We start from the raw sequence: 111,506 nt of genomic DNA, 5'->3' as shown, positions 1-111,506 counted from the left end.
GCGTCCCGGAACACGCGGCAAAGCGGGCATTTTCCCGGTCAACGCAAAGTTGGCAGCTTCCCGGCTTCAATGACAACCTGCGCCCGGGTGTTCGGCATCCGGCATCCAACGCTGCGCCCGACCCTTGCGGTTTTGTTCGCGCTGGCGGGTGTATGATTGCGGTCAAGACACCGCGCAGATCATTTCACCTTACGCTGGCTTCACAAAACCGAAGGCGCCCACCAATCGATGGGCGCCTCGATCCTGGAAGAATGCGCGCCTTCACATTTTCGCTTTTTCTGATTTCAACGCCAGCCACAGGCAGTAGCACATCATCAGAACCACCAGCGTAAAGGGGATGCCGGTTGAAACCGCCGCGCCCTGCAATGCGGACAGTCCGCCTCCCAACAGCAATGCGATGGCAACCAGGCCTTCCAATGTGCACCAGAACACACGCTGAACCACGGGCGCGTCCATCTTGCCGCCTGCCGTGATCGTGTCGATCACCAACGACCCTGAATCGGACGAGGTGACGAAGAAGATCACGATCAGGACAAGCGCGATCGGGGCTACGATGCTGTACAGCGGCAGTTCCTTCAGGAAGCCGAACAACGCTCCCTCGGGGGCGTAGCTGTCAATCACGGTCGCGCGGACGCCTTCCGCTCCGCCTGCGTTCAACATGTCGATGGCGGCGCCGCCGAAGGTTGACATCCACAGGGCGCAGACGGCTGTCGGCGCCAGCAGCGCGCAGATTATGAACTCGCGCACCGTTCGACCCTTCGAGATCCGGGCTATGAACATGCCAACAAACGGTGACCATGCGATCCACCACGCCCAGTAGAAGGTCGTCCAACCGTGGAAATAGCTGGTGTCTTCTCGTCCGAACGGGTTCGACAGCGCGGGCAGGTGCAGCACGTAGTCGGTCATCACGCTGAAATACCGCGCGATGGCCGTGCCGATGCCCGTTACAGCGATGACGAAAAGGAATAGTCCGACGGCCATGACCATATTGATCTCACTCAGCCGTTTGACGCCCGCATCCATGCCCAGCAGAACCGAGCCCAGCGCAATCAACGTAATGCCGATGATCAGCAAGACAACCACAGTGGGGCTGGGTTCGATGCCGAAGACCTCGTAAAGGCCAGCCGCAACTTGCTGCGCCCCCAGGCCGAGCGACGTGGTCAGACCGAACAACGTGGCAAAAACCGCCAACGTGTCGATGATATGGCCCCACCAGCCCCAGACCCGTTCTCCAAGGATCGGATAGAAGGCCGAACGCAAGGTCAGGGGCAGGTTCAGATTGTAGCTGAAGATTGCCAGGCTCAGGCCGACTGCGGCGTAAACCGCCCAGCCTTCCAACCCCCAATGGTGAATGGTTCCGACGACACCGGCATATTCATTTCCAGGCACCGCGATATTAATGCCCAGCGGTGCCGCGTTTCCGCCCTCGGCAAAATTGTAATAGACCGGCTCCATCACTCCGAAAAACAAAAGACCGATACCAATACCAGCGGCGAACATCATCGCGATCCATCCGGCGTAGGAATAATCAGGCTTGGCGTCCTTGCCGCCGATCCGCACACTGCCGACGGGCAGGATGATCAAAACCAGGCAAAACAGGGTGATTGCATCAACCGAAAGGACCAGAAACCAATCGAACGTGCTGGTCAGCCAGGGCCGGAGCCATCCGAAGAACGAGGCCGCCGCCTCTTGGTTGGCCAATGCGATCAGAACGAACGCAAAGATCATGATACTCGAGATCAGAAAGACCGGGTTGTGGATGTCCAAGCCAAACGGCCGGACATTGTCCTGCCCCAGTTCATATTCCGTTTCGAAGTCGTAAATCCGGGGATCCGGATCCAGCATCTTCTTTGTCTGTGCCATTCGATTGCCCTTCTGTTCGCTAACTGCAAACGCCAAGGTACTCGGTCGGCGGACGGGAATGAGTTTGTTAACCCCCTTGGCGCGTTTCCGTCATTTCGACCGCGGGCTTCATGATAAAAGCTTATACTGCCTTCATATTTTTACAAAATGCATTCGATTGCGGATATGTTAGCGCTACAGTCAATTCCGGATTTCCGTGGCCCCGTATCCGAAAAAGAACAGCGACTTTACAGGTTGATCGTTGTTCAGGCTTGAATCTTTTGCATCGGACACAGCAGAAGCCAGCCCCGGCATGAACCAGCCATCCGATGCAGTTTCGCTTTCCTTCCAACGCATTCTCATGTATGCGCGCGGTATCTGAGACGTTGTGCCCTGACCCTGGCACTCGAATGGAAGATAAATTGGGGTCGGCGGCAATGGGGCCGCCACGCAAAACGGGAGACCCGCAGGGGCGGGAGTGCTCCCATCTAGGATACGCATATGTTTGATGTAACGAAAAAATCAATTCAGTGGGGCGAAGAGACGCTGACACTGGAAACCGGCAAGGTTGCCCGTCAGGCCGACGGCAGCGTGATTGCCACCCTGGGCGAAACCAGCGTCATGGCCAACGTGACCTTCGCCAGGGAACAGAAGCCCGGTCAGGACTTTTTCCCGCTGACCGTGCACTATCAGGAAAAATACTATGCCGCCGGCAAGGTTCCGGGTGGCTTCTTCAAGCGCGAAGCGCGCCCGACCGAGAAAGAGACGCTGACCGCGCGTCTGATCGACCGTCCGATCCGCCCGTTGTTCGTTGACGGCTTCAAAAACGAAGTTCTGGTGATGTGTACCGTGCTGAGCCACGATCTGGTTAACGATCCCGACATCGTTGCGATGATTGCTGCTTCGGCTGCTCTGACCATTTCCGGCGCGCCGTTCATGGGCCCGATTGCCGGTGCCCGTGTTGGTTTCGTGGATGGCGAATACGTCCTGAACCCGACCGTGGACGACATGCAGGACCTGCGCCTGAACCCCGAACAGCGTCTGGACCTGGTTGTGGCCGGCACCAAAGACGCCGTGATGATGGTGGAATCCGAAGCGTACGAACTGTCCGAAGCGGAAATGCTGGGTGCGGTGAACTTTGCGCATGAGCAGATCCAACCGGTCATCGACCTGATCATCTCGCTGGCGGAAGAAGCCGCGAAAGAACCGTTTGACTTCCAGGCGCCGGATTATTCCGAGCTTTATGCCGCCGTCAAGGCTGCCGGTGAAGAGCAGATGCGCGCCGCCTTCGCGATCACCGACAAGCAAGAACGCACCGCCGCTGTTGCCGCTGCCCGCGAAGCGATCAAAGAGGCGCTGACCGAAGAGCAGCTGGAAGACGGCAACCTCGGTTCCGCGATGAAAAAGCTGGAAGCCGGCATTCTGCGCGGCGACGTCGTCAGGGGCGGCAAGCGGATCGACGGTCGCTCGACCACCGATATCCGTCCGATCGTTGCAGAAACCTCGATTCTGCCCCGGACCCACGGTTCTGCCCTGTTCACCCGCGGTGAAACACAGGCGCTGGCCGTGACCACGCTGGGCACCGGCGACGACGAGCAGTTCGTCGACGCGCTGCACGGCAACTTCAAATCGAACTTCCTGCTGCACTACAACTTCCCCCCGTATTCGGTGGGTGAAGTTGGCCGTGTTGGCCCTCCGGGCCGTCGCGAAGTGGGCCACGGCAAACTGGCCTGGCGCGCGCTTCAGGCGGTTCTGCCTGCGCCGACCGATTTCCCCTACACCATCCGCGTGGTGTCGGAGATCACTGAATCCAACGGATCAAGCTCGATGGCCTCTGTCTGCGGCGGTTCGCTGTCGATGATGGATGCGGGTGTTCCGCTGAAAGCGCCGGTGGCCGGTGTGGCCATGGGTCTGATCCTGGAAGATGACGGTGAGTACGCTGTTCTGACCGACATCCTGGGTGACGAAGACCACCTGGGCGACATGGACTTCAAGGTTGCGGGCACCGAGAACGGCATCACCTCGCTCCAGATGGACATCAAGGTTGCCGGCATCACACCGCAGATCATGGAAACCGCCCTGGCACAGGCCAAGGAAGGCCGGATGCACATTCTGGGCGAGATGGGCAAAGCCCTGTCCGAGACCAACGATTTCTCGGTCCACGCCCCGCGCATCGAAACCATGAACATTCCGACCGACAAGATCCGCGAAGTGATCGGTTCGGGCGGCAAGGTCATCCGCGAGATTGTCGAGGTTTCGGGCGCCAAGGTCGACATCAACGACGATGGCGTCATCAAGATCGCCTCGCCCGATGGTGAGTCGATCCAGAAGGCCTATGACATGATCCATTCGATCGTGGCAGAACCTGAAGAAGGTCAGATCTATACCGGCAAAGTGGTCAAGATCGTCGATTTCGGCGCCTTCGTGAACTTCTTCGGCAAGCGTGACGGTCTGGTCCACGTGTCGCAGATCGAAAACCGCCGCCTGAACCATCCGTCGGATGTTCTGAAAGAAGGTCAGGAAGTCAAAGTCAAACTGCTGGGCTTTGACGATCGCGGCAAGGTGCGCCTGTCGATGAAATGCGTCGATCAGGAAACCGGCGAAGAGATCGTGCCTGAGAAGAAAGAAAAGAAAGAGGAAAACGCAGAGTAATCTGCCCCTCTGAAAGACAGCGGAAGGCCCCGGTTTCAACCGGGGCCTTTTTTTGTTTGCGCGGCAGCGGGATGGTTAACTGCGGCGCAATTTTGGTAAATCAATTATTAACACTTATTGCGTGTATTAGCTCAACCTTAAGGGGGATATTGCCGTTTTCAAGGAAGCTGTTCGACCGTGGCATCGATTACTGTTTACGAAATCAGCGCAGACCCGTTCAGCAACCGCAGTGTTGATATTACTGCTGCGTATTCTGTCGAAGTCACGGATAATGACGCCCTGCTGCAAGATCCCGACCCGGATGGCAGCTCGCAACTCGACCTTGGGTCTCTGCCCGGCTTTTCCGGCTCGACCCAGAATTTCAGTACTTTCGAAAACTATACGGGCACGGTCGATGGCGCGCCGGTCACGTTTATCCTGATCCAGTTTTCAAACCCGCGTTACATCATAGTCACTTCGGGTCAGGCTGAACTGAATGACACGATTTCAGACACCAGTTTTTCCGGCATCGCGCCGCCCTCTACCTATAGCACTTTGCCTTCTTTCGTGTGTTTTACCACAGGATCTCTGATCCAGACACCGACTGGACTGCGCCGGGTCGAGGCACTGGAGCCCGGCGACCCGGTCATCACCGCCGGCGGCCATGCCCGCCCGGTCCGCTGGATCGGCAAGCGCCGGTTGTCCGCGTCCGAGTTGCGGCGAAACACGCACCTGTCCCCTGTACGGATCAAGGCGGGCTGTTTCGGGCCGAACGGCCCAAGCCGCGATCTTGTCATTTCCCCACAGCACCGGATTGCCGTGACCTCGGCCATGATGGAGCTGATGCATGGCGAAGCGGCCATGCTGGCCCCCGCAAAAGGGCTGATCAATGGGCACACCATCGTTCAGGAAACGCCTGCACATGGGGTGGAGTACATTCATATCCTCTTTGATCAGCATGAGTTGGTGAATGTCGAAGGACTCTGGTCCGAGTCCTTTTACCCCGGTGACACAAGTCTTGAGGCAATGGCACCCGCCACCCGAAGCGAACTGTTCGAACTGTTCCCGGAACTGGCCAATGGTGAAGGCGGTTATGGTTCAACCGTATTGCCGGTCCTCAAACCCTTCGAAGTCCGGGTGCTGTCGGCGGATCTGGCGGTTCCGGGCTGGAAGGTCCGCCCCAATGAATCCGCGAAAGCCGCCTGACAGCAGGTCAGTGCGCGACACCACCGGGGCCGTGTTTCAAAACATGCCACTGGCCGTAGCTGTCTTTCAGATCCAGTTTGATCGCCGCATCGGCTCGGGTCGAGGCGCTGCCGATCTCGGCAATGGTGAATTCGATCCCGCCGGGAATATCGATGCGTACGCGATGTTCCCCGCCGCCATGCGGGGCCTGAATCGGGCGCCCGGTCGACTTTAGAACGTCACCAACGGCGACGCTGGCCGTTCGCCCTTCGATATCCATCGCAAGCTCAATCGGCAGGTACAGCGTGTCATGTACCGTCTCACACATGGCCCGGAACACGTACCAATGCGTTGCCATCTCTTCGGTTTCTTCGCCGTGAAAGACTTTTTCCAGCGCATTGCGCTGCGCCGCTGTGGCCCCGGGGTCGACGATCACCTGCATTTCGCCGCCACCCTCGAATATTGGCCCGGGCCATGCATAGATCAGGGCGGCCCTGGTTCCACTCAGATCCGTTTCGCCAAAATATCCGTTGGATATTTCAAGCACCTCGAAGCCGCGGCAATCGCCATGCGTCGGCAATTCCTCGAACTGGCAGGGGCAGGCATAACCGCAATTGCAGTTTCCGAAGCTTTCCCCTTCGACGTACCAATCTGTAAAAGCCATGGTCTTCTCCTGTTCAAGACAGTCAGAAAGCCCGACATCGTTGGTCACATGCCCATATGTATCCGCAACACAAACTATCACAATTTGATTGCAACCTGAACCTGACGGGCGGAAACGGCCGCAAATTGCATAAACCTTGGTTCAATTCGCCCCGTTTCAACCAAAAGCCAATCGCAGGTCTCCTCTGCCATCCCCAGTTCGACCGCATCGCCACAACGCAAAAAGGAGATGCGATATGGAAACCTTGAAACTGCTGACACTGACGGGATTGATCGCAACCGCACCGGTTCTTGCTTTGGCCAATGTCGGACTGGGTGACAAACTGGGCACAAGCGAAGCCGATATCCGCGCGGCGCTGGAAGCCCAAGGGTACCAGATCGAAGAGATCGAGTTCGAAGGCGGGAAGATCGAGGTTGAACTCACCAAGGATGGCGTGGAAACTGAACTGGTTCTGTCTGACACGGACGGGGTGGTGACAGCCATCGAGCTCGAAGAAGACGACGACTGAACCTGCAACGTCCAAGGGGCCGCATGAAAGTACCTCAAACGTCTTTGCTCTGGCTCCTTCTGGTGGTGCAGGCCCTCTGCGCCACCTTTTTCATGACGGATGCGCTGCTGGATTGGACGGGCGGCGACGGCGCGGGCTTTCGTCACCTTCATTCGTTCGAGCTGTTTCTGTCTCTGGCGCTTGTCGGCGGCCTGAGCGCCACGATCGCCCTGATCCGTACCCAGTCCAGACGGGTGCGCGGCATGCAGCGGCAACTGCAAGTGGCGCAAGGGGCCTTTGCCCAGGTCATCGAAACCCAGTTCAGCGAGTGGCAGCTGAGTGATGCTGAGCGTGACGTTGCCATGCTGACGATCAAGGGTCTGTCCATCGCGGAAATCGCCGGAATGCGACAGACGAAAGAAGGGACGATCAAGGCCCAAAGCGCTGCGGTCTATCGAAAGGCGGGCGTTTCCAGCAGGGTTCAGTTGCTCAGTTTTTTTGTCGACGAACTCCTGTCAGAACCGTTGGTCAGAGAAGTGCCAAACCCACCAGCCAGTCTGCCCTGAAACAGTGGCATACCCTCGTGCCTATTCACTCACACATTCCTAAAGACACGTGAAGTGAAGCCCCGGCGCCTTTCACTTTTGGCCAGCCGCGCCCACACCCGTGGCATGCAGATTTCGGAACACTGGAGATGGTTATGTTCACGCGCCTCATTCTCGCGTCTACGGCTCCGGTGATCAGCGCAACGGCGCTTGCCGCGCCGAGCCTGGGCGACGGCACTTATGTTCACGGCTTCATCGGCCACAGCCTGCTACAGGACAGCGATTTCACCGGAACGATCGGTGGCGCGACGCAATCGGTCGATACCGATTTCGACGCAGGTTTCGGACCGGGCCACGCGACAGGCAAGGAAATCCCGCAATGGTCCAATGACATCATCGGAACGCGGATCGAGTTGGAAGGGTCTTATCGCGACAGTGACGTGGATGGTGTGAGCTTTACCTGCAATGGTCCGGGGCCCGGGGGCAATAGCTCGGGCGACGTCACGCAGACCTCGTAATTGCCAATCTGCTGTTCGATTTCAGACAGACCGGTGCGCTGACACCGTTTGCCGGGTTTGGTCTGGGTACCACCTGGTCGTATTTGGATTTTTCTTATGGACCGGGTGTGGCGCTGGACGATACCGACACCACTTTGGCCGCCCAGCCGATCGCCGGTGTGGCATATGACATCAACGCGTCGACAACGCTCACCGTTGACGCCCGTTACGCCCGTGCCTTTGTGTACTGTCGCAGCGCCTGGCCCCCAACGGAGCTTTGACCGGCAACGTAGAGGACGATCTGGATACATTCAGCGTCAGTTTCGGACTTCGCCATAATTTCTGATTGCTTCGGGTGTCAGGTTTTTCTCCGGTTTCCTGCCCCTTTTTGCCCTCGCGCCTCAGGTGCGGGGGCACCCGGAAAACCCGAAAAACGCAGCACGCGCTGGACATACCGGCAGTCGCCCGGCCTGCAACAACCGCCCGCTTCATCTGGCTAAAAATATCCTCGGGGGGAATCGTGCCGGCAGGCACGATGGGGGGCAGACAGCCCCCCTGACCCGGCAACCGGCTTACGACGGCGCTTTGGTCTTGCGCAGATAGGGAAAGATCGTTTCAAACTCGCCAAACTTGGCCTTGGCGTCTTCGTTCGACACGGTTGGCGGGATGATCACGTCTTCGCCCGGCACCCAATTGGCAGGCGTCGCAACCCCCTTGGCCGACATCTGCAACCCATCAAGCGCGCGCAAGATTTCGGCAAAGTTCCGGCCCACGGTCATCGGGTACGTCATCGACAGCTTCAGCTGCTTGTCCGGGCCGATGATGAAGACCGAACGCACCGTGGCACTGTCAGCCGGTGTACGGCCATCAGGCAGATATGCTTCGGCGGGCAGCATGTCGAAAGCCTTGGACACGGCCAGACCTTCATCGGCGATGATCGGAAAACCGGGGTTGGCCTTGCCGTATTCCTCGATGTCCTTCTTCCACTTCTTGTGGTCTTCGACACCATCGACTGAAACGCCGATCACCTTGGTGTTGCGCGCGGCCCATTCGTCATTCAACTGCGCAACGGCCGAAAACTCGGTGGTGCAAACAGGTGTGAAATCCTTTGGGTGCGAGAACAGAATGGCCCAGCTGTCGCCAATCCAGTCGTGGAACTGAATAGTGCCCTGATCCGTTTCTGCCGTGAAATTCGGAACGGTGTCGTTGATACGCAAACCCATGGGGCATCTCCTTTTCTGTGAAAAACCTGAGTCGGTCGTCTGGAACCTAATCACTTTGCGCGCAGGTTAAACCAGCCATCGTATCCAGAGATACGGATTTCGTGAGCCTGACCGAAAAAAAATTTGATCAAATTCACTATTGCTCAGCCTGTGCATGGGTGACAGAGTGGCCCCGAACAGCCGGCTTCAGGCGAACCTTCAGGAGGGCTCAGGATGATCGAAAAGCGGGATTTCTACATTAACGGTCAGTGGGTCGCCCCGTCGCAGCCCAATGACTTCGAGGTCATCAACCCCTCGACCGAAGAGCCCTGCGCAGTAATCTCGCTTGGGGCCGAAGCCGACACGAATGCAGCCGTTGCCGCAGCCAAGGCCGCCTTGCCAGGCTGGATGGCCACGCCAGTGGAAACCCGCATCGCGCTGGTGGAAAAACTGGTCGAACTCTATGCAAGCCGGTCAGAGGATCTGGCGCAGGCGATGTCACTTGAAATGGGCGCCCCGATCGATCTGGCGCGCGCGGCGCAGGCTGGTGCCGGCATCTATCATCTGAAGAACTTCATCCGCGCCGCCAGAGGGTTTCAATTTGAACGCCCGCTGGGGGATCATGCACCGAATGATCGCATCATCTACGAGGCGGTTGGCGTTGCCGCTCTGATCACGCCGTGGAACTGGCCGATGAACCAGATCACGCTCAAGGTGGGTGCTGCCTCGATTGCGGGCTGCACGATGGTTCTGAAACCGTCGGAACAAAGCCCGCTGAACGCGATGATCTTTGCCGAGATGATGGACGAGGCAGGCTTCCCGCCCGGTGTGTTCAATCTGGTCAACGGCGACGGGGCGGGTGTTGGTTCGCAGCTTTCGGGTCATCCGGATGTGGACATGGTCAGCTTCACCGGTTCGACCCGCGCAGGCGCCGCGATTTCCAAAAACGCGGCTGATACCCTCAAGAAAGTACATCTTGAGCTTGGAGGCAAAGGGGCCAACGTCATCTTTGAGGATGCAGACGAAAAAGCGGTCAAGCGCGGGGTGCTGCACATGATGCAAAACACCGGCCAAAGCTGCAACGCCCCCAGCCGGATGCTTGTGCAGCGCCCGATCTACGACAAGGCTGTGGAAACAGCGGCCGAAGTTGCAAACATGGTCAAGGTTGGCCCTGCCTCAGAGGAAGGTCGCCACATCGGTCCGGTTGTGAATGACGTTCAGTGGAGCAAAATTCAGGACCTGATCCAGAAGGGCATCGATGAAGGGGCGCGGCTGGTTGCAGGCGGCACCGGACGACCTGAGGGGCTGAACAAGGGTTACTATGTCCGCCCCACGGTCTTTGCCGATGCAAACAACCAGATGACCATCGCCCGCGAAGAAATCTTTGGCCCCGTTCTGACCATGATCCCCTTCGACACCGAAGAGGAAGCTGTCGAAATCGCCAATGATACGCCCTATGGCCTGACGAATTATGTTCAGACACAGGATGGTGCGCGAGCCAACCGCATGGCGCGGGCTCTGCGGTCGGGCATGGTCGAAATGAACGGACAATCGCGCAGCGCGGGCTCACCGTTCGGCGGCATGAAGCAATCCGGCAACGGGCGGGAAGGCGGCGTCTTCGGTCTCGAGGACTTCCTTGAAGTCAAAGCCGTCAGCGGCTGGGCCGCAGAGTAACTTCACCTGCGAAGCAGACAGATTGGGCGGGGCAACACGGTTGCCTCGCCCATAACGCTTTATACGGGCCGCACCACAAGCTGGGGTTCGCCATCGGACGTGTGGCGTCGGGACCGACCGTCCCACCCGATCTCTCCGGTGACGCGTTGCCGAAATGCAGAGAAACTGTCAAAGCGCACCACATCTACCGGCGTGTCGAAATGCAGGGTCACTCGGCGGCGCGCGCCATCGCCCAGCATGGTCATACCGCGAATTTCGGCCGTGAACGCCTGACCCAGATAGCGCCCTTCGACCCGATCACCCACGCGCAGATGCATCCGGTTTCCGGCCATTGCATGCAAGGTGTTCCAGTCTCGAACACCATGCTGATGGGCCAGCAGTTCCAATGCCGCGCTGTGCGACAGCAAAACGCCCTTCGTCTTCAATTCTTCCCGCAGGCGTTTCGCCTGCCCTTTCAGCTCTTCAACCGGAGCAACGGTTCGGGATCGTGTCATCATGTGCCTCGTTTCCTTGAACGGGCGCGAAATCAGGACGGGGCTCGCATTACCATCCGCGCGCCTGGAAAGGGCAACAGATGCTTTTCATAACCGGGTTTCACCAAAGCCAATGGCCGCGAACGGCAGGGGACCCGAACCTGAGGTGCCTTTTGGCAGCGGTCAGGCCGTCTGTCAATCAGGCGTCTGCCTGCGCCGCCTCGTAGGCCAGCATGGCACGCTTGACCGGCAAGCCCCAGTGATAGCCTCCCAGGCCACCTGATTTGCGCAAGGCACGGTGACAGGGGATCAGCCAACTGACCGGGTTGCGGCCAACTGCCGTTCCCACGGCGCGAACGGCTTGCGGAGAGCCGACCCGCTGGGCGATCTCGGAATAGGTCGTGACCTGCCCGGACGGGATATGCATCAGCGCTTCCCACACCTTGATTTGCAAAGGTGATCCGATCAGGAAAACCGGTGTTGGCTCCAACCGGTCGCTGGCAGCGCCAAAAGCACTCAGCGCCCAAGGACGCAGGCGCATCGGATCTTCGACGAACGTCGCCTTGGGCCAGCGCGAGATCATATCATCCATCGCGGCCTCTTCGCCGGTCTCGGCCCCGAAGGCCATGCCGCAGATGCCCTTGTCGGTACCCATGACCAGCGCAGGGCCAAAGGGGCATTCGAACCACCCCCAATAGATCGTCAGACCTTCGCCCTTGCGGGCATATTCGCCGGGGCTCATGGATTCCCACTTCAGGAACAGATCATGCAAACGTCCGCTGCCGGACAGCCCCACATTGTGTGCCGTTTCCAGTGTCGTGAACCGTTCGCGCAGCAATGCCTTCGCATGGCCCAGTGTGAGGTATTGTTGGTACCGTTTCGGCGACACCCCGGTCCAACGCGAGAACAGGCGCTGGAAATGGGCCGGGCTCATATCCATCTGGCGTGCCAGTTCATCAAGGCTCAGGCCCTCGCCGCCCTGATCGATCAACTCGATTGCGCGGCGCATGACGTTATAATGGTATCCGCTTTCCGGGGTCTGGACGTTCATGGTTCCACCTCATCTTCTGACAAAACCATAGCGCGCAGGCCACGCTGCCGCGACCCGGAACTTGCGCATTGGCTTTGGGCTTGTGTCAGAGCCCGGTGGACGGCATTAAGACCCGGATGGCAAAGCAACTCGACTATCATACGATCCGCGAGATTTTCACGCGCTTTCAGGAGGCCGACCCGGAACCCAAGGGCGAGCTGGAGCATGTGAACGTCTATACTCTGGTCGTCGCCGTGGCCCTTTCGGCGCAAGCCACGGATGCGGGCGTCAACAAGGCGACGCGCGACCTGTTCAAGATCGCCGACACGCCGCAAAAGATGCTGGATCTGGGCGAGGAAGGCCTGATCGAGCACATAAAAACCATTGGCTTGTTCCGCCAGAAGGCCAAGAACGTCATCAAGCTCAGCCGTATCCTGGTTGACGAATATGGCGGCGAGGTTCCCAATTCCCGGGCTGCCCTGCAATCCCTTCCGGGTGTGGGCCGCAAGACGGCCAACGTGGTTCTGAACATGTGGTGGCGACAACCGGCGCAGGCGGTGGACACCCATATCTTTCGCGTCGGCAACCGCACCGGCATTTGCCCGGGCAAGGATGTGGACACGGTCGAACGCGCCATCGAAGACAATATTCCTGCTGACTTTCAACTCCATGCGCATCACTGGCTGATCCTGCATGGCCGGTACCACTGCAAGGCGCGCAAGCCGCAATGCCCGACCTGCATCATCCGTGATCTCTGCCAATTCGAGGACAAAACCCAATGAAGACTTATCAACTGACCGGCATCGGAAATGCCGTTGTGGACGTGATTTCCCAGGCCGATGACAGCTTTCTGGAGCTGATGGGCATCGAAAAAGGCATCATGCAGTTGATCGAACAGGAACGCGGCGAGGTGTTGTACGCCTCGATGGAAAGCCGTGTTCAAACGCCGGGCGGCTCGGTGGCCAATACCATTGCGGGCGCAGGCGCGCTTGGGCTGGATGCGGCCTTCATCGGCCGGGTTCACGATGACGCACTGGGCCGGTTCTATGCAGATGCGATGAACGAGGATGGCGTCGATTTCGTGAACCCACCAGTTCCGGGTGGTGAATTGCCCACGTCACGCTCGATGATCTTTGTCTCGCCCGATGGTGAGCGGTCGATGAACACCTATCTGGGCATTTCCTCGGAACTGTCGTCTCAGGACGTCTCGCAAGAGGTCGCTGGAAACAGCCAGATCATGTTCCTCGAGGGGTATCTGTTCGACAAGGAAAAAGGCAAGGCGGCATTCCTTGAGGCCGCGCGCGCCTGCCACAAGGGTGGCGGCAAGGCCGGCATCGCCATTTCCGACCCGTTCTGCGTGGAACGTCACCGGGTCGATTTCCTGCTGCTGATCGAAAATGAGCTGGATTTCGTGATCGGCAATGAGGCCGAGATCAAATCCCTGTTCGAAACTGACGATCTGGAAGACGCATTGGCCAAGACGGCCGCGATCTGTCCGCTGGTGGTCTGCACCCGCTCGGGCGACGGTGTGACCGTTCTGAACGGCGACACCCGCATTGACGTACCGGTTGAAAAGGTTGTCCCCGTTGATGCAACAGGCGCAGGCGACCAGTTTGCCGCCGGGTTCCTGTTCGGCATGGCGACGGGCCGCGATTACGAGACCTGCGCCAAGATTGGCAATGCCTGCGCTCGCGAAGTGATCAGCCATATCGGCCCCCGCCCTGAAGCGAACATGCTGGAATTGCTGCGGGAAGAGGGGTTGGTTTGAGCCATGATCGGCCCCAGCACGCCAACCTGAGGCTGCCGTAATCATGCATCGTGCCATGCCGAGCAGAGCAAACACTCCGCCCTGTCCGTCTGGTGGCCCGTTCCGGATGGGGCCGGGTTCAGGGTGATCTCGGCCAACCGGTCGGCCCCGACCTGTTCAGAGTGACGTAGGGTAAAACACGAATAAGGATGGTCAGGGCGTCTGCGATCGGTCAGAAGGGGCGGGCTACGTTACTGCTTTCGATCCCCTGCTTTCCCTACCGGACTTCAGCGAACTCGATATAGGCCGACTGCGCCACGCTGTTGCAATTCCGCGAACAGGTTGAAAAATACAGGAGATCTCACGATGGCCAATGGCACCGTGAAATGGTTCAACACCACCAAAGGCTTCGGCTTCATTGCACCCGAAACAGGCGGCAAGGACGTTTTCGTCCATATTTCCGCCGTCGAGCGTTCCGGTCTGACCGGTCTGGCCGACAACCAGAAGGTTACCTACGACGTTCAATCCGGCCGCGATGGCCGCGAGTCGGCGGAAAACCTGCAGCTCGCCTGAGTGGACGATCCAAGATGGGAACGGGGCGTCTTTGGGCGCCCTATTTCGTTGTGGCACGAGGTTTTCGGTCGCGCGCCTGTCGTTCCTGACGGGGTAGGTTCAAGCGCACTGTCGGCATTCCTCACCCCTGCGATGCGCGGGCCGCGATGATCGGCAGCTCGGTTTGGCGACTGGCCTATGATCTGGCCACCTGCGCCCACGAGGTGATCGGCCGTATCGGCCCGCGGCCGGAGGTGACCATACCGGAATTGTTGCGGGAGGAAGGGTTAGTTTGAGGGGGTTTAGTGGGCGAAGCGGACGTTCATTCCTACGACAGAGCACTTGCTCTTGAGGCGCAATTGTCAGCCCGGCAGCGGAGAATTTTTGGTCGCTTCCAACTCAGCGTCGTTTTCAACGATCCAGTTTTCAAACTTTTCCATCAAGTCTGTCCACATGTCGTTGTATTCGTGATGAAACACCATCATACAAAGCTCCATTGAACCGAGGTGCGACGCCCCATAGAGCTGCGCCCAGCGGTTCGAGAAGTGCGTTTCGTACTCGTCATGGTCGAACTTGGAGTAGCCGACCATCATGCCCTCATAGTTCGGGTGGGCACTTTCCGACAGATTGTCATACAGATTTTTGAAACCGGGATACCGCTTTTCACACTTGTTAAGGATGGTAACAATGTTGAGCGACTTGTGATTTGTTGAACCATCGCGGGAGCCGAGCAGTAGAACGCTGGTTTTCTGGTCGAACAGGTGAAAGTCCAGCTTGCCGTCCAAAACCTGCTGAATGAGTTGGTTAAGGTGGATGAGTGCGGCAAGCGTCTCTAAACCACTGCGTAACAATATGCGAGCGCCAAGAGAATGGCCTTGCTGGTGCAACAACTTCGACTGAGTTAGCAGGTCGGTAACTCGCCATAATGCCACCTCGCGTAGTAGCCAGCACCGAAAGGGGGCCTTCCACTTGTAAGCGATTGGGTTGCGAGAGAGCAGACCTCCAATCGGGATGCTTTTCATGAGCGTTTCGCGCCAGTTTGCAAGGTTCTGTTCAATGGTGTCCATAACTGAAACACAGCAAGTTTGTTGGTGGAAGGAATACAGGCAATGGGATCAATACAACCAACTACCCTTCACCCCAAATACCCCCCAAACGCCGTCATCACCCGCTCGTAGACCGCCCGCTTGAAGGGCACGATTTCTTCGATCAACCGCTCGGGGTCCTGCCATTTCCAGCGGGTGAACTCGGGGTGGTCGGTTTCGATGTCGATCTGATCGTCGGTCCCCAGAAAGCGCATCAGGAACCACTTCTGCTCCTGCCCGCGAAAGCGGCCCTTCCAGATGTGGGGCACGATGTCATGCGGCAGGTCATAGGGCAGCCAGCCCTCGGTCTCGGCGACGATTTCCACAAGATCACCGGTTACGCCGGTTTCCTCCCACAGCTCACGCAAGGCCGCATCACGAGGGTCTTCGCCCTTGTCCACACCGCCCTGGGGCATCTGCCAGGCGTCCTCGAACCGGTCGTTGCGCTGGCCGACGAAGATCTGGCCCTTGTCGTTCATCAGCATCAGCCCAACGCAGGGGCGATAGGGCAGTTTGGCAATTTCTTCGGGGGTCATGCGCGGCCTCATCGTGTTGTTTCGCCCACCTCTAGCAATCACCGGCGCAACAGCAAAGAGGGTGACGTGGGGTTTCGCGTGACAAAGTTTACGCGAACGTCAATCTATCACGCAAATTCAGGAGGGAGAGTTTTGCCATGACTGTGTACCCAAACATGCTGGCACCACTGGATCTGGGCTTTACCACGTTGAAGAACCGGGTCCTGATGGGCTCGATGCATACCGGGCTGGAAGAAACCGGCGACTGGAACCGGGTGGCCGAGTTCTATGCCGCCCGCGCGCGTGGTGGCGTGGCGCTGATGGTGACGGGCGGCATCGGGCCGAACCTGGAAGGCTCGGTCCTGCCCGGCGCTGCGATGATGACCAGCGACAAGGATGTGGCCAACCATTCCATCGTCACCGACCGGGTGCATCAGGCGGGCGGTAAGATCGCCATGCAGATCCTGCATGCGGGCCGCTATGCCTATGGCCCGAAATGCGTGGCGCCCAGCCCGATCAAGTCTCCGATCTCGCCCTTTCCGCCGACCGAGCTGGATGAAGAAGGGATCGAGAAGCAGATAGGCGACATCGTCAACGCCGCCGTGCTGGCGCAGAAGGCGGGCTATGACGGGGTCGAGATCATGGGGAGCGAGGGGTATTTCCTGAACCAGTTCTTGGTGACCCATACCAACAAGCGCACCGACCGCTGGGGCGGGTCCTATGAGAACCGGATGCGCCTGCCTCTGGAAGTGGTGCGCCGCACCCGCGAGGCGGTGGGGACCGATTTCATCATCATCTACCGGCTGTCGATGATCGACCTGGTGCCAAATGGCTCGACCTTTGACGAGGTGGTGCAGCTGGCGCAGCGGATCGAACAGGCCGGGGCGACGATCATCAACACCGGCATCGGCTGGCACGAGGCGCGGATTCCGACCATCGCCACATCGGTGCCGCGCGCGGCCTTTGCCTGGGTGACGAAGAAACTGATGGGCAAGGTGGGGATTCCGGTCATCACCTCGAACCGGATCAATACGCCGGACGTGGCCGAGCAGGTGCTGGCCGAGGGCTGCGCCGACATGGTGTCGCTGGCGCGGCCGATGCTGGCGGATGCGGATTTCGTGGCCAAGGCCATGGCCGGTGAATCGGCCAGGATCGCGCCCTGCATCGCCTGCAACCAGGCCTGTCTGGATCACACGTTCAGCGGCAAGCTGACCTCCTGCCTGGTGAACCCGCGCGCCTGCCACGAGACCGAGCTGGTGATCGAAAAGGCCGCAACGCCCAAGCGCGTGGCCATCGTGGGCGCGGGCCCGGCGGGCCTGTCCACGGCGATGACCGCCGCCCAGCGGGGCCATGACGTGACCGTGTTCGACAAGGCCGACGAGATCGGCGGCCAGCTGAACATGGCCAAGCAGGTGCCGGGCAAGGAAGAGTTCTGGGGGCTGGTGGACTGGTACCGCACCATGCTCGACACGCTGGGCGTCAAGGTGGAACTGGGCCGCGCGGTCGGCGCCGATGATCTGACCGGGTTCGACGAGGTGGTGATCGCCACCGGCGTCAATCCGCGCGACCCGCAGATCCCAGGCGAGGACCGCGACAATGTCGTGAACTATATCGACGTGCTGCGCGACAAGGCCCCGGTGGGCAAATCGGTGGCTGTGATCGGCGCGGGCGGCATCGGGTTCGACGTGTCGGAATACCTGCTCGAGGAAGGCCACTCGCCCACCACCGACCTGCCCCTGTGGATGAAGGAATGGGGCGTCGCCGACCCCGAGCAGCACCGCGCGGGCCTGGCGCCCGAAGGCCCGCAGCCCGAGGCGCCCAAGCGTCAGGTCACGCTGCTCCAGCGCAAGAAACAGGCGCATGGCAAGGGGCTGGGCAAGACCACCGGCTGGATTCACCGCGCGACGCTGAAGATGAAGAACGTGAACTTCGTCGGCGGCGTGAACTATGAACGCATCGACGACGAAGGGCTGCATGTCTCGTTCGGAGAAGAGCGCGCCGACCCGACCGTGATCAAGGCCGATACGATCGTGCTGTGTGCCGGTCAGGTGCCCGAGCGGTCGCTGGCCGACGCGCTGATCGAACGCGGCATCACCCCGCATGTGATCGGCGGCGCGGATGTGGCGGCGGAACTGGACGCCAAACGCGCGATCAATCAGGGCACACGCCTTGCCGCAGAGTTCTGAAGCCACTCGTTCAGAGTGTCTTCACTCCGACAGCGCGAGTTTTGCACCCAAGGCACCAAAAGCGGTTGCGAAACACCGCTTTATCCACGCCATCACAGCAGGGCGCCGGATTACATAGTCCCGCGCCAGTGCGGCGCATGCGCCATACCCGACAAAAACAACAAGTGTCATGGCCATGAAGGCCAGCGCCAGTTTGGTCAGTTCCATTCCTGCATTTGCTGAATTCGCTGGCAGGAATTGAGGCAGAAAGGCCAGGAAGAATAACGACAACTTTGGGTTCAAAACGTTGATCAGCGTTCCTGTAACGGCAACTCCAAAGTCGCTTCTTGCGGATTTCTCCGCCGCGACGTCCATGGCACCGCCGTCCTTCAGGATACCCCATGCCATGTAGAACAAGTACAAGACGCCAAGATATTTGATGAGTTGAAACGCGACGGCACTGGTGTGCAGCAATGCTGCAAGTCCGATGATGCTGGCCAAGGCCGCCGGAACGATCCCAAGTGTGCATCCGACGGCTGCGGCAAGACTTGCGCGAAACCCGCGCCCAAGACCGACAGCCAAAGTATAGATGACGCCGGTACCCGGCAGCAAAACAACAATCAATGATGTAATGAAGAATTCCAGCGACATTAGTACCCCCTGCAAATGCAGGCAGATTCACTAAGTGCGCCGAAAATGTAAATGCCTCTCCATCACATGAACCGAACGGACGGTTTCAACGACCTGCGGCTATTCCACGGTGATCGTAATCACCTCGGATACAATCGGCGGGGAATGCGGCACATGCCCGGCGTCGCCCAGAACCAATTGCAGAGTGTGTTGGCCCGGCGACAGATCCAGTGTTACTTCGGTCTGACCGCCCCCGAAGTGCATGTGATGTTCGTCGGCGGGCAGACCATTGGCCAACTCATCCGCGCCATCCTCGCCCTCACCCAGCGGGGGACGGTCAAGCAACAGGTGGTGGTGCCCGGTGTTTTCTTTCTCGGTTCCGGCGGGTGCGACGCCCATGCCGCTGAGACCAAAGACAACCGTGACCGGTGATTGAACGGTATCGCCATCCGACAGGTTGACGAAATAGACCTTTGCATCGGGATTCGATGGGGTCTTTCCTCCGGCGTGTGCAATGCCCACCGAAAGGCAAAGCGCAGCAATGGCGAAAAAGGGTTTCATGATCTCCTCCCTGGTCACAAAAATGCCATTCTCAATGTGAGATCTTAGCGCGATTGCCTGAAAAACACAGCATCACAATGCCTGAGGCGAGATTGGAAACCACTGTTTCTGCGTTTCCCATACGCAAACGATCCGATTCAAATCCCTGATATTATCCCATGTCTGCCCCGTTTCCGCCCAGATTCAGCGCCATAGTCAGGACGGAAATCAAGATCTGGGGAACGAGTATGGACCGACTGACCGAAATGGAAGCCTTCGCCAATGTGGTGGACCAGGGTGGCTTCACCGATGCGGCCAAAAAGATGGGCATCTCCAAATCAGCCGTGTCCAAACACGTATCAAGCCTTGAGGCGCGTCTGGGAGCGCGACTGTTGAACCGCACCACGCGCCGGGTCTCACCAACGGAAATCGGGCTGGCCTATTATGATCGCGCGCGGCGCGTGCTGAATGATGCCGGAGAAGCGGATTCACTGGTCACGTCTATGCAATCAGCCCCGTCCGGTCTTTTGCGCATCAGCGTTGCCACGGATTTCGGCGTCAATCACCTGTCGCCCGTGCTGTCCGAGTTCCTTGCAGCCTACCCCGACATCACCGTGAACATGGTTTTGAACAACCGCTATGTCGAGCTGATTTCCGAAGGATTTGACGTGGCCGTCCGCATTGGTGAGCTGGAAGACAGCACGCTGCGCGCCCGCAAACTGACCGAAACCGTCAAACGCATGGTCGCCGCGCCCAGCTATGTCGAAAGATTCGGCCGGCCACAGAAGATCGACGATCTGAACGAACACAAGCTGCTGCATTATTCCAGCCAGTCGTCGGGCAATGTCTGGAAACTGACCGCGCCATCCGGCGAAAAGCGTCAGGTTCGAACGGCCGGATGGTTGAGCGTGAACGATGGCCAATCCCTGTTGAACGCGGCGGTTTCCGGCCTGGGTATCGCGTATCTGCCCAGCTATCTTTATGCAGAAGCCCTGAAGGCTGGGCTGGTCGTCGATGCCATGCCGTCCCTGCCCGACGAAGTTCAAGGCGTTTACGCCGTCTACCCGCCGGGCCGCTTTACGCAACCCAAAGTACGGGCCTTCATCGATTTCCTCGTCGACTCTTTTCACGAGAAGGGTCCGATGGACTGGTAATTTCTCCCTGAAGACCAACTTTTGGCCCGCATGTGAAAGTGCGGGCCATTTTTTATGGGTCGATCACCGACAGCCCCATGGACCGGGCGGAAGAGCGCAGGCTGTCCGTCAGCACATTCTGACCCGGCGGCGGGGTCTCGGAACGGCGTGCCAACAGGGCGATATCGCGATTTGCATTGGCGATGGACAGTGGTCGCAAGCGCACTTCGTCGCGGTAGATCCCCTGTCTGCGAGCATAAAGATCAGGCAGTACCGCAACACCAACACCCGAAGCCGCCATCAGGACAATGGAATCAAGTGTCGTGCCTTCATACTCATCCGAAACCACCCCACCGCATTCTGCCGCCAATGCATAGACGATGCGCGACAGGCGGTGGCTTTGATCGAGGGTCAGGAAAATCCGGTTCTGAAGATCTGCGGCACTGACACCCTGCAAATCCCGCGCAAGAACGTCATCAACGGCAACCGCGACCCAAAGAGGTTCGTTGAACAACCGGTGTTGCACGGTATTCGGATGGTCCTCGGGCGTGGACAGAATCAGATCGAATCGACCGGATTTCAGACCCTGTTCCAGATCCAATGTGTTTTCCTCGCGCACCACGATGCGCAATCCGGGGCGCAGCCGGTGCACCTGTTTGATGGCTTGCGGCAACAGATAAGGCCCGATCGAAGGCAAAACCCCCAGTCGCAACCTTCCTCCGACGGGCATATCGTTCGACATGGCGTGGCGCAGGTCCTTGACCTCTGCCAGGATCTTCTGCGCGCGCAAGATGAACTCTTCCCCCTTCGTCGTCACCTGGATTCCACCGCGGTTACGGTCAAAGATTCGAACGCCAAGCTCTTGTTCTACGGTCGCAATCTGCGTCGACAGGCTGGGCTGGCTGACATTCAAAACCTCAGCAGCCAAACTGAATCGCCCAAGGCGACTGACCGTAACGATGTATTCCAACTGTCGCAGTGTCGGGCGCATTTCATAGCCTGAAACTATTTATAACTTAGAAAGATAGTATTTGGCGAATTCCATTTTGCAAGGCACCCAACCCGAAAACGAGGGATCAGGAGTCAATTATGCCCGGAGTGATCGAAACACTGTCCAGCAATCTGCTGGTGCCGACCATATTGTTTTTTGCTCTTGGGCTTCTGGCGGCCTTTGTACGCAGTGACCTGTCCATTCCGGCGGGCGCGGCCAAGTTCATGTCGCTCTATCTGTTGCTGGCCATCGGGTTCAAGGGCGGTGCCAGTCTGGCCGCGCATGGCATTCACCTGCAACTGTTCCTGACTCTGCTGGGCGGTGTTGCCTTGTCCTTTGCCATCCCCTTCGTGGCCTTTGGCCTGCTCAGGGTGATGACAAAGCTGGATGCGCTGAACGCGGCGGCGGTTGCAGGGCACTATGGTTCGATCTCGATCGTCACCTTTGTCACCGCCACCAGCCTGCTGGATCTGGTGGGACTGTCCCATGACGGGTTCATGGTGGCCGTCGCGGCTGCGATGGAGGTTCCTGCAATCCTGTCGGCACTTTGGCTGGCACACAAGACCGGAAGCAATGGCGTCAAGGATGACAAGCTGTGGCGTGATCTGCTGGCCAATGGCTCGATCGTTCTGCTCACCGGCGCTTTCCTGATCGGAGCCATCACCGGCGGCGAAGGTATGCAGATGATCGCGCCCTTCATCGTGACGCCGTTCACCGGTATTCTGTGCCTGTTTCTGCTGGATATGGGCCTGTCGGCAGGGCGCAGCCTGATCGGCAACCGAGACAAGCTGTCGGTTGGCCTGTTCGCCTTTGGTGTCTTGATGCCCCTGATTGGCGCACTGATGGCCTGGGCGGTAGGAGCCGTGATCGGATTGCCGCAAGGCAGCTTGTTCCTGTTCATGGTGCTGTCAGCATCGGCATCGTATATCGCGGTTCCCGCCGCGATGAAGATCGCCCTTCCGAAGGCCGAGGCCGGGATCTATCTGACCTTGTCGCTGGGGGTGTCGTTTCCGTTCAACATCACCGTCGGGTTGCCGCTGTACCTGTGGTGGATCAGTTGACGAGCAATACCGCTTCGACCCGACGGTTCAGATCGCGCCCTTCCGGGGTTGCATTCGATGTAAGCGGAGACAGATAGCCGACACCTTGCGCTTCGATCCGGTCGGGTGCCACGCCATGTGCATCAATCAGGCGGGTTCGCACCGCTTCGGCCCGGCTTTTGCTGACCGCAATATTCGCCTGCAAGGCACCGGTATCGTCAGTGTGCCCCACCAGTGCCAGACGCGTTTCCGGGTTGTCGGTCAAATATCCGGCCAACAAGGTCAGTGAGTCAAACTGACCCTCGCCCAGGGCAACCTCGCCCGTAGGGAAATGCAGATCATCCAGAATCACGTGGCCCGTTGCCGCCAAGGCCTCCAGCACCCCGACCGAACCTTCTGCGGCTTGCTCGACCACCACAGGGTCCGGGTCCGGTGCATCTTGAGGCGTCACCCGGATCATCTGAACATAGCCATCCGGGGGATTGCGGCTGACCAGCAAACTAAGGGCAACCGGCCCCTTGGTGGCCGACAGAAAACGGTAATCCTGAATGGCGACATACATATCCGGGGTTGGCACGACCTCGGTGCCAAAGCGAAAGTCGAATCCACCACAAACCCGCGCGTCGCATTCGAACAGGATCTTGTAGCCCTGCGCCTCGATCTGTTCCCGCAGCGGGGCGAGAAGCTGCAATGTCGTGCTCGACCCCGCCTGAAGCCGCCACGTAAAGCGTTCCACACGCCCTTCTAACGTTTCTGCGGGAACAGAGCCATTTGCATAAGGCCCCGTCGGCAGGTCATAGCTGTCCAGTGGCGACGTCCGGTCGCTGATCTGTCGGGCACTGGCCGGCAGGGTCAGGTCCTGCGCGGCAACAGATCCTGTCATCAGCAGGGCAACAAGGGCGGCGGTGCGGATCATCGAAACTGTGCGTGATATTCTTCGTTGGGCACCATCGCCGTTGCGCTGGCCACCCGGTTTGACATGTTGAAAAAACCGGCGACATTGGCGATGTCCCAGATGTCCCGGTCAGTGAATCCGGCGTCTCGCAATTTCTGTCGGTCGGGCTCTTCGATCTCGGCGCTGGCGGTGGTCATCTTTGCTGCGAAGTCCAGCATCGCCCGTTGACGCGGCTCCAGCGGCGCGACGCGGTAGTTCATCACCAGCATTTCGCCCAGTTGCGGATTGCCCGAAAGCTGACGCACTGCCGCCCCATGCGCGACCAGACAGTAGAAGCATTTGTTGATCGATGAGACGACGACCGCGATCATCTCGCGTTCCAGCTTGGTCAACCCGCTGTCAGCCAGCATCAGATCGTTATACATCGCGGTGAATGTGTTCAGCTTGTCGATGTCAAATGCGTTGGCTTTCAGCACATTCGGCACCATGCCCAGTTTTTCGACACAGATATCAAAATATTTCTGCGTTTCCGGCGGCAGCGGATCGACCATGGGCAGGTTCAGCGCGGTAGGCATGTCTATTTGTGTCACGGCGACCTCTTCAGTTCAGACAAGATGACGGTAATGGTATTCGCCTGCGATCTCCATCCCGAGGGCGCGATAAAGACCGTTGGCGCCTTCATTGGCCTTGGTACAGATCACGCTGAGGTTCTGCGCACCATGATCCCGCGCCCAGAATGCCGCTGCGCGCATGGTCCAGTGGCCCAGCCCCTGACGGCGATGTTCAGGAAGGATTTCAAGCGCGTGGACCATTGCAGTATCTGCATGCATCGCCACAAAAGCCACGCCGCTGGGTTTGTCGTTGTAACGCAGCAAAAATCCTGTCTTGGGGCCCTTGGCGCGTTCCATCACCGCAATCCGCTCGGGTCCGATCCCGCCCGAGGCCCAGATGTCGCGCATGATCTCAAGCGGTTCCCAGATCGAAAACACCATGACCGGGGGGATTGGCTGATCGGTCAGTCTGGAGACGGGGCAGACGTAGATGTTCACCGGGTCAAGAATATCATAGCCCCTCCGGGCCAGCTTTGCATCCAGGGCCTCATCTCCGGGCCGCAGACAGAAGATGCGCTTTTGCCCCATGGCCAGCATCGCGGCCTCGGCGGCGTCGATATCGTCTTCATTGGCCGGGCCCAATGCACTGGCCGCAGACACCCGCGACCCTCCGCCCTGCCCCTCACGCAGCAGAAACGGGCCAAGCCGCTGATAGCGTGCGGCGGGCCATGTGCCATCAACTATGTCCGCCCAGGTGCCGCTCAAAGCTCAAGCTCTTTCGCCAAACGGGTGGTGGCCGCGTCGATCCGGCCCCCGTCGGTGCCGCGCACAACCACGTTGGCCCCGAAGGCACCGTTGATCTGAAACGGATAGCACCCGATGGACAGGTCGCTGAAATCTTCGGCCAGGGCCGCCAGGGTTGCGGCGATATCACCTTCTCCGCGGTCCACACGCAGAGTTTGCGACAACAAAGGGCTGCCTCCGGTCAATGTTGGCAAAACGCTTGCCACCATCGCCTGAAAAACCGACGGCACACCTGCCATGACATGCACGTTCGCAAGCGTGAACCCGGGCGCCGTGGAAACCGGGTTTTCGATCAGCGTCGCACCGTCCGGAATACGCGCCATGCGCAAGCGGGCGGCATTCAGTTCCAGCCCGGATTTGTCGTAATGGGCCTGCAAGAGCGCGCGCGCGTCATCACGCACATCAATGGGTGTATCGAAAGCGCGGGCAATGCAATCGGCCGTGATATCGTCATGGGTCGGGCCGATGCCGCCGCTGGTGAAGACAGTGTCATAGGCGTCGGACAGCGCTTTGACGGCCGCTTCGATGGCAGGGGCGTCGTCGCTGACAATGCGGACCTCTTTCAGGTCGATGCCGTGTTTTGTCAGCTCCTGCGCCAGAAAGTGCATATTCGCATCGCGGGTGCGACCCGACAGGATTTCATCCCCGATCACCAGCATCGCTGCGGTTGGATTGGCCATGGCGCTGTCCCCCTCTTGATCGTCCTTGGGGGCAGGTATAGGCCCTGAACCATGCGATTTGAAACCCCTCTTGTCCCCGCCCGGCTGATCCGCCGCTACAAACGCTTTCTGGCCGATTGCAGGCTTGAGGATGGAAGTGAGGTAACGGCCCATTGCGCCAATCCGGGGTCGATGATGGGGCTGGCCGAGCCCGGCGAGAAGATTTGGCTGGAACCCAACGACGACCCGAAGAAAAAGCTGAAATTCGGTTGGCGGCTGGTGGACCACGAGAACGGGCATTTTACCGGGGTCGATACCTCGGTTCCGAACCGGGCGCTGCGCACTGCTTTGGAAGCCGGTGAGATTCCCGAACTGGCCGCCTATGACACCGTCCGGCCCGAGGTGAAATACGGCGACAACAGCCGCATCGACTTCCTGCTGACCGGGCCGGGCCTGCCGGATGCCTATGTCGAGGTGAAAAGCGTGACACTGTCACGCCAGCCCGGACTGGCCGAGTTTCCCGACAGCGTCACAGCCCGTGGCACCAAGCATCTGGGCGAGTTGGCCGCGATGGCCGCGCAAGGGCACCGGGCGATCATGCTGTATCTGGTTCAGCGAACCGATTGCGACCGGTTTGCTTTGGCGACCGATATTGATCCAGCCTACGCGGCGGCATTTGAGGCGGCGCAGGCACAGGGGGTCGAGCGGTTGGTTTATGGGACGTGTATCACACCCGAAGGTGTTATCTTGGACATGTCCCGAAGCGTGTTACCAGAGTGATCAGCATGTCTGTTGCGGATTTTGAGATCATAAATTTGAAATCGGGTATCATCCCGCAGGCATCCGAACTCTGGCATTCGGGGTGGCACGATGCGCACGCGGCTATCTTGCCCGACGATTTGACCAGCCAGCGCACATTGGACAGCTTCGCAGAGCGGCTGCACAAATACGCCGACATGACACGCGTCGCAGTTCAGGACGGTGTAGTTTTGGGCCTATGCATCATATTGCGGGATGAGATCAACCAGATGTATGTCTCGCCGCAAGGGCGCGGGACAGGGCTGGCAGCTGCCCTCCTACGAGACGGCGAACAGAAAATTCTGGCCAACGGACACGCGACCGGCTGGCTCGCTTGCGCCATAGGAAACAGGCGCGCGGCCCGCTTCTATGAAAAATGCGATTGGGTAAATACGCGAACCGAGGTTCTGAGGTTTGAAACACAAACCGGAGATTACCCGCTTGAAATCTGGCGGTTTGAAAAACATCTGAATTGAAGACCCGCGATCCCGCACCCTCTGGTACTTTCTGCACAAGCAGCGTAAAAGGAATGCTGCGCGCAACATTTGGAGCTTAGCGTCGATGAAAGAGCATCGTGGCCGCCTGACCAAGGACGGCATCCGCATCTATGAACAAGGTGACTTTGCCGGGATGCATGCGGCAGGGGCTTTGGCTGCGCGAATTCTGGATGACATTGCCGAACATGTGTTTCCCGGTCAAACCACCGGCGCCATTGACGGGCTGATCACGCAGATGGTCGAAGACGCCGGCGCGACCTCGGCCACCATAGGTTACAAAGGCTATCAGCACGCCAGCTGCATCAGCGTGAACCACGTGGTCTGCCACGGGATTCCCGGTGAGAAGAAACTGAAGGATGGCGACATTCTGAATATCGACGTGACCGTCATCGTCGATGGCTGGTTCGGCGACACCTCGCGCATGTATGTGGCGGGCAAGCTGCCGCGCAAGGCGGAACGGCTGATCCAGGTGACCCATGACGCGCTGTTCAAGGGCATCGAGATGGTCAAGCCCGGCAATACCTTTGGTGACATCGGCCACGCTATTCAGTCCTATGTCGAAGCGCATCGGATGAGCGTTGTACGCGATTTCTGTGGTCATGGTCTGGGCCGGGTGTTCCACGCACCACCGAACGTGTTGCACTATGGCCGCCCGGGTACCGGTGCGGTTCTGGAAGAGGGTATGTTCTTTACCATCGAACCCATGGTCAATCTGGGTCGCCCCGAAACCAAGACTCTGGCCGACGACTGGACAGCCGTGACCCGCGACAAATCGCTGTCGGCACAGTTCGAACATTCGGTGGGCGTCACCTCGGATGGGGTCGATATCTTTACCCTGTCACCCGCTGGCAAATTTCACCCGACCTATTCCTCTTGATCCGCGGCCTGTGCGCGGAGAAGTTTCAACAGCATCGTTTCATCCCTCCACGGCGTGACCGCGTCGTGGATGAAGACCGGCGCGCGCAAGGGTTTGCGCTCTGGGCTGGTGGAATCTTCTGCATAGCTGGAAAAGGTCCAGGCAAAAGGTGTCAGGGTGCGGTCCATGCGTGCACATTAGCACGACCGCGGGTCAAAGTCCCAACACCCCATGCGCCTGTGACATGTCCGTGATCACTTCGGCCCCCAGATCCGCCAGCTTTTCACCGCCTCCCTGAGGCGCATAAGCAAGGCAACGCATACCGGCGCGGATTGCCGCCGTGACACCGCTATGACTGTCTTCGATCACCACCGGAGCCGTCGCGCCAAAGTGCTCGGCGGCCAGTTGGAACATCTTTGGGTCCGGCTTTCCGGTGCCCAGCACATGGGCCGAGAACATCACGTCTTTGAACCGGTCCCAAAGCCCGTTCTGACCCAGAGTGATCTTCATCTTGTCCGGGCTGCCATTCGACGCGACGCAACAGGGGATACCTTTTTGATCCAGCCCCTCAAGCAGGTCTGCGATACCGGGCACCAATGGCACACCTGCACGCAGGCGGTCATAGGTTTCGGCATAGACCTGATCTATCCAGTCTTCGGGCAGAACGGCACCCATCGCGCGGGCCTTGTCCCGCACACCCACCATGGTTCCGCCCACAAACAGGGACATACATTCATGCAGCGCCAGATGCAGGCCATGTTGCGCCAGATTGTCCACCAGCACCTGGTTCGAGACCACCTCGCTGTCCACCAGAACGCCGTCGCAATCGAAAATGACAAGATCGTGCATATGGGATTCCTGCTTTGCATCACGCTCGGCCTATCAAGGCTTTCCCGTCATCGTCCACCCATGTTCCGCACCAAACCGCGCAGCGCGTTTCAAACTGGAACGCCTTTCCACATCAAGGAAATATGCGTGTCGCCATATTTGCGGCTGTCATGCAATTTAAATCCGGCCGGCGCCTGCATCGGGGCGTTTTCTTCCCAAACCAACAATGCATCATCCGCGATCCAGCCATTGGCCAAGGCGGCGACGGCCTTCTGCCCCATGGATTTCCCGTAAGGCGGGTCCAGAAAAACCAGATCATAAGGCACACCGGGATTGTCGCCCAACCGGGTCGCGTCGCGGCGGATCAAATCCGTACGGTCGGCGCTGCGGGTCAGGTCGATGTTCTTGCGTATCAACCCCTGGGCCACTCGCCCGTCATCGACGAAGGTGACATGCGACGCCCCCCGCGACAGCGCCTCGAGCCCCAGCGCCCCGGTTCCCGCGAACAGATCCAGCACCCGCAAACCGTCAAATTCGATCTGGTGGCTGAGCACATTGAACAGGCTTTCACGCACACGGTCGGTGGTGGGGCGCAGATGCGCGCCCGCATCACCCTTGCCGACCGAGGCCAGCGCCCGGCCCCGGAATTCTCCGGCAATGATCCTCACGCCTTGAGCAGCGGTTTCAGGTCCGCGCTCGGGTCTGCCACGACTTCGGGATCAGCGGTCTTGCCCATTTCGATCAGTCTTTTGCCGACCATGTATGCCCGCGGATCATTCATCGCATCCACAGCAATCAGCCTGTCGCCCTTGTAATACCAGAAGGACACGGTCTGACCCTCGCCCTTGCGGGTCACCACGCGGTCATATCCGGTGTTCAGGCCCGCGATCTGAAGCTTGACGTCGTACTGGTCCGACCAGAACCAGGGGGTCGCCACATACTCCTTGGCCGCACCCAGCATGTTCTGCGCCACGATTTCGGCCTGGTCGATGGCGTTGGGGACGCTTTCCAGACGGATACGCCCTTCGCCATGGGGGAAAGAGGCGCAATCGCCCGCCGCCCAGATCGACGGATCAGAGGTCCGGCCATGGGCGTCGGTTTTGATGCCGTTGTCCAGTTCGAGCCCTGCCATCTCGGCCAGTTGAGTAGAGGGGGTGATGCCCACTCCGACCACAACGAAATCCACGTCCAGCTTCGTGCCGTCCGTCAATACGGCCCCCACAACCCTGCCGTTTTCGCCGATCAGACGATCCAGCCCGACGCCTTCGCGAATGTCGGCACCATATTCGCTGTGCAACGCGCGGAAATAGTCGCTGGTTTCGGGCGCAGCGACCCGTTGCAGGATGCGGTCGGCCATCTCGACCAAGGTGACCTTGACGCCGCGTTTCGCGCAGACGGCGGCCGCCTCGAGCCCGATGTAACCGCCGCCCACGATCAGCGCGCGGGCGCCTTCGGTCACTTTGGGTTCCATCTGATCAATATGGGCCAGGTCGCGCACCACGTGCACACCGTCCAGATCACCTCCGATGGCGGCAGGCAGGTGGCGCGGATCTGACCCGGTGGTCAGCGCCAGTTCGTCATACGGGATGACCTCATCCCCAACAGTGACGGTTTTGGCCTTGGGGTCGATGCCGGTCACGCGCTGGCCAAGCCGCAGAGTGATGTTGTTTTCCGCATAGAAGCTTTCGGGTCGCAGGAACAGGCGCTCCAGCTCCATCTCTCCAAGAAGGTAGGCCTTGGACAAAGGCGGGCGCTGATATGGCAGATGCGGCTCGGCCCCGATCAGAGTAATCTCTCCGTCGAACCCGTCCTTGCGCAGCCGCGCCACCAAGGACGCTCCTGCCTGACCCGCGCCAATCACAACAATATGGCTCATGTTTTGCCCACCCCGCAGTTTCCCCGTGGTCTCTCTGGTTGGACAACCTATATTGCGGCTTAACCCAATTCTGCAAATCCAAACGTCAGGAGCTGAAAAATGATTTCAACAGGAGACACCTTGCCCGAGGCCACACTGATCCAGATGGGGGCCGACGGGCCGGAGGAAGTTCGGGTTTCAGACAAGACCAAAGGGCGCAAGGTTGTCATTTTCGCCGTGCCCGGCGCCTATACCGGCACATGCACCACCGCACATGTGCCAAGCTTCATTCGTACAAAAAAACAGTTCGACGACAAAGGCGTGGACGAGATCATGTGCCTTTCGGTCAATGACCCGTTCGTCATGCACGCCTGGGGTGAATCCACCGGCGCGACCGCGGCGGGATTGACCATGGTTTCAGACGCGGCCTCAGAATTCACCAAGGCCATCGGCATGGATTTCGACGCCCCGCCGGTGGGTTTGTTCGCACGCTCCAAACGCTATGCGATGCTGGTCGAGGACGGCAAGGTCACGGCCCTGAACCTGGAAGAAAACCCCGGTGCCTGCGGGATCTCGGCGGGTGAAGGCCTGCTGGAGGTAATCTGAATTTGGCCGGCCCCGGTCTGTCCGGGGCCGCGTGAGCCCAATTTAACTTGAAGCAGCGCCCCAATGCGCGAATACTCGTCGCGTAATTTGGGGAGATTTTTATGAAACTTAAGTTGATTTTATCCTTCCTGACCGGCGCGGCCCTTCTGGCAGCCTGCGGTCCGGCCCCAACCCCGCAACAGCAAGCCGCACGACAGCACGAGATTGCCTGCCTTGGCGGCACACTGGGCGGCGCCTTGATCGGCGGTGCAATCGGCAACCAGTTCGGCGGCGGATCGGGCAAGACGATCCTGACCGCAGCCGGCGCTGCCGCCGGTGGCATTGAAGGCCAAAGATTTGCATGCTGAGGAGATTGGACATGAAACGGGCGATTTTTGTATTCACGGCTGCATTCCTGGCCTCGGCGACCAATGCCGAAACCGTGGCCGAACTGCACGAAAAAGAACTGAACGCCATCGACGCGAACAATGACGGATTCCTGTCCAAAGACGAATTCGACGCTTTTTCGGACTATGCGTTTCAGGCCATGGACGAAGACAAGAACGGCACACTGGGTCAGGCCGAGGCCAAGCCGTTTCTGGACATAAAGCAGTTCCAGAAGGTTGACCGCAACAAGGACAGCCTTATCTCAAGATCGGAATATGATGCACAGATGAATGAAGATTTCGGCGCGGCAGATCAGAATGGCAATGGTCAACTGGACTAAGCCCGTTTGAAGGAGCTTGCTATGAAAAAATGGATCGGAATGGGTGCTTTGGCACTGGCCGCGGCCTGTGACGTTCCGCAAGCTCCGGTGGTGACGGGGCCGGACGGACAGGCCCGCATCCAGATCAATCTGTCTGGCCTGACCTGCTATGAAAACCGGTGTCTGGATATCAACCCAGCGGCGCGCAGCGTGCGCCAGATCGGGAACAAGACCACGGGTATCCCAAGATCCATCGATGTCAGCGACGGCACCGTCACACCTGCTGAATTCAAGCAGATGGGCACGGCTGCGTCGCTGGCCGGTGGCCAGGGGTCAGGCAACGACCGCTAGCACAGGCTGTCCATCTTTCGGGCCAGCTTGGCGTCCAGTGACGACAGGCCACCTACGTCATGGGTGGACAGAACCACCTCGACCGTGCGGTAGACGTTGGACCATTCTGGGTGGTGGTTCCATTTCTCGGCCCAGATCGCCACTTGCGTCATCCAGCCAAAAGCGTGCACGAAGTTGTCGAATATGAAGGTCTTGGTGATCGCATCGCGGCCTTCGACCATGGTCCAGCCGTTTTTGAACAGCGGATCCAGCAGCGGGCCACGGGTCTCGGCGGACAAAAGTTCAGTCATTGCTGTTCCTCCGGGTTCGATTTCCTGAACGGGCCGTAATCCGTCAGAATCTCGATCTCTTCTCCCACTGCGCGGCCTTCGGCGTCCAGATATTTTTTGACGGCATCGGCAAAACCCGGATCACCGACCCAGTGCAAGCTATGCGTGCGCGTCGGCAAATAGCCACGCGCCAGCTTGTGCTCGCCCTGAGCGCCCGCTTCCACCCGGGTCAGACCGTGGGCAATGGCAAAATCTATCGCCCTATAGTAGCACAGTTCGAAATGCAGGCAGGCATGATGTTCAATGCAGCCCCAGTACCGCCCAAAAAGCGTTTCGCGGCCTATGAAGTTCAGCGCACCCGCGATGGCGTGACCATCCCGTTCCGCCAAAACCAGGGCCATGTCATTCGCCATCGTCTCTTGTACGATGTCAAAAAACTGGCGTGTCAGATAGGGTGACCCCCATTTCCGTGCCCCGGTATCCTGATAGAACCGCCAAAACGCATCCCAGTGTTCCGGGCGCAGGTCATCGCCTGTCAATGTATGGATTTCGCCGCCAAAACCGTTGGCCTGCGCCCGTTCCTTGCGGATGTTCTTGCGCTTGCGTGACGACAACGCGGTGAGGAATTCGTCGAAATCAGCATAGCCATCATTCAGCCAGTGAAACTGTTGCGAGCTGCGTGGCATAAGCCCCATCTGCTCACCGGCCAATGCCTCGGTTTCCGTACAGAAGGTCACGTGAACCGAAGAAACCTGATTGTCGACCGCCAGTTGAACGGCACCCTGCACCAAAGCCGACATTCCGATCCTGTCACAGCCCGGACGCACCAGAAACCGCCGCCCGGTGGCGGGTGTGAACGGCACCGCAATTTGCAGTTTGGGATAATACCGCCCGCCTGCGCTTTCATAGGCATGGGCCCAGCTGTGGTCAAAGATGTACTCGCCCTGGCTGTGCGATTTGGCATACATCGGGGCCGCTGCGATCAGGATCCCGTCAAGAAAGGCTGTCAGGTATTGCGGTTGCCAACCCGTACCGCGCCCGACCGAGCCGCTTTCTTCAAGCGCCAGCAAAAAGCGATGCGTGGTGAAGGGATCAAGGGGCCGCCCACCATCGGCGGCCTCAGGGCACGCGCAGGCATCCCACTCGGCCGCTGAAATCTGCGACAGAGACCCAAGTGCCTGAACTTCGATTTGAGCCTGATCCATGTATCCTCCGCGCCAGCCCTTTATCTGTGACCGAGGCGCCAAGGTTCAAGCTGAATGCGCAGCCAGATACCCTTCGAAGGTCACATTGTCGGCAACCATGCGGGCCTCTGCCTCTTGTTCGGGCGTCCGAACGGTCCAGCACAGGATCGGCACGCCCTGCGCCTTCAGTTCGGCCACACGCGGGCGGGAAAGGTCTTCCGCCTCATGGCTGATGAAACCGGCCCCGACACGGTCAAAATCAGGAACATCGCGCAGGGTGTCGCAGACGGCTTGCGGAAGAAGCTCGACACTGGGCTCATAGGCGCAGGTCGTGATGCCGCGCGGCAGATGCGGAGCCAGCCGCGCCAGTTCCGCGACCGAGTTGGGATTGAAGGACATCAGGGCCACCGGACCTTCGTACCCCTGCAATGCGCGCACGGTGTCGTGCTCGAGGGCACCGATATTCATACCCATAACGCCGTCCTGATCCTTCAGCTCGATCAGCAGCGGCACCTGGCCTGCCACCATATCCAGCACCTCATCCAGCGTCGGAATGCCGTCATCACCATACAGAAGGGTCAACTCTGACGCCGCCGCCGCCGACACCTGCCGGATCGGCCCGGGCTGGCCGGTCAGACGCCCCATATCGTAGTCATGGAACACGACGGCACGATCGTCAGCTGTCAGTTGAAGGTCGATCTCGATCCCGTAACCGGCATCAATGGCGGCACGAATGGCCGCCCGGCTGTTTTCCGGGCGGTTGTTCGAGACGTCATGCAGCGCCCGATGAGCAATCGGGGCCTGCAAAAACGCAGTTGGCAGGGGCGGTATCATTCGATCTCGAATATGCCTTCGATCTCGACCGCCACGCCCAAAGGCAGCGACGCAGCACTCACGGCGGAACGCGAGTGGCGACCGGCGTCGCCCAGCGCTTCGACCAGAAAGTCGGATGCGCCGTTGATCACTTGCGGCTGCGCCGTGAAATCTGCGGTCGAGTTCACGAAACCGGTCAGTTTGATGACACGCACCAGTTTGTCGATATCTCCGCCACAGGCCGCCTTGACCTGCGCCAACAGATTGATCGCGCAGACACGCGCCGCTGCGGCTCCGGCTTCGACATCCATGTCATCGCCCAGCTTGCCGGTGATCAGCTCATCCGTTTTCGATATCTGGCCGGACACGTACACGATATTGCCCACACGTACATACGGCACATAGTTTGCCGCTGGAGCGGGTGCGTCGCCCAGCGTGACACCGAGGCTTTCCAGTTTTGCAGCGATGCTCATTGAAAGGGTCCTTCCCTGATTGACTCAGCCGGACGCTAACCGGGAAGCACAGCCGTGGAAAGACGGAATGCGGCAAATTCCGGCTTGCATGCGATCTGAGCATATCTTTACTTATTATGACTTTTAGATACTCAATTGCTTTACCCGGACCTGACGGACAGGTTACACGCTAGGTGTTTCATTTGAGACCTGAAACGACTATGTGACAAGAACTTGTGCCATACCGGCGAGTGAGTATTGGTAAATTGTGATTGTTTGCCCGACAGAACGTATGCCGGGCATTTGGGAGAAGCAAAGATCGTGTCGAGCAGATTTCGCCTGAAACACCTGGTTGTCCTGTCGCTCATGGCCATTCTGTCCGCCTGTGCAACGACACCTCCCGAGGGTGCCTCACGCAGCGACGTGTTTGACCCTTACGAAAACACGAACCGGGGAATTCACAAGTTCAATCTGGGCGTTGACCGGTTTCTGTTTCGCCCTGCGTCCAAAGGGTACGTGAAGATCGTTCCCGATCCCATGGTCACCAGTTTCAGCACATTCGCCGAAAACATTTCGCTGCCCGGGCAGGCGGTCGACTACCTGCTTCAGGGCAACCCGAAACAGATGGGCAATGCGCTGCTGCGCTTCGTGATCAACATGACCGTGGGCGGCTTTGGCCTGTCCGCGCCCGCAGATGAGCTGAACCTGCCGCCCGTCGATACTGATTTCGGCGAGACCCTGCACGTCTGGGGGGTCGGTGAAGGGGCATATGTTGAACTGCCTTTCTATGGCCCGTCGACGCAAAGGGATGCCATCGGCGTCGTGATCAACCTGTTCTCGAATCCGATCAATTTTACCCCGGTCCGGCCCGCCGACAATCTGGGCGTCTATGCCGAAGTCGTTCGCCGCATGGGTGATCGTGGACGGTTCTCGGATACCGTGGATTCGATTCTGTATGAAAGCGCCGACAGTTATGCACAGGCCCGCCTGATCTATCTGCAAAACCGCCGCTTCGAACTGACAAGAGATGACGAAGACGCCTATCTGGATCTGTATTCTGACCCCTATGCCGAAACCGGGACAGACCCGGTCAGGGACCCCTATCTAGACCCCTACGAGGACCCCTATGCTGAATAACGAGTTGAACCGCCGTAACTTTGTCGCAGCTGGTCTGGCCTTGGCGGTCCTGCCCAAATCCGCGCTTGCCCAGACCGAAGCAACAGCCAAGGCACTGGTCAGCAGCGTGGTCAACGACATCAACAGGGTTATCGAATCCGGCAAGTCCGAGACTGCGATGCTGCGTGATTTCGAGAAGATTTTCGTGCAATATGCCGACGTCCCGATCATGGCGCGTTATGCCCTCGGTGCCGATGCCCGCACGGCCACCCCATCCCAGCTGAAGCAATTCACCAAGGCGTTTCAGGGCTATATCTCGCGCAAATATGGTCGCCGCTTCCGCGAGTTCATCGGCGGTGAGGTCAGCGTGCGCAATGCCCGCAAGATCAAGGCCGGATATGAAGTGCGCACATTGGTCAAACTGCGCGGATCGGCTCCGTTTGATGTGACGTTCCTTGTTTCGGACAAGTCGGGGCGTGAAAAATTCTACAACATGTTCATCGAAGGCGTGAATCTGTTGCTGACCGAACGCACCGAAATCGGCGCGATGCTGGATGCCCGCAAAGGCAACCTGAACCAGTTGATCAAAGACCTGAAAAAGACGGGCTGATCCGGTTCACTTGCGGTTGGGTGTTGAAATACGCCTTTGACAACAGTGGACCAGAGGCATCTGACCACCTTTTTTTCTGCGCACCGGGGCTAAATGTCGAGGTCATGGCATGTAACTGCGCACCAACGCGCCCGCAATCAAAGCCCACCCGTCGGCAATCACGAAAAAGGCCAGCTTGAATGGCAAGGATACGATTGCCGGAGGCACCATCATCATGCCCATCGACATCAATACCGCAGCCACGACAAGATCGATGATCAGAAACGGCAGGAAAATCAGAAACCCGATCTGAAACGCCCGCGCGATTTCCGACAGCATGAAGGACGGCATCAAGACCGACAACGGCGCTTGTGCGGACAGCTCCATAGCCTCACCACCGGGGCGCAAAGCCGCCATGGCATAGAACGTGTCCGCATCCAGTCGGGCCGCCATGAAGGCGCGGAACGGCTCTAACGCGCGCTCCAAGGCTGGCTCCACTTCCATCGTCTCTTCCATCATCGGTCGTATCCCCGTCGCCCATGCTTCTGAAAATACCGGATCCATGATGAAATAGGTCAGGAACAACGCCAGGCTGACCAACAGCATATTGGGTGGAGATTGTTGCAGGCCGATCCCTTGCCGCAGGATCGACAGAACGGTGATCAGGAAGGGAAAGCAGGTGATCATGATCGCCAGCCCCGGAGCGATGCTCAGTACTGTGATCAGCAGAATCAGCTGGATCGTCCGGGCGGAAATCGACCCGCCCTCGCCCAAAGACAAAGTCAAATCCTGGGCAGCGGCCAGTGAGGGCGTCAACACGGCCACCAAAGCCAGGCAGATTACATAGCGCATCAACCGATTCCGTTGTGCAAATCCGCAATCTCGGTCAAGCGCACTGCAAGTTGCCCCGCCTGATCGCCTTCCATTTCTTCCAACAGCCCGCGCGCCACCAACTGATCCCCAACATAGAGGTCAACCGGATCTTCGATCCGTTTGTCCAGGGTCAGCACGGCATTCTCTCCCATGTTCAACAGGTCCTTGATCAATGGACGCGCACGACCAACGGAAACGGTCACTTCAATCGGGACCGATTCGAACGGGTTGGGTTTTTCAGATTTCGGGATCTGGGTGTCATTCATTGGACAAAGCCTCTCTTGTCTCAAAGACATAAGCGTCAAAGGTCTGTTCGATGGCGGCGAGCAAAGCGGTGCAATCAACCTCACGCCGACTCGTGCCGACCTGAAGGCGGGCCTGACCCGGCTCCAGCTCGGAGTGTTCGATCACCTGAGGAGTGGAATGCAGATCTTGCGGCAACAGCGCTGCGACACTCTCGGCACATCCCGGCGACACCAAAATCTGCATCGGCTGCTCTACCCGCGAACGCGCCATTTCACAGAGTTGTTCCACGATGCGGGCTGCCAGGCCGCGCTCAGCCATCTCAGGCAGTACGGTCTGAACCAGGCTGGTGAACATGGGCTCCAACGACAGGGTCATGCGGGCGATGGCTTCGTGATAGGTGAAAGACATATCCTCAAGCGACCTTGCCAATTCAGCCGAAATCTGGCCACGACTTTGCTCCTGCGCCCGCGAGGCATCTTCCCAACCGGCCCCATACCCGTCTTCGAAGGCAGCGAGCCGCTGTTCTTCCAGCGTGTCCTCATTCAAGATCAGAACTGGCCCCGTACCGGTCTGGGTGGTGAAATCCTCAAGAAGATGGGCAATCGACATCACACCCGCTCCTCGCCTTCTTCAAGCCAACTGCGCAGGATCTCGACAGTCTCTTCCTGCTTGTCACCGATCATGGCGCGCAGCCGATCGACAGGATCCTCCGTGGCGTTCGAGCCGAGGGCCGGAACACCGCGCTCTGCCGGCAGGGTCGAAAACTCTGCCGGCTCCTCCGGTGCGATCTCACCAGTCAGCGCCAGGGAATCCGAATCCGCCCCTCCTGCCGCCGTCAGCAGCGCCGGTGTCGGTGATGCTTTCGTCAGGATCGGGCGGATCACGAACAGGGCCAGCACGAGCGAAACCAAAGCCAGCACAGCCATCTGTATCAAGGACATGACATCCAGATGGATGTTCTGCCAGAGCGACGACGAAACCAGAGTGCCCTGCGGTTCGACCGACGGCAAATCCATGGATTTCAGTGTTATAACGTCCCCGCGCGCCGCATCGTACCCGACTGCCGACGCCACGAGCTCTTCCAGAGCGGCCAGCTCTTCCTGAGGCAAGGGCGTGAAGACTTCGGTACCGGAGGCGTCCACCGATCTTTTCCCGTTGACCAGAACTGCAACCGTCAGACGCTTGATCGCGCCGGGGGCCTTGTGAACTTCCAGTTCTGTCTCGGAGACTTCGTAGTTCACCCGCTCTCGAGTCTGGGTAGCCGTCGAGTTCGATTCGTCCCCACCCGCCGCATCACCATCCGGCAGGTTCGACGCCACGGTGACATCCGATGACTGATTTCGGGCGCTGTCCGAACGTTCTTCGACATCCGTGCTGATCGCCACGCGGCCCTTGGGATCAAAGCGCCGCTCGCGAATGGATTCCGTCTTGGTCTCGGTATCGACACTGACCTCGACCACGGCGTTGCCGGTACCGACACGCGCCTCGACCAGGCGCAGAACGCGTTCCCGCAACTGACGCGACTTGTCGTCCGCAGTGTTCGCAGGCGCTGCGGTATCCTGACCGCCAATCACGGCCCCGTGCGAATCAACCACCGTAACGTTCTCCGGCGTCAAACCGCTGACGGCCGAGGCAACAAGGAACCGGATGGCCTTGGCCTGATCCCCGGTAATTTCGGTCCCGGATGGCACGAGGTAAACAGACGCTGTTGGCGACACGCTGCGCTGAAACGGGTTTGCTGTCCCGTTGGCAATATGGACGCGCGCCTGACTTATATGCGGACTACCGACAATCGTCCGCGCCAGTTCACCCTCTTTCGCGCGCCAATAAGCAGCATCGAACATCTGAGAGGTGGTGCCAAACCCGCTTAGCGAATCAAGCAGTTCGTACCCTTTATTGCCGTTTGCGGGCAGGCCTTCGCTGGCCAGGGTCATTCGCAGCTCGTCGCGCTGCGCGCCGGATACATAGATCGATCCACCCCGAATTTCATATGTGACGCCGCGCTGGTCCAGCGCTCGTACTATTTCCCCGGCGGCACCGCTTTCCAGGCCCGCATAAAGCAACGTCATGGACGGAGCCGTCACAAGGCGCGACATGCCAAGGATTCCCAGAAACACCAGCGCAACCGCACCGGCGACGATGATTTGTTTACGCCTGTCCAAATTAGCCCAGACAGTTCCGATCTGCTGCACGCTCACCTCCGACTCGCCGGCATTCTGCCCGACGCACCCTCTGTTTGGACGATTGCTCTTAACAATCGGTTAGTCCCTGCGCGGTTATGACGGAGTCGGAACGGATGAATGAGGACGTCATGACCGACGCAACCGATGAACTGGCGGAACCCACCGGAAAAAAAGGGAAAAAGGGAATCCTGATCGGGATGCTTCTTGCCATCGCCGGAGCTGCGGGCGGGTATTTCCTGACGTCCTCCGGATTGATTCCGCTGAGTGGCAAGGCCGCGGTTGAAGCCGGCAAGGACAAGGCGAAAGAGGAACCTGCCAAAGCGCTGGCGGATGTCGGTTTCATTGATCTGCCGCCGGTTGTTGTATCGGTGAATTCCGGCAAGTCGCGACATTTGAAGTTCCACGCTCAGCTCGAAGTTAACGCGCCGTACATGGATGATGTGAAAAAAATGCAGCCACGAATCATGGATGTCCTGAACGGGTACCTGCGAGCCGTTGAATTGAAGGACCTGGAGGATTCGTTGGCATTGACGCGCATCCGAGGTCACCTGCTGCGACGCATTGGAATTGTCGTTGGCGAAGGGCGCGTTCGCGATGTGCTGGTGATGGAATTTGTGCTGAATTAGGAGGCGGAATTGGAGCTGATTGCGGATATTTTGCTGGTCGCCGGTGCGTTGGGCGCGGGACTTTATTGCTTTGTGCTGTCGCGCCGCCTCAGGCGGTTCACCGATCTTGAAAAAGGCGTCGGTGGCGCGGTGGCCGTGTTGTCGACCCAGGCAGAAGAGCTGAAGAAATCCCTCGACAGCGCGCGAAATGCCTCTGATCAATCGGGGGATCAGCTTAAGGCGCTGACGCAAAGGGCTGAAACCGTGGCTCAGCGCCTGGAGCTGATGATGGCATCTCTGCATGATGTCATCCCCGAAGAAGAAACTGCCGCTCCGGAAAAAGCAAAGCCTGTCCAAGACGAGCCTCAGCCTGAAGAGCAACAGGGCACCAAGCACGAGAAAACAGCGGAACCGGTCGAAACTGGTGCGAGTGAAGAGCAACCCAAAGCGCCAGAGGGCCTGATGTTCTTCCGGCATGACCGCAAGCAGAGCGGGGCGCAGGTATGAGCCTTGCGCGCAACGCCAAACACGATACGCGCCCGCGCGGCGGTGTGCTTGCTGTCATCTCATTGCTGATGATCGGTTCGGCTGCGATTCGCGTTGGCTTGGAGGCGGGACCTGCGCTCGCCAAACCGGCGATGCCCGAAGCCGTGAAAAACAAGCCCGCCGCATCCGAAACACGCGATGTTCAGGTTGTGTTGGCAGAGCTTTTGCGCCGGGAGGAACGCGTCAAACGGCGAGAGGATGAATTACGCGATCAGGAAAAAGCACTCGAGATCGCAACCCAAGCCGTTGAAACGCGTCTGACGGCCCTGAAGGAAGCAGAAGATGCCCTGCGTGCCACGTTGGCGGTTGCGGACAAGGCGGCAGAGAACGATCTGGCGCGCCTGACGGATGTTTACCAGAACATGAAACCAAAGGACGCAGCCGCATTGTTTGAAACCATGGACCCGACCTTTGCCGCAGGGTTCTTGTCCCGCATGCCGGCGGACGCAGCGGCTGGCGTACTGGCGGGCCTGAGCCCCGAAGCGGCCTATACGATCAGCGTTGTCATGGCCGGACGCAACGCCTCGGCCCCGCAGGAATAGTCGCCGGTGTTGCCCGGTATCGCACAGAACTCATCTGGAGATCTCAAATGATTGGAATTGTTGGAATTGTTGTCATCTTCGTAATGGTCTTCGGCGGCTATCTCGCGGCAGGTGGCAAGATGACCATCATCATGAAATCTCTTCCCTTCGAAATGATGATGATCGGCGGTGCCGCCGTAGGCGCCTTTCTGATCAGCAATGACATGGGCGGCGTGAAACATACGATCAAAGACATGGGCAAGGTGTTCAAAGGCCCGAAATGGAAGCCCGAAGACTATCGTGACCTTCTGTGTCTTCTGTTTTCGTTGATCCGCATTGCCCGCGCCAATCCGGTTGAGGTCGAGCAGCATATTGAAGACCCCGAAAACTCCAGCTTGTTTTCCGCATATCCCAAGATCCAATCAGACAAGGAGGTCGTCGACCTGATTTGTGACACCATGCGGTCGGCGGCGATGAATTATGACGATCCGCATCAGGTTGAAGAGGTTCTGGAGAAGCGCATGGAAGCGAATTTTCATCATGCCATGCACTCAAGCCATGCACTTCAAACAGTAGCAGACGGCCTGCCCGCGCTGGGGATCGTTGCCGCGGTTCTGGGCGTGATCAAGACGATGGGATCAATCGATCAGCCGCCCGAAGTGCTGGGGAAGTTGATTGGGGGCGCCCTCGTAGGCACGTTCCTGGGCGTTTTTCTGGCCTATGGTCTGGTCGGCCCCTTCGCAGGCAAACTGAAAGCCGTGGTTGAAGAAGACAACCACTTTTATCAGCTGATCAAAGAAGTACTGGTGGCCAATCTGCACAATCACAATGCCGCCATGTGCATTGAGGTCGGACGCCAGAACACCCCAACCCATAACCGCCCGGGCTTTTCCGAGTTGGAAGACGCATTAAAAGAGCTCAAGCAGGCGGCGGCATGAAGCGCATCGGGTTTCTGATTGCGGTTTTGGTCACGGCTGCGTCTGCCGTGACCGCAAAGGACGTGGTGGTGCGATCCGGAGAGCATGACGGATTCACACGTCTGGTTTTCGACGTGCCACCGGACACCCGCTGGGTGCTGGCGCAACGGAAGAACGGCGCAAGCCTTACCATTGCCCTGGACGACGTGACATTCAAAACCAGCTCGGTTTTTGGGCGTTTGACCACGAACCGCCTGGCTTCTTTGTCGCAGAAGAACCCCGGCAGCGCGTTGGAGCTGGAGTTCGGATGCAACTGCGTGGCGTCGGCGTTTCTGTACAGAAACTCGATGATCGTACTGGACATCGCGCCAGGGGAATTGTTACCGCCGCTTCTTGAGGATATACCGCCACCCTTGATCGGAAAAACAGCCCAAGACAAACCGCCATCGGTTGAGACAGGGTTGCATCTGCCGCTTCTCACCATGACTGAGCAGGGGATAAAAGACCAGCTGTCGACTCGTCTTCTGCAAGGGGCCGATCGCAAGTTGCTGGACTTGAAGCTTGCTCCTGTCGGGCCACGCAATACCGCCCCGTCCGGTACAAGCGTAGTGGCGCCCCAATTGAGTTCGAACTTACGTCTGACCACGGTTTTGGACGATTTACAGAGTGTTTTGAACGCAGAACTGCAACCAATTGACCAAAGACCGGCCTGCATCTCGACTGCTGAGCTGAGTTTTGCGTCCTGGTCTGGGGACTCGCCTTTTCCAGATCAAGTGTCAGCTCTCCGTTCAGGGCTGTACAAAGAGTTTGACAAACTTGACGGCGAAAAGGCCATGAAACTGGCCAAGCTCTACGCCTCTTTCGGTTTCGGAGCCGAAGCGTTGAGTGTCTTGAGGCTGTTGGAGACGCCGCCAGAGGGCTTCGAACAAGTTGCAGCAATTGCCCGGGTTGTAGATAACCGGCCGCCGCTGCCCAGGAATCCATTCAACGACCTGCAACGATGTGACGGTGATGCTGCACTTTGGGCTGTGTTGTCCGAAAGCGAGCTGGCACCTGACGCGAATGTGGAAGCAATCGAACACACGTATTCAAGACTGCCGGATCATCTTCGCCGCCAGCTGGGGCCGCGGTTATCAGAAATACTGGTGAACGCACAACAACTGGAGGCTGCCCGCAGGATCCTTCGCTCGGTTGACCGGATTGAACCGGAAACGACATCCGGTGTCGCTCAGGCCAAAGCCAGCGTTGCCAAGGCGGAAGGGAACAGTGACCGCGAAGAAGAATTGTTGACCGAGGTTATAACCTCAACCAACGCCGCCACTGAATCACCGCTGGCTTTGGCGCGCCTGGTGGAAAAACGTTGGTCTGAACGTAAAGCTGTTTCTTCTCAGGAGCTTGAACTGGCGGCATCTTATGCGGTCGAGTTCAGGCGATCGGAACTGGGCCCGATGATGAACCGCACCTATGCGATCGCTCTGAGCCTGAGCCAGGAATTCGACCGCGCATTTGACGTGATCAAAGCGCAGCCACCCGGCCCCGATAGCGGCGGCGCGATCAATCGGCATCTGCAATTGCTTGCCGGAAGATCGGATGACGCAACCTTTCTACGCCAGACGATGGAGGCAATGCAGCCGGACATGGCGGCGGTGCTGACAACCGATACTGCAATTGCATTGGCCAGCCGTCTTGCTGATCTGGGCTTTGCTCAGCAGACATTCGCTCTGGCGAACAGACCGGAAGATCAGTCGCGGCGCTTGGATCGGGCTCGATTGCGGGCTCGGGCCGCTTTGCTGTCGGGGCGCCCTCATCAAGCCCTGCTGGAGCTGGCTGATGACAATTCCGAGGAGGCGAATGCCTTGCGCGCGCAGGCGATGGTCTCAACAGAAGATTTTGCAGCCGCCGGCGATATGCTCCGAGATCTCGAGCAAAACGAAGCGGCAAACCGCTATTTCTGGCTGGCCGGGGTGTCGGATGAAAGGCTGGAACCTGCGGGCGGGAAATACGCGGCGTTGAACCAAACGACCCAAGCCTTGTCTGACCTGCCGGAACGGTTGGCGGAAAAACCGCTGGCGGATGCTGAAAACCTGTTGAAGGACAGCCAGTCCGCCCGCCAGCGGATCGATGAGATGTTGAACGCAGTTGGTGTAAAATGACGTATATCGCGGCTGTTCCGGCCGCACCCGGCAAAGTGAAGGCAGGTCCCGATCACGGTATACCCTGCAATGCGTTTCAACCGCTGGGAGCCCGGTGCCGTTGCCTTAGATCGGATCCAATCAGAACACCCGATCAGGCGGGGATGCAAATATGCCTTAGCTTCTTTCAAGGATGTTGGGTTCCAGACATGACGCCGAAGAACAGGCCGCCGAATTTCAGGCCGCGTTCCTCAACCAATAAGGTCACGACGGCTGACCGCCGGCGAAGCAACCGGTACCGTGGCATTTGCGGCAGATGCGTGAAAACGAGACGCCTGATCAGCGATATACGGCGGTAATGGTTCCGCGTCTTCAATGAGTTCAGTGGCCAGAGAAATCGCGGACGAGTCTCCTCATCAAACCGGGCCAATCGGCCGAGGATGGCAACGTCTTTGAACACAAATTCCGCAATACCTACCTTTTCCGGCACGCTGGCAGGCATCGGTGTTGTCAGTGCAGTATTGCCCGCCACTGGCTGGCGTTTCCTCTGCTCCCGGTGCCTGACACGGGGAGCAGAGACATCAAAAAAAGCGGACAACCGTCCGTGCTTCAGTACGGAGCCTCAACGTCATTCATCGAGACATAGACGGTTTTCATCTCCGAGAAATGGTTGATCGCCAGTTTCGAGTTCTCGCGCCCGACACCGGACATTTTCGATCCGCCAAACGGCGCTTCGACCGGGGCAAGGTTGTAGGTGTTGATATAGCACGTGCCTGCTTCGAATCCGGCCACGATTCGATGCGCCCGGGTCAGATCATTCGTGAAGACACCCGCGGCCAGACCGAACTCGGTGTCATTGGCGCGGGCCATCACCTCTTCCTCGGTCTCGAAATCCAGCACCGACATGACGGGGCCAAAGATTTCCTCGCGCGCGATGGTCATGTTGTCCGTGACGTCAGCAAAAACCGTGGGCTGCAAAAAATAGCCGTCCCGGTCGATCCGTTCACCGCCATAAATCAATCTTGCGCCTTCGGCTTTTCCCTTTTCGATATAGCCCAGGGCGATGTTCATCTGGTTCTCGCTGACCATCGGGCCAAAGCTGACGTTCTCGTCCATTGGATCGCCGATTTTCGCGTGATCCAGACGTTCCGAGAGACGTCTCAGGAAGGCCTCTTTGATACTTTTCTGAACAAAGACGCGGGTGCCGTTGGAACAAACCTGACCCGAAGAATAGAAATTGCCCAGGATCGCACCTGAAACAGCGTTTTCGATGTCGGCATCGTCAAAGACGATCATCGGGGATTTGCCGCCAAGTTCCATGGTCACATGCTTCATGCCATCCGCCGCAGCAGCATAAACCTTGCGGCCCGTCGGCACAGAACCCGTCAAAGAGACTTTGGCCACACGCGGATCGGTGACCAGCGAAGCACCGACATCGCCGAAACCCTGGATCACGTTGTAGACACCCTTGGGCGCGCCGGCCTCGACAAGAATTTCAGCCACTTTCAATGCCGAAAGCGGTGTGGTTTCCGAAGGTTTGAACACCATCGTATTGCCACAAGCAAGCGCCGGGGCACCTTTCCAGCAGGCGATCTGCGTCGGATAGTTCCAGGCGCCGATCCCGACGCAAACACCCAGCGCCTCGCGGATGGTATAGACGAAATCACCCCCGCCCAGCCGAATATGCTCGCCAGTCAGTGAGGCGGCCAATCCACCAAAATACTCCAGCGCATCGGCCCCCGAGGTGGCATCGGCCACAGTGGTTTCCTGAATCGGTTTGCCGGTATCATGGGTTTCCAGAACGGACAGGTCGTAATTGCGTTCGCGCATGATATCAGAGGCGCGGCGCAGGATGCGGCCACGTTCCGTTCCGGACAGGGCCGCCCAAGCCGCCTGAGCGTTTTTTGCACTATTTAGAGCCTGCTCCACGATCGCCGGCGTCGCCGAATGCAAACGTGCAATCACTTCGCCTGTAGCGGGATAGATCACTTCAATGGCCGTACCGTTTGTATCTTCGACATATTCGCCATCAATGAAATGGCTGGCCCTGGGCTGAAACTTCATACCGTGTCCTTTTCTTTCGCACCCGTCATGACGGGACAAATGGTCAGTCGAAAATCGGCCTATCGGTTATTGATTGACCAGTCAATAAAATCATCGAAGGGGCGGTTTCACGCCTGTCAAACCCCATGATCCTTGAAATTTTTGGTTAATGTTCTATTTATGTTCTACATAGTCAGAGGACAAACCGATGACCCAGCAAACACGCCCCACAGCCCTGAACGGGCCGAACAACGACTATCACCTGCTTCCAGTCACCGATCGGCAGATGCGGTATGCGCGTGCGATTGCCGAGAAGTCAGCCCTTGAGATCCCTGTTGAGGCACAGCGCGACCGGCGGCTTTTGTCTGACTGGATTTCAGCCCACAAACCACGCGGGACCTCGCAGTTCGACAATTACCCGACGGGAAAACAAGTTGCGTTTGCCGAGCGGATTTCACGCAGCAAGCGCCGCCCGATCCCGTCCGAGTGTTTCCGCGACAAGAAAATGATGTCTCGCTGGATCGATCAGAACAAATAGACCCTTATTAGAGTCTTTCCTGAGTGTGATTGCGGGCGTAAAGCGAAACTGCGGCGGCAACAAACATCCCCAGCAGGATATAGCCCGTTACGGCCTCGGACACGGCGAGCCCACGGCACAGCCCGGTCGGGGACATGTCGCCATACCCGACTGTGGTAAAGGTGACATAGGAAAAATACAGGATATCCCCCGGACCCTGCGCACCGATGACACAGTGGTCGTTATACCCAAAGGCGCCGTAAACCGCGGCGAACAGGAAGGGGACAACCTGTATGAACGAAACACCCATCAGAAACAAAAGCCTGCGGGGCGACTTTACCTGGGTCATGTAATACCAGGACTGCGACACCAGCCAGATCAACAGGCCAACCGAAGCGATTGTGCCAATCGTGTCGCCCGCAGCTGCCTCGTTCAGGCGTGAAAGACCATACCAGGCAAGAAAGCTCGCCAGAACCAGCCCCAACGCTGCAATCAGGGTTGATTTCCATTCATCCAAAGTCGTGGGTTTGCGGTGCATGAACGCCCCTTCAATCCGGTCTTCGCGCAATCATCCGACCTAAAGGCATCGCCCGCAACCCGAATTCAGTCCTGGCGCAGATGCGCCTCACCCCGCTCGCGCGCCAGCAGGATCTGCTTTTGCCGCTCGCGAAAGCGCATTTTGTCAGCATCGGACGTCTCATCGATGCATTGATGGCATGAAACGCCATGCTCGTATTCCGGGCGCTTCACATCCTCGGGCAGGATTGGACGCCGGCAGCCATGACAGAGCTTGTGCGGCCCTTCAACAAGCCCGTGACCAACCGAAACACGATTGTCGAACACAAAGCATTCGCCCTGCCAGGAACTGTCTTCAGCAGGCATTTCCTCAAGATACCGCAGGATACCGCCCTTGAGGTGATAGACATCCTCGACCCCCTGACCCAGCAGGTAATTGGTGGATTTCTCGCAACGGATACCGCCCGTGCAGAACATGGCGACCCGTTTGTTGTGAAAGCGGTCCTTGTTCTGTTCCCACCATGCCGGGAAATCGCGAAAACTGGCTGTTTCAGGGTCTATTGCGCCTTCAAACGTCCCGATTGCCACTTCGTAATCGTTGCGCGTGTCGATCAGCACCACATCGTCAGAACGGATCAGGTCATTCCACTCCTGCGGGTCGACATAGTTGCCGACACGGGCGCGCGGGTCGACATCGGGCTGACCCATGGTCACGATCTCTTTCTTCAGCCGCACCTTCATCTTGCCGAAAGGCGGATGCTCCGAGGTCGCTTCCTTCCACTCCAGATCAGCGCAACCGGGCAAGGATCGGACATGTGACAGCACGGCGTCGATTCCGGCACGCGGGCCGGCGATCGTGCCGTTGATCCCTTCCTGCGCAAGCAGCAGCGTACCGGTGACGGACTGCGCGCGGCACAGGTCCAGCAAAGGGTCACGCAACGCGGCTGGATCCGCGAAACGGGTAAAGTGATAGAGGGCAGCGATTGTGTACATACGCGCGATCTACCTTTGCAGACCCAGAGTCGCAAGGGATTGCATTGACGCCCCGCGCGCCGCCGCCTACCGATAGAGCGGTAAAAGGAGGCCGCCATGACCCATGCCCTGCTCGTGATCGATGTCCAGAACGACTTTTGCCCCGGTGGTGCGCTGGCTGTGGCAGAGGGGGACGAAATCGTCGCACCGATAAACGCCATGATGGGTGAATTCGATGCCGTGATCCTGACTCAGGACTGGCATCCGGCGGGGCATTCTTCGTTTGCCAGTTCCCACGATGGCAAAAACCCGTTCGACCTGGTCGACATGCCCTATGGCCCACAGGTTCTGTGGCCCGACCACTGCGTGAAAGGCACACGCGGCGCCGGTTTTCATCCCGAATTGCGCACGGATGGCGACTTGATCCTTCGCAAGGGATTCCGCAGTGCCATCGACAGCTATTCCGCGTTCTTCGAGAATGACCACCAGACACCGACAGGCCTTAAAGGCTATTTGGATACACGAGGCATCGACCGTTTGACCCTTGTGGGATTGGCCACCGATTTCTGCGTGCGTTATTCTGCGGTAGATGCCGCCAGGTTGGGTTTCGACGTCACGGTTCGCATGGGTGCCTGTCGCGCGATTGACATGGACGGTTCGCTGGCAGCCGCCGAGCAGGCGATGCGGGACGCCGGAGTCGCTTTGACCTAAGGTGTGGCCCCTGCGGCGGCCAAAAGCTTGATCATCACGAACAGAACAACCGCCAGACCCAGCGCGAACCCAATGCGCCCTGGTACCGTGCGACGTTCCGGGTTGGTCTGGCTTGACGGTGGTGACGGAACGCGCATCGGCCGGCTGCGTACGATCCCCGCCATGGGTTGCGCCGTTCGCACGTAGTGCAGGAAATCCCAAAGGTTGAAATCGCCGCAGTATTCACCCTGAATTCCACGCGCCCTGACGTTTTCAAACAGCGACCGCAGAATTCGCACCCGATCCGCCTGATCTTCGGCTGGAAACACACCAGGCACGATGCCGCTGTTGCGCGACTCGAGGCTGAACCCGGCATCCATGAAAATCTTGCGGATTTTCGGCGATGTTCCACGCAACGCGTCCGCGGCTCTGATATCGCGGAACACCGCACATACCTGGCGTTTCGTATCAGAGGCAGACCCCAGCTTTTCAGGATCCAGATCTTCCAGCGCTACGTCAACAATATCAAAATCGTACTCGATACCCATTCATTAACTCAGTTTCGACTTTCCATCCCCTCTTCTCACTAACCGGTGAAAACAATGCACAATATGCCGGTATTGTGACCTCAAACTGGCATTGTCACCAAATCAGCGACTCTTGCCATTTCCGGAGTCGATTGATCTAACTACGGAAATCGCAGGAGTTCCCCATGGTCGACATCGCGACCCGCGTCTACAATCACAAATGGAAGATTGACCCGATTGTGCGGTCTTTGATCGATACTGACTTCTACAAACTGCTGATGTGCCAGTCAGTGTTTCGAAACAAGCCCCAAACAGACGTTGTATTCTCGCTGATCAACCGGTCGAATCACGTACCTCTGGCGCGTTTGATCGATGAAGGCGAGCTGCGGGAACAGCTGGACCACATCCGGTCCCTCAGCCTCAGCCGGGGGGAAAGCACCTGGCTGCGCGGCAACATGTTTTATGGGAAACGGCAGATGTTCCGCTCTGACTTCATGGAGTGGTTCGAGAATTTGCGCCTGCCGCCCTATCACCTTGAACGCAACGGTGATCAATACGAACTGACCTTTGAAGGCAAGTGGCACGAGGTCATGTTGTGGGAAATCCCCGCGCTGGCGGTGTTGATGGAATTGCGCTCGCGCGCTGTGCTGAACGATATGCGCCGGTTCGAATTGCAGGTGCTGTACGCCCGCGCGATGACCCGGGTTTGGGAAAAGATCGAAAAGCTGAGCGCGATCAACGGGCTTGGGATCGCGGATTTCGGCACCAGACGACGGCATTCCTTTCTGTGGCAGGATTGGTGCGTGCAGGCGATGATCGAAGGGCTGGGCGCATCCTTTACCGGAACTTCGAACTGCCTGATCGCCATGCGACGCGAGGTCGAGGCCATCGGCACCAATGCGCACGAACTGCCCATGGTCTATTCAGCGCTGGCCGATACGGATGAAGCGTTGGCGCAGGCCCCTTATGACGTGCTCAGCGACTGGCATGACGAGCATGACGGCAACCTGCGCATCATCCTGCCCGACACCTATGGCACCAAGGGGTTTCTGGACAATGCTCCTGACTGGTTGGCGGGATGGACCGGTATTCGCATCGACAGCGGCGACCCGGCAGCGGCGGCCGAGGTTGCCATAGACTGGTGGAAAGCGCGCGGCGAAGACCCGACAGGGAAACGGATCATTTTCTCTGACGGTCTGGATGTCGAGAAAATCCAGGAGTTGCATGCCCAATTCGCGGGCCGCGCCAATATTTCCTTCGGCTGGGGAACCTTGCTGACCAACGATTTTCGCGGGCTTGTTCCCAATGACGCGCTGGCGCCGTTCTCATTGGTCTGCAAAGCGGTATCGGCCAATGGCCGCCCGACGGTGAAACTGTCGGACAACCCGGAAAAGGCGATGGGTCCGAAAGACCAGATCGAACGCTACAAGCGGGTGTTTGGTGTCGGTGCGCAAAAGGCGATCGAGGTGATCGTCTGAACCACGGCGGCGCATTCAACATTTATCGGCAACTCACCTGATGCTAGTTTGGAAAGCATTCCAATTGAGCATTGAGGTTGAGATACAATGATTTTTGAACCAAAGAAATTCTACGATACCGGCGGATCCTGGGATGAGCTTTCACTTTTTTCCTACGCCGCATACCTGATATCCCGCGCCCAGTTTCTGCAAGCCGAAGGCGATGACAGAGACCTTTTCCTGTTGGGCCGCGATTGGGAAGAAATCGACGATGCCGTTCTGTCCAAACAGCTTGTCATGCTCGGATTCCAACCAATTGACAACCGCCAGACATCCGCCCACGAATACATGAGTTTCCTTGATGGCCCCGATGACCTAAGGCCCATCGACCTGCTTACTTCGCCAGAACCTGAAGGGTATTACCGACATTTGTTCGAGGCAATCAAAGCAGCAGAGGAATGGCCCAGCGCCCAACATATTGGCGCTGCTTTGAAGCTTGGACTGGCGGCCCCGGATTCAATTGTTGCTCTTGCCGCACTGAGTTCATGCCTCAAACTGTATTCGCCGGATTCTTTTCCGCCACGTCTTTGGCTTGGTGTGTTTACGGCGCGTTGGGCGCAGTTGGAGCCGCTCTCGCAAGATTTGCTTACTGTGTTGTCGTCCGCTCTGATTTCCGACCCGCCGGGCTCGAAGGTTCCACCGGCCCCCGCGCAACAGAAAGCCGATGCGCCGGGGTTGCTTCTTGTTCATGGCACTCACTTCGAAGTCGATCCCGACCCCACATGGTACTATCCGCATGTCGGAGATCTGCACAATTACATCAAGCCGCATCGCAACGATATCTTTTCAGGACAGAACTACTATGAGTGGGAGGGCCGGTGGTCCGATCGCGGCCGCCATATTGCTGCCAAACACCTGAAAAACTGGATAGATCTTGAGGCCTATCACGGCTGCGATGTGGTTGCCCACAGCCACGGCTGCAATGTCGTCATGAAAGCCGCCGATATGGGGGCGCATTTCAACAAGGTCGTTTTCCTAAGCTGCCCGGTACACTGGCACAAGTACAACCTGAATTCAGGCCGGATCAATGCGCCGTATTCCGTTCGGGTCTGGTTTGACTTGGTGATCCTGGCAGACGGCGGCAGACAAAAGTTCCCCGCCAGTGCCAACGTTGCCGACGAGGTCGTCGGAGGTTGGTTCAGCGGGCATTCTGCCACGCGGACATCACGGATTTGGGGCAATCATACATTGGAAGCAAAGCTGATCTGAATTGCCCGGGTCAATGCTATCCGTGAAACGCGGCAACTGTCTTCAACTGTGAAAAGCCGTACAAAGCTTCGAACCCTTTTTCGCGGCCATGGCCGGATTTTCCCACCCCGCCAAATGGCAGTTCAACGCCGCCACCAGCACCGTAGTTGTTTATGAAAACCTGACCCGAGTGCAATGCTTTCGCCAACCGCATCTGTCGCGCACCATCCCGCGTCCAGACGCTGGCGACCAGGCCGTATTCCGTACTATTCGCTATGGTCAGAGCCTGTTCTTCGGTGTCAAACGGCATCAGAACCTGAACCGGGCCGAAAATCTCGTCCTGTGCCAACTGATGATCTGGCGGCACGTCTGCGAACAAAGTGGGCCGGACATAGGCTCCGGTTTCTGGCGCGTCATCGACAATCTGTCCCTGCGCAGCGATCGTCAGGTCCGTGGCTGTTTTCAGAAAGCCGCTGACAATCTGTCTCTGCCGGTCCGAGATCAACGGTCCAACGCGCAGATCCTGCATCGCCGGGCCGACCGTCAGTTCTTCATAGGCCTTGGCCATGCGCGATCTGACCTGCTCATAGACGCCCCGCTGCACCAGGATGCGGGACGAGGCCGAACAGGTCTGGCCCGCGTTTTGGACACCCGCATTCACCAGAAACGGCAGCGCTGCATCCAGATCGGCATCGTCAAAAACCAATTGCGGGGATTTCCCGCCCAGTTCCAGCGTCACGGGCACCACGTTGCGTCCCGCCGCCTGCTGCACAAGGGCCCCGGTGGCAACCGAACCGGTGAACGAGATATGGTTGACTCCCCGATGCCCCGACAGCGCTGCACCCGCTTCGGCCCCCAGACCGGGCACGACGTTCAATGCTCCGGCTGGCAGCCCGGCCTGTTGCGCAAGATGGGCAAAGGCCAGCGCGGTCAGGCAGGCCTCTTCCGCAGGTTTCAGAACACAGGCGTTGCCCATGGCCAACGCCGCCCCGACGGAACGCCCGATAATCTGCATCGGATAGTTCCAGGGCACGATATGACCCGTCACCCCATGCGGTTCGCGCAGGGTGTAGACGGTGTAGCCATCGAGATAGGGAATGGTCTCGCCCATCACCTTGTCCGCCGCGCCGCCATAGAACTCGCAATAGCGCGCCAGGGCGACCGCGTCTGCCCGGGCCTGTGTCAGCGGTTTGCCGACATCCATCGCCTCGAGCCGCGCCAGATCGTCCACCCGGTCCAGCACCAGCTGGCCCAACCGTGTCAGGATGCGGCCGCGTTCCAACGCCGTCTTTCGCCCCCAATCACCATTCAACGCAGAACGGGCGGCTTGTACCGCCGCGTCGATATCCGCCTCGGACCCTCGGGCGATCCGGCAGATCTCGGTCCCGTCCGAAGGGTTGATCAAGGGCAGGCTGTCGCCCGCAGCCGCCCGGGTCCAGCGCCCGCCGATCAGGCACAAGGTGGGATCAAACCAAATGTTCTGGGTCATTTTGGGCCTCCAATCAGGCTCTAACAAGTAACTTTACGCCGTCAACGGCCCTATCTCGGGCAACCGGGGCGCAGCGGCAATCAGGGTTTGCGTGTAGGGATGTTGCGGATCTTCGAAGACCTGCTTTGTCTGACCCTGTTCGACGATCCGACCGGACTGCATCACAAGCACACGGTCGGTGATCGTGCGGACAACGCTCAGGTCATGGCTGATGAACAGATAGGTCAGGTTATAGGCTTCGCACAGGTCAGCGAGCAGATCGAGGATCTGAGCACGGACCGAAACGTCAAGCGCCGAAACCGCCTCGTCGAACAGGATCAGCTCGGGGCGGATGATCAGGGCGCGTGCAATAGCGATCCGTTGTCGTTGCCCGCCCGAGAATTCGTGGATGTACTTGCCCGCGTCGCCGGGGCTGAGGCCGACGGCCGTCAGTATTTCCGAGATCCGATCCCGCCGGTCTGATCCGGTGGGCGGATCGTCCAGCAAATGGAAAGGCTCGGTGATCAGGCGCGCGACACGATGACGGGGGTTGAAGCTGCCATATGGGTCCTGAAACACCACCTGCATCTTCCGGCGCACGGCAAGGTTGGGTTTGTGCCCAGTGAAAACCGGCTGACCACCCAGCCGGATTTGACCGGACTGAACCTCCTCCAAACCCAAAATTGCCCTTGTTAGGGTCGATTTTCCGCATCCGGATTCCCCAACCAAACCCAACCGCTCGCCTCGGTTGAGTGAAAAACTGACACCATCCACTGCCCGGTGATGGCGCGGCGCGTCCAACAGGCCTTTTCGGGGCAGGCGATAATCCCGGACAACCTGGCTTACCTCCAGCAACGTTTGCGGTTGCGCGGGTTCAGGCAAAGTGACCTGATGGCCAGACGCCTCGAACAGCATTCGGGTATAAGGGTGCTGCATGTGACGCAGCAGGTGCTGTGTGGCCCCGCTTTCAACCACTTCTCCGTGGCGCATGACGATGATCTGGTCCGCCATATCAGAGACAACGGCCAGATCATGGGTGATCATCAGCAACCCCATGTCATATTCGCGCACCAGCCCCTTGAGCAGATCGAGGATCTGCGCCTGTGTCGTGACGTCCAGCGCTGTCGTCGGCTCGTCCGCGATCAGCAGCCTGGGGCGCAGAGCGATGGCCATGGCAATGACCACGCGTTGCCGTTGTCCGCCGGACAGTTCGTGCGGATAGCGGGAAAGGGGGAACCGATCAGGTGGCAGGCCGACGCGTGTCAGAACTTCTGCGGCACGTGTTCGGGCCTGGGTCGGGGGCATCGCCTTGTGGATTAGGATCGTCTCCATCACCTGATCACCGATGGTTTTCACCGGATTGAGCGCTGTCATCGGTTCCTGAAACACCATCCCCACGGACGCGCCGCGCAAGGTGCACATATCGGATTCTGACCGTGTCAACAGATCCTGACCGTCCAGCCGGATCGCACCTTTCACGCTGGCCCCATGCGGCAGCAACTGCATCGCCGCCAATGCGGTCATCGATTTGCCCGAGCCGCTTTCACCCGTCACCGCCACGATCTGGCTGGGGTCGATGGACAGGCTGACCTGTTTCAGGATCGGTATCCCGTGGATCGTCAGCGACAGGTTTTCAATCTGCAACAAGCTCATACCCGCGCCACCCTGATCCGGGGATCCAGCCAGTCGCGCAGACCATCGCCCAGCAAGTTCAGACCCAGCACCGTGACGATAATCGACAGACCCGGAATCAGAGCCAAATGCGGGGCAAAACTGACCATCGTCTGCGCGTCTGCCAGCATCCGACCCCAGCTGGGCGTCGGAGGTTGAGCGCCCAGACCGACATATGACAGGCCCGCTTCGGCCAGAATGCCAAGGCTGAACTGGATGGTCCCCTGCACGATCAGCAGATTGGCCACGTTGGGCAGAATATGTTCAGCCGATATCCGCACCACCCCTTTGCCCGACACACGGGCGGCAAGGATGAACTCTCTCTCCCAAAGCGACAAAGCAGCGCCGCGGGTGATACGGGCAAAGACGGGGATGTTGAAAATACCGATCGCAACAATGGCGTTGATCGCGCCGGCGCCATGGACGGCCGTGATCAGGATGGCGATCACCAGCGAAGGGAAAGCGAAGACCAGATCGTTGCCACGCATGATGACCTCATCCAGCCATGAGCCTTTGCGCGCGGCCGCCGTCAGGCCAAGAGGAACGCCAAGTGCCATGCCGATGCCGACGGCCACCAGCGCCACCGCAATCGACGTACGTGCACCAACCATGATCATCGAGAACATGTCGCGTCCGAAATGATCGGTTCCAAACCAATGCTGCCCGTTTGGTGGCTGTAATTTATCGGGAATGTCCAACGCGGCATGGTCGTAGGGGGTCCAGACGAACGAGGCCAACGCGGCCAGAACCACCAGCGACGACAACAAAGCCCCAAGGATCAGGTTCCGGTTCATGTCCTGCTCCTGAGTCGCGGGTCCACGGCCGCATAAGCAAGATCGACAAGGAAATTGACCGTTATCACGGCAAAGACCAGCAGCATCACGACCGATTCCACGACGATGAGGTCACGGGCAGAAATGGCCTGAAACACCAGCCGCCCGAGACCCGGCAGATAGAACACCTGTTCGATGATGATCGACCCCGCCAGCAGGAAGGAAAACTGCAAACCTATGATGGTCAGTACCGGAATCAGCGCATTTCGCACCCCATGCCGCCAAAGGGCCTGACGGCCGGACAGGCCCTTGGCCCGAGCCGTGCGCATGAAATCCTCACCCAGAATGTCCAGCAAGGCCGACCGCATGACCCGCGCCAGAATCGCCGCCTGTGGCAGGGCAAGCGCCACGGCAGGCAGGGTCAGGGATCGCAGGCCGGCCCACAGACCGTCGTTCCAACCGGCAAACCCGCCCGCATTGAACCAGCGCAGGTTGATGGCGAAGATCAGCACAAGCATCATCGCGAACCAGAAATTGGGCACAGCAATCCCAAGCTGCGTCGCCCCCATCACTGCAAGGTCCCCCGGCTTGCCCCGACGCGCAGCGGCATAGATTCCGGCGGGAAAGGCGATCAATGTGGACAGTGTCAGCGCGTAAAGCGCCAGGGGCAACGACACCCACAACCGGTCCGCGATCATCTGCGACACTGGCGTGCGGTAGGTGTACGAGGTGCCGAAATCGCCCTCCAGCATGCCGCCCACCCAAATGAAGTACCGCTGTATCCTGGACGCATCCAGGCCCAGCTCGGCCCGCAACGCGGCCAGCGTGTCCTCCTGCGCGTTGACGCCGAGCATGAACGACGCCGGATCACCCGGGGCAACCTCGATCACGGCGAAGATGACCACCGAGGCGACGGCCAGGCTGACAAGCAAGGAAATCAGTCGTTTGAGGACGTAGCGGAGCATTGGCACCACGTTAGGGTCACATCAGGCATGGGTCCAGCGTCTAAGGCACCAGAAGGAAAGCGGAAACCGCATAGGCAACGATCGCGGCATACCCCAGTGGATAGATCCACTTGATCGCATAGTTGTCCAGGATGCGGGCCGTACCCTCCTTGCCGGACACTTTCAGCCGTCGCAGCGCGACGTTGAACACGATCAGCGCCCCGGTCATCAGGAACATGCACTGTAGGACAAAATCCAGAAAAGTCAGATAACCCAGCTTGGGCAGATCTGCGGATATCGCCCAGTTGAACGCGACAAACACCAGCAGGTTGCCGCCCGCGATCTCGATCCTCCGGCGGTATTCATCCAGAAAAAACAGCGCCCAGCCGACCGAAATCAAGACAAGCATCGGCAGGAAAACCCGTATGACGTAGTATGTCAGATGTCGTTTGCCCTCGAAAACAAGCGCGACCTGATCGCTTTCTTTGCCGGATAGCCCCAGAACCCTGGACGTTTCCAACCGTGCATTGTTCAGAATCCATTCTTCTTCGCCCAGTTGATCTCCGAGGCCAGAAAATTCATCCAGCGGATGGTAATTGACATATTCGGACGGAAAGACCGATACGACTTCGAAATGGAACTCCTGCGTGTCGAACGGGTATTTTCGGAAATCGAAATGAGGCGCCTGGAGTGTAAGAGACGATTTTTCGACATACAGCACCCGTCCGTCGTACCGCAGGGATGCGGCGGATTCGTGGATCCACTTGTTGGACTGCTGATTGTGAATGACAAAAGCCGGCAGAACGGAACCTATACTTGCCGCATGATCGGCAAGATCGGGCGGATTGAAAACCCTGATATCCCTTCCCAGTTCCTCGGGATCAAACGCCAACGCAGGATCGGTCCATTCCACCCGCAAGACCACAACCGCGCCATAGTTTTCAGCCTTTTGATCAACGCCGGTGATCTGGTCGATGCGAATGCCGACGCCAACATCCAACGGGTTCTCGGGCGTTCCGGGCAGGGCATCCAGCCGCCCACCCAACACGTTCTGAGCCGTGGCCACAACCGAAGAACCGAACACCAGGAAAACACCTAAAACCAAGACGGGAACGGCGCGGAGCAAGAACATGCGTGAGAACACCCTGACACAATGGAAGGCCCGGGCCGCCCAGCGCGGCGCGGGCGGTACTATTACTCGGACCAGCTGATCTGAGTCAGATCGATTGCGGCGGTGGGCGCGTTCTTCCAAAGGCCCTGAACGCCGACTTTCGCAACGCCCAGCTTGGCCAACTGGAACAGGTACCCATTGACATAGTCGCTTGAGATCAGGCGCTGCGCCTCACCCAGCAAACGGGTGCGTTCTTCGGGGTCGGTGGTGGTGTTCAGCGTGTCCATCAGCGCCTGAAAATCCGTGCTGTCATACTGGAAGTAATAGTCAGGCCGCGCATAAATGCCGATATCCATCGGCTCCGTGTGGCTGACAATGGTCAGGCCGAACTCCTTGCCCTTGAACACCGTTTCCAACCATTGCGCCCATTCCACATTGATGATCTCGGCCGTGATGCCGACCTCGGCCAGCTGCGCCGCTATGATTTCGCCCCCGCGGCGGGCATAAGACGGCGGCGGCAGATGCAACGTGGTCTCAAACCCGTTTTCGAATCCTGCCTCTGCCAGCAACGCCCTTGCTTTTTCAGGGTCGTAAGCCGAATTGCCCGTCAGATCGACATACGCCGGATGATGCGGCGCAAAATGGGTTCCGATCGGGGTGCCATAGCCGAACATCGCGCCGTCGATGATGGCCTGCCGGTCGATGGCATGGGCCAGTGCCTGCCGGACCAGAATACTGTCAAACGGAGGTTGTTTGTTGTTGGTGGACAGGATCGTCTCACCTTCGGTCGAGCCGACCAAAACCTGAAAGCGCGGATCGGCCTCGAACTGAGGCAGGTTTTCCGGCGCGGGGAAGTTGTCAAATACGTCGACATCCTCGGCCATCATGGCGGCAAAAGCGGCAGTCGGGTCCGAGATGAACTTGAATGTTGCAGTCTCTAATGCAGGCTGATCACCCCAATAATCGGGATTGCGGTTCAGTGTGATGCTGTCACCCTGCACCCAGTTGCCAAAGGTATAGGCGCCAGTGCCAACTGGATTGGTCTTGATGTTTTCAATGCTCTCGGGCGCGACGATGACCGCATCCCCCCAGGCCAGGTTGAACAGGAAATTTCCGTTTGGCTCTGACAGGGTGACTTTGACCGTCAACGGGTCGACGACCTCTATGTTTTCGATACCGGCAAACAGGGCCTTCTGCGCGTTGGCGCTGTCTTCAGCGGTTGCGCGGTCAAGGCTGAATTTGACATCCTCGGCGTCCATGGTGGTGCCATCATGGAAGGTCACCCCGTCATGCAGGTTAAAGGTATAGACCGTCCCGTCTTCGGAAATCTCCCAGCTTTCCGCCAAGCCGGGTACGACCGAACCATCGCCCATGAAACGTGTCAGACCTTCGAAGATATTGGTGTAAACCACCGAGTCGATGGCTTGCGCCGCGGCGCTTGTCGGATCCAGATGCGGAGGCTCAAGCTGCATCGCTATGGTGATGTCCGACTTGGCCAAAGCCTGCGTGGCAAGCAGGCTGGCCCCTACGGCCAGGGTCGATGCAAATGTCCGGAACAGGAATTTCGTCATGTGAACTCTCCCTACTGAAACGGGTTGTGCCCTTGTTTTCAGGGCCGTTTTACCGACAGTCTTCCTGTAAACCTCAGGTCAATCAAGGGAATGTTCGCGCAACCGGGGTTTCTTCGGCCCCGTCCGATCTGCTATGCCGCACTGCAACATAATACTGCAGGAGCGATCCATGAGCGCCACCGCCCGCAAGAAAGCCCCGAACGCCGAGGATATTCGCGCCCGAAAAGGTGGCGAACCTCTGGTCTCTTTGACCGCTTATACCACGCCAATGGCGCGCCTGATGGACGCGCATTGCGATTTCGTGCTGGTCGGAGACAGCGTCGGCATGGTTCTGCACGGGCTGGACTCTACGCTGGGGGTCACGATGGAAATGATGATCCTGCACGGTCAAGCCGTGTCTCGCGGCCTGGATAGGGCGATGATGGTCATCGACATGCCTTTCGGAAGCTATGAGGAAAGCCCGGCACAAGCCTTTCGGAACGCCGCACGCCTGATGGCGGACACACGTGCGGGCGCGGTCAAACTGGAAGGCGGGGTCGAAATGGCTGAAACCATCCGCTTTCTGGTGAAACGAGGCATCCCGGTGATGGCTCATATCGGACTGACGCCGCAATCGATCAACACGCTGGGCGGCTACAAGGTGCAGGGCCGGGACGAGCAGGCTGAAGCCGTCATGGCAGACGCCCGCGCCGTGACCGAGGCTGGCGCGTTCTCGGTCGTTCTGGAGAAAGTGCCCCAAGGTCTGGCGAACCAGATCACCGAAGAGATTGCGATCCCGACCATCGGCATCGGTGCATCTGCGGGCTGTGACGGGCAGATTTTGGTCGTGGACGACATGGTGGGCTTTTTCACCGCCTTCAAACCCAAATTCGTCAAACGCTATGCCGAGCTGGGTCCGCTGGCCGAAGCGGCCATTGCGGAATACGCCGCCGAAGTCCGCGCGCGGACCTTCCCGGCGGATGAACACGTCTTTGCCGATCAGGCTCCGGCCAAAGGACAAAAGACATGACCGCACCGATTCTGCGCGCTCTGGCCGAGCTGCGTGCCAAAACCACCACTTGGCATCGAAACGGTGAGACCATCGGCGTGGTTCCGACCATGGGTGCGCTGCACGAGGGGCATTTGTCACTGGCACAGGCGGCGAAACAGGACTGCGACCGGGTGATCGTGACGATTTTTGTGAACCCCAAGCAGTTCAACAATCCCGAAGACCTGGCTAATTACCCCCGCACCGAGCATGAAGACGCCCAAAAGCTGGCCCCGTATGGTGTGGATGCGATCTATGTGCCGGACCCGCAGGAAATCTATCCGGAAGGGTTTTCGACGACGGTATCGGTCGCCGGTCTGACCGACGTGATGGAAGGCCCCTTCCGCCCCGGACATTTCGAAGGCGTGGCCACGGTGGTTGCCAAGCTGTTCCTGCAAACACAGGCGGATCGAGCCTATTTCGGGGAAAAAGACTATCAACAGCTGCTGGTTGTCCGCCGGATGGCGCGTGATCTGAATATCCCCATCGAGGTGATCGGCTGCCCGACCGTGCGTGAACCCTCGGGCCTGGCGATGTCGTCGCGCAATCTTCTTCTTTCCCCCCAAGGGTTGAAGGTCGCAGAACAAATGAACGGCGTCATGCAACAGGTGGCTGACGATCTGGCCAAGGGCGCAGACTTTGCCAAACTGGCGCAGGATGCAAAGGAAACCCTGCTGAAGGTCGGGTTTTCCGAAGTCGAGTATGTCGACCTGCGCTGTGCCGAGACACTGGAAAGCCTGTCCAGCGCCACCCAGCCCGCCCGCCTGTTCGTCACGGCCTGGGCCGACGGCGTCCGCCTGATCGACAATATTCCTGTCAATCCGGCCTGATTTCTGCACTGGCCCCTGCGCCGTTGTTTGCGCTAATGTCCGGCAAAACGATACCGGGGGAGAGCGGAAATGACCCATATTCTGGCAATCGATCAAGGCACTACGTCTTCGCGCGCCATTCTGTTTGACGCGCAGATGCGGCCTGTCGGCACTGCCCAGCAGGAGTTTCCCCAGCACTTCCCGCAGGAAGGCTGGGTTGAACACGACCCCGAGGATATCTGGTCCAGCGTTCTGCATGTGTGCCGTGAGGTGATGGAAACCACCGGCATTTCAGCGGACCAGATTGCCGGTATCGGCATCACCAACCAGCGCGAAACGACGGTCGTCTGGGACAAACAGACCGGCAAGGCCATCCACAATGCCATCGTCTGGCAGGACCGCCGCACGGCCGATATCTGCGCCCGCTACAAACAGGCCGGGTGCGAGGATGACGTTACCGCTCAGACCGGTCTGCTGCTGGATCCCTATTTCTCGGGCACCAAGGTCAAATGGCTGCTGGATACCGTTTCGGGTGCCCGCGCGCGGGCAGAAGCCGGAGACCTGCTGTTCGGCACGATCGACAGTTTCCTGATCTGGCGGCTGACCGAAGGCCGTGTTCATGCAACCGATGCCACCAACGCCGCCCGTACCCTGCTGTTCGACATTCACTCAGGCACGTGGAGCGCCGAGATTTGCGACCTGCTGGACGTGCCCCTGAACCTTTTGCCCGAAGTAAAGGATTGCGCTGCGGATTTCGGAACCACCACTTTGTTCGGGGGCGACATTCCCATTCTGGGCGTTGCAGGCGACCAGCAAGCCGCCACCATCGGGCAGGCCTGTTTCCAGCCCGGTATGATGAAATCAACCTATGGCACGGGCTGCTTTGCGCTGCTGAACACAGGCGCACAGCCGGTTCAGTCGAAAAACCGCCTGCTGACGACGATCGCTTATCAACTGGACGGCCGGCGAACCTATGCGCTGGAGGGATCGATCTTTATCGCGGGGGCCGCAGTGCAATGGCTGCGCGACGCGTTGCAGATCATCGATGCGGCGCCACAAAGCGGCGAACTGGCGGCTCGGGCTGACCCGAACCAGCATGTGGTGCTTGTGCCCGCCTTCACCGGCCTCGGGGCGCCTTATTGGAAACCTGACTGTCGCGGAGCGCTGTTCGGGCTGACGCGCAATTCCGGCCGGGCCGAGATCGCCCGCGCCACGCTGGAAAGCATCGCCTTCCAGACCCGCGACCTGTGGCACGCCATGCAGGGCGACTGGGGGGCCGATGCCGATGTCATCCTGCGCGTCGATGGCGGGATGGCCGCGTCTGACTGGACCATGCAAGGCCTGTCGAACTGTCTTGGCGCGCCTGTGGATCGTCCGGTCATGCAAGAAACGACAGCCCTGGGCGCCGCATGGCTGGCAGGCATGAAAGCCGGAATTTATCCGGATCAGGCCGGGTTTGCGGAAACATGGGCGCTGGATCGCCGGTTCGAGCCAACGATGGACCAAGCCGACCGCGATGCGGCCTATGACCGTTGGCAACGCGCGGTACAGGCGGCGATGGCGTTCTAGCTGTGGTCTTTCAACAAGCGTTGTTTCTGCCGTGACCAATCGCGTTTGGCCTGGGTTTCGCGCTTGTCATGGGTTTTCTTACCCTTGGCGATGCCGATCTTGATCTTGGCCAAACCCTTGTGGTTGAAATACAAAACCAGCGGCACCAGCGTCATGCCCTTGCGCTGGGTTGCGTTCCACAAATCGGACATCTGTTTGCGGGACACCAGCAACTTGCGACGGCGGCGCTCTTCATGCTTGAACACTTTGGCCTGCTCGTATGGCGCGATATAGCTGTTGACCAGCCACAGCTCGCCGTCATCGACGGTGGCATAGCTTTCGGCAATGTTGGAACCACCCGCGCGCAGGGATTTGACTTCGGACCCTTGCAGAACGATACCGCATTCGATGTCCTCTTCGATTGCATAATCGAAGCGGGCGCGCCGGTTTTCGGCAATTACCTTGTAATTCGGGTCTGTCTTCTGCTTGGCCATAACGCGTTGATTTAGGCGGCTTGAGCCGCCCTTGCAAGGCACGGATTTTCAGCCGGGGTCAGGATTTGGCCGAAATGATCAGATCCGGGCCAAAAATCGTGTCAGCGTGGTTGTGAAGGTATATCTTCAACCAGGGCGTAAACCGGTCCGGGTGGCGTTTCACCTCGGCCAACAGATCGTGATAGTCGATCCAACGGATATCCATGACTTCATCCGGGTTGGGCGCGATTTTCAGCGGGCCGCGGACATGGGCCAGAAAGACGTCGACAACCTCGTTTTCCACCATGCTGTTGCCCACATCGGCGTGGTATTCCAACCGGTGCCGGTATTCGGGATACAGACCTGTGATCCCAAGCTCTTCACGCAGGCGGCGCACGGCACAGGTGGAAGAGCTTTCATCCCAATCTGGATGCGTACAGCAGGTGTTCGCCCAAAGGCCAGGCGTGTGGTACTTGCCCAGCGCCCGGCGCTGCAACAGGATCTCGGTCCCCCGAACGACAAAAACCGACACAGCCTTGTGCTTGAGTCCTTTTTCGTGAACTTCAAGCTTGTCTACAGGGGTCAACTCACCATTGACCCAAGCTGGGATCATGATACCCATCTGTCCTCTCCTGCTGCCAATCCGCCTGACGAGCCCTGATTTTGATTATAGCTGTTGCCGGACGGGCTTGGCGTTGCGGCGTTTTTTCGCGATCCGCCGTCATATACCAAAGTGTCGCTGTTCCACACTGTTATCAATCGCACCAAAGGCCGCAGGGGCTGCGGCCTTTGGTCCTTGTGCATTGGTGCACAGTATCAGGTGTTATTCACCCGACACGCTTGCGATATAGGCATAGACGTCTTCACCGCCCTTTTTCAGCTTGAAGGTCATTTTCGATTTGGCAGACGTGTCATCCAGATAGGATTTCAAAAATGCCTTGGGGTCCTGAGCATACTCGACAAAAGTAGTCTCGTCCCAGACCAGACCCTTCTCACCGGCGGCAACGATGCTGTCTCCGTACTTGAAACCCTCAACGGTACCGGCGGTGCGGCCAGCGATTCCATAGAGGTTGGGGCCGGTTTTGCCACCCTTGACGATCACTTCGCCTGCCGGGTCAGCGATCATGTGGCAGGACTTGCACTTGTTGAAGGTTTTCTTGCCCGCCTCAGCGTCGCCTTCAGCATAGGCAGGAAGGGCCAGAAGGCCGACGATTGCAGTAGCGAGGATGCGATTCATAGCTTTTGCTCCGATACAAATTGGCTGCACCGAATGGACCGTCGGCGCAAAAAAGAGTCAACGCGCAGATTGCCGCGCGCGTTCACTGTGCCACTGCGACAAATAGGCTGTCCTTAACTTTTGTCATGTACCCCGGACCAGCAAGGCAACAGATCGCCTGCTGCCGGAGTCGCCAGATACACGGCGCGCGCAATGGCCCGCGCCAGGCAAAGCGAGGCCGCATGCCCGATGACACCAGGTTCGGTATCGGTGGCGACACCTCGCGCGCCCGTGCTGACCCCGAATACCAGATCGCCATCCCCCGGCGTGTGGGCGGGTACAATGGCGCGGGCAATACCGTCATGGGCGGCAACGGCCAACCTTTGACATTGCGGTTTGCTCAGGGCCGCATCCGTCGCAACGATGGCAATCGTGGTATTGGCCTTGTCCGGGTTCGCCGACCGCATCACCTGCGCTTTGCGACTGACCATTGGTTGGCCAAGCCCGGCATTGGGATCAGGTCCCAATCCACCGAATTCGCCGTCCACTTCAAATGGGGCGGCCCAGAAATGCCTGTCACCCGGCGTGGTGACACTGCCCAGCGGATTGACCGCAACCAATGCGCCTACGGTGGCACCGCTGTCCAGAACAAGCGAGGCGGAACCCAACCCGCCTTTGTGCATCGCCGTCAGAGCCCCGGTTCCTGCACCTGCGGTTCCGAGTTCGAACCGGTCCGACGCGGATTCGAACGCCGCACGGCCCAAGGAGCGATAGGGATTCTGGTGCCACGCCTTGTCGCCGCCATTCAGCAGGTCGAACAGAATCGCCCCGGGCACGATCGGCACCACGGCGGAACCCACCTGAAACCCACGACCCTGCGCATGCAGCGCGTCCATCACGCCCGAACAGGCATCCAGCCCAAAGGCCGACCCGCCCGAAAGCACGATCGCATCCACCTGGTCAACGGTCTTGTCGGCGGCCAGCAAATCTGTCTCGCGCGTGCCGGGTGCGCCGCCCATCACGTGCACCGAGGCTCGGAGTGGTTGCGCGCCGGTCAGAACCGTGACGCCTGATTTCAAAGCTGCGTTCTGTGCGTTGCCGACCATCAGGCCGGCGACATCCGTGATCAGGTTTCTGGGTCCGGGGATCATGCATACCTCGGTGGTCGAGCGGGAAAGCGCGCTGGCGCGCGCTGCCTCCGGCGGGGATATTTTTGGCCAGATGAAGAACGGATCAGATGCATCGGCCTCCGTCCACCTCGAGCGCGGCGCCGGTGATCATGCTGGCCTCGTCCGAACACAGGAAACAGGCGGCATTGGCCATGTCTTCAGGGGTTGAAAAGCGGCCCAACGGGATGGTCGACAGGAATTTGGCACGGATTTCGGGTGTGTCTTCACCCATGAAAGACTTCAGCAATGGCGTTTCCCCGGCGACCGGGCAGATCGCGTTCACCCGCAGCCCGGAAGGGGCGAGTTCGACTGCCATCGTCTTGGTTGCGGTGATCATCCAGCCCTTGGAGGCGTTGTACCAGTTCAGGTTCGGGCGCGGTGACAGGCCCGCGGTTGAAGCCACGTTCAGCACTGAACCCGCCCCGCGTGCCTTCATAGGTGGAACCAATGCGCGGGCGGTCAGATAGACGGATTTCATGTTCGCGTTGAAAACACGGTCGAAATCCGCTTCGCTGACCTCCTCCAACGGCGTCGGCAGGTGGGTCACACCGGCATTGTTCACAAGGATGTCCAGATGGCCGAAGGTTGAGAAAGCCGCATCCGCCATCTTTTGAACCGAAGCGCCCTCACCTACATCAACCTGCTGAGCAACCGCTTCGGACCCAAGCTGGGTTGCAAGCTCATGGGCGGCATCGCCATTGATGTCAGCAATCATGACGCGCGCGCCTTCGGCCAGGAACTTCCTTGCGATCCCCGCACCAAACCCGGATGCACCGCCAGTGACGATTGCGGTTTTTCCCTCCAGCCTCATGGCGTTACTCTCCTGCACCTATTGATGGCCAGACTATCAACGCCCAGACGAGATGCCAGATCATTCTTCGGACACCTTGCCGCGCAGCGCCTTGACGTCGCCCCGCGCCTTTTTCGCCGCAAGCCTGCGTTTGACCGAACCATAGGTGGGTTTCGTCGCGATGCGCCGCTTGGGTTTGACCAGCGCCTTGCCGATCAGTTCCGCCAGTCTTGTACGTGCGATTTCCCGGTTGCGGGCTTGGGAACGTGTTTCTTCGCACTGGATGATGATCGCGCCATCCTTGGTCCAGCGCCGCCCGGCCAGCCGTTTCAGCCTGTTCTTGACCGGATCGGGCAAAGAAGGGGATCGCGCGGCCTCGAACCTCAGCTCAACGGCGGTTGAGACCTTGTTCACATTCTGCCCACCAGGGCCGGAGGAACGCACGAAGCTCTCGGTCATTTCCCAGTCTTGCAGAGTGATATCGTCAGAGATGCGCAACATGGGTGAGACCATAACTGGCGCGGCTGAAAACAGAAAGGGCCGCCCCGGTGGGACGGCCCTTCGAAAGTTCAGGAGGTCGGGTCGGTTAGATCAATCGACCAGCCGGAGCGCACGCTCGGCCAAGGGCTGCCCTAGCAGGCGGTCCCCCCGGTTGTTCCGACACCTCTCTCCAATCTCTTTCTTGACACTGGATCACCTCCTTTTCTATCTGTTGCGGTTGAAAAGAAGCGTGACACAAGATGCGCCATTCTCAAAGCACTTTTTTACGCAGGCTGTGCAGCGGTCAGTCGCGCAACGATCACCTTGAACGGGATCAGAGCGATCAGGGCCAGCGACAGTTTCACCAACCAGTCGGCAAAGGCCAGCGTCACCCACAGCGGTGCCTCGGGACCCGACAGCATGAAGGGCACGGGCTCCCACGCCCAGTTGATGGCAGCATCCGCATCGGCGCCAAAGAAGGTGACCGAGGCCGAGAAGGCGATGGTGAAGAACAAAGCGGTATCCAGCGCTGAACCTACCAGAGTCGATACCAGCGGCGCACGCCACCATTGACCGCCACGCATGGCGTTGAACACGGTGACGTCGGTCAGTTGCGCAATCAGGAAGGCGGTGCCCGAGGCCACGGCGATGCGCAGCGGCACGGCGGCATAGGTGAAGCCGTCGCCCTGAAGCATGATCTGGCTGCCGATCAGCGAGCAGATCACCCCGGTGACGAAGCCCGCGAAAACGACCTTGCGGGCCGGGCCCACACCATAGACGCGGTTCATGATGTCAGTGACCAGAAAGGCCAGCGGATAGGTGAAAGCACCCCAGGTCAACAGCCCGTCAAGGATCAGGAACTGGACCAGGATGTTCGAGGCCACGACGATGGCGGCCATGGCAATGATGCCGGGAATAAAGTTGCGTTGCATATTTTGATGCCCGTTTTGACAAGGTAGCGGCGACTTGGCCAAGGGACCGTCCCGAGGCAGGCTGTGCGTTTAGACCTTCATCTGCCGCCTGTCAATCGGGCAGCAGATACTCGACCAACTCGGTCCGTTGCAGCGCCAGAAAGTTGTCGTCCGAGATCATCGTGGCCCGCAAACGTCCTTGATCATCCCGCCAGATCGACAAGCCTTCGAGGTTGTCATGTGCGCCCGTTCCGGTTTCGAACAGGGTTTTCTCGGCGTTTGGCATGTCGCCTGCCAGATCCCACCGCCGCAGGCGCGAGCGAAACCCGATTGCCGAGAGGCTTCGCTCCAACACATAAAACCGCCCATCAGGACCGAAATCAGCGGCAACCGGCTTGAACCAACCGCGCTGGGGCAGAACAAAAGGGGTCGACCAGGTTTGGCCATTCCAGCGATAGACGGGAATATCTCCGACCGAGGTGCGGTTTGTTTCCGGCAGCGTATACAGCCGCCCGCGCCCATCGATGGCCAAACCTTCAAAGGACCCGTTGTCGGCGAGGTCCTGAAATGCCTGCGGGCGTGGCAATACACGCGCCTTCGTGCCCGGTGCGGGGTAATGGGCGACGCGGTGCACCCCTTCGAATGAGATATAGAACCCACCGTCAGGAGCCGCCGCAATCCCTTCGGAATCGCCAACGCCGCCTGACATGATATGACCATTGCTGGACAGAACCGGCCATTGCCCCAGAATGCGAAGGCCGGTGATCTCTCCATCAAGACGCTCAATGCGCGCCGTCACCAACCGCGCCCGGTCGCTCAGCGCCATCATCTGCTGCCCATTGTCGGAAATGTGCAGCGCCGAGAATCCACCGAACCAATCCGCCTTGTCACGCCATGCAAAACTGCTTTGATGTGTGGCTGTTTTTTCATCCACTCCAAGGGCCGCCGTGGCCAGAAACAGTGCCGCACCTACTTGGATTGCAAGACTGAGGCGCATTGTTTCGGCAAATCGGCCAGCACATATTCCCGGCGTTTCTTGGGCGGCGGCGCGTTCGGGTCGGGCGGCGGCGGGTTCAGGATGTTACGCACCCATTGTTGCGCCTCGGCACAGCCATCGCCCTTGGGAGGTGCGTCCTGGTTGACGCATCCCTTTGATCCTCTTGGGCATTTCAGGCGCACATGGAAGTGGTAGTGATGCCCCCACCAGGGCCTGATCTTGCGCAGGTAGGCCCGGTTGCCTTTTTCATCGTTGCACATCTGAACCTTCGCCCCGGGGAACACGAAGATACGTGCCACGCGCTTGTCCTTGGCGGCTTCGCGCAGCACCGCGTGGTGCTGTTTGGTCCAGTTGCTGTTGACATAGGCACCGTTCGAGCGGCGCAGCGATACGGACGAAATATTCTCGCGCGCCTTGCGCGACAGGCGCATGTTGTCACCCGGAAGCATCCAGATATCGATATCCAGCCCCAGCTGGTGCGAGCGGTGCCCCGAAGTCATTGGCCCTCCCCGCGGCTGGCTGATATCCCCGATATAGAGACCATTCCAACCCGGCTGTTTCGCCGCGAACCGGCTGAGGTCCTGCACGTAATCGATTGCCTCGGGATGTCCCCAGTTGCGATTGCGCGACAGTCGCATTGCCTGCCACGTGGGCCCGGTTTCGGGCAATTGTACCGATCCGGCCGCACATCCGCGCGAATAACTGCCGAACGCCGCTGCTTTTTGTTGCGAGCTTACCTTCTGTGCCCCGAACAACTGCTTTGCCAAGGGCTGCGCTGATGCCGTATGTGCCAGCGCGGCTATTACCAGTAGTGCAAAAAAACGTAATAAAATCATCTGCTCTGATCCCCTTCAGGTCTGACCCAGCGCATCAGGAATAGACCCAGAATAAACAACAGAATGATTGGTGACACCCCCAGACGCGCACTGCCGGTTGCGGTTGTTGCAATCCCGATCAACAACGGGGCCGCAAAAGCGGTCGCGCGCCCCGACAGACCATAAAGACCAAAGCTTTCGACCGGAGTTTCAGGGTCGGTGTGGCGCACCATCATCGAACGGCTGGCCGATTGCAGAATGCCTCCCATGCCACCGATCAGCACACCACAGCCAAAGAAGACCAGATCAGGCAGGTTGGATCCGTCAGGCAGGCCGATGCCGTAGATCTGCGTCCGGTCCATCGACACCACTGTGACACAGACGAAAATCAATACCCAGATCGCCACCAATATCACCGGTTTCGGGCCGTATTTCTTGTCTGCCTTGCCCCCAAGCCACGCAAAAACGGCCGAGGCGAGAACGCTGACGATCCCGAATACTCCGATCTTGATCAGATCCCATTCCAATACCAGCCGCGCGTAGACACCACCAAAACTGTACAGCCCGTTCAGTGCGTCGCGATAGAACATGGACGAACCGAGGTAACTGGCCAGACTGACGCGATAGCGCAAGTTAGACACTGATTTCGACAACAGGCGCAGCGCCTCACCCACGCTTCCCGTCTTGTCCGTCACCGCATCGTCGCGGACCCACAGGAAGTACGGCACCATGAACAGAATGAACCACGTTGCCGTAAAGGGGCCGACAAAACGCGTGCCTTCCCGTGTGGCGGCATCCAGACCAAAGGCGGGCGTCATCCCGATCAGGGTTTTGCCGTTTGGCTGTTCCACAAACAGCGCCAGCATGATCGCCAGCGAGATCAGCCCGCCAAAATAACCAAAGGCAAAGCCCGAGCCCGATATCTCGCCCACTTCGCTGTCATCGCCCAGATCGGGTAGCTGCGAGTTGATGAAGATCAGCGCATATTCCGCACCTACGAAGCCAAAACCGAAAGCCGATAGCATCAGCCACATGTTCGAGCCATCGGGCATCGTGTACCAAAGCGCCGCAGACCCGACCGCATACATGACCGAAAAGGCAAATATCCACGGGATGCGCCGCCCCGAGACATCCGCCATCGCCCCCAGCAGCGGCGCGCCAAAAGCGATGATCAACCCGGTGATCGTCAGACAGTTGGCCCAAACGGTCTGTGCACGCGCCGCTGCCGCCTGCGCATCCAGCCCTTCAGTGGTGAAATACCCGGCGGCGACGCCAGCGAAGTAGGGGCCAAAGACAAAGGTGACCAGAAGGGTGTGATAAGGCTGGCTGGCCCAGTCAAAGAACCACCAGCCCCAGATGCGCCTGCGCTTGGAAATCTCTGCCATCTCTGCCCCTGTTTATCGTTGCGATTATATGACTGGGCTTTAATTCAAATCGCAAGCGTTGAGTGCCAGGCACTTGCTCTTTGTCGCTATGGTGCTTAGGTCTCGGCCAACAAGAATACGGAGAACCCATGCTGTCGCTGATCCAAATCCTGCTGCTGATCCTGGACATTGTCTGGTTCATCATCCTGGCCCATGTGATCATGAGCTGGCTGATCAACTTTCAGGTGCTCAACCTGCACCAACAGCTGGTCGCGCAAATCTGGTACGGGCTGAACCGCCTGTTAGAGCCAATTTATGGCCCGATCCGGCGCATCCTGCCCAATATGGGCGGTCTGGACCTGACGCCGCTGGTGGTGCTGATCGGTGTCTATGCGCTGCGGATCATCCTGATCAACAACGCGGTCTATTTCTACTGACCTCTTGTTCCCCGATTCCGACTGTGTGATTGTCCGTTCAAGAGCAGTCAAATCTTGAAACAGGGCACCCCCGCACATGTTCGACGCCGCGCCTTTGCTGCGAGATGTCTTTGGATTCGATGAATTCCGCCCCGGGCAGGAAGAGATCGTCGATGCCGTAACCGCCAGCCAGAACGTGCTGGCGATCATGCCCACGGGTGGCGGTAAATCCCTGTGTTTTCAACTTCCTGCCCTGCTGCGTGACGGGGTGACGGTGGTGATCTCGCCGCTGATCGCGCTGATGCGCGACCAGGTGCGCGGGTTGCAGGAGGCCGGGGTCGAGGCCGGTGCGCTGACCTCGGGCAACACCCCCGAGGAAACCGACGCCGTGTGGGAGGCGCTTGAGGCCGGGCGGCTGAAACTGCTTTACATGGCGCCCGAACGGCTGGCGGCGGGCTCGGCGCTGGGCATGTTGCGGCGGATCAATGTCAGCCTGATCGCGGTGGACGAGGCCCATTGCGTCAGCCAATGGGGCCATGATTTCCGCCCCGACTATCTGCGGATCGGAGAGCTGCGGCGCGCGCTGAACGTTCCCCTGGCCGCCTTCACCGCCACGGCGGATGCCGAAACCCAGGACGAGATCGTCGAGAAACTGTTCGACGGCACGCCCCCACGCAAGTTCCTGCGCGGGTTCGACCGGCCGAACATCCACCTGGCCTTTGCCGCCAAGGACAGCCCGCGCAGGCAGATCCTGGATTTCGCCGACGCCCGCCGAGGCCAGTCGGGCATCATCTATTGCGGCACCCGCAACAAGACCGAAGTGCTGGCGCAGGCGCTGCGCGAACAGGGCCATAGCGCCTGCCACTATCACGGCGGGATGGAGGCCGAGGACCGCCGCATCGTCGAAACCCGCTTCGCGCGCGAGGACGGGCTGATCGTGGTTGCCACCGTGGCTTTTGGCATGGGCATCGACAAGCCCGACATCCGCTGGGTCGCCCATGCGGACCTGCCGAAATCCATCGAGGCCTATTACCAGGAAATCGGTCGCGCCGGCCGCGACGGCGGGCCGGCCGAGACCCTGACCCTGTTCGGCCCCGACGATATCCGCCTGCGCCGCTCTCAGATTGACGAAGGTCTTGCTCCGCCCGAGCGCCGCATGGCGGATCATGCCCGGTTGAATTCTCTACTGGGGCTGGCCGAGGCGCTGGAATGCCGCCGCCAGACCCTGCTGGGCTATTTCGGAGAACAGGCGGCACCCTGTGGCAAATGCGACCTGTGCGATACACCGCCCGAAGTGTTTGATGGCACAACACCCGTCCGAATGGCCTTGTCCGCGATTCTTCGTACCGATGAGTGGTTTGGCAGCGGTCACCTGATCGACATTCTTCTGGGGAACGAGACAGACAAGATCCGCGCGCGCCGTCATGATGGTCTGTCCACCTGGGGCATCGGCAAGGACTGGTCGCGCGCGCAATGGCAGGCGATATTCCGCCAGATGATGGGGCACGATCTGGTGCGCCCCGACCCCGAACGCCACGGGGCCTTGCGGATGACCGAGGCCGCCAAACCAATTCTCAAGGGCGAGGCAAAGATCAACCTGCGCAAGGACGCCCTGCGCAAGGCAACCCGTCGCCCCGCCGTGAAAGCCATGGTGTCCGATGAAGATGCGCCCTTGCTGTCGGCTCTCAAGGCCAAAAGACGCGCTTTGGCAGAATCCGCCCGGGTCCCGGCCTATGTCATTTTCCCGGATCGCACCCTGATCGAAATGGCGGAAAAGCGCCCCATGACGCTGGACGAGATGGCCCGGATCGGTGGCGTCGGCGCCAAGAAGCTGGAGCGCTATGGCGACACCTTCCTTGAAGTGATCGCGGGCGAGGTCCAGGCGTTGCACCCGGCGCGCCGCAAGCTGGCCGGTCGCGATCAGGGCGACATCTATGACCGCTTGCTGGAAGTACAATCTCAATTGTCCCGCGGCCCCGACGGGATAGACAAACCCCTGACCTGCTCGGCCTCGCAGCTGGCAAAGGTGGCGCAGATGCGCCCTGACGACCTGCGTGGACTTGAACAGGTGCTGGGCGACCGGCGTCACGAAAGGTTTGGCACTGCCTTTCTGGACGTGTTGCGTGGGGCGGGCTAGATACGTCAGAGCAGGCAAAAAAAAGAGGGCAGGTATGCTGGTAGTGATTTCTCCGGCCAAGCGGCTGGACTGGGCAGAGCGGGACGTTCAAGTCACACAGCCGGATTTTCAGGATGATGCGATCAGACTGTCCAAAACCGCACGCAATCTGACCCTTGGCGATCTGAAGAAGCTGATGGATCTGAGCGATGATCTGGCGCGACTGAATCGCGATCGTTATCGTGCTTTTTCCGACATGCCAGACGCCGATGCGACGCGCCCGGCCGCGCTGGCCTTTGCAGGAGACACCTATCAGGGTCTGGAAGCAGCTTCGCTCGACCCTGACGAACTGGCATGGGCGCAGGATCATCTGCGCATCCTCTCAGGTCTCTATGGTGTCTTGCGGCCACTCGATGCGATACAGCCCTACAGGCTGGAGATGGGCAGCAAGCTGAAAACACGGCGCGGCAAGAACCTGTATGAGTATTGGCGCGACCAGCTGAGCAAAGCTCTGAACGCACAAGGCAACGTGATCGGCAGCGACGTTCTGATCAACTGCGCCAGTCAGGAGTATTTCGGCGCCGTGGACCCGAACGCTCTGAAATTGCGCGTCATCTCGCCGGTTTTCATGGAAGACAAAAACGGCACTCCGAAAATCGTGAGTTTCTTTGCCAAAAAGGCGCGTGGCGCAATGGCGCGATATGTCATTCAGCACCGCCTGACCGACCCCGATGCCCTGCTGGATTTCGATACGGGCGGATACGCGTATCGTGCTGACCTGTCGGAAAAGGACAAACCTGTCTTTGTTCGACCTTATTCGGCCTGAGACGCTGACAGCCTGATTGATGTTTCCTTCCACGGTTTCGGGCCGTGGGTCCGAGCGAGGGGCCAGCCCCTCGCGCTCCCAGGGATATTTTCAGCCAGATGAAGCGGGATCCTGGTTGTGGTCACACATGGGTGCATGTTCTTGGGCGAGGTGATTGTCCATGACTTCGCTTACGCCATCCGGTTGGTGTTGCCGGATCATTTGATGAATATGGTTTTTGCGCAGCGGTTTCGTCATGTAGTGATCCAACCCCGCGGACAGGATACCCTGATCGTCACCGGCCATTGCATGAGCCGTCAAGGCCACGATCGGGACATGACGCCCTGTTTCGACCTCAAGCCTGCGGATTTCAGCAGTGGCCTGTTTGCCGTCCATTTTTGGCATGGAAATATCCATGAAGATCAAGTCCGGGTCAAACTCCTGAAAGATCTCAACGGCTTCAATTCCATTGGACGCAAATCGCAGGTCTATATGCAGGTCTTTGACCATCTTTTTCAGGATCAGCTGGTTGGTAAGATTGTCCTCGGCCGCAAGTACTTTCATGCGCCTTGTTTCCAAGACTTTGGTTTCTTTGTTGTCAGGGGCGGAATTTCGCTGCGTCGAGCGACGTTCCGGCGGCGGAGTGTCCTTGAGAGCCACGAGCCTGGAATACAACTCGGCCCTGGGGATCGGCTTCTGCAACACACCGTCGATCAGTTCACGGGCTGGGTGCGTGTGGATCAGGGATGGATTTGCAGACATCACGATGACCGAGGCGTCGCCCCACCCACGGTCTTTGAGGGTGACGGCAAGATCCAAGCCATCCATATCCGGCAGATCATGATCGCACAGGACAAGTTCAATCGCGTCATGCATTTCTGCCAGCGCCTCGGCCCCTGACGCGCAAACCGTCACTTCGGCTCCTAAACGGCCAAGTTGTTTCGCCAAAATGGCACGGTTTACGGCCAGATCCTCGACCACCATGACATGTTTCACGCAATCCGCCAGTTTCGGAGGTTCGGGCTGTGGGCCTTCTGCCGTGGGCAGCGACACCCTGAACCCGAAACAGGACCCCTGACCCGGTTCGCTTTCGACCCAGACCGAACCGCCCATCATGGTGATCAGGCGCCTGCTGATGGCAAGACCCAATCCGGTACCTTCAAATTGGCGATTGCGTTCATCTTCGACCTGATTGAACTCACCAAAAACGTGGTTGATCTTGTCCGCATCGATACCGATGCCGGTATCTTCGATGGCAACATGGATGTCGCATGTCTGAGCCTGGGCATGCGGAACGCCTGTCACACGGACCAGTACATGCCCTTCCGTGGTGAACTTGACTGCGTTGCCGACCAGATTGGTCAGAACCTGCCGTATTCGGCCGGGATCGCCCACAAAAAGGGTGGGCAGGAACAGGTCGTAATCCACAAGCAACGTGAGCCCCTTGTCGCGCACGCTTGGCTGTAACAGCATCGCGACTTCAAGAATGCAGCGCTCCAGATCGAAGGGTTCAGGGTGCAGAACCAGTTTGTCCGCCTCGATCTTGGAGTAATCAAGCACGTCGTTGATGATGACCAACAGTGCCTCACCCGAATTGCGGATCGTGTTGACATAGAGCCGCTGTTCTTCGTCCAGCGGAGATTCACCAAGCAGTTCGGCCATACCCACGATACCATTCATCGGCGTGCGGATTTCGTGGCTCATATTGGCGAGAAAGGCTGATTTGGCCCTGTTGGCCGCTTCCGCCCGTTCGCGGGCAGCCTTCAGTTCTGTTTCGTGCCGGACCGACGCGGTGATGTTGAGCGCCAGGCTGACCACGTCACCGCCGCTGCCACGCTGGTCGATCAGGCGGATGTAGTGGCCGTTCCACAGCTGCATGACGATCGGAGGTGGATTGGCCCGGTTCCAGCGTGCCTGCATTCTGGTCTGCCATTCCTCGGCAGTTTCGTCACCGGTATCGACAATTCCTTCGGTGGTCAGCAATTGCAGAATGCGCTGGTAGGAAATCCCTGGCGCCACCTCATCCAGCCCTTCAAATACGCTGAGATATGCAGCGTTTGCGCTGATGAGCCTGCTGTCGCCGTCAAAGAAAGCAAACCCGTCCTGAATGGTTTGGATCGAATGCCAAAGGCGGCGTTCGGCAATTTCGATCTTGGCATGGGCGACGGTGAGATCGGATTTGACCTTTTCGTTTTCGCCGCGAACAGTTTCAACTTCGGCCTGAGTTTCACCAATACGCCGGGTCAGCGCCATGGCGTGTTGGCCCAGTTTTCGATTTGCAGCCGATAGTTCGGCCTGTTTCAAGGCAAGCATTCGTTCGGCTGCCAGACGCGCACGCCGTTCCTGTGCCAGTTTGTTTGCAAGACTCATTTTGATCGATTCCGGGACGTTCGGAATTCAGCATCGCGACAGAGAATGAAAAACTGTTTAAGCCGTTGCGTTACAGGCGCGCGCCATGCAAGGCTGAGCCCAAATAGGAGGGCACCTATGCGTCGCTTTGTTTTTATTTCAATGACTTACATAATTTTCCTTCTGATCCTTCCCGCTGCCGTTCTGGCGCAGGGCGCGGTGCCTGAGTTCCGCTATGTCACCTCTCGGGACACGGATTTTTATGGCTCGGATCTGGATGCTCTGTTCGACACCGATCTGAAGTCCTGCATTCAGGCCTGCTCGGCAAACGCGCAATGTACGGCGTTCACCTACAACACCCGGTCCGATGCCTGCTTTCCCAAAAGTGGCGTGAACCGGCAAGAGGCGTATCAAGGCGCATTGTCCGCGCAAAAGGTGCCAAGCGCTGAACAGACCCTAACCTTGGGAAAAACGCGCGAGCAAGCACTCAGCGTCCTGAGTTCTGACGATCTGGGTCACGCAAGAAAACAAGCCCGCGATCTGGGGTTCCTGCACCCGGCAGGAGGGTATGATCTGCAAGCCGTTCTGGATGCCGCGCGCGACGCGGGCAGTGTCACGCAAGCGATGCAGTGGACCGGCGTCGCCGTATCGCTAAGCGACCGCGCGGATCTTTGGGTGGAATATGCGCGCCTGCTGCTGGCCATGAACCCTTCGGGTTGGAACGAGCGGCGCGACCTGCGCAACCGCGCGCTGAATGCGGCGATCAATGGCTATCTGCGCGCCGATGGTCCCGGCTCCCAGATCGCTGCGCTGATGACCCTTGCAGAGGCCCTGGAAGAGGTTGAGCGCGGGCGCGACATGATCCCTGTTCTTCGACTGGCCGAGCAGGTGCAACCGCGGGAAGACGTATTGGCCGCCTTGGACAACGCCATCGGTAAATATGGCTTCCGCGTGGTCGACAGCTCGGTCGAAAGCGATGCGGCTGCCCCCAGGATTTGTATCGAATTCTCGGAATCGCTGGTCAAGGCCGGGGTCGATTATGATCCCTTCGTTCAGCGTGACGCTGACGGGCTGGTCGTGCAGGCCGAGGGCAGGCAGCTTTGCGTCGATGGGGTTGCGCATGGCCAGCGCTATCGCCTGACATTGCGCGAAGGCTTGCCTGCCGCCTCGGGCGAAGCACTGAACCGCAGCATTGAACTGACCCATTATGTTCGCGACCGGGCACCTTCGGTTCGGTTTCCCGGGCGCAGCTATATCCTTCCGAAATCTGCCGACGCGGCCTTGCCTGTCGAAACGGTCAATGTCACCAAACTTGACCTGACCCTGCGGCGGGTCAGTGATCGGAACCTGTTGCGTGCCGTGCAACAGGGTTTTTTCGGCCGCCCGCTCAGCGAATGGCAGGAAGAGGAATTCTCGGACCAGATTGCCCAGGACATCTGGACGGGTACTGCCGAGGTTTCCAACCAGTTGAACCAGACCATGACGGCACGTCTTCCCATGGCCGAAGCGATCTCGGATCAACCTGCTGGTATCTATGCATTGACCGCCCGCGTTCCGGGGGCCGATCCCTATGACGATCCTGGCGCAACGCAATGGTTTGTTCTTTCTGATCTGGGGATCAGCACCGCCCTTGGCACTGACGGGCTGCACGTGACCGTGCGCGGGCTAAGCGATGCAGTACCGCGCCAAGGTGTCGAAGTTTCGCTGGTCTCAGGGGCCAATGCCGTCATCGCATCGGCACAGACCGATGAAACCGGCTATGCTAGGTTCGATCCGGGCCTGACGCGCGGCAAAGGGGCCAGTGCGCCTGCTCTGGTGACGGCTGCACTCGATGATAGCGATTTCAGCTTTCTCTCGCTGACCGATCCTGCCTTTGACCTGTCGGATCGCGGCGTTGAAGGGCGCGCGCCGGCGGGGCCGGTCGATGTCTTTCTGACCACCGACCGAGGTGCCTACAGGGCCGGCGAAGTGATCCACGTCACTGCCCTGTCCCGCGATGGCAAGGCGCTGGCCATCGAGGGCCTGCCTCTGACTGCGATCCTGTATCGCCCGGACGGGGTGGAATACCGCCGGTCGGTCTCGGATGGCGGCGTTGCCGGGGGCCATGTCTTTGCCCTGCCCGTGGCCGCAGACGTACCGCGTGGCGCATGGAGGGTTGAAATCAAATCCGATCCCAAGGGCGATGCACTGGCGCGTCAGACCGTGCTGGTCGAGGATTTCCTGCCCGAACGTATCGATTTTGACCTGACCCTGCCCGACGCACCTTTGCGCCCCGGCGACAGTCCACCGCTTTCGATCGACGCGCGCTATTTGTTCGGAGCGCCGGGGTCGGACCTGAGCATCGACGGGCAGGTCATCGCGCGCCCGGCGGACACGGTTCCGGGCTATGAAGGCTATCGCTTTGGTCGCTATGATGCAGAGACCTCGATCAAGAGCACATATTTCGGAGACATGCGCACAGACGCAACGGGGCAAGCAACAGTGGCCGTCGAAGTCCCTGTATTAGAGACTGAAGGAAAGCCAATCGAGGCCGAAATCATCGCCCGGCTGGCCGATGGCTCGGGCCGCCCGGTCGAGCGTCGCCTGACCGCGCCCGTCTTGCCGCCGCACCCTGTTATTGGTGTCAAACCCCTGTTCGACGAAGTCATCCCGGAAAGCACCGAGGCTGCGTTCGAGATCGTTGGCCTCTCGCCTGAGCTGACGCCCATTCCGATGCGTCTGCGCTGGACGCTGAACAAGATGGAAACGCGCTATCAATGGTACCAGCTTCACGGCGACTGGAATTGGGAACCGACAACGCGCCGCACCCGTGTCGCCACTGGCGAAGTAGACGTTTCCTCCGACCCTCTGACGCTGACACAGCCTGTGGAATGGGGGCGCTATGAACTGGTGGTGCAACGCGTAGACGGAACATATACCGAAACCGCCGTCGATTTTTATGCGGGCTGGTATCAGGCGGCTGATGCGTCAACCACGCCGGACCGGCTTGAAATGTCATTGGATCGCGACAGCTATCGCATCGGGGATACGGCGCAGTTGCGGATTGTACCGCGAATGGCCGGTGTCGCTCAGATCGAAGTCCTTTCGAACCGTCTGATCCATCGCCAAATGGTGGAAGTGCCGGAAGGTGAAACTCTGATCCCCATTGAGGTAACGAAGGATTGGGGCGCCGGGGCTTATGTCACCGCAACCGTGATCCGCCCAATGGATGTTGCAGCCGGTCAGAACCCGGCGCGGGCAATGGGCGTGGCCCATGCCAGCATCGATCCAGAGGAACACAAACTCTCCGTAACTGTCGATGTGCCCGAGGTCACCGCACCACGTCAGACGCAAAAAGCCCGTATCAGGGTCGAAAACGCCGTGGACGACGAACCGGTCTGGCTGACGCTGGCCGCCGTCGACGTGGGCATTCTGAACCTCACCGGGTTCGAAAGCCCGGACCCGCAAGGATACTATTTCGGGCAGCGCCGTCTGGGCGTTGATCTGCGGGATGTCTACGGGCGACTGATCGACGGCATTACCGGAGCCATGGGCACCGTGCGCTCGGGCGGCGACAATGACAGCGGGATGCGTCGCCAGTCTCCGCCGCCGACGCAAGACCTGATGGCCGTGTTCAGTGGCCCCGTCGAGATCGGCGCGGATGGTGAGGTTGAGATCGACATTCCCCTTCCCGCTTTCAACGGAACCGTTCGGCTGATGGCCGTCGCATGGTCGCACAAAGCCGTCGGCCAGGCCGAAGCTGAAATGATCGTCCGCGACCCTGTGGTCGTCACCACCAGCCTTCCGCGCTTCCTTGCCCCAGGCGATCAAAGCCGCATGCGTCTTGAGATCGTCCATGCGGATGGCACACCCGGGGAAATGGCACTTGGCCTGAGCGCCTCCAACGGTTTAGAGCTGGGTGCGGCACCATCCAGCTTTGTGCTGGAGGACGGCGGCAAGGCGGTTTTCGAGATCCCGATCACGGCCAGCGCCGTCGGCGATCCTGAAATCAGCGTCTCGATCACCACTCCTGATGGGCGCGACCTGTCGCAAACCCTTCGGATGCCCGTGCGGGCCAATGATCCGGTGATTGCCCTGACACGGCGTTTTGCCTTGGGCGCAGGCGGCAGCTTCCTGTTTTCACAGGACGTGTTTGACGGGTTCCAGCCGGGTTCGGCCAAGGCCATCCTGTCCGCCGGAGCGTTGGCAAAATTCGACACACCCGGACTGCTGGATCAGCTGAACCGTTATCCCTATGGCTGCACCGAACAGATCACCAGCAAAGCGCTGCCGTTGCTGTACCTGTCATCCGTTGCGCAAGCCTCGGGGCTGGGGGATGGTCCGGTGGTGGATCAGCGCATTGCCGATTCGATCCGCAGCATCCTGACCCGTCAGGCCGCGAACGGAGCCTTTGGTCTGTGGCGCGCAGGCAGCGGGGATTTCTGGCTGGACGCCTATGTGACCGACTTCCTGTCCCGTGCCCGCACTCAGGGACATCCCGTGCCGGACCGGGCTTTCGCTCAGGCAATGGACAACCTTCGGAACAGGGTCAATTACGCGCCTGATTTTGACGAAGGCGGTCAGGACATTGCCTATGCTCTGATGGTTCTTGCGCGGGAAGGTGCGGCCTCGATGGGCGATCTGCGCTATTACGCGGATGTCAAAGGGGATGCCTTCGACACCCCTCTGGCGGCGGCACAATTGGGCGCAGCCCTGGCCTCTTACGGCGACCAGACCCGCGCGGATGCGATGTTCAACCGTGCCGCGCGGATGCTGGATCGGCAACAGAACCAGCAACAGAACATCTGGCGCGCTGACTACGGCACCCACCTGCGGGATGCGGCCGGTCTGTTGACCCTTGCCACGGGCGCGGGCAGCGAGGCGATTGACCGCGATGCTTTGATCCAACGGGTGAGCACGGGCCGCACGCCGCTGTCCACGCAGGAGGCCACGTGGTCATTGCTGGCGGCGCACGCGCTTGTGTCTGACCCAACGGGATCGGGCTTGATGGTCAACGGCGCGCCGGTTTCCGGTCCGTTCGTGAAGGTTCTGCAATCCGGGCAGGCGGATGAGATCAACATCACGGCCGCCGACGTTCAGGCGACGGACATCACCTTGACGATCACGGGTATTCCGGAGGTTCCGCCCGAGGCGGGCGGCACCGGCTACGCGATCGAACGCCGGTACTATTCGATGGATGGTGATTTGATCGACGCAAACAGCTTTGCCGTGGGTGACCGGTTCGTCACTGTACTGCAAGTAACACCGTTCGAAAGCGGCGGTGCGCGGTTGATGGTGGACGATCCACTGTCCGCCGGGATCGAGATCGACAACCCGAGCCTGCTGCGCTCGGGCGATGTGCGGGCACTCGACTGGCTGGACCTGTCCGACGCCACCCATACCGAGTTCCGTTCGGACAGGTTCCTGGCCGCCGTTGATTTGTCCGGTCGTGAGACGGTAACGCTGGCCTATGTGGCGCGCGCCGTAACACCGGGCGTGTTCCATCATCCTGCGGCCTCGGTCGAAGACATGTACCGCCCGCAGAACCGTGCGCGTACGTCGACCGGACGGGTCGAGATCCAGTGATCAGCCTTGCGCCATACCGCTGCTTGGGTGGCTGTCATGCCTAGGCGGTCGCGGCTTTTGTTTGCGCTGGCCGGAGCACTCTACCTGACGGCACTGGCGCGGGATGGTGTTGACCGCTGGGTCGACGCCACAACCCTGCCTCCCGTTCTGGCTGAAACTTCGGTCGAGATGCGAGACCGGAACGGCGACCTTCTGCGTGCATTTCCAGTCGAGGATGGCATCTGGAGGCTACGGCCCAGCGCCGTCGATCCGAATTTCATCGCCATGCTGATCCGGTACGAGGATAAACGGTTCTGGACCCACGCCGGAGTGGACTTCATCGCGATGCTGCGGGCCGCCGGGCAAAGCCTGTGGAACGGGCGTAACGTGTCGGGCGGGTCCACCCTGACCATGCAGGTGGCACGGTTGATCGAAGATGGCACGACCGGGCGCTGGAGCGGGAAATTTCGCCAGATCAGAGTCGCATTGGCGTTGGAGCGGCGTCTGAGCAAACAGCAAATCCTGAACCTTTATCTGACCCACGCCCCCTATGGCGGCAATCTGGAAGGGCTCCGTGCCGGTGCCCGCGCGTGGTTTGGAAAGGACGCCGCCCGGCTGACTCCCGCACAGACAGCCCTGTTGGTCGCATTGCCGCAATCCCCCGAGGCCCGGCGTCCGGATCGCAACCCACAGGCCGCCCGAGAAGCGCGTGACCGGGTGCTGCGCAGGCTTGAACGCCATAACGTCCTGACCGGTGCTGAGGCGCGCGCGGCCATGACCGAAACCCTTCCGGGTCGGATGAATCCGTTTCCGCGCCTTGCACCGCATCTGACTGACCGTGTGGTGCGGCAAGCACCCGCAATCCAGGCCTTCGACCTGACCCTGGATGCCGGATTGCAGGCCCGGCTGGAAACCTTGGTGGCCCAGGCCGCCACCCGTGTCGGACCGCGCGTTTCCGGGGCCCTGATCGTGGCCGATCATCGCAGCGGCGAGGTTCTGGCATCGGTCGGATCTGCCGGGTACCAGGATGCGCGTCAGGGGTTCGTGGATATGACCCGGGCCGTACGGTCGCCCGGATCGACCCTGAAACCTCTGGTCTACGGGCTGGCCTTCGATCAGGGGCTGGCCCATCCCGAGACCCTGATCAGCGACAGCCCCGTCATGTTCGGTCGGTACGCGCCGCGCAATTTTGACGGCGCATTCCGTGGAGATGTCCGGGTGCGGGATGCATTGCAATTGTCGCTGAACATCCCCGTTGTACGGCTGACGAATGAGCTGGGGCCCGTTCGTGTGATGACGGCATTGCGGTTGGCCGGCTCGGAACCGCGTCTGAAGGGCGGCACACCCGGATTGGCGATTTCTTTGGGCGGCGTGGGGTTGAGCCTGCACGATCTGGTACAGGTCTACGCCACCCTGGCAGCTGGAGGCACAGGCCCGATCCTGCATCATGACGTTCTGGCAGACGCCCAGCGCACCCCGCGCGTTCTGTCAGAAACCTCTGCCTGGCAGGTTGCGGACATTCTGGCCGGGCTCGCGCCACCGGCAGGCGGTGCAACAGGGTCGCTTGCCTACAAGACCGGCACGTCTTATGGCCACCGCGATGCCTGGGCCATCGGCTTTGACGGGCAGCACGTCATCGGGGTCTGGCTGGGCCGCGCCGATGGAACGCCTGTTCCCGGTGCATTTGGGGGCGATCTTGCCGCGCCGCTTCTGGCCGAGGCTTTCAACCTGTTGAAACCCGACCTCACGCCCCTGCGTCCACCGCCACCCTCGACCCTGCTTGTCGGCGCGGCCCAATTGCCGCAACCGTTGCAGCGATTTCGCCCCCGCACGACAGCTTTCAAGGATGATCCCTCGGCGCCGGACCTGCTGTTCCCGCCAGATAACGCCGTGTTAGAGACGTCAGGAGCACCATTGACGGTCAAACTGCGTGGGGGCGTCGGGCCGTTTTCCGTGCTGGCAGATGGCGTACCGGTGCTGACCGGGCAGCGGCGACGAGAGTTCGAAATCCCCAATCCGGGGACCGGCTTCACCTCACTTGTCGTGGTGGATGCGCAAGGTCAGTCCGACAGGGCGTCAATCAGGATCGATTAGCGCCGCCCTTCGCGCAGCCAACCGCCCAACAGGAAACCTCCTGCCAACAGCAAAACCAGCCAAGGTGGCAGCAGACCCGCCTGGGTCACATCCCGTGTCTCGTAGGCATCGCGCGGGGTCAGACCGATCCAGCCCCGACCAGCCGCCGGACGCCCGGCGCGCACGTTGCGGATCGACGGCAATCCATCTTCCAAACGGATCACGCCGCCACGCATGCCGGCCAGAACCGGTTCAAGAACATCCCCCGTTGCGATGGTGCGTTCAAACTCCTTCGGCGCGGCGGGACCAAGGCCAATCACGGCTGTATGGTCGCCTTCCTGCAAACGGTAAAGACCAATCTCAGGCCCAAAATATTGCGCTTCGAACCGCCCCGGAGAGACCTCTTGCAAAGTGATTTCCAGCGTTTCGCCGTTCGGACGCGTCACAGTCACCGGACCCACATCATCCCCAAGAGTCTGTCGAATGATGCGCATGGACTGCCCGTTGGCTTCGGCCCACAGCGCCTCTTCCTCAAGCTCGGGTTCCTTCATCATCCAATGGGCCAGCCTGCGCAAAAGCTCCAGTTGTGGGCCGCCGCCTTCAAAGCCACGGCTCCACAGCCAGGCGTGGTCCGAAGCCAGCATCGCGACACGCCCTTCTCCAACTCGGTCCAGAACCAGCAGGGGGCGTTCGTCAATGCCTGTCATCAGAACCTCGCCCGAGCGATGGTTCACATCGATCTGGCGCAACCAGGCCCCCCAATCCTCGGAATCGCCAAGATTTGTTGTCACCGGATGGCGCTGACCCAAGTCGCTGACCTTCGGAACATAGCGTTCCTCGAAGACACGCGCAGAGGGTTGAGCCGGCAGGATCGGTGCCAGCGGCGACCGGAAAATGCTGTCAGCTCCGGCGAAATCGCGACCGGCCGCAATCAGAACGGCGCCGCCATCGTTGATATAACTGGTGACGTTGTCCAGATAGATCGCAGGCAGGATGCCGCGCCGCTTGTAGCGGTCGAAGATGATCAGATCGAAATCGTTGATCTTTTCCAGAAACAGTTCACGCGTTGGGAAAGCGATGAGTGAAAGCTCGTCGACGGGCACGCCATCCTGTTTCTCGGGCGGACGCAGGATGGTGAAGTGCACGAGGTCTACGGAACTGTCGGATTTCAGCAAGTTGCGCCATGTGCGTCCACCGGGATGCGGCTCACCCGAGACCAGCAACACGCGCAGGCGATCCCGAACGCCGTTCATCTGGATCAGCGCGGTGTTGTTGCGGTCGGTCAACTCACCTTCGGCCTGAGGCACGGAAAACTGGATCACGTTGCGCCCGCCATGCGGCAGGGCGACAGGCAGTTCGACGTCCCGACCGATTGGAATACTCAGCTGCTGCGGCTCGCCACCATCCACGGAAATCTCCAGCGGCGCTGTCGCGGCACCCGCGGGGGCTGCACCGCTGTCTTCCACGCGCAGGGTCAAAGTCACTGATTCTCCGATGATGGCAAAGGCCGGCGCGTTTCGGACGATAAGCCTGCGATCCCAGTCGTCTGCACGCCCGGTTTGCAACAGATGCATCGGCGCCGGCAATTCCGGGGCCTGATCGGCATCATGCACGATCCCGTCCGATACCACCAGAATGCCCGCAATGCGCGCGCGCGGTTCTTCGGCCAGGGCTTCATTCAGGGCGGCCATGACCTGCGTGCCCTCATCCCCGTCACCGTCGCCGACCCGAATGCGGCGCAGTTCCGTATTGTCCCGCGCCTCGATCTCGGCGGCCAGATCTTCGGCGGCCTGCGCCGTTTGTTCGGCCCGGTCCGAAAGTGTCTGGCTGGCGCTTTCATCCTCGATCATCAAAACGATATCCGTCAGCGGCGCGCGGTCCTCGACTTGATAGACCGGACCGGACAGTGCCGCGATGACAACCAAAGCCGCCAATCCCCGCAGGGCCCAGCCCGACAAGCCGCGCCACAAGGCCAGACCTACTCCGACCGCGGCAATCGCCCCCACAGCAGCCAAAAACGGCCACGGGATCAGAGGGTCGAATATGACGGTTCCGGTCATTGTCCCAACCTGTCCAAAAGGGCGGGCACATGGACCTGATCGGATTTGTAGTTCCCGGTCAGAACGTGCATCACCAGATTGACGCCAAAACGATTGGCCAGTTCGCGTTGCCGTTCCCCGGCATAGCCACGACCGACAGGCAACAGGGCCTGCCCGTTGCGATCCACGGCCCAGGCCCCGGCCCAGTCATTGCCGCCGATAACCACCGGCGTCACATTGTCGTTGAGGTTGCGGAATGGCATCCCCTCGATCTGTTCGGCATCCCCGGGCGCAGCTTCGACCCAAACTTCTGCGCCGGAATAGCGACCCGGAAAATCCTGGAGCAAATAGAATGTTCTGGTCAGGACGTGATCGCGGGGTATCGGCTCTAATGCCGGGATATTCAGCGGTCCGGCCAGTTGCTGCAACTTGCGGCCATTCGGACTGGATGCGCCGAAACCGGCAATATCCGCATCACGCGTGTCAAACAGGATCATCCCACCCGAGCGCAAATATGCGTTCAGTTTGATATACGCCTCAGCCGAAGGTTGCGGCTGGTTCGGTGTAATGGGCCAATAAAGCAGCGGAAAGAATGCAAGCTCGTCTCGCTCCAGATCAACGCCGATGGGGTCCGCCGGTTCGACAGAGGTGCGAAAGAACAGGGTTTGTGCCAAGCCCCGCAATCCGGCCTCGGCAATGTCGTCCACCTGCGCGTCACCCGTCAGCACATGCGCCAGCACAAGTTCTTGCGTTGCCGCCAGGGCGAACTCGGTATCTTCGGGCGTCTGCGCCTGTACGTCCGGCACCAGCAGAAAAGCCGCCAGCGCCGCAGCCGTCGTTCGGGCCAGACCCAACCTGCCCGACAAAGCCAGAGAGGCAATTACGTCAACCGTCAGCAAGATCAGTGCGAGGCTGAGCAACAGGCCACCAAGCGGGGTTTCGGTGCTGATTTCCTGCCCCTTGATCGGCACATTGGCGGGCCAGGTCACCGGGCGCAGCTCGGTTTCTTCCGAGACCACGTTCAATGCCAGCTTCTGTTTGCCGCTTTCATAAAGACCCGGACGCAGCTCTGGCCCGATCCGGCCCGAGATCAGCTGAACCCCATCCACACCGGCCAGCGTTCCGGCATCCGACAAGGCCCCAAACCCGTCCATGATCTGAACCGGTTCCCACGTGGTGCCCTGCAACTGCGCCTCTTGCCGCGACTTGGCTGCCGAAGCCACGGCCAAACGGTCCAGCATCTCGACGAACAGGCCTGACAAGGGCAGGCTGGACCATTCGGCATCCGCAGTGACGTGAAACAGCACCACCTGCCCAAGTCCCAGTGCCTTGCGCGTCACCAATGGAGTGCCGTCGGACAGCGAAGCAATCACGCGATCCGCCAAGTTAGGGTCTGGTTGGGCCATGACTTGTGTCGAGACAACCACGTCATCCGGGATAGCCAGGCCGAAAAAAGGAGAGTTCTCGGGGAATGGAGCCAGCGTCTTGGCTTCGCCCCAGCTCATCGCGCCGCCGACGGATCGCCCACCGCTGCGAAGCCGCGCCGGCAACAGGGTGTCTTCGGTGTCCCTGCCCAGATCGCTGGCCGCCATGCGCGGACCGGCAAAACGCAGCAGCAGCCCACCCTGTTCGACCCATTCGATCAAAGCAGCCTTTTCCGGTTCAGACATCTGGGCCACGTCCGACAGGACGATCACATCCGGGTTGGCGGGCAAAACCTCAAGCAGGGCGCCATCCACAAAATCCGCGGTCGGACTCAGGACCTGTGTCAGGTAATGCAGAGGCGACAACAGCTCCAGCCCTTCACGGTTGAGGGTTCCGGCAATCAGTGCAACCTCGCGCCGGCGCAAACTGTCATCGGTCAGGGTCACGGCCCCGGCGGACCTTTGGCCCTGAATTTCAAACCGCGTGATCCGGGCGCGCAATTCCGACGGCAGTGCCAGATCGGCCTGCGCCGTGGTTTCGCCGGCTTCAAGGGTCAGCTCAACGGAATGCAGCACCCGGGCCGTGCCCGCCGGATCACGGCCTTGCGCCAATACCGTCACGCGGTCTTCCGGGCCGGGGCCCGCGCGCTGAACGGTCAATTGGATCAGCCCGTCCTGATAGGCCGCAGGCCGGATCGCAACGGGCCGAGACGCCGCCTGATAGACCGTCACATCACCGCGCGCCTGAAGGCTGGACACCAGCTCAGCGTGGTCTGCATAGCCCAGCCGGTCACTGAACCAATGGGTATCAAACCTGCCGTCAACGGCGTTCAACGCGCCAATGGTCTGAGCAATCTGATCCGCATTCGGCTGCCAGGGGTTCGGGGTCAGCCCCGGCAAACGCCCGCGCCACGCTTCCGCAGCCTGAAATACAGGTGTTTCCGGCTCTGTCAGGCGCAAAATCGCAACCGTGCGGCCCGCGCGCCCGGCTTCGGACAGCTGGGTGTCGATTTGGTCAAGTGTCGCCGGCCAGCGCGCGGCACCGGCCCAACTGGCATCCAGCACCAGCAGCAGCGGCCCGGTTCCGGTTTCATCCCGTGACGGGTTCAGAACCGGCCCTGCCAGCCCGATGATGATCGCAGCCGCCGCCAGCATCCGCAGCAGCAGCAGCCACCACGGAGTGCGGTCAGATACGCTTTCGTCATCCTTCAGGCCCAGCAGCAGCGTGACCGCCGGGAACAAGCGGCGGATCGGTGCGGGCGGAACAGCGCGCAGGATCAGCCACAGGATCGGCAGGGTCAGAAGACCCAGCAACACCCAGGGCGCGGTAAAGCCGATGCCCGCCAGAACCGTCATCGCGTTCCCCCGTCCAAGGCCCGATAAAGCCACAACAGAGCCGCCTGCGCGCTGTCGCCCGTGTGATGCAGGCCCAGTTGCCAGCCCGTCGCTCGGCATAACTGCGTCAGCGCGTCCTTGCGGCGTGCGAGGCGTTCCAGATAACGATCCCGCAACTCAGCAGCCTTGAGCGTTTCGTGTCGGACGGACCCTCCGACGCTTTCGAAGATGGTGCGCCCGCGATAGGGAAACGACTCCTCACCCGGATCCAGCACTTGCAGAACCACGCCGCGCACGCCACGGTCGGCGGCTTTGGTCAGGGCCAGTTCAACTTCATCCATGGGGCCCAGAAAATCAGAGATGAACACGGCGCGGGCATGAGGGATCATGGCGCGGTGTTCGGGCGGGGCGTAATCCGCTTGATCATCCTCGGACCAGGCCTGCGCCAGCCGGATGATCTGCGCATTGCCGCGCCGGGGCGGCAAGGTGGTGCCGGTCAGGCCGACACGTTCACCACCGCGCACCAGAAGGATGGATGTCGCCAGCCCCAACAGCCGGGCGCGATCCGCTTTGGTCGGCAGGGTCTTGTCGGATGCAAACCGCATTGAAGCCCCCTGATCGACCCACAGCATCACGGATTGCGCGATCTGCCATTCCCGCTCACGTACAAACTGCTGATCCCCCCGCGCCGAGCGGCGGTGATCGATCATGCGACGGCTGTCGCCGATCTGGGCCGGACGGTATTGCCAGAAATCATCCCCCATGCCGGACCGCCGTCGACCGTGGTCGCCCAGCAGAACGGTACCTGCCAAATGCTCGGCCCGCGCCAACAGGGGCGGCAGCCGTGATGCCTCGGCTTCGGATCTTTCGCGAAGGGTCAGCGCGGCATTCACGCCGCGGCCTCGGTCCGGATCAGCCCGACAGCGGTCGAGTCGATCAGATCAGCAAGGCTGTCGCCACGCGCCCGTGCCGCAAAGTTCAGTGCCATCCGATGGCTGAGCACCGGGCGCGCCATGTCCAGAACATCCTCGGCATTTGGCGCCAGACGTCCCTGCAACATGGCACGCGCCCGCACCGTCATCATCAGCGCCTGCGCTGCACGAGGGCCCGGGCCCCAGGCCACGGTTTCGGCAACCCGTTCGGACACACCGGATTCTTCGGGGCGGAAGGCCCGCACCAGATCAAGGATCAGCTCAACGACGGATTCTCCGACCGGCATCCTACGCAACAGGACCTGCGCGGCCAGCAACTCTTCCTTGCTGAAAATCTGATGCGCTTCCTCTTCTTCAACCCCTGTCGTGGCCAGCAGAATATCCCGCTCGGTCTGACGGTCGGGGTATTCGACATCGATCTGTACCAGGAACCGGTCAAGCTGCGCTTCGGGCAGCGGATAGGTGCCCTCCTGTTCAATCGGGTTTTGCGTTGCCAGCACGTGGAAGGGCGTACCCAATGAACGATCCTCGCCCGCTACGGTCACTGTACGTTCCTGCATCGCCTGCAACAGCGCCGACTGAGTCCGCGGACTTGCCCGGTTGATCTCGTCCGCCATCAACAGCTGACAGAAGATCGGGCCGGGAATGAAACGGAAATGGCGGCTACCATCGTCGGCAGTATCCAACACCTCAGAGCCCAGAATATCGGCGGGCATCAGGTCGGGCGTGAACTGAATGCGGTTGCCATGCAGGCCCATCACCGTTGACAGGGTCTCGACCAGACGCGTTTTGCCCAGCCCCGGCAGACCGATCAGAAGGGCATGGCCGCCACACAAAAGCGCGGTCAGCGTCAGGTCCACGACCCTCTCCTGCCCGATGAAGCGGCGGGTGATCGAGGCCTTGGCCTCTTGCAGCTTGTTTTCCAGCGCTTCGATCTCGGCTACGAGGTCGGCAGGTTCGGTCATGACTTTCCCTTCCGTGGAGTAATATGATTGAAGTGTATCGCGCTGAGAGGAAATGGCAAAAGCAATGAGCGGACAAAAACCTGTGAAACCGTCGCCAGATGGTCTGGCGGCATCGGTCCAGGCGGCCAAAACCAACGGTTTACCGCCCGTTCACCTCTGGAATCCTCCGTTTTGCGGCGATCTGGACATAAAGATCGCAAAAGATGGCACATGGAGTTATTTAGGCTCACCCATCACCCGTTTCGAGCTTGTGAAGCTTTTTTCCTCAATTCTTAAGAAGGAAGACGGCAAATACTACCTCGTCACGCCGGTCGAGAAGGTGGGAATCACTGTCGAAGACGCGCCGTTTGTTGCTGTGGATTTCGACCGGGTCGGGGATGGAAAGGACCAGTCCTTGACCTTCACAACCCATGTTGGCGACAGGGCCGTGGCCGGAGTTGACCATCCGATCCGCATTGTAATCGACCCTGAAACAGACGAACCCTCACCCTACATATTGATCCGCGACAACCTCGAAGCCCGCATAGACCGCAAAAGCTTCTACCGCCTCGTCGAGATCGGAACGCATCATGACGGCTGGTTCGGTGTTTGGTCAGGCGGGCAGTTCTTTGGCCTGATCCCCTCAGCCGACCTGAGCTGACCGGGGCGCGCGATCCTGTGCCAGCACGACAGCCATTGCAACAATGCCCGCACCCAGTGCCCGGGTCCAGTTCCACTCGTCCCCCAGCATCAGCATGATCAGCATCACGTAGAACGGGGCAACATTGATGTGAAAAGAGGCCAACGCAACGCCCAGCTTGCCGACGGAGGTGATGAAAAGGACCTGGCTGAGGCCCATGGAAACAAGCGCATAGATCATCAGCATGCCTGCCTGCTGCACGTCGAATGCAGTTGCAGGCATCACTTCCAGGCCAAACTGCGCCGATCCGAAAACCAGCAGCGACGCCATGGCCAGCCCTCCGACGAAGGTGATCGTGGTGCGCCCGGTCTGGCTGAGCTCGGGGAAGTCCCGGGCGGTTGCCATGCTGGCCCAGCAAAACAGCACCGTTGATCCAACCGCACAGGCCGCGCCCAGACCCAACTGTGCCGGGGCCAAGGCGCTGGTGGCGATCAGCCCGCCGACAATCGACACAAGAACGCCCAGCGCAAAATTCCACTTCAACCGGCGTGTGCCAGCAGCCAATTCAAGCAATGTGGCCACCAAGGGCGCGCACGAGACGATGAGCGCCACCGTCACCGGGTCGGTCAGCTTTTGCGCCACGATCAAAAGGAACATTCCCGACCCGATCCCAAGGCCGCCGACGGTCATTGCATGACCCCAGCGGGCCGAAACAACCCGGCGCGGTCCGTCCAGAATCACCCAGACCGGTACCATCACCAATACGGCCAGCGCCAGTCGCGCGGCCAACAGGGCAACGGGCGGCCATGTTTGCAACAGCACTTCGGCCGCCGGAAACCCGGCCGCCCATGTCAGCATCGAGGCCACGGCCAATCCGTTGCCCGACAAAGCAGAATACTGTCCCGCCGGCGCAGAAAGGCCGTTCCCGCGGACGGGGTCTGGGCTCATCGCCATCGTTTCGAACCTTCTATTGGCACGGCGCCGGAAAAATGATTCGCCGCGATACCAGAAACGTTTCCGATTTCCTCGGGTCGATCTGGTCGAATTTCGACAAACTGTCGTTTTCTGTCACTTTCGCAGAAATCAACGCGCGGATAAGGTCGGGCCACCTGAAACCCATGGGCCGCCTATGCCAAAATTCGCCGCGAATATCTCGTTGCTCTTTGCCGAACTTCCGTATCTCGACCGGTTTCAGGCAGCGGCAGACGCCGGGTTCCGGGCGGTCGAGATCTTGTTCCCGTATGAACTTGCAGCAAAAGAAACCCGGCGGGCCTTGCTGGCCAACGGGCTCGAACTGGTTCTGATCAACGCGCCTCCGCCGAATTATACCGGTGGCACACCAGGTTATGCCGCCATCCCCGGCGGTGCGTCCCGGTTTCAGTCTGATATCCGCCGCGTTCTGCGCTACGCTCAGGTGCTGCGACCGGGCTTCATTCATATCATGTCCGGATACGCAGCCGGAACGGATGCGATGGACTGCTTCGTGCACAACTTGCAGTGGGCTGCCGATTTCGCACCGCAGCAGACTTTCACGATCGAACCCCTCAATCCGATGTCCCAACCCGGCTATTTTCTGAACGACTATGATCTGGCGGCCGAGGTACTGGGCCGCGTGGATCGCCCGAATGTCGGTCTGCAATATGACAGTTTTCACGCACATATGATCCACGGCGACGCGCTGGCCGTCTGGGAGCGTTTTCACCCCAGTGTTGTCCACGCCCAGATCGGGGCCGCCCCCGAACGTTCTGAACCGGGGCGCGGGCCCACGGATTTCGCGCTGCTTTTCGCGGCAATGGATGATGCTGGTTACACCGGTTGGGTCAGCGCCGAATACGCGCCTTCTACCCGGCACACCGAGGCATCTCTGCACTGGATGCAATAGGCCTGTGCGCCTGCGCACTGGAAACCACATTTCGAATGCTGCAAATGAACCGGCAAATCAGCAGAGGAAGAGCCACATGATTCCCGCCCGTTTTGCCCCCGTCCTGTTTGCCTTCATCCTGTCAGGGCTGATGTCCTGCATCGTGACCTGCATCGCAACAGTCAAAGAGATCGGGCTGGGCCCCGAGACACTCGCCAGTTGGATGGGTGCCTGGAGCGTCAGCTGGCCGGTGGCCTTCGCGGTGGTTCTGTTCGTGGCCCCGCTGACCCGCCGGTTGGTCGCGCTGTTGGTCAGGCCCGAGGCCTGACCTGCCGCGAAGATGGCCCGCCGGGCCTGATGAGCGGCATGGCGCTTGCTAATGCGCCTCGGCCCAGTTGGCGCCTTTGCCCGCATCCACCGTCAGTTTCACGTCCAGCTTCACCGCCGGGTCGGGTGCGTTCTCCATAACGTCGCGTGCAATCTCGATGGTCTGATCCACGGAATCCTCGGCGACTTCGAACAACAGTTCGTCATGGACCTGCAACAGCATCTTGGCGGGCAGCCCATTGATCGCACCCGGCATCCGCACCATCGCGCGCCGGATCACATCCGCCGCCGTGCCCTGAATCGGCGCGTTGATCGCCGCCCGGCGCGAGAATCCTGCATGCGGCCCCTTGGCGTTGATCTCGGGCGTGTGGATCTTGCGCCCGAACAGGGTTTGGACATAACCGTGCTCTTTGGCAAATGCCACCGTGTCATCCATATACTGGCGAATGCCCGGAAAGCGTTCGAAATAGCGGTCGATGAAACCCTGTGCCTCGGCCCGCGGGATGCGCAGGTTGCGCGCCAGGCCGAAGCCCGAGATGCCATAGATCACACCAAAGTTGATCGCCTTGGCCTGACGGCGGATATCCGGCGTCATCTCATCCAGCGGCACGTCGAACATCTCGGATGCCGTCATCGCGTGAATGTCCAGCCCATCGGCAAAGGCCTGTTTCAGAGTCGGAATGTCGGCGATATGTGCCAGGATGCGCAGCTCGATCTGGCTGTAGTCGAGGCTGACCAGAACATTGCCCGCCTCGGCGACAAAGGCCTCGCGGATACGGCGGCCTTCTTCGGTGCGCACGGGGATGTTCTGCAAATTGGGGTCGGTCGAGGCCAGACGCCCGGTATTCGCCCCGGTGATGGCATAAGACGTGTGCACCCGGCCCGTGTCGGGGTTGATATGGGTCTGAAGCGCGTCGGTATAGGTCGATTTCAGCTTGGACAGCTGGCGCCAGTCCAGCACCCGGCGCGGCAATTCATGCTCGGTCGCCAGATCTTCCAGCACATCGGCGCCGGTCGAGTACTTGCCGGTCTTGCCCTTCTTGCCACCTTCCAAGCCCATCTTCTCGAACAGGATCTCGCCCAGCTGCGCGGGTGAGCCGACGTTGAAGGTTTCGCCGGCCAGCTCGTGAATTTCAGCCTCTAACCCGGCCATTTTCTGTGCAAAAGCGTTCGACATGCGGCTCAGCACATCGCGGTCGACCTTTATGCCGTGCATCTCCATTTCCGTCAGAACCGGCACCAAAGGGCGTTCAAGCGTCTCGTAGACAGTCGTCACCTGCACCCGGTGCAGCTGCGGCTTGAACAGTTTCCACAAGCGCAGGGTGATGTCGGCATCCTCGGCGGCATAGGCGGTGGCCTCGTCGATCGGCACCTTGTCGAAGGTGATCGCCGATTTGCCCGACCCCAGCAGCGGTTTGATCGGGATCGGCGTGTGGCTCAGGTATCTCTCGGACAAGGTGTCCATCCCGTGCCCATGCTCGCCACCGTGCATGGCGTAGGACATCAGCATCGTATCATCGATCGGGGTCACATTGATGCCGTGACGCCTGAATATCTTGGCGTCGTATTTCATGTTCTGCCCGATTTTGAGGATCGAGGGGTCCTCCAGCACCGGCTTCAGCAGTGTCAGCGCCTCATCCAGCGGCATTTGCCCTTCAGCCAGCGCGTCTGAGCCGAACAGATCATCCGCCGTACCATCGCGATGGGTCAGCGGGATGTAACAGGCTTCGCCAGCCTCGACACACAGCGAAATACCGACCAGATCGGCGATCATTTCATTCAGACCGGTGGTTTCGGTATCCACCGCAACCCAGCCTCGCTCATGGGCCTGATCAATCCACTTTTGCAGAGCCACTGCATCACGGACACATTCATACTTCGCCGAGTCAAACGGGATCGTCTCGGCCTCAACTTCCTTGGCCGCAGGCACCGGTGCATCGGCGATGGCCGGTGCTTCGACGCCCAACTTGTCAGCAATCCGTTTGGTCAGTGTGCGAAACTCCATATCCGCCAGAAAACTCAGCAGGGTCTCTGCGTCGGGCTCCCGCACTTCGAGATCATCCAGCGTGAAATCCAGCGGTGTGTTCTCGTCCAACTGCACCAGTTTCTTCGACAGTTCGATCTGATCGCGCTTGTCGATCAGGGTTTGCCGGCGCTTGGGCTGTTTGATTTCCTCGGCCCGGTCCAGCAGTGTTTCCAGATCACCGTATTCGTTTATCAGAAGGGCAGCCGTCTTGACCCCGATGCCCGGGGCGCCCGGCACGTTGTCGACGGAATCGCCGGCCAGCGCCTGAACATCCACAACGCGCTCGGGGCCAACTCCAAACTTCTCGATCACCCCATCCCGATCAATACGCTTGTTCTTCATCGCATCCAGCATCTCGACACCGTCACCGACCAACTGCATCAGATCCTTGTCGGAGCTTACGATGGTCACGCGGCCCCCAGCCTCGCGCGCCTGCACGGCAAGGGTGGCGATGATGTCGTCGGCCTCATAGCCTTCGAGTTCCTTGCAGGCGATGTTGAACGCTTTTGTCGCCTCGCGGGTCAGTGGAATTTGCGGGCGCAGATCCTCGGGCATCGCTTCGCGGTTGGCCTTGTACAGGTCGTACAGATCATTCCGGAATGTGTGCGACCCCTTGTCGAAAATCACCGCCACATGGGTCGGTGCATCCGGCCCCGCGTTCCCTTCGACATATTTCTGAAGCATGTTGCAGAACCCGGACACCGCCCCAATCGGCAAACCATCCGACTTGCGGGTCAGCGGTGGCAGCGCGTGATAGGCCCTGAAAATAAAGGCCGATCCGTCGATCAGATGCAGGTGACACCCTTTTCCGAATTTGCTCATGCGCGCGCTCCCTATCGGTCAGGGATGGTTCTGCCACAGGGTCGCGCGGGTGACCAGCCAAGAACGCAGCCTAACCGCCAAACAGCCCCGAAAAGACGTCAGAGAAACTGTTCAGCAAAGCCATGATCACCAACACCCCAAGCAACGCAAAAAACGCAAAGGCAAAGAACTGGAAAAGGATTGCCCCCGTACCGATAACCATTCCGGCGATGGCAGGGCGCCGCTTTTCGTGACGCAGGATGCCAACGGCCGAGATGACGATCGCAAGCCCGCCCAGCATGGCAACACCGATCCGCAGGAAATCATCCAGATCGCGGGCGCGGGCAACGGGCTCGGGTTGTTCCATCCCCGCGGCGGCCCTCAGGGTCGATTTGCCGATCTCGGCTGCCAGTTCACCCAGCGACACACCCGCAGTCTGCTGAGGTGCAAAAGGCCCCGCCCAGAATACGAACAACGCGGCAATCAACGCCAAAGACGCGATGCCGAACCCAACCCATCCGAAAACCGGGTTAACATTGTCAGTGGTCGAAATTCCGGTCATCACGTATCCCTGCTTTGGTAGCTCCAAAGCACTATCATGAAAACCGGGGCAAGATTTGGGCGAAACCCGGTTGGTCGGGCAATCAGCCCTGTTCGGTGCCTTTCAGCACATATTTGCAGTCGCAATACGGGCACTCGACCCAGCCTGTATCCTCGGGGATTTGCAGCCAGACGCGCGGATGGCCCAATGCGCCTTCGCCGCCGTCACAGGCGACACGGGCGGTTTCAACGATCTTGGTTTCCGGCGCTTCGATGGTCACGGCTGGCGATCCTTCTTCGGTTGTCGGCCTCGCGGGCATGCATTAGGTGCGTTTATGAGCGATGAGCAATCCGGGGGCAAGAGCCACATGAGCGATGCGGCAATCAGGATCGAAGGTCTGTGCAAAACCTATCGTGGCGGCAAGGGTCAGCCTGAAAAACACGCGCTGAAAGGCATTGATTTGACTGTTCCCAGGGGTTCGGTTTTTGGGCTGCTGGGCCCGAATGGCGCCGGGAAATCGACCCTGATCAATATTCTCGCCGGGTTGGTGGTGAAGTCCTCGGGCCGTGTATCGATCTGGGGTTTCGATCAGGATCAGAATCCGCGACAATCCCGCGCCGCGATTGGTGTCATGCCGCAAGAGCTGAACCTTGACCCGTTTTTCACCCCTCGGGGTGCATTGGAGGTTCAGGCAGGCCTGTACGGCGTCCCGAAATCCGAACGCCGCAGCGATGAGATCCTTGAACTGGTCGGCCTCAGCGACAAGGCCGAGGCCTATGCCCGCACGCTGTCGGGCGGGATGCGGCGGCGGCTGCTGCTGGCCAAGGCGCTGGTCCATCACCCCAAAATCCTGGTGTTGGACGAACCCACGGCAGGCGTGGACATCGAACTGCGCCAGATGCTGTGGGCCAATGTGCGCAAGCTGAACGAACAGGGCATGACCATCATCCTGACCACCCACTATCTGGAAGAAGCGCAGGAGATGTGCGACGAGATCGCCATCATCAACCACGGTGAAAAGATCGCTCAGGACAGTACCGCAAACCTGCTGGGCCGCATGGACAGCCGGACCATGGTCATTGTTCCCGACACCCCGGTGGTCGACCTGCCGGTGACCGAAGGCGTCGAGGCCAGCTTACGTGAAGACGGCAGCCTGATACTGCAATATCGCAGCGCCCGGACCAGCGCCGAGCAGGTTCTGGAATCCGTCCGGGCGGCCGGCATCCGCATCCGCGACGTGCGCACCGAAGAGGCCGATCTCGAGGACGTGTTCCTGGCCCTGACCTCCTCGCGCGCCGACGATGCCCCGGCCGACGATCAGGACCAGCCACGCCGGGGCTTGCACCGGGTCAAGCTCTAAACCCGGTCTATCCGCGCTTGGTAGCAGTTGTTCCGTGCCGATCTTACGTGAATATAGGCCACGTCCGGGCGGGCAAAGATGGCGCTGACTTTTGCGTCGATCTGATCTTTTGGCGTGATTGCCCCGGTGCCATAAACGATCCGGTCATCTGGTCCATACCCCTTGATCAGATAGTCCGGTGCAGTGGTCAAAATCTCGGGCAGGGCGTCGCCTTCATAGCGCTTGCAAGGCGTTGCGCACAGAAAGATCGGTCCTGTTTCAGCGTAGGGATGTGGCTCTAAAAAGGGGCGATGCGCCAGTATCAGCATCTCTGCGCCTTCGGGGATGTTCCTCAGGCAGTGGCGACAGGGATTGCCAGCCCCCGACGAAACGGCGCGCTCGGGCGTGTGGCCATAGGCATCAGGCTGACCTGCCTGAAGGGCGCGGACTTCGTCAGTGGGCAGAGCGGTGATTTTGAACATCTCGTGTCTCCTTTTTCTGCAACCATGCGCGCCTGTTCAGGTCCAGGCGACCCGTTTCCTGCGCAAAGGACTCGAAAAAGAACAAAACGTGAATATAATGTGGAATCGCCATGTATGCCGAGCTGTCGATCACGTCGAACTTCACCTTCCTCACCGGGGCCTCGCACCCCGAGGAGTACATGGAGCGCGCCGTCACCCTGGACCTGCCCGCCATCGCCATCGCCGATGACAACTCGGTGGCCGGGATCGTCCGCGCCCACACCCAGGCGCGCGAGATCGCCCGCAAGGTGCGTGAGCGCCGCGCGTGGGAAGAGCAGAACACGCCCATCGGCCCGCCCTGCCCCGATCACATCCCGAAACCGCCCTCGTTTCCGGTGCATGCGGTGCCGCGGCTGATCCCGGCGGCGCGGCTGCTCTTTACCGATGCCCCGCCCGTCACCGCCCTGCCCCTCAACCGGCAGGGCTGGGCCAGCCTGTGCCGCATCCTGTCCACCGGGCGGCTGCGCGCGGCCAAGGGCGACTGCATCCTGCACCTGTCCGACCTGCTGGAGTTCTCCGACGGTCTGCACCTGCTGCTCTGGCCACAGGCGGGCCGTCCGACCGGCGGCGCGAGCGGATGGCGGACACAGGCGCAACAGCTGACGCGCCGCTTTGCCGGGCGCATGCACCTGCTGATGCATCCCCGCTATGACGGGGCAGATTCCGCGTTTTTCTCAATGTTAGAGACTGAATCCGACCATCTGGGCCTGCCCACCATCGCCAGCGCCGCGCCGATGATGCATCACGGCTCGCGCCGCAAGCTGGGTGATGTGCTGACCGCCATCCGCCTGCGCCGCAAGGTGGACGATCTGGGCCGCCACGCGCTGGCCAATGGCGAACAGCGCCTGCGCTCGGAACCCGAGATGCTGCGTATCTTCAAGGGCTTTGAGGACGCCGTGGCCCGCGCTTATGCGCTCAGCCAGGAACTCACATTCTCGCTGGACGAGCTGCGCTATGAATATCCCAGCGAGGGCAGCGACCAGGAAACCCCGACCCAGCGCCTGCATCGGCTGGCACATGAAGGGTTGAAATGGCGCTATCCCGCCGGGGCGTCCGAGAAAGCCAAAAAGATGCTGGCGCATGAGCTGACGCTGATCGGCAAGCTGAAATACGAGCCCTATTTCCTGACCGTCCGCGACATCGTCCATTTCGCCCGCTCGCGCGGCATCCTGTGCCAGGGGCGCGGCTCGGCGGCGAACTCCGTCGTCTGTTTCTGTCTCGGCATCACCGAGGTCAGCCCCGAGATGGGCACAATGGTCTTTGAACGCTTCGTCTCCGAGGCGCGGGACGAGCCACCCGACATCGACGTCGATTTCGAACATGAACGCCGCGAAGAGGTGATCCAGCACATCTATGAACGCTATGGCCGCCACCGCGCCGGGCTCTGCGCCACCGTGATCCACTATCGCGGCAAGCGCGCCATCCGCGAGGTGGGCCGCGCCATGGGCCTGACCGAAGACACGATTTCCGCCCTGTCCTCGCAGCTGTGGGGGTTTTTCTCGGCCTCGGGGCTCGAGGCGGAACGGATGCGCGAGATCGGCCTCGACCCCGAGGATCGGCGCCTGAAACAGACTCTAATGCTGGTCTATGAGATCAACGGCTTCCCCCGCCACCTGTCCCAGCATGTGGGCGGATTCATCATCACCGAGGGCCGTCTGGACGAGCTGGTGCCCATCGAGAACGCCACGATGGAGGATCGCACCGTCATCTGCTGGGACAAGGACGATATCGACACGCTGGGCATCCTCAAGGTCGATGTCCTGAGCCTTGGCATGCTGACCTGCATCCGCAAGGCGTTTGATCTGATTGGCCAGCACCACCAGACCAGCTATACGCTCGCCACCCTGCCGCCCGAGGACCCGGCGGTCTATGACATGCTGTGCCGCGCGGATTCGGTCGGCGTGTTCCAGGTGGAATCACGTGCGCAGATGAACTTTCTGCCCCGGATGCGGCCGCGCAATTTCTATGATCTGGTGATCGAGGTCGCCATCATCCGCCCCGGCCCCATTCAGGGCGACATGGTCCACCCCTATATCCGCCGCCGAAACGGCGAGGAGGAGGTCAGCTTCCCCTCGGACGAACTGGGCGAGGTGTTGGGCAAGACGCTGGGCGTGCCGTTGTTCCAGGAACAGGCGATGCAGATCGCCATCGTCGGCGCGGGTTTCACCCCGGAACAGGCGGACCGGCTGCGGCGCTCGCTGGCGACCTTCAAGAAACATGGCAATGTCAGCGAATTCCGCGCCCTGTTCCTGCGCGGGATGCAGCGCAACGGCTATGACGCCGAATTTGCCGAGCGCTGTTTCTCGCAGATCGAGGGCTTCGGCTCCTACGGCTTCCCCGAAAGCCACGCGGCCAGCTTTGCGCTGCTGGTCTATGCCAGCGCCTGGATCAAGTGCCACCATCCGGGGATTTTCGCCTGCGCGCTGCTGAATTCGCAGCCGATGGGGTTCTATGCCCCCGCCCAGATCGTGCGCGATGCGCGCGAGCATGGGGTGCAGGTGCGCCCGGTCTGCATCAATGCCAGCTTCTGGGACAACGTGATGGAGCCCGACGGCCATGGCGGGCTGGCCCTGCGGCTGGGCTTCCGCCAGATCAAGGGCCTGAGCGAAGAGGACGCCAGTTGGCTGACCGCCGCGCGCGGCAACGGCTACCATCAGGTTGACGACGTCTGGCGCCGCGCGGGCCTTGGCCCCTCGGTGATCGAGCGTCTGGCCGAGGCCGATGCCTTTGCCGCCTGCGGCTTGACCCGGCGCGAGGCGCTGTGGCAGGCCAAGGCGATCGCCACCGCCAGGCCTCTGCCGCTGTTCGCGCAGGATCTGGAAGGCGAGGCGCTGGACGAACCCGCCGCCCATCTGCCCCGGATGTCGCTGGGCGAACAGGTGGTCGAAGATTACGTCGCCACCCGCCTCAGCCTGCGCGCGCATCCGGTCGCCCTGCTGCGGCACCTGCTGACGCCGGGGCAGCGCGACAATACCACCTCTGTCACATAACGCCGGAACCGCCTATCTGCCAAAAACAGAGTCGAAAACAGGCCACCATGACCAGACCAACCCTTCCGCCGCGCTTTCCCGCGACGCCCGAGCAGATCAACGCACAGGTTCGCGCCTTTTACGCCCGTGTGCGGCAGGACGCGGTACTTGGACCCGTATTCGCCAACCATGTCACCGACTGGTCCGCGCATGAGGAAAAGATCGCATCCTTCTGGCGCAACGCCATCCTGTTCGAGCGCAGCTATGACGGCAATCCGCAGCGGGTGCATATCGAACGACCGGACGTGAAGCCCGAGATGTTCGCCCATTGGCTGGACCTGTTCGAAGAGGTCGCCACCCAGACCCTGCCCCCGGAAACCGCCACACCCTGGGTCGCTCTGGCGCGCCGCATCGGTGTTGGGATGAAGGCCGGGGTGCAATCGGCCCGCCAGCCCAAGGACGCGCCACCAATCCTGCGTTGAGCCCACGTCATGGCTGCCTTGCGATGTTAGCGGTAAATTGGGGGCTATGCGGGTCGAGAAAATAGGGTTAGTCAGAGACAAGACAGCCCCTTTTGCGCTGCCCCTTCACATCGACACATCACCCGAGGCCGACCCATGAGCACTCAGAACACCACCCTCCGGGGTCTTGGCTATGCATTCGCGGGCTTTGCGGTCTTTGCCACCCATGACGCGCTGATCAAGACGCTGGGCGGGACCTACTCGGTGATGCAGATCATCTTTTTTGCCACGCTGTTTTCCTTTGTCCCGATGGCCGTGACGATCTTGACGGACCGGACCACGGGCAACTTTCGGCCGCATCACCCCTGGTTGGTGTTGCTACGCTCGGGTCTGATGGTCACGGCCATGTCCTGTGCGTTCTATGCCTTTTCGGCCCTGCCCCTGGCCGAGGTCTATTCGTTGCTGTTTTCTTTCCCGCTGATCGTCACGGTCCTGTCGATTCCGATACTGGGCGAAGTCGTCCGGGCCCAGCGCTGGGCTGCGGTTGGCATGGGTCTGATCGGGGTGCTGATCGTCCTGCGCCCCGGCGCGACCGAGATCACCCTGGGCCACCTTGCCGCCCTGACGGCCGCGTTCTGCAGCGCCTTCGCATCGGTGCTGGTGCGCAAGATCGGGAACGAGGAACGCTCGGCCGTCCTGATCCTGTATCCGATGCTGCTGGCGATCGCGGTCATGAGCCTGGCGCAACCGGCGGTCTACCAGCCGCCGTCCCTGCTTCATCTGGCGATGATGGCGCTGGTCGGCGTGTTTTCGGTGATCGCCCAGCACCTGATCATCCTGGCCTATCGGGCTGCGCCCGCTGGCGTGGTCGCGCCCAGCCAGTACAGCCAGATCATCTGGGCCACGATATTCGGCGCTGTGTTCTTTGGTGAACGGCCCGACAAATGGGTGGCCGTGGGGGCCGCAATCATCATCGCGTCCGGTGTGTTCGTCGTCTGGCGCGAGAGCCGGGCCAATGTATCGCCGAACAAACCGGTTCTGCGCGTCCGCTCGCCGCGGTCCGACACCGGGGCCTCGGCGCGACCGGGGTCCTAGGGCGTCTGCTACTGATCTTTCAATCTGATCTTCAGGCCGCCGTTTTCGCCTGTTTCCTCGAACTTCCCGATGGCTCGTACCAAGTCGCTCAGCCGCTTGAAGCCATAGGTTCGCGTGTCAAAATCGGGATAGTTCATGCTGAGCTGACTGCCTAGCCAGCCAAGGCCCGCCCACCCGTCCGGTTCCTCGGATTTGAGCACGACATTCCGGATCAACTGATAAGCATGGTTCAGTTCTTGTTTGGCAGAGGGCTTCTTAGCTTTCTCCGGGGAATCGTTCGCCTGCACCTCCTCCTTTTTTATATTCTCGATATAGATGAACCGGTTGCAAGCCGCGACAAAGGCTTTGGGCGTCTTTTCCTCGCCGATCCCGAAAACACTCAGCCCCTGTTCGCGGATGCGGCTGGCCAGGCGGGTGAAATCGCTGTCGGATGACACCAGAACGAACCCGTCGAAGCGGCCCGAATGCAGAATGTCCATCGCGTCGATCACCAGGGCGATGTCCCCGGCGTTCTTGCCGGTGGTATTGGCGAATTGCTGATGGGGGACGATGGCGTATTCCGCCAGTTTCTCGGCGCTCCAGCCCTGCGGGATACCGCCGGAAAAATCGCCGTAGATCCGGCGCAGACTGGCCTCGCCCAATGTGGCGACTTCTTCGAAGATTTCGGCGACGTGTTTTGCCGGAATATTCTCGGCGTCAATCAGAACGGCAAGGCGTTCTGTGGTGGTGTTGGTCAACTTGGTCTCTCAATTCAGACGTATAATTCTGACCGTAACATAGGGGCAAACGCGGGCGGGTGTAACCCCGCCCGTTCACATTCGGGGTTCAGTAGATCACCACCGACCGGATGCTTTCGCCCTTGTGCATCAGGTCGAAGCCGGTGTTGATATCGTCCAGACCCATGGTGTGGGTGATCATCGGGTCGATCTCGATCTTGCCTTCCATGTACCAGTCAACGATCTTGGGCACGTCCGTGCGCCCGCGCGCGCCGCCAAAGGCGGTGCCGCGCCACGACCGGCCGGTGACCAGCTGGAACGGACGGGTCGAGATCTCGGCCCCGGCGGGCGCCACGCCGATGATGATGGATTCGCCCCATCCCTTGTGCGCCGATTCCAGTGCTGCGCGCATCACGCCGACATTGCCGGTGGCATCAAAGGTGTAATCCGCACCGCCCTTGGTCAGGTTCACCAGATAGGGCACCAGATCGCCCTCGACCTCGGACGGGTTGACGAAATCGGTCATGCCGAATTTCTCGGCCATCTCGACCTTGGCCGGGTTCAGGTCGACGCCGACGATCTGATCGGCCCCGGCCAGACGCAGGCCCTGGATCACGTTCAGACCGATACCGCCCAGGCCGAACACGATGGCGCGGCTGCCGATCTCGACCTTGGCGGTGTTGATCACCGCGCCGATGCCCGTGGTCACACCGCAGCCGATATAGCAGATCTTGTCGAACGGCGCGTCCTGACGCACCTTGGCCAACGCGATTTCCGGCAGGACCGTGTGGTTCGAAAAGGTCGAGCAGCCCATGTAGTGCAGGATCGGATCCCCATCCAGCGTCGAAAAGCGCGAGGTGCCATCGGGCATCAGGCCCTTGCCCTGCGTCTCGCGGATGGCCTGGCACAGGTTGGTCTTGGGATGCAGGCAGTAATCGCATTCGCGGCATTCCGGGGTGTAGAGCGGGATGACGTGATCGCCCGGCTTCAGGCTCGTTACGCCCGGGCCGACCTCGACCACGACGCCGGCGCCTTCATGGCCCAGAATGGCCGGGAACAGGCCTTCGGGGTCGGCGCCCGACAGGGTGAATTCATCCGTATGGCAGATGCCAGTGGCCTTGATTTCAACCAGAACCTCGCCCGCCTTGGGGCCTTCGAGGTTTACGTCCATCACTTCCAAAGGTTTGCCCGCCTGTACGGCGACGGCAGCACGGGTACGCATGGTATTTGTCTCCCTGTCACTTTTGCCCCGACCCTGCGTCAATTGCAGGGTGTTTTCAACTGTGCTTTCTTGGCAGGTCGGCTAATTATTTGATATTGCAGAAACGACATTGCCAGAATGAGGAACGCCAATGCTCCGTTTTTTACCGATCTTTATCCTTCTGGCGGCCTGCGCAGACACAAGCATTCCGCAGGATGTTGCCGTTGTCTCAGAAGATGCACCGGTCGATCTGGCCTTTTGCAAGGGTGAGCCGTTTGCCGATACCGTTGGCCAGCCGATTTCGACCATTCAGGCGAACCTCCCCGAGCGGTCGCGCGTACTTGGACCCGATGACATCGCCACACAGGATTACCGCATCGACAGGCTGAACGTCTATGTGGACGGCGCCGGTGTTATTCAGCGTCTGACCTGCGGGTAAGCGTGGACTCGGCAGGTGATTCTCAGATAAGAACAAAATAAGAACATTTTGATGTCTGCCCGATGCCCAAACGCCGAATACTCTCGCTGTGGTTCCCCCGTCTGGGGGCCGAACGGCTGATCCGCGCTGCGCGGGGCCTGCATGGCGGGCCTTTGGCCGTTGTGGCCGAACAGTCGAACATGCAGGTCATCACCTCGCTGAACTCTGATGCACAGGCCGCCGGTCTGCGCGTGGGCCAGCCGGTGCGCGATGCCCATGCCATGTGCGCCAGCCTGATCACCCGCCCCCGCAACACCCCGGCCGAGGCCGCGTTTCTGACCGCGTTGCGCCGCTGGGCGGGCAAGTTCAGCCCCTGGGTGGCTGAAGAGGCCCCCCATGGCCTGATCGTTGACCTGTCAGGTTGCGCCCATCTGTTCGGCGGTGAAGAGGCCTTGCTGAGCGTGCTTGAAACCGACTGCGCCGATATGGGCCTGAGCGTGCAGATGGGCATCGCCGACACGTTGGGCGCGGCCTGGGCGCTGGCCCGCTATGCCGGACAACAGGCCACATCCGACCGCAACGGCGATGCGATTTCCCAAGAGGCCCGCGCCACCCGCGCCCGCGCCGGCAAGCGGCGGCACTGGACCAAGGGCGGCGCCGCGCCGCGGGTGATGGCCGTGGGCGATGGGGCCCGGATCGCGCCGCCGGGGCAGGCCTATGGCGCGCTCAGCCCCCTGCCCATCGCGGCGCTGCGGCTGGACGACCAGACCGTAGCGCAGCTGAACCGGCTGGGCCTGCGGCGGATCGGCGACCTGCTGGGCCAACCGCGCGCCTCGCTGGCCCGCCGGTTCGGGCGCGGGCTGGTGCTGCGGCTGGATCAGGCGATGGGCAGCGCGCCCGAGCCGGTCTCGCCCGCCCGTCCGCCACATCACTTTGCGGTGCGGATGACTCTGCCCAACCCGATTGGCTTGGTCGAAGACGTGATGGCTGCCGTCGATCGGATTCTGCCAACGCTCTGCACCAAGCTGGAAGAGAAAGGGCGCGGGGTCCGCACGCTGCGTCTGGAAGCCCACCGGGCCGATCAGGCCGCTGAGGTTATCGAGATCGGCCTGGCCCGTCCGACCTATGACAAAAATCGTATTTGCCCTTTGTTAGAGATGAAAATTGACAAGATTGACGCTGGCTATGGCATCGACATGCTGCGGCTTGAGGCGATCCAGACGGAACCCATCCATGCCCGCACCATCGCCGGTCATGCCGAAGCGCGCCGCGTAGCCCGCAACCGGCTTGAGGGCAATACAGCCGTGGATGATCTTACGGCCAAGCTGGGCGCGCGGGTGGGGCTGGATGCGATCACGCGGCGGCACCCGGCGGCCTCTCATATCCCCGAGAAAACGGCGCAGACGCTGGCGGCGGCCTGGTCGGAACCCGCGCGCGACTGGCCTGCCCCGCCGCGCCCCCGGCCTTTGCAGATGTGGCAGCCCGAACCCGTGATGGCGCCGGAAACCCCGAATGTGCCCTGCACCTTTCGCTGGCGTGGGCGCGACTGGCAACTGGCGCAGGCCACCGGCCCGGAACGTATCGCGCCGGAATGGTGGCTGGATGACCCCAACTGGCGCAGCGGGGTGCGCGATTACTGGGTGGTGGTGACAGAACAGGGGGAACGCCTGTGGTTGTTCTACGGGCACGGAGGCACGATGTCCGCAGGCTGGTTCTGTCAGGGACAGTTTTGTTAGAGTCTATTTCCCACGATAAACCAGCAGGTCCGGCAGGTAGTCAATCAGACGAATGAACCAGGAAAACGGTGCCGGAAAATCCGTACGGAAACGACGGCGAGACATTGCCTTGACCACGCGATCCGCCGCATCCTCGGGCGTCATCAACATCGGCATCTTGAAGCTGTTCTTTTCGGTCAGTCGGGTCTTGATGAAGCCGGGATTGACGATACGCACTGTCACGCCAGTACCCGCCAGATCATGCCGCATCGTCTCGGCCAGCGAAATCAGCGCGGCCTTGCTGGCGCCATACCCGATTGCGGCGGGCAGCCCGTGATACCCGGCCAGTGACCCGATCAAAGTAACCTCTCCCTGGCCAGCCCGGACAAAGCCCGGAACGGTTTCACCCAGAACCCGCAGCGCACCCAGATAGTTCACATCGCTCATCCTGAGGGACGCTTCGGTGTCCCATTCGGCCGAACGCATGGGGTCATAAGCCCCGGCATTGTAAACCAGCCCATCGACATGCCCCGCCTCGGCAACAGCCGAACGAACAGAGTTTAAATCGGTTACATCGCACCGGATCGCGCGCGCATCCGGCAATTCTGAACACATCTCGGACAACCGCTCCAAATTGCGCGCCGACAGGATCAGGGACGCACCCTTCCGGCCAAGCGCCTGCGCCAAAGCGCGGCCCAGACCTTCGCTTGCGCCGATGATCCAAATGGTTTTCCCGTCAAAGCTGCTCATGTGTGGGCCGATTCAGTTGTGTGTCACAATAATACGGCCTCGCATCCGCGTTGGATCAAAACGGTGGCGCAAGTCACGGAAGCTCAAACCAGAAGTCACGAGGTAGTGCATCTGTTAAAAACTTCCAATCGGATTGATCCACTTGTGCCTACCCTGCGTATCTTCTTGTAAAACGTCACATAAAGAGGCTGGAATGTTCGACGAAACCCGGAATGTACGGAAGAAGATCGCGATTGTAGGTGCAGGCATTTCGGGTCTCTCCGCCGCTTACTATCTTTCAGAAAACAACGACGTGACGGTCTATGAGGCCGAACCGCGACTTGGTGGCCATGCCCGCACGGTGATGGCTGGGAAGAACGAGGACCAACCGGTCGATACGGGCTTCATCGTCTTCAACTATGCGACCTACCCCTATCTGACCCGGCTGTTCGATGAGCTGGGCGTACCCGTGATCGAAAGTGAGATGAGCTTTGGCGCGACCATCGACAATGGCCGCATTGAATATGGGTTGAACAACCTGCGCACTCTGACCGCTCAAAAGCGCAACCTGGCGCGCCCGGCCTACTATAAAATGATCGCCGATATCCTGCGGTTTGGCAAAGAAGCCCCCGAAGCCGCCAAGGACGACGACACCACGATTGGTGAGTTGGTGGACCAACTGCGGCTGGGTCACTGGTTTCGGCACAATTATCTGATGCCGATGTGCGGTGCCATCTGGTCTACGCCGGTCGAGTTCGTGGATCAGTTCCCCGCACGTTCTTTGGTACAGTTCTTCCGCAATCACGCTTTGCTGGCAAGTGGTCGTGCAAACCAGCATCAATGGTACACGGTCAAAGGCGGCAGCATAGAGTATGTTCGCCGAATCGACGCAGCCCTTCGTGCGCGGGGGGCAGAAATACGTTTGGCCAGCCCTGTTCAGAATGTATCCCGTGACGAGATGGGCGTCACCATCCACAGCCAAGGGGCCGTGGATCAGTTCGATGAAATCATCCTGGCCACCCATTCGGACCAGTCGCTTGCCATTTTGGGTGAAGGCGCGACCCCCGCGGAAGCAGCTGCATTGGGCGCGATCCGCTACCAGCCGAATACGGCCATACTGCATTGTGACCCAGGTCAGATGCCAAAGCGGCGCGCCTGCTGGTCAAGCTGGACCTATCGTTCGCAAGCCGGAGATGTGGGCGTGACCTACTGGATGAACCGGCTTCAGAACATTCCGGACAGTGACCCGCTGTTTGTAACGCTGAACGCCTCAACAGAAATTCCCGCGGATAAAATCTATGATCAGGTCGAATTTGCCCATCCGGTATTCGACAAGGCCGCCCTGAAGGCGCAAGGGCAAATCCGCGAGATGCAGGGACAGAACCGAACCTGGTTTGCCGGCGCTTACAACCGGCACGGATTTCACGAAGACGGGATAGCCAGCGCGATGCATGTCGTTGCTCGAATAAATGGTGCCCCGCAAACCATCGGAGCTGACAATGGCATTCCTGGGAAAGACCCGGCCATTTCTGTCGCCGCCGAATAAGGCGATATGGCGCACGGCGTTTCTTGCACTTTCTTTGCTGATCCCCAATGGGCTGATCGCATCGCCGGTCACGGAAGAGCTGAACGATGCCCAACTGCGCGGAACCGCGACGTTCCGGTATCTGGGTTTTCCGATCTATGACGCCAAACTTTATACGCCCAAGGGCGCGCCGTTCAGTTGGAGCGAAGATATCGCCCTGCAACTGACCTATCGCAAGAACATCAAGAAGAAAGCGCTGGTCAACTCGACGCTGGACGAGATGGACCGCATCGGCCGTTCAGCGCCCGTTCGCGACGAACTGAACCGGTGTTTCAAGACCGTGGCAAAAGGGGACAGCTATCTGGCGGTTTCCGACGGTCCCGACAAGATCAGTTTCTGGCTGAACGGGCAAAAGACCTGCACCATGGCCTATCCGGGCATCAAACGCAGTTTCATGTCCGTATTCCTGGGGGACAACACGCGGTCCGCGTCCTTCACGCGCAGGCTACAGGGGCGATGATGCTCTATCCCCGGGTCAGTCTTTATGCGCTGATGCTTGCTGCGGCGGGTATTCCTCTTTATATCCACTTGCCGCGCTTTGCAGCCGTGAACCTGGGTATTGGCCTTGGGGTCATTGGTGCCGTTCTGCTGGTGATCCGTTTGGTGGATCTGGTGCAGGATCCGTTGATTGGTTGGGCAATCGACCGATGGCCCGGCGGCCAGCTTGCATTTGCGGCGATGGCGGCTTTGGGGCTGGCGATCGGGTTTCCCCTGCTTTTCAATCTGCCGCAGGGTGCCAGCGTGCCGGAACTGGTCGCAATCCTGATCTTGCTGTTTTCAGCATACAGCCTGGGAACCATTCTTCTGTATGGTCGCAGCGCAACTTTGGCAAAGCGCACCGACCCGAAAGAGCTGATGACACTGGCCGCCTATCGTGAAGGCGGGCAGTTGACCGGCGTGGTCATCGCAGCCAGCGCACCAGCCCTGTTGTTTGCTTTCGGGGCAAAATCCCAAGGCTACCCCGCTTTCGGAATGTTTCTGGGACTGCTATCCATTCTGACCCTGGTGCTGACTGTCC

Annotated in this window: 112 protein-coding genes (1 of these 112 cut by a window edge); 51 read left to right on the top strand and 61 right to left on the bottom strand. The window is 59.8% G+C overall.

Annotated elements, in window-relative coordinates; genetic code table 11:
- Positions 1-261: 261 nt before the first annotated feature.
- Both ACR0DJ_RS17675 and ACR0DJ_RS17670 read right to left on the bottom strand, forming a co-directional pair.
- Positions 262-1,863 (bottom strand): BCCT family transporter, encoded by a 1,602-nt coding sequence (locus ACR0DJ_RS17675; protein ID WP_480685871.1) that lies wholly within the window; start codon positions 1,861-1,863, stop codon positions 262-264.
- Positions 1,864-2,043: 180 nt separating this feature from the next.
- Positions 2,044-2,205 (bottom strand): hypothetical protein, encoded by a 162-nt coding sequence (locus ACR0DJ_RS17670; RefSeq protein ID WP_480686306.1) that lies wholly within the window; start codon positions 2,203-2,205, stop codon positions 2,044-2,046.
- 138 nt (positions 2,206-2,343) lie between these two features.
- Between ACR0DJ_RS17670 and pnp the strand changes: the two genes are divergently transcribed.
- Positions 2,344-4,494 (top strand): polyribonucleotide nucleotidyltransferase, encoded by a 2,151-nt coding sequence (gene pnp / locus ACR0DJ_RS17665; protein ID WP_425079984.1) that lies wholly within the window; start codon positions 2,344-2,346, stop codon positions 4,492-4,494.
- Between the two features lie 177 nt (positions 4,495-4,671).
- Positions 4,672-5,679 (top strand): Hint domain-containing protein, encoded by a 1,008-nt coding sequence (locus tag ACR0DJ_RS17660; RefSeq protein WP_480685869.1) that lies wholly within the window; start codon positions 4,672-4,674, stop codon positions 5,677-5,679.
- 7 nt (positions 5,680-5,686) lie between these two features.
- Here the strand turns inward: ACR0DJ_RS17660 and ACR0DJ_RS17655 are convergent, their stop codons facing one another.
- Entirely contained in the window at positions 5,687-6,322 is a 636-nt protein-coding gene (locus tag ACR0DJ_RS17655) for a DUF1326 domain-containing protein (protein WP_170346695.1), read from the bottom strand.
- A 235-nt stretch (positions 6,323-6,557) separates the two neighbouring features.
- Here ACR0DJ_RS17655 and ACR0DJ_RS17650 point away from each other — a divergent pair, with 235 nt between their 5' ends.
- The 4 genes from ACR0DJ_RS17650 to ACR0DJ_RS17635 all read left to right on the top strand — a co-directional run bounded on the left by ACR0DJ_RS17650 (position 6,558) and on the right by ACR0DJ_RS17635 (position 8,132).
- Complete coding sequence (locus ACR0DJ_RS17650) at positions 6,558-6,830, top strand: PepSY domain-containing protein (RefSeq protein ID WP_171233448.1); 273 nt, start codon at positions 6,558-6,560, stop codon at positions 6,828-6,830.
- A 23-nt stretch (positions 6,831-6,853) separates the two neighbouring features.
- Entirely contained in the window at positions 6,854-7,375 is a 522-nt protein-coding gene (locus tag ACR0DJ_RS17645; RefSeq protein ID WP_480685867.1) for a helix-turn-helix transcriptional regulator, read from the top strand.
- Positions 7,376-7,509: 134 nt separating this feature from the next.
- Positions 7,510-7,872 carry a hypothetical protein gene (locus ACR0DJ_RS17640; RefSeq protein ID WP_480685866.1) on the top strand — a complete coding sequence of 121 codons (363 nt, stop codon included), beginning with the start codon at positions 7,510-7,512 and terminating at the stop codon, positions 7,870-7,872.
- Between the two features lie 83 nt (positions 7,873-7,955).
- Positions 7,956-8,132, top strand: a complete 177-nt coding sequence (locus ACR0DJ_RS17635; protein WP_480686305.1) for a hypothetical protein — start codon at positions 7,956-7,958, stop codon at positions 8,130-8,132.
- A gap of 291 nt (positions 8,133-8,423) precedes the next feature.
- Here ACR0DJ_RS17635 and ACR0DJ_RS17630 read toward each other — a convergent pair whose 3' ends face one another.
- Positions 8,424-9,074, bottom strand: coding sequence for a peroxiredoxin (locus tag ACR0DJ_RS17630; protein WP_117871788.1), 651 nt, complete (start codon positions 9,072-9,074; stop codon positions 8,424-8,426).
- 213 nt (positions 9,075-9,287) lie between these two features.
- On the opposite strand from ACR0DJ_RS17630, the gene ACR0DJ_RS17625 reads away from it, so the two are divergent.
- Positions 9,288-10,727, top strand: a complete 1,440-nt coding sequence (locus ACR0DJ_RS17625) for an aldehyde dehydrogenase family protein (RefSeq protein WP_480685863.1) — start codon at positions 9,288-9,290, stop codon at positions 10,725-10,727.
- A 59-nt stretch (positions 10,728-10,786) separates the two neighbouring features.
- Here the strand turns inward: ACR0DJ_RS17625 and ACR0DJ_RS17620 are convergent, their stop codons facing one another.
- Together ACR0DJ_RS17620 and ACR0DJ_RS17615 are read right to left on the bottom strand one after the other, a co-directional pair.
- Positions 10,787-11,224 carry a glyoxalase superfamily protein gene (locus ACR0DJ_RS17620; protein ID WP_480685862.1) on the bottom strand — a complete coding sequence of 146 codons (438 nt, stop codon included), beginning with the start codon at positions 11,222-11,224 and terminating at the stop codon, positions 10,787-10,789.
- A gap of 175 nt (positions 11,225-11,399) precedes the next feature.
- Complete coding sequence (locus tag ACR0DJ_RS17615; protein WP_425079980.1) at positions 11,400-12,251, bottom strand: bifunctional helix-turn-helix domain-containing protein/methylated-DNA--[protein]-cysteine S-methyltransferase; 852 nt, start codon at positions 12,249-12,251, stop codon at positions 11,400-11,402.
- 116 nt (positions 12,252-12,367) lie between these two features.
- Between ACR0DJ_RS17615 and nth the strand changes: the two genes are divergently transcribed.
- The 3 genes from nth to ACR0DJ_RS17600 all read left to right on the top strand — a co-directional run bounded on the left by nth (position 12,368) and on the right by ACR0DJ_RS17600 (position 14,550).
- The gene (gene nth / locus ACR0DJ_RS17610) at positions 12,368-13,012 is read left to right on the top strand and encodes an endonuclease III (protein ID WP_257599510.1); all 645 of its coding nucleotides are present in this window, start codon (positions 12,368-12,370) and stop codon (positions 13,010-13,012) included.
- Positions 13,009-13,998 carry an adenosine kinase gene (locus ACR0DJ_RS17605; RefSeq protein ID WP_257599511.1) on the top strand — a complete coding sequence of 330 codons (990 nt, stop codon included), beginning with the start codon at positions 13,009-13,011 and terminating at the stop codon, positions 13,996-13,998. Before nth ends, ACR0DJ_RS17605 begins: the two co-directional genes overlap by 4 nt.
- A gap of 345 nt (positions 13,999-14,343) precedes the next feature.
- Entirely contained in the window at positions 14,344-14,550 is a 207-nt protein-coding gene (locus ACR0DJ_RS17600; RefSeq protein WP_480685860.1) for a cold-shock protein, read from the top strand.
- Positions 14,551-14,891: 341 nt separating this feature from the next.
- Here ACR0DJ_RS17600 and ACR0DJ_RS17595 read toward each other — a convergent pair whose 3' ends face one another.
- Positions 14,892-15,596 carry a hypothetical protein gene (locus tag ACR0DJ_RS17595; RefSeq protein WP_480685859.1) on the bottom strand — a complete coding sequence of 235 codons (705 nt, stop codon included), beginning with the start codon at positions 15,594-15,596 and terminating at the stop codon, positions 14,892-14,894.
- Between the two features lie 68 nt (positions 15,597-15,664).
- The gene (locus ACR0DJ_RS17590) at positions 15,665-16,150 is read right to left on the bottom strand and encodes an RNA pyrophosphohydrolase (RefSeq protein ID WP_480685857.1); all 486 of its coding nucleotides are present in this window, start codon (positions 16,148-16,150) and stop codon (positions 15,665-15,667) included.
- A gap of 137 nt (positions 16,151-16,287) precedes the next feature.
- Here ACR0DJ_RS17590 and ACR0DJ_RS17585 point away from each other — a divergent pair, with 137 nt between their 5' ends.
- Positions 16,288-18,315 (top strand): FAD-dependent oxidoreductase, encoded by a 2,028-nt coding sequence (locus tag ACR0DJ_RS17585; RefSeq protein ID WP_480685856.1) that lies wholly within the window; start codon positions 16,288-16,290, stop codon positions 18,313-18,315.
- A gap of 21 nt (positions 18,316-18,336) precedes the next feature.
- Here the strand turns inward: ACR0DJ_RS17585 and ACR0DJ_RS17580 are convergent, their stop codons facing one another.
- Both ACR0DJ_RS17580 and ACR0DJ_RS17575 read right to left on the bottom strand, forming a co-directional pair.
- Positions 18,337-18,945 carry a LysE family translocator gene (locus ACR0DJ_RS17580; RefSeq protein ID WP_480685854.1) on the bottom strand — a complete coding sequence of 203 codons (609 nt, stop codon included), beginning with the start codon at positions 18,943-18,945 and terminating at the stop codon, positions 18,337-18,339.
- Positions 18,946-19,044: 99 nt separating this feature from the next.
- Positions 19,045-19,485 (bottom strand): DUF4399 domain-containing protein, encoded by a 441-nt coding sequence (locus ACR0DJ_RS17575; RefSeq protein ID WP_480685852.1) that lies wholly within the window; start codon positions 19,483-19,485, stop codon positions 19,045-19,047.
- Positions 19,486-19,712: 227 nt separating this feature from the next.
- Here ACR0DJ_RS17575 and ACR0DJ_RS17570 point away from each other — a divergent pair, with 227 nt between their 5' ends.
- Positions 19,713-20,618, top strand: coding sequence for a LysR family transcriptional regulator (locus ACR0DJ_RS17570; protein WP_117871765.1), 906 nt, complete (start codon positions 19,713-19,715; stop codon positions 20,616-20,618).
- Between the two features lie 52 nt (positions 20,619-20,670).
- Here the strand turns inward: ACR0DJ_RS17570 and ACR0DJ_RS17565 are convergent, their stop codons facing one another.
- Positions 20,671-21,588 (bottom strand): hydrogen peroxide-inducible genes activator, encoded by a 918-nt coding sequence (locus tag ACR0DJ_RS17565; protein ID WP_257599518.1) that lies wholly within the window; start codon positions 21,586-21,588, stop codon positions 20,671-20,673.
- Between the two features lie 98 nt (positions 21,589-21,686).
- Here ACR0DJ_RS17565 and ACR0DJ_RS17560 point away from each other — a divergent pair, with 98 nt between their 5' ends.
- Positions 21,687-22,649: a sodium-dependent bicarbonate transport family permease gene (locus tag ACR0DJ_RS17560; RefSeq protein ID WP_257599519.1), complete on the top strand. Its 963-nt coding sequence runs from the start codon at positions 21,687-21,689 to the stop codon at positions 22,647-22,649.
- On the opposite strand, the gene ACR0DJ_RS17555 is transcribed toward ACR0DJ_RS17560, so the two are convergent.
- Genes ACR0DJ_RS17555 through ACR0DJ_RS17540 form a run of 4 tightly spaced genes read right to left on the bottom strand, consistent with a single transcriptional unit; the run spans position 22,642 to position 25,558 of the window.
- Positions 22,642-23,544 carry an OmpA family protein gene (locus ACR0DJ_RS17555; protein ID WP_425079971.1) on the bottom strand — a complete coding sequence of 301 codons (903 nt, stop codon included), beginning with the start codon at positions 23,542-23,544 and terminating at the stop codon, positions 22,642-22,644. The genes ACR0DJ_RS17560 and ACR0DJ_RS17555 overlap by 8 nt on opposite strands.
- Positions 23,541-24,098 (bottom strand): peroxidase-related enzyme, encoded by a 558-nt coding sequence (locus ACR0DJ_RS17550; protein WP_170346797.1) that lies wholly within the window; start codon positions 24,096-24,098, stop codon positions 23,541-23,543. Before ACR0DJ_RS17550 ends, ACR0DJ_RS17555 begins: the two co-directional genes overlap by 4 nt.
- Before the next feature lie 30 nt (positions 24,099-24,128).
- The gene (locus tag ACR0DJ_RS17545) at positions 24,129-24,839 is read right to left on the bottom strand and encodes a GNAT family N-acetyltransferase (RefSeq protein WP_480685850.1); all 711 of its coding nucleotides are present in this window, start codon (positions 24,837-24,839) and stop codon (positions 24,129-24,131) included.
- Complete coding sequence (locus ACR0DJ_RS17540; protein ID WP_170346715.1) at positions 24,836-25,558, bottom strand: competence/damage-inducible protein A; 723 nt, start codon at positions 25,556-25,558, stop codon at positions 24,836-24,838. The genes ACR0DJ_RS17545 and ACR0DJ_RS17540 overlap by 4 nt, the downstream gene beginning before the upstream one ends.
- Before the next feature lie 51 nt (positions 25,559-25,609).
- Here ACR0DJ_RS17540 and sfsA point away from each other — a divergent pair, with 51 nt between their 5' ends.
- The 3 genes from sfsA (at position 25,610) to map (ending at position 27,709) form a co-directional block, all read left to right on the top strand.
- On the top strand, positions 25,610-26,317 hold the full coding sequence (gene sfsA / locus ACR0DJ_RS17535; RefSeq protein WP_425079969.1) for a DNA/RNA nuclease SfsA: 708 nt from the start codon (positions 25,610-25,612) through the stop codon (positions 26,315-26,317).
- Positions 26,318-26,322: 5 nt separating this feature from the next.
- Entirely contained in the window at positions 26,323-26,811 is a 489-nt protein-coding gene (locus ACR0DJ_RS17530) for a GNAT family N-acetyltransferase (protein ID WP_425079968.1), read from the top strand.
- 85 nt (positions 26,812-26,896) lie between these two features.
- Entirely contained in the window at positions 26,897-27,709 is an 813-nt protein-coding gene (map, locus tag ACR0DJ_RS17525; RefSeq protein WP_171637336.1) for a type I methionyl aminopeptidase, read from the top strand.
- Here map and ACR0DJ_RS17520 read toward each other — a convergent pair.
- The 4 genes from ACR0DJ_RS17520 to ACR0DJ_RS17505 all read right to left on the bottom strand — a co-directional run bounded on the left by ACR0DJ_RS17520 (position 27,697) and on the right by ACR0DJ_RS17505 (position 30,392).
- Positions 27,697-27,876 (bottom strand): hypothetical protein, encoded by a 180-nt coding sequence (locus ACR0DJ_RS17520; protein ID WP_257599527.1) that lies wholly within the window; start codon positions 27,874-27,876, stop codon positions 27,697-27,699. The two genes, map and ACR0DJ_RS17520, sit on opposite strands and share 13 nt — an antisense overlap.
- A 25-nt stretch (positions 27,877-27,901) precedes the next feature.
- Positions 27,902-28,537, bottom strand: coding sequence for an HAD family hydrolase (locus tag ACR0DJ_RS17515; protein WP_257599528.1), 636 nt, complete (start codon positions 28,535-28,537; stop codon positions 27,902-27,904).
- An 89-nt stretch (positions 28,538-28,626) separates the two neighbouring features.
- Positions 28,627-29,184: a 16S rRNA (guanine(966)-N(2))-methyltransferase RsmD gene (rsmD, locus tag ACR0DJ_RS17510; RefSeq protein WP_480685849.1), complete on the bottom strand. Its 558-nt coding sequence runs from the start codon at positions 29,182-29,184 to the stop codon at positions 28,627-28,629.
- Entirely contained in the window at positions 29,181-30,392 is a 1,212-nt protein-coding gene (locus tag ACR0DJ_RS17505) for an NAD(P)/FAD-dependent oxidoreductase (RefSeq protein WP_480685847.1), read from the bottom strand. Before ACR0DJ_RS17505 ends, rsmD begins: the two co-directional genes overlap by 4 nt.
- A gap of 99 nt (positions 30,393-30,491) precedes the next feature.
- On the opposite strand from ACR0DJ_RS17505, the gene ACR0DJ_RS17500 reads away from it, so the two are divergent.
- The 4 genes from ACR0DJ_RS17500 to ACR0DJ_RS17485 all read left to right on the top strand — a co-directional run bounded on the left by ACR0DJ_RS17500 (position 30,492) and on the right by ACR0DJ_RS17485 (position 32,013).
- Positions 30,492-30,977 (top strand): redoxin family protein, encoded by a 486-nt coding sequence (locus tag ACR0DJ_RS17500; RefSeq protein ID WP_480685846.1) that lies wholly within the window; start codon positions 30,492-30,494, stop codon positions 30,975-30,977.
- Between the two features lie 101 nt (positions 30,978-31,078).
- Positions 31,079-31,324 carry a glycine zipper 2TM domain-containing protein gene (locus ACR0DJ_RS17495; protein WP_480685844.1) on the top strand — a complete coding sequence of 82 codons (246 nt, stop codon included), beginning with the start codon at positions 31,079-31,081 and terminating at the stop codon, positions 31,322-31,324.
- A gap of 11 nt (positions 31,325-31,335) precedes the next feature.
- Entirely contained in the window at positions 31,336-31,683 is a 348-nt protein-coding gene (locus ACR0DJ_RS17490) for an EF-hand domain-containing protein (RefSeq protein WP_480685843.1), read from the top strand.
- Positions 31,684-31,704: 21 nt separating this feature from the next.
- Positions 31,705-32,013 carry a hypothetical protein gene (locus tag ACR0DJ_RS17485; protein ID WP_480685842.1) on the top strand — a complete coding sequence of 103 codons (309 nt, stop codon included), beginning with the start codon at positions 31,705-31,707 and terminating at the stop codon, positions 32,011-32,013.
- On the opposite strand, the gene ACR0DJ_RS17480 is transcribed toward ACR0DJ_RS17485, so the two are convergent.
- Genes ACR0DJ_RS17480 through ACR0DJ_RS17465 form a run of 4 tightly spaced genes read right to left on the bottom strand, consistent with a single transcriptional unit; the run spans position 32,010 to position 34,752 of the window.
- On the bottom strand, positions 32,010-32,303 hold the full coding sequence (locus ACR0DJ_RS17480; RefSeq protein WP_152459417.1) for a 4a-hydroxytetrahydrobiopterin dehydratase: 294 nt from the start codon (positions 32,301-32,303) through the stop codon (positions 32,010-32,012). The two genes, ACR0DJ_RS17485 and ACR0DJ_RS17480, sit on opposite strands and share 4 nt — an antisense overlap.
- Positions 32,300-33,487 carry a GNAT family N-acetyltransferase gene (locus tag ACR0DJ_RS17475; RefSeq protein ID WP_480685839.1) on the bottom strand — a complete coding sequence of 396 codons (1,188 nt, stop codon included), beginning with the start codon at positions 33,485-33,487 and terminating at the stop codon, positions 32,300-32,302. The genes ACR0DJ_RS17480 and ACR0DJ_RS17475 overlap by 4 nt, the downstream gene beginning before the upstream one ends.
- Positions 33,488-33,532: 45 nt before the next feature.
- Positions 33,533-34,300, bottom strand: coding sequence for a glycerophosphodiester phosphodiesterase family protein (locus ACR0DJ_RS17470; RefSeq protein WP_170346727.1), 768 nt, complete (start codon positions 34,298-34,300; stop codon positions 33,533-33,535).
- Positions 34,297-34,752, bottom strand: coding sequence for a RidA family protein (locus ACR0DJ_RS17465; protein WP_171172046.1), 456 nt, complete (start codon positions 34,750-34,752; stop codon positions 34,297-34,299). The genes ACR0DJ_RS17470 and ACR0DJ_RS17465 overlap by 4 nt, the downstream gene beginning before the upstream one ends.
- A gap of 345 nt (positions 34,753-35,097) precedes the next feature.
- On the opposite strand from ACR0DJ_RS17465, the gene ACR0DJ_RS17460 reads away from it, so the two are divergent.
- Positions 35,098-35,868 (top strand): MlaA family lipoprotein, encoded by a 771-nt coding sequence (locus ACR0DJ_RS17460; RefSeq protein ID WP_257600881.1) that lies wholly within the window; start codon positions 35,098-35,100, stop codon positions 35,866-35,868.
- A complete protein-coding gene (locus tag ACR0DJ_RS17455; protein ID WP_480685838.1) occupies positions 35,858-36,457 on the top strand; it encodes an MlaC/ttg2D family ABC transporter substrate-binding protein in 600 nt (199 codons plus the stop codon). Before ACR0DJ_RS17460 ends, ACR0DJ_RS17455 begins: the two co-directional genes overlap by 11 nt.
- Positions 36,458-36,559: 102 nt before the next feature.
- Here ACR0DJ_RS17455 and fliP read toward each other — a convergent pair whose 3' ends face one another.
- The 4 genes from fliP to fliF are packed head-to-tail and all read right to left on the bottom strand — an operon-like array spanning position 36,560 to position 39,747.
- Complete coding sequence (gene fliP, locus ACR0DJ_RS17450) at positions 36,560-37,288, bottom strand: flagellar type III secretion system pore protein FliP (protein ID WP_171117115.1); 729 nt, start codon at positions 37,286-37,288, stop codon at positions 36,560-36,562.
- Positions 37,288-37,575, bottom strand: coding sequence for a FliM/FliN family flagellar motor switch protein (locus ACR0DJ_RS17445; protein ID WP_170346730.1), 288 nt, complete (start codon positions 37,573-37,575; stop codon positions 37,288-37,290). Before ACR0DJ_RS17445 ends, fliP begins: the two co-directional genes overlap by 1 nt.
- A complete protein-coding gene (locus ACR0DJ_RS17440; protein ID WP_480685836.1) occupies positions 37,568-38,164 on the bottom strand; it encodes a FliH/SctL family protein in 597 nt (198 codons plus the stop codon). The genes ACR0DJ_RS17445 and ACR0DJ_RS17440 overlap by 8 nt, the downstream gene beginning before the upstream one ends.
- A complete protein-coding gene (fliF, locus tag ACR0DJ_RS17435) occupies positions 38,164-39,747 on the bottom strand; it encodes a flagellar basal-body MS-ring/collar protein FliF (RefSeq protein WP_480685834.1) in 1,584 nt (527 codons plus the stop codon). Before fliF ends, ACR0DJ_RS17440 begins: the two co-directional genes overlap by 1 nt.
- 119 nt (positions 39,748-39,866) lie before the next feature.
- Here fliF and ACR0DJ_RS17430 point away from each other — a divergent pair, with 119 nt between their 5' ends.
- The 5 genes from ACR0DJ_RS17430 to ACR0DJ_RS17410 are packed head-to-tail and all read left to right on the top strand — an operon-like array spanning position 39,867 to position 44,480.
- Positions 39,867-40,364, top strand: coding sequence for a flagellar basal body-associated FliL family protein (locus tag ACR0DJ_RS17430; protein WP_480685833.1), 498 nt, complete (start codon positions 39,867-39,869; stop codon positions 40,362-40,364).
- A gap of 9 nt (positions 40,365-40,373) precedes the next feature.
- A complete protein-coding gene (locus ACR0DJ_RS17425) occupies positions 40,374-40,850 on the top strand; it encodes a hypothetical protein (RefSeq protein ID WP_425079959.1) in 477 nt (158 codons plus the stop codon).
- Complete coding sequence (locus tag ACR0DJ_RS17420) at positions 40,847-41,431, top strand: MotE family protein (protein ID WP_480685832.1); 585 nt, start codon at positions 40,847-40,849, stop codon at positions 41,429-41,431. The genes ACR0DJ_RS17425 and ACR0DJ_RS17420 overlap by 4 nt, the downstream gene beginning before the upstream one ends.
- A 47-nt stretch (positions 41,432-41,478) precedes the next feature.
- Entirely contained in the window at positions 41,479-42,348 is an 870-nt protein-coding gene (gene motA, locus ACR0DJ_RS17415; RefSeq protein ID WP_170346736.1) for a flagellar motor stator protein MotA, read from the top strand.
- Positions 42,345-44,480: a hypothetical protein gene (locus ACR0DJ_RS17410; RefSeq protein WP_480685830.1), complete on the top strand. Its 2,136-nt coding sequence runs from the start codon at positions 42,345-42,347 to the stop codon at positions 44,478-44,480. Before motA ends, ACR0DJ_RS17410 begins: the two co-directional genes overlap by 4 nt.
- 166 nt (positions 44,481-44,646) lie before the next feature.
- Here ACR0DJ_RS17410 and ACR0DJ_RS17405 read toward each other — a convergent pair whose 3' ends face one another.
- A complete protein-coding gene (locus ACR0DJ_RS17405) occupies positions 44,647-44,991 on the bottom strand; it encodes a hypothetical protein (protein ID WP_480685829.1) in 345 nt (114 codons plus the stop codon).
- Positions 44,992-45,068: 77 nt separating this feature from the next.
- Complete coding sequence (gene betB, locus ACR0DJ_RS17400; RefSeq protein WP_480685828.1) at positions 45,069-46,523, bottom strand: betaine-aldehyde dehydrogenase; 1,455 nt, start codon at positions 46,521-46,523, stop codon at positions 45,069-45,071.
- A 187-nt stretch (positions 46,524-46,710) separates the two neighbouring features.
- On the opposite strand from betB, the gene ACR0DJ_RS17395 reads away from it, so the two are divergent.
- Positions 46,711-47,040 (top strand): hypothetical protein, encoded by a 330-nt coding sequence (locus ACR0DJ_RS17395; RefSeq protein ID WP_257599543.1) that lies wholly within the window; start codon positions 46,711-46,713, stop codon positions 47,038-47,040.
- Positions 47,041-47,047: 7 nt separating this feature from the next.
- Here ACR0DJ_RS17395 and ACR0DJ_RS17390 read toward each other — a convergent pair whose 3' ends face one another.
- Both ACR0DJ_RS17390 and trhO read right to left on the bottom strand, forming a co-directional pair.
- Positions 47,048-47,557: a potassium channel family protein gene (locus ACR0DJ_RS17390; RefSeq protein WP_480685826.1), complete on the bottom strand. Its 510-nt coding sequence runs from the start codon at positions 47,555-47,557 to the stop codon at positions 47,048-47,050.
- Positions 47,558-47,622: 65 nt separating this feature from the next.
- On the bottom strand, positions 47,623-48,528 hold the full coding sequence (gene trhO, locus ACR0DJ_RS17385; RefSeq protein WP_257599545.1) for an oxygen-dependent tRNA uridine(34) hydroxylase TrhO: 906 nt from the start codon (positions 48,526-48,528) through the stop codon (positions 47,623-47,625).
- A gap of 96 nt (positions 48,529-48,624) precedes the next feature.
- Here trhO and pncA point away from each other — a divergent pair, with 96 nt between their 5' ends.
- A complete protein-coding gene (gene pncA / locus ACR0DJ_RS17380; protein WP_480685825.1) occupies positions 48,625-49,218 on the top strand; it encodes a bifunctional nicotinamidase/pyrazinamidase in 594 nt (197 codons plus the stop codon).
- Here pncA and ACR0DJ_RS17375 read toward each other — a convergent pair.
- Positions 49,215-49,745 (bottom strand): hypothetical protein, encoded by a 531-nt coding sequence (locus tag ACR0DJ_RS17375; RefSeq protein WP_425079953.1) that lies wholly within the window; start codon positions 49,743-49,745, stop codon positions 49,215-49,217. The two genes, pncA and ACR0DJ_RS17375, sit on opposite strands and share 4 nt — an antisense overlap.
- A 164-nt stretch (positions 49,746-49,909) precedes the next feature.
- On the opposite strand from ACR0DJ_RS17375, the gene pncB reads away from it, so the two are divergent.
- A complete protein-coding gene (gene pncB, locus ACR0DJ_RS17370) occupies positions 49,910-51,202 on the top strand; it encodes a nicotinate phosphoribosyltransferase (RefSeq protein WP_425079952.1) in 1,293 nt (430 codons plus the stop codon).
- 87 nt (positions 51,203-51,289) lie between these two features.
- Entirely contained in the window at positions 51,290-52,450 is a 1,161-nt protein-coding gene (locus ACR0DJ_RS17365; protein ID WP_480685823.1) for a hypothetical protein, read from the top strand.
- Between the two features lie 16 nt (positions 52,451-52,466).
- Here ACR0DJ_RS17365 and ACR0DJ_RS17360 read toward each other — a convergent pair whose 3' ends face one another.
- From ACR0DJ_RS17360 to ACR0DJ_RS17335, 6 genes are all read right to left on the bottom strand, one after another.
- Positions 52,467-53,918, bottom strand: coding sequence for an aldehyde dehydrogenase family protein (locus tag ACR0DJ_RS17360; protein ID WP_480685821.1), 1,452 nt, complete (start codon positions 53,916-53,918; stop codon positions 52,467-52,469).
- 33 nt (positions 53,919-53,951) lie between these two features.
- Entirely contained in the window at positions 53,952-55,550 is a 1,599-nt protein-coding gene (locus ACR0DJ_RS17355) for an ABC transporter ATP-binding protein (RefSeq protein WP_480685819.1), read from the bottom strand.
- A complete protein-coding gene (locus ACR0DJ_RS17350) occupies positions 55,547-56,362 on the bottom strand; it encodes an ABC transporter permease (protein ID WP_425079948.1) in 816 nt (271 codons plus the stop codon). The genes ACR0DJ_RS17355 and ACR0DJ_RS17350 overlap by 4 nt, the downstream gene beginning before the upstream one ends.
- Positions 56,359-57,306, bottom strand: coding sequence for an ABC transporter permease (locus tag ACR0DJ_RS17345; RefSeq protein ID WP_425079947.1), 948 nt, complete (start codon positions 57,304-57,306; stop codon positions 56,359-56,361). The genes ACR0DJ_RS17350 and ACR0DJ_RS17345 overlap by 4 nt, the downstream gene beginning before the upstream one ends.
- 40 nt (positions 57,307-57,346) lie before the next feature.
- Positions 57,347-58,417, bottom strand: coding sequence for a ligand-gated ion channel (locus tag ACR0DJ_RS17340; RefSeq protein ID WP_170346750.1), 1,071 nt, complete (start codon positions 58,415-58,417; stop codon positions 57,347-57,349).
- 62 nt (positions 58,418-58,479) lie between these two features.
- Entirely contained in the window at positions 58,480-59,967 is a 1,488-nt protein-coding gene (locus tag ACR0DJ_RS17335) for an ABC transporter substrate-binding protein (RefSeq protein WP_170346751.1), read from the bottom strand.
- A gap of 169 nt (positions 59,968-60,136) precedes the next feature.
- On the opposite strand from ACR0DJ_RS17335, the gene panB reads away from it, so the two are divergent.
- The 3 genes from panB to glpK all read left to right on the top strand — a co-directional run bounded on the left by panB (position 60,137) and on the right by glpK (position 63,372).
- A complete protein-coding gene (panB, locus tag ACR0DJ_RS17330; RefSeq protein ID WP_170346752.1) occupies positions 60,137-60,976 on the top strand; it encodes a 3-methyl-2-oxobutanoate hydroxymethyltransferase in 840 nt (279 codons plus the stop codon).
- A complete protein-coding gene (gene panC, locus ACR0DJ_RS17325; RefSeq protein WP_480685818.1) occupies positions 60,973-61,824 on the top strand; it encodes a pantoate--beta-alanine ligase in 852 nt (283 codons plus the stop codon). The genes panB and panC overlap by 4 nt, the downstream gene beginning before the upstream one ends.
- Before the next feature lie 69 nt (positions 61,825-61,893).
- Complete coding sequence (gene glpK, locus ACR0DJ_RS17320) at positions 61,894-63,372, top strand: glycerol kinase GlpK (RefSeq protein WP_170346754.1); 1,479 nt, start codon at positions 61,894-61,896, stop codon at positions 63,370-63,372.
- Here glpK and smpB read toward each other — a convergent pair.
- From smpB to ACR0DJ_RS17270, 10 genes are all read right to left on the bottom strand, one after another.
- Positions 63,369-63,845: an SsrA-binding protein SmpB gene (smpB, locus tag ACR0DJ_RS17315; protein WP_170346755.1), complete on the bottom strand. Its 477-nt coding sequence runs from the start codon at positions 63,843-63,845 to the stop codon at positions 63,369-63,371. The genes glpK and smpB overlap by 4 nt on opposite strands.
- 58 nt (positions 63,846-63,903) lie before the next feature.
- Positions 63,904-64,446, bottom strand: coding sequence for an isopentenyl-diphosphate Delta-isomerase (gene idi, locus ACR0DJ_RS17310; protein ID WP_171117067.1), 543 nt, complete (start codon positions 64,444-64,446; stop codon positions 63,904-63,906).
- A gap of 201 nt (positions 64,447-64,647) precedes the next feature.
- On the bottom strand, positions 64,648-65,061 hold the full coding sequence (locus ACR0DJ_RS17305) for a c-type cytochrome (protein ID WP_170346757.1): 414 nt from the start codon (positions 65,059-65,061) through the stop codon (positions 64,648-64,650).
- Positions 65,062-65,174: 113 nt separating this feature from the next.
- On the bottom strand, positions 65,175-66,191 hold the full coding sequence (locus tag ACR0DJ_RS17300; RefSeq protein ID WP_480685817.1) for a P1 family peptidase: 1,017 nt from the start codon (positions 66,189-66,191) through the stop codon (positions 65,175-65,177).
- Between the two features lie 82 nt (positions 66,192-66,273).
- Positions 66,274-67,020, bottom strand: a complete 747-nt coding sequence (locus tag ACR0DJ_RS17295; protein ID WP_480685816.1) for an SDR family oxidoreductase — start codon at positions 67,018-67,020, stop codon at positions 66,274-66,276.
- A 60-nt stretch (positions 67,021-67,080) separates the two neighbouring features.
- Positions 67,081-67,500: an alternative ribosome rescue aminoacyl-tRNA hydrolase ArfB gene (gene arfB, locus ACR0DJ_RS17290; protein ID WP_170346760.1), complete on the bottom strand. Its 420-nt coding sequence runs from the start codon at positions 67,498-67,500 to the stop codon at positions 67,081-67,083.
- Between the two features lie 263 nt (positions 67,501-67,763).
- Positions 67,764-68,411 (bottom strand): queuosine precursor transporter, encoded by a 648-nt coding sequence (locus ACR0DJ_RS17285; RefSeq protein ID WP_425079938.1) that lies wholly within the window; start codon positions 68,409-68,411, stop codon positions 67,764-67,766.
- Positions 68,412-68,502: 91 nt separating this feature from the next.
- The gene (locus ACR0DJ_RS17280; protein ID WP_480685814.1) at positions 68,503-69,387 is read right to left on the bottom strand and encodes an esterase-like activity of phytase family protein; all 885 of its coding nucleotides are present in this window, start codon (positions 69,385-69,387) and stop codon (positions 68,503-68,505) included.
- Entirely contained in the window at positions 69,360-70,223 is an 864-nt protein-coding gene (gene mepA / locus ACR0DJ_RS17275) for a penicillin-insensitive murein endopeptidase (protein ID WP_170346763.1), read from the bottom strand. Before mepA ends, ACR0DJ_RS17280 begins: the two co-directional genes overlap by 28 nt.
- Entirely contained in the window at positions 70,220-71,587 is a 1,368-nt protein-coding gene (locus ACR0DJ_RS17270) for an MFS transporter (protein ID WP_425079936.1), read from the bottom strand. The genes mepA and ACR0DJ_RS17270 overlap by 4 nt, the downstream gene beginning before the upstream one ends.
- Before the next feature lie 128 nt (positions 71,588-71,715).
- Between ACR0DJ_RS17270 and ACR0DJ_RS17265 the strand changes: the two genes are divergently transcribed.
- From ACR0DJ_RS17265 to yaaA, 3 genes are all read left to right on the top strand, one after another.
- Positions 71,716-72,003: a YggT family protein gene (locus tag ACR0DJ_RS17265; RefSeq protein ID WP_005980077.1), complete on the top strand. Its 288-nt coding sequence runs from the start codon at positions 71,716-71,718 to the stop codon at positions 72,001-72,003.
- Positions 72,004-72,079: 76 nt separating this feature from the next.
- Positions 72,080-74,119, top strand: coding sequence for a DNA helicase RecQ (recQ, locus tag ACR0DJ_RS17260; RefSeq protein WP_480685811.1), 2,040 nt, complete (start codon positions 72,080-72,082; stop codon positions 74,117-74,119).
- A 34-nt stretch (positions 74,120-74,153) separates the two neighbouring features.
- A complete protein-coding gene (gene yaaA / locus ACR0DJ_RS17255; RefSeq protein ID WP_170346766.1) occupies positions 74,154-74,924 on the top strand; it encodes a peroxide stress protein YaaA in 771 nt (256 codons plus the stop codon).
- 90 nt (positions 74,925-75,014) lie between these two features.
- Here the strand turns inward: yaaA and ACR0DJ_RS17250 are convergent, their stop codons facing one another.
- Positions 75,015-77,273: a response regulator gene (locus ACR0DJ_RS17250; protein WP_480685809.1), complete on the bottom strand. Its 2,259-nt coding sequence runs from the start codon at positions 77,271-77,273 to the stop codon at positions 75,015-75,017.
- Positions 77,274-77,390: 117 nt separating this feature from the next.
- Here ACR0DJ_RS17250 and ACR0DJ_RS17245 point away from each other — a divergent pair, with 117 nt between their 5' ends.
- Both ACR0DJ_RS17245 and pbpC read left to right on the top strand, forming a co-directional pair.
- A complete protein-coding gene (locus tag ACR0DJ_RS17245; RefSeq protein ID WP_480685807.1) occupies positions 77,391-82,817 on the top strand; it encodes an alpha-2-macroglobulin family protein in 5,427 nt (1,808 codons plus the stop codon).
- Positions 82,818-82,853: 36 nt separating this feature from the next.
- Positions 82,854-84,890 (top strand): penicillin-binding protein 1C, encoded by a 2,037-nt coding sequence (pbpC, locus tag ACR0DJ_RS17240; protein WP_480685805.1) that lies wholly within the window; start codon positions 82,854-82,856, stop codon positions 84,888-84,890.
- Here pbpC and ACR0DJ_RS17235 read toward each other — a convergent pair.
- Genes ACR0DJ_RS17235 through ACR0DJ_RS17220 form a run of 4 tightly spaced genes read right to left on the bottom strand, consistent with a single transcriptional unit; the run spans position 84,887 to position 91,564 of the window.
- Positions 84,887-86,929, bottom strand: a complete 2,043-nt coding sequence (locus ACR0DJ_RS17235) for a hypothetical protein (RefSeq protein ID WP_480685804.1) — start codon at positions 86,927-86,929, stop codon at positions 84,887-84,889. The two genes, pbpC and ACR0DJ_RS17235, sit on opposite strands and share 4 nt — an antisense overlap.
- On the bottom strand, positions 86,926-89,688 hold the full coding sequence (locus tag ACR0DJ_RS17230; protein WP_480685803.1) for a DUF4159 domain-containing protein: 2,763 nt from the start codon (positions 89,686-89,688) through the stop codon (positions 86,926-86,928). The genes ACR0DJ_RS17235 and ACR0DJ_RS17230 overlap by 4 nt, the downstream gene beginning before the upstream one ends.
- Positions 89,685-90,560, bottom strand: a complete 876-nt coding sequence (locus tag ACR0DJ_RS17225) for a DUF58 domain-containing protein (RefSeq protein ID WP_170346772.1) — start codon at positions 90,558-90,560, stop codon at positions 89,685-89,687. The genes ACR0DJ_RS17230 and ACR0DJ_RS17225 overlap by 4 nt, the downstream gene beginning before the upstream one ends.
- Positions 90,557-91,564 (bottom strand): AAA family ATPase, encoded by a 1,008-nt coding sequence (locus tag ACR0DJ_RS17220; RefSeq protein WP_425079929.1) that lies wholly within the window; start codon positions 91,562-91,564, stop codon positions 90,557-90,559. Before ACR0DJ_RS17220 ends, ACR0DJ_RS17225 begins: the two co-directional genes overlap by 4 nt.
- 64 nt (positions 91,565-91,628) lie before the next feature.
- Between ACR0DJ_RS17220 and ACR0DJ_RS17215 the strand changes: the two genes are divergently transcribed.
- On the top strand, positions 91,629-92,204 hold the full coding sequence (locus tag ACR0DJ_RS17215; RefSeq protein WP_480685802.1) for a DUF1285 domain-containing protein: 576 nt from the start codon (positions 91,629-91,631) through the stop codon (positions 92,202-92,204).
- Here the strand turns inward: ACR0DJ_RS17215 and ACR0DJ_RS17210 are convergent.
- Complete coding sequence (locus tag ACR0DJ_RS17210) at positions 92,187-93,131, bottom strand: DMT family transporter (RefSeq protein ID WP_480686304.1); 945 nt, start codon at positions 93,129-93,131, stop codon at positions 92,187-92,189. The genes ACR0DJ_RS17215 and ACR0DJ_RS17210 overlap by 18 nt on opposite strands.
- Positions 93,132-93,312: 181 nt before the next feature.
- Between ACR0DJ_RS17210 and ACR0DJ_RS17205 the strand changes: the two genes are divergently transcribed.
- Both ACR0DJ_RS17205 and ACR0DJ_RS17200 read left to right on the top strand, forming a co-directional pair.
- Positions 93,313-94,065 carry a hydroxypyruvate isomerase family protein gene (locus ACR0DJ_RS17205; protein ID WP_480685799.1) on the top strand — a complete coding sequence of 251 codons (753 nt, stop codon included), beginning with the start codon at positions 93,313-93,315 and terminating at the stop codon, positions 94,063-94,065.
- 76 nt (positions 94,066-94,141) lie between these two features.
- Entirely contained in the window at positions 94,142-94,372 is a 231-nt protein-coding gene (locus ACR0DJ_RS17200) for a DUF2798 domain-containing protein (RefSeq protein WP_170346776.1), read from the top strand.
- A 48-nt stretch (positions 94,373-94,420) separates the two neighbouring features.
- On the opposite strand, the gene polA is transcribed toward ACR0DJ_RS17200, so the two are convergent.
- The 3 genes from polA to ACR0DJ_RS17185 all read right to left on the bottom strand — a co-directional run bounded on the left by polA (position 94,421) and on the right by ACR0DJ_RS17185 (position 98,019).
- Positions 94,421-97,219, bottom strand: coding sequence for a DNA polymerase I (polA, locus tag ACR0DJ_RS17195; protein ID WP_480685797.1), 2,799 nt, complete (start codon positions 97,217-97,219; stop codon positions 94,421-94,423).
- A 70-nt stretch (positions 97,220-97,289) separates the two neighbouring features.
- On the bottom strand, positions 97,290-97,760 hold the full coding sequence (locus tag ACR0DJ_RS17190; protein ID WP_480685796.1) for a hypothetical protein: 471 nt from the start codon (positions 97,758-97,760) through the stop codon (positions 97,290-97,292).
- An 82-nt stretch (positions 97,761-97,842) separates the two neighbouring features.
- A complete protein-coding gene (locus ACR0DJ_RS17185; RefSeq protein ID WP_170346779.1) occupies positions 97,843-98,019 on the bottom strand; it encodes a zinc-finger domain-containing protein in 177 nt (58 codons plus the stop codon).
- A gap of 87 nt (positions 98,020-98,106) precedes the next feature.
- On the opposite strand from ACR0DJ_RS17185, the gene ACR0DJ_RS17180 reads away from it, so the two are divergent.
- Positions 98,107-99,099, top strand: coding sequence for an ABC transporter ATP-binding protein (locus ACR0DJ_RS17180; RefSeq protein WP_425080008.1), 993 nt, complete (start codon positions 98,107-98,109; stop codon positions 99,097-99,099).
- Here the strand turns inward: ACR0DJ_RS17180 and ACR0DJ_RS17175 are convergent.
- Complete coding sequence (locus ACR0DJ_RS17175) at positions 99,096-99,560, bottom strand: DUF1203 domain-containing protein (protein ID WP_170346780.1); 465 nt, start codon at positions 99,558-99,560, stop codon at positions 99,096-99,098. The two genes, ACR0DJ_RS17180 and ACR0DJ_RS17175, sit on opposite strands and share 4 nt — an antisense overlap.
- Before the next feature lie 110 nt (positions 99,561-99,670).
- Here ACR0DJ_RS17175 and ACR0DJ_RS17170 point away from each other — a divergent pair, with 110 nt between their 5' ends.
- The 3 genes from ACR0DJ_RS17170 (at position 99,671) to ACR0DJ_RS17160 (ending at position 104,124) form a co-directional block, all read left to right on the top strand.
- Complete coding sequence (locus tag ACR0DJ_RS17170; protein WP_480685794.1) at positions 99,671-102,589, top strand: error-prone DNA polymerase; 2,919 nt, start codon at positions 99,671-99,673, stop codon at positions 102,587-102,589.
- A 47-nt stretch (positions 102,590-102,636) separates the two neighbouring features.
- Positions 102,637-103,050: a group III truncated hemoglobin gene (locus ACR0DJ_RS17165; protein ID WP_480685792.1), complete on the top strand. Its 414-nt coding sequence runs from the start codon at positions 102,637-102,639 to the stop codon at positions 103,048-103,050.
- A 135-nt stretch (positions 103,051-103,185) separates the two neighbouring features.
- Positions 103,186-104,124: a DMT family transporter gene (locus tag ACR0DJ_RS17160; protein ID WP_170346783.1), complete on the top strand. Its 939-nt coding sequence runs from the start codon at positions 103,186-103,188 to the stop codon at positions 104,122-104,124.
- An 8-nt stretch (positions 104,125-104,132) separates the two neighbouring features.
- Here the strand turns inward: ACR0DJ_RS17160 and ACR0DJ_RS17155 are convergent, their stop codons facing one another.
- Together ACR0DJ_RS17155 and ACR0DJ_RS17150 are read right to left on the bottom strand one after the other, a co-directional pair.
- Positions 104,133-104,861, bottom strand: a complete 729-nt coding sequence (locus tag ACR0DJ_RS17155; protein WP_480685791.1) for an NYN domain-containing protein — start codon at positions 104,859-104,861, stop codon at positions 104,133-104,135.
- 88 nt (positions 104,862-104,949) lie between these two features.
- Positions 104,950-106,062 (bottom strand): S-(hydroxymethyl)glutathione dehydrogenase/class III alcohol dehydrogenase, encoded by a 1,113-nt coding sequence (locus ACR0DJ_RS17150; RefSeq protein WP_480685790.1) that lies wholly within the window; start codon positions 106,060-106,062, stop codon positions 104,950-104,952.
- Between the two features lie 130 nt (positions 106,063-106,192).
- On the opposite strand from ACR0DJ_RS17150, the gene ACR0DJ_RS17145 reads away from it, so the two are divergent.
- Together ACR0DJ_RS17145 and ACR0DJ_RS17140 are read left to right on the top strand one after the other, a co-directional pair.
- Positions 106,193-106,480, top strand: coding sequence for an I78 family peptidase inhibitor (locus tag ACR0DJ_RS17145; RefSeq protein WP_257599580.1), 288 nt, complete (start codon positions 106,193-106,195; stop codon positions 106,478-106,480).
- A gap of 62 nt (positions 106,481-106,542) precedes the next feature.
- A complete protein-coding gene (locus tag ACR0DJ_RS17140) occupies positions 106,543-108,195 on the top strand; it encodes a Y-family DNA polymerase (protein ID WP_480685789.1) in 1,653 nt (550 codons plus the stop codon).
- 3 nt (positions 108,196-108,198) lie between these two features.
- Here ACR0DJ_RS17140 and ACR0DJ_RS17135 read toward each other — a convergent pair whose 3' ends face one another.
- Positions 108,199-108,924 (bottom strand): SDR family NAD(P)-dependent oxidoreductase, encoded by a 726-nt coding sequence (locus tag ACR0DJ_RS17135; RefSeq protein ID WP_480685787.1) that lies wholly within the window; start codon positions 108,922-108,924, stop codon positions 108,199-108,201.
- Positions 108,925-109,117: 193 nt separating this feature from the next.
- Between ACR0DJ_RS17135 and ACR0DJ_RS17130 the strand changes: the two genes are divergently transcribed.
- The 3 genes in view from ACR0DJ_RS17130 to ACR0DJ_RS17120 are tightly spaced (each overlapping or abutting the next) and all read left to right on the top strand, a layout consistent with a single transcriptional unit that may run on beyond the window.
- Complete coding sequence (locus ACR0DJ_RS17130) at positions 109,118-110,449, top strand: NAD(P)/FAD-dependent oxidoreductase (RefSeq protein WP_480685786.1); 1,332 nt, start codon at positions 109,118-109,120, stop codon at positions 110,447-110,449.
- On the top strand, positions 110,403-110,948 hold the full coding sequence (locus tag ACR0DJ_RS17125; protein ID WP_480685784.1) for a hypothetical protein: 546 nt from the start codon (positions 110,403-110,405) through the stop codon (positions 110,946-110,948). The genes ACR0DJ_RS17130 and ACR0DJ_RS17125 overlap by 47 nt, the downstream gene beginning before the upstream one ends.
- Positions 110,948-111,506, top strand: the start of a protein-coding gene (locus ACR0DJ_RS17120) for an MFS transporter (RefSeq protein WP_480685782.1). It continues 665 nt past the right edge of the window; the window shows 559 of its 1,224 coding nt (coding positions 1-559); the start codon lies at positions 110,948-110,950; its stop codon lies off the right edge, out of view. The genes ACR0DJ_RS17125 and ACR0DJ_RS17120 overlap by 1 nt, the downstream gene beginning before the upstream one ends.

The organism is Ruegeria sp. BF10, from assembly GCF_056538725.1.
Note: the sequence above shows the minus strand (reverse complement) of the source record. Positions and strands in the feature narration are given on the sequence as shown.

Bases quoted from the DNA above. Each gene is read 5' to 3' on its own strand.
- ACR0DJ_RS17675 (WP_480685871.1), bottom strand. From the start codon at position 1,863: ATGGCACAGACAAAGAAGATGCTGGATCCGGATCCCCGGATTTACGAC.
- ACR0DJ_RS17670 (WP_480686306.1), bottom strand. From the start codon at position 2,205: ATGAGAATGCGTTGGAAGGAAAGCGAAACTGCATCGGATGGCTGGTTC.
- pnp (WP_425079984.1), top strand. From the start codon at position 2,344: ATGTTTGATGTAACGAAAAAATCAATTCAGTGGGGCGAAGAGACGCTG.
- ACR0DJ_RS17655 (WP_170346695.1), bottom strand. From the start codon at position 6,322: ATGGCTTTTACAGATTGGTACGTCGAAGGGGAAAGCTTCGGAAACTGC.
- ACR0DJ_RS17650 (WP_171233448.1), top strand. From the start codon at position 6,558: ATGGAAACCTTGAAACTGCTGACACTGACGGGATTGATCGCAACCGCA.
- ACR0DJ_RS17645 (WP_480685867.1), top strand. From the start codon at position 6,854: ATGAAAGTACCTCAAACGTCTTTGCTCTGGCTCCTTCTGGTGGTGCAG.
- ACR0DJ_RS17640 (WP_480685866.1), top strand. From the start codon at position 7,510: ATGTTCACGCGCCTCATTCTCGCGTCTACGGCTCCGGTGATCAGCGCA.
- ACR0DJ_RS17630 (WP_117871788.1), bottom strand. From the start codon at position 9,074: ATGGGTTTGCGTATCAACGACACCGTTCCGAATTTCACGGCAGAAACG.
- ACR0DJ_RS17625 (WP_480685863.1), top strand. From the start codon at position 9,288: ATGATCGAAAAGCGGGATTTCTACATTAACGGTCAGTGGGTCGCCCCG.
- ACR0DJ_RS17620 (WP_480685862.1), bottom strand. From the start codon at position 11,224: ATGATGACACGATCCCGAACCGTTGCTCCGGTTGAAGAGCTGAAAGGG.
- ACR0DJ_RS17615 (WP_425079980.1), bottom strand. From the start codon at position 12,251: ATGAACGTCCAGACCCCGGAAAGCGGATACCATTATAACGTCATGCGC.
- nth (WP_257599510.1), top strand. From the start codon at position 12,368: ATGGCAAAGCAACTCGACTATCATACGATCCGCGAGATTTTCACGCGC.
- ACR0DJ_RS17605 (WP_257599511.1), top strand. From the start codon at position 13,009: ATGAAGACTTATCAACTGACCGGCATCGGAAATGCCGTTGTGGACGTG.
- ACR0DJ_RS17600 (WP_480685860.1), top strand. From the start codon at position 14,344: ATGGCCAATGGCACCGTGAAATGGTTCAACACCACCAAAGGCTTCGGC.
- ACR0DJ_RS17595 (WP_480685859.1), bottom strand. From the start codon at position 15,596: ATGGACACCATTGAACAGAACCTTGCAAACTGGCGCGAAACGCTCATG.
- ACR0DJ_RS17590 (WP_480685857.1), bottom strand. From the start codon at position 16,150: ATGACCCCCGAAGAAATTGCCAAACTGCCCTATCGCCCCTGCGTTGGG.
- ACR0DJ_RS17585 (WP_480685856.1), top strand. From the start codon at position 16,288: ATGACTGTGTACCCAAACATGCTGGCACCACTGGATCTGGGCTTTACC.
- ACR0DJ_RS17580 (WP_480685854.1), bottom strand. From the start codon at position 18,945: ATGTCGCTGGAATTCTTCATTACATCATTGATTGTTGTTTTGCTGCCG.
- ACR0DJ_RS17575 (WP_480685852.1), bottom strand. From the start codon at position 19,485: ATGAAACCCTTTTTCGCCATTGCTGCGCTTTGCCTTTCGGTGGGCATT.
- ACR0DJ_RS17570 (WP_117871765.1), top strand. From the start codon at position 19,713: ATGGACCGACTGACCGAAATGGAAGCCTTCGCCAATGTGGTGGACCAG.
- ACR0DJ_RS17565 (WP_257599518.1), bottom strand. From the start codon at position 21,588: ATGCGCCCGACACTGCGACAGTTGGAATACATCGTTACGGTCAGTCGC.
- ACR0DJ_RS17560 (WP_257599519.1), top strand. From the start codon at position 21,687: ATGCCCGGAGTGATCGAAACACTGTCCAGCAATCTGCTGGTGCCGACC.
- ACR0DJ_RS17555 (WP_425079971.1), bottom strand. From the start codon at position 23,544: ATGATCCGCACCGCCGCCCTTGTTGCCCTGCTGATGACAGGATCTGTT.
- ACR0DJ_RS17550 (WP_170346797.1), bottom strand. From the start codon at position 24,098: ATGCCTACCGCGCTGAACCTGCCCATGGTCGATCCGCTGCCGCCGGAA.
- ACR0DJ_RS17540 (WP_170346715.1), bottom strand. From the start codon at position 25,558: ATGGCCAATCCAACCGCAGCGATGCTGGTGATCGGGGATGAAATCCTG.
- sfsA (WP_425079969.1), top strand. From the start codon at position 25,610: ATGCGATTTGAAACCCCTCTTGTCCCCGCCCGGCTGATCCGCCGCTAC.
- ACR0DJ_RS17530 (WP_425079968.1), top strand. From the start codon at position 26,323: ATGTCTGTTGCGGATTTTGAGATCATAAATTTGAAATCGGGTATCATC.
- map (WP_171637336.1), top strand. From the start codon at position 26,897: ATGAAAGAGCATCGTGGCCGCCTGACCAAGGACGGCATCCGCATCTAT.
- ACR0DJ_RS17520 (WP_257599527.1), bottom strand. From the start codon at position 27,876: ATGGACCGCACCCTGACACCTTTTGCCTGGACCTTTTCCAGCTATGCA.
- ACR0DJ_RS17515 (WP_257599528.1), bottom strand. From the start codon at position 28,537: ATGCACGATCTTGTCATTTTCGATTGCGACGGCGTTCTGGTGGACAGC.
- ACR0DJ_RS17505 (WP_480685847.1), bottom strand. From the start codon at position 30,392: ATGAGCCATATTGTTGTGATTGGCGCGGGTCAGGCAGGAGCGTCCTTG.
- ACR0DJ_RS17500 (WP_480685846.1), top strand. From the start codon at position 30,492: ATGATTTCAACAGGAGACACCTTGCCCGAGGCCACACTGATCCAGATG.
- ACR0DJ_RS17495 (WP_480685844.1), top strand. From the start codon at position 31,079: ATGAAACTTAAGTTGATTTTATCCTTCCTGACCGGCGCGGCCCTTCTG.
- ACR0DJ_RS17490 (WP_480685843.1), top strand. From the start codon at position 31,336: ATGAAACGGGCGATTTTTGTATTCACGGCTGCATTCCTGGCCTCGGCG.
- ACR0DJ_RS17485 (WP_480685842.1), top strand. From the start codon at position 31,705: ATGAAAAAATGGATCGGAATGGGTGCTTTGGCACTGGCCGCGGCCTGT.
- ACR0DJ_RS17480 (WP_152459417.1), bottom strand. From the start codon at position 32,303: ATGACTGAACTTTTGTCCGCCGAGACCCGTGGCCCGCTGCTGGATCCG.
- ACR0DJ_RS17475 (WP_480685839.1), bottom strand. From the start codon at position 33,487: ATGGATCAGGCTCAAATCGAAGTTCAGGCACTTGGGTCTCTGTCGCAG.
- ACR0DJ_RS17470 (WP_170346727.1), bottom strand. From the start codon at position 34,300: ATGATACCGCCCCTGCCAACTGCGTTTTTGCAGGCCCCGATTGCTCAT.
- ACR0DJ_RS17465 (WP_171172046.1), bottom strand. From the start codon at position 34,752: ATGAGCATCGCTGCAAAACTGGAAAGCCTCGGTGTCACGCTGGGCGAC.
- ACR0DJ_RS17460 (WP_257600881.1), top strand. From the start codon at position 35,098: ATGGCCATTCTGTCCGCCTGTGCAACGACACCTCCCGAGGGTGCCTCA.
- ACR0DJ_RS17455 (WP_480685838.1), top strand. From the start codon at position 35,858: ATGCTGAATAACGAGTTGAACCGCCGTAACTTTGTCGCAGCTGGTCTG.
- fliP (WP_171117115.1), bottom strand. From the start codon at position 37,288: ATGCGCTATGTAATCTGCCTGGCTTTGGTGGCCGTGTTGACGCCCTCA.
- ACR0DJ_RS17445 (WP_170346730.1), bottom strand. From the start codon at position 37,575: ATGAATGACACCCAGATCCCGAAATCTGAAAAACCCAACCCGTTCGAA.
- ACR0DJ_RS17440 (WP_480685836.1), bottom strand. From the start codon at position 38,164: ATGTCGATTGCCCATCTTCTTGAGGATTTCACCACCCAGACCGGTACG.
- ACR0DJ_RS17430 (WP_480685833.1), top strand. From the start codon at position 39,867: ATGACCGACGCAACCGATGAACTGGCGGAACCCACCGGAAAAAAAGGG.
- ACR0DJ_RS17420 (WP_480685832.1), top strand. From the start codon at position 40,847: ATGAGCCTTGCGCGCAACGCCAAACACGATACGCGCCCGCGCGGCGGT.
- motA (WP_170346736.1), top strand. From the start codon at position 41,479: ATGATTGGAATTGTTGGAATTGTTGTCATCTTCGTAATGGTCTTCGGC.
- ACR0DJ_RS17410 (WP_480685830.1), top strand. From the start codon at position 42,345: ATGAAGCGCATCGGGTTTCTGATTGCGGTTTTGGTCACGGCTGCGTCT.
- betB (WP_480685828.1), bottom strand. From the start codon at position 46,523: ATGAAGTTTCAGCCCAGGGCCAGCCATTTCATTGATGGCGAATATGTC.
- ACR0DJ_RS17395 (WP_257599543.1), top strand. From the start codon at position 46,711: ATGACCCAGCAAACACGCCCCACAGCCCTGAACGGGCCGAACAACGAC.
- ACR0DJ_RS17390 (WP_480685826.1), bottom strand. From the start codon at position 47,557: ATGCACCGCAAACCCACGACTTTGGATGAATGGAAATCAACCCTGATT.
- trhO (WP_257599545.1), bottom strand. From the start codon at position 48,528: ATGTACACAATCGCTGCCCTCTATCACTTTACCCGTTTCGCGGATCCA.
- pncA (WP_480685825.1), top strand. From the start codon at position 48,625: ATGACCCATGCCCTGCTCGTGATCGATGTCCAGAACGACTTTTGCCCC.
- ACR0DJ_RS17375 (WP_425079953.1), bottom strand. From the start codon at position 49,745: ATGGGTATCGAGTACGATTTTGATATTGTTGACGTAGCGCTGGAAGAT.
- pncB (WP_425079952.1), top strand. From the start codon at position 49,910: ATGGTCGACATCGCGACCCGCGTCTACAATCACAAATGGAAGATTGAC.
- ACR0DJ_RS17365 (WP_480685823.1), top strand. From the start codon at position 51,290: ATGATTTTTGAACCAAAGAAATTCTACGATACCGGCGGATCCTGGGAT.
- ACR0DJ_RS17360 (WP_480685821.1), bottom strand. From the start codon at position 53,918: ATGACCCAGAACATTTGGTTTGATCCCACCTTGTGCCTGATCGGCGGG.
- ACR0DJ_RS17355 (WP_480685819.1), bottom strand. From the start codon at position 55,550: ATGAGCTTGTTGCAGATTGAAAACCTGTCGCTGACGATCCACGGGATA.
- ACR0DJ_RS17350 (WP_425079948.1), bottom strand. From the start codon at position 56,362: ATGAACCGGAACCTGATCCTTGGGGCTTTGTTGTCGTCGCTGGTGGTT.
- ACR0DJ_RS17345 (WP_425079947.1), bottom strand. From the start codon at position 57,306: ATGCTCCGCTACGTCCTCAAACGACTGATTTCCTTGCTTGTCAGCCTG.
- ACR0DJ_RS17340 (WP_170346750.1), bottom strand. From the start codon at position 58,417: ATGTTCTTGCTCCGCGCCGTTCCCGTCTTGGTTTTAGGTGTTTTCCTG.
- ACR0DJ_RS17335 (WP_170346751.1), bottom strand. From the start codon at position 59,967: ATGACGAAATTCCTGTTCCGGACATTTGCATCGACCCTGGCCGTAGGG.
- panB (WP_170346752.1), top strand. From the start codon at position 60,137: ATGAGCGCCACCGCCCGCAAGAAAGCCCCGAACGCCGAGGATATTCGC.
- panC (WP_480685818.1), top strand. From the start codon at position 60,973: ATGACCGCACCGATTCTGCGCGCTCTGGCCGAGCTGCGTGCCAAAACC.
- glpK (WP_170346754.1), top strand. From the start codon at position 61,894: ATGACCCATATTCTGGCAATCGATCAAGGCACTACGTCTTCGCGCGCC.
- smpB (WP_170346755.1), bottom strand. From the start codon at position 63,845: ATGGCCAAGCAGAAGACAGACCCGAATTACAAGGTAATTGCCGAAAAC.
- idi (WP_171117067.1), bottom strand. From the start codon at position 64,446: ATGGGTATCATGATCCCAGCTTGGGTCAATGGTGAGTTGACCCCTGTA.
- ACR0DJ_RS17305 (WP_170346757.1), bottom strand. From the start codon at position 65,061: ATGAATCGCATCCTCGCTACTGCAATCGTCGGCCTTCTGGCCCTTCCT.
- ACR0DJ_RS17300 (WP_480685817.1), bottom strand. From the start codon at position 66,191: ATGATCCCCGGACCCAGAAACCTGATCACGGATGTCGCCGGCCTGATG.
- ACR0DJ_RS17295 (WP_480685816.1), bottom strand. From the start codon at position 67,020: ATGAGGCTGGAGGGAAAAACCGCAATCGTCACTGGCGGTGCATCCGGG.
- arfB (WP_170346760.1), bottom strand. From the start codon at position 67,500: ATGTTGCGCATCTCTGACGATATCACTCTGCAAGACTGGGAAATGACC.
- ACR0DJ_RS17285 (WP_425079938.1), bottom strand. From the start codon at position 68,411: ATGCAACGCAACTTTATTCCCGGCATCATTGCCATGGCCGCCATCGTC.
- ACR0DJ_RS17280 (WP_480685814.1), bottom strand. From the start codon at position 69,387: ATGCGCCTCAGTCTTGCAATCCAAGTAGGTGCGGCACTGTTTCTGGCC.
- mepA (WP_170346763.1), bottom strand. From the start codon at position 70,223: ATGATTTTATTACGTTTTTTTGCACTACTGGTAATAGCCGCGCTGGCA.
- ACR0DJ_RS17270 (WP_425079936.1), bottom strand. From the start codon at position 71,587: ATGGCAGAGATTTCCAAGCGCAGGCGCATCTGGGGCTGGTGGTTCTTT.
- ACR0DJ_RS17265 (WP_005980077.1), top strand. From the start codon at position 71,716: ATGCTGTCGCTGATCCAAATCCTGCTGCTGATCCTGGACATTGTCTGG.
- recQ (WP_480685811.1), top strand. From the start codon at position 72,080: ATGTTCGACGCCGCGCCTTTGCTGCGAGATGTCTTTGGATTCGATGAA.
- yaaA (WP_170346766.1), top strand. From the start codon at position 74,154: ATGCTGGTAGTGATTTCTCCGGCCAAGCGGCTGGACTGGGCAGAGCGG.
- ACR0DJ_RS17250 (WP_480685809.1), bottom strand. From the start codon at position 77,273: ATGAGTCTTGCAAACAAACTGGCACAGGAACGGCGTGCGCGTCTGGCA.
- ACR0DJ_RS17245 (WP_480685807.1), top strand. From the start codon at position 77,391: ATGCGTCGCTTTGTTTTTATTTCAATGACTTACATAATTTTCCTTCTG.
- pbpC (WP_480685805.1), top strand. From the start codon at position 82,854: ATGCCTAGGCGGTCGCGGCTTTTGTTTGCGCTGGCCGGAGCACTCTAC.
- ACR0DJ_RS17235 (WP_480685804.1), bottom strand. From the start codon at position 86,929: ATGACCGGAACCGTCATATTCGACCCTCTGATCCCGTGGCCGTTTTTG.
- ACR0DJ_RS17230 (WP_480685803.1), bottom strand. From the start codon at position 89,688: ATGACGGTTCTGGCGGGCATCGGCTTTACCGCGCCCTGGGTGTTGCTG.
- ACR0DJ_RS17220 (WP_425079929.1), bottom strand. From the start codon at position 91,564: ATGACCGAACCTGCCGACCTCGTAGCCGAGATCGAAGCGCTGGAAAAC.
- ACR0DJ_RS17215 (WP_480685802.1), top strand. From the start codon at position 91,629: ATGAGCGGACAAAAACCTGTGAAACCGTCGCCAGATGGTCTGGCGGCA.
- ACR0DJ_RS17210 (WP_480686304.1), bottom strand. From the start codon at position 93,131: ATGAGCCCAGACCCCGTCCGCGGGAACGGCCTTTCTGCGCCGGCGGGA.
- ACR0DJ_RS17205 (WP_480685799.1), top strand. From the start codon at position 93,313: ATGCCAAAATTCGCCGCGAATATCTCGTTGCTCTTTGCCGAACTTCCG.
- ACR0DJ_RS17200 (WP_170346776.1), top strand. From the start codon at position 94,142: ATGATTCCCGCCCGTTTTGCCCCCGTCCTGTTTGCCTTCATCCTGTCA.
- polA (WP_480685797.1), bottom strand. From the start codon at position 97,219: ATGAGCAAATTCGGAAAAGGGTGTCACCTGCATCTGATCGACGGATCG.
- ACR0DJ_RS17190 (WP_480685796.1), bottom strand. From the start codon at position 97,760: ATGACCGGAATTTCGACCACTGACAATGTTAACCCGGTTTTCGGATGG.
- ACR0DJ_RS17180 (WP_425080008.1), top strand. From the start codon at position 98,107: ATGAGCGATGCGGCAATCAGGATCGAAGGTCTGTGCAAAACCTATCGT.
- ACR0DJ_RS17175 (WP_170346780.1), bottom strand. From the start codon at position 99,560: ATGTTCAAAATCACCGCTCTGCCCACTGACGAAGTCCGCGCCCTTCAG.
- ACR0DJ_RS17170 (WP_480685794.1), top strand. From the start codon at position 99,671: ATGTATGCCGAGCTGTCGATCACGTCGAACTTCACCTTCCTCACCGGG.
- ACR0DJ_RS17165 (WP_480685792.1), top strand. From the start codon at position 102,637: ATGACCAGACCAACCCTTCCGCCGCGCTTTCCCGCGACGCCCGAGCAG.
- ACR0DJ_RS17160 (WP_170346783.1), top strand. From the start codon at position 103,186: ATGAGCACTCAGAACACCACCCTCCGGGGTCTTGGCTATGCATTCGCG.
- ACR0DJ_RS17150 (WP_480685790.1), bottom strand. From the start codon at position 106,062: ATGCGTACCCGTGCTGCCGTCGCCGTACAGGCGGGCAAACCTTTGGAA.
- ACR0DJ_RS17145 (WP_257599580.1), top strand. From the start codon at position 106,193: ATGCTCCGTTTTTTACCGATCTTTATCCTTCTGGCGGCCTGCGCAGAC.
- ACR0DJ_RS17140 (WP_480685789.1), top strand. From the start codon at position 106,543: ATGCCCAAACGCCGAATACTCTCGCTGTGGTTCCCCCGTCTGGGGGCC.
- ACR0DJ_RS17135 (WP_480685787.1), bottom strand. From the start codon at position 108,924: ATGAGCAGCTTTGACGGGAAAACCATTTGGATCATCGGCGCAAGCGAA.
- ACR0DJ_RS17130 (WP_480685786.1), top strand. From the start codon at position 109,118: ATGTTCGACGAAACCCGGAATGTACGGAAGAAGATCGCGATTGTAGGT.
- ACR0DJ_RS17125 (WP_480685784.1), top strand. From the start codon at position 110,403: ATGGCATTCCTGGGAAAGACCCGGCCATTTCTGTCGCCGCCGAATAAG.